The organism is Nonomuraea sp. NPDC004702 (assembly GCF_053601695.1).
In genome coordinates, this window is record NZ_JBSGCE010000032.1 from 1 (window position 1) to 114,611 (window position 114,611).

Sequence of the window (114,611 nt, forward strand, 5' to 3'; positions counted from 1 at the left end):
GGCGAAAGAACGCAGGCGAGCAGTCATCAGCAGTCTCCTTGGTGACATCGATCATCAGGGGGGCATGCGCTCGCTTGACTCAGACAAGACATGAACGCCGTAGCCGGGCACAAACGCCATCGGTCGCTACGTGGAGCGCAATGGGGGCGGACCCAGATGGGCCACTCACCCGCCAATAGGTACACACTAACCCAAGAAACGGACAAACACAAACCAAACACCCTAAAACGGGCAAAGATCTACCCCTGAACCGTAAACCCCGGGCAAGCGACGCCAACATGGGCAAAAGCCCAGGTCACTGTCGCGGGGTGTCCGTATGTAAACCCCGGGCAACGCGCGGGCATTCCCGGCCCCCGCGAACGCCATGACCTGGGCATGAGCCGCGCGGCGGTCACGGCCTCCGGTAGTCGGCCGCCACCCCCACCAGCGAGATCAGGCCTGCGGCGAACTCCATCGCCTCGGCGTGCCCCTCCTCGAACGGCGGCTGGAAGCCCACGCCCTCCCACGTCCGCGCCGTCGGGTTCCACAGGTCGGCGCCGACCTCGAAGTCCCAGCCGTAGACGCCGTGGTCGTACCAGAGCTCGTCGGCGGAGTTGCCGGCCGCCGAGTAGAGCACGTCGGTCACCGGCCCGGTCTGCTGGGGCCAGATGACCGTGCCGCGCTCGGCGGCGATGGCCTGCTCGATCGTGCGGGCCGAGCGCATGAAGTACGCCTCCTCCTGGGCGCTCGGCCTGGGCAGCGCCACGCGGCCGTCGAGCTTGTACGCCCCGGGCGGCCACATGAAGTACCCGCCGTAGCTGTGCACGTTCATGGCGAACCGGATGTTGCGGTACGTCTCGGCCAGCCACATCACGTTGCGGCTCTCCGGCTCCGAGTGCTCGGCCGGACCGGCGTACGTGCCGCTCTGGCAGTTGGCCGAGGCGCCGAAGTAGCCGTCCGACAGGGAGCCGACGGCGTAGTTGCGGTTGACGTCCACGCCCCAGGTGTTGCGCTGCGCCGGGTCGGACTGCGCGGCCGGGCAGTGGTTGGTCATGTTCTTCCGCTGGCCGTTGAAGTCGTAGAAGCTGTAGTTCGCGCCGTCGGGGTTGACGGTGGGGACGATGAAGATGTCGGTGCGCTGCAGCAGCCTGCGGGTGGCGGGGTCGCGGGCGTAGTTGCGCAGCAGCCGCTCGGCGGCCTCGACGGTGACCAGCGGCGCCACCCATTCCCTGGCGTGCTCCTGGGCGTAGGCCAGCACGCCGGTGCGCGAGCCGTCACGGTGGACGCCGACGCGCAGCGCCAGCACCCGCATGGGCTTGCGGGAGACGTCGGCGGGCGCCTTGAGCGAGTCGGTGAGCCGGGTGGCGGCGGCCGCCGCCATGACGCCGGCGCCGGGGTCGGTGCGGTAGGCGGCGGCCTTCAGCCCGGTGCCCGGCGCGGCGTTGATCGCGGCGACGACCTGGGCGGCGGTGCTGACCGGCGTGCCGGAGCCGTCGGTGGCCAGGCTCACCGTGACCTGCTTGCGGGCCACGCTCACCTGGAGCGGCCGGTCCGGCGCGCCCGGGGCGGCCAGCTCGACGGACAGGTCGTTGCCGCCCTCGGAGCCGTAGGCGTCGGAGGTGACCACGATCGCGGCGCCGGGCGGCGTGCCGATCAGCGCCTGGGCGTGGCGGCGGTAGCCGTTGGTGAGGTTGGGCAGCGGGATGACGTCGGTGAGCGACGGGTACCGCCGGTGCAGGGCCTGGATGCGCTCGTTGAGCTGGGCGGGCGGCATGTACTGGGTGACGAAGTCCTTCTGGTAGCCCGGCGCCCGGTGGTCGGGACGGTCCCCGTCGGGCCATTCCCGGACGCGGGCCTCGGCCGTGCCGCCGGTCGCCGAGGTGACCGTGACGCGCTGCGGCTCGGCCGGCACCGGGGCGGGGGTGCTGAACTGGTGGCCCAGGTAGGCGCCGGCGTCGACGTACGGGACCATCGCGACCTGGCCGGTGGCGCCGCCGCGGCCCGTCCAGGTGGCGGTGAGGGCCGCCGTCTCGCCCGCGCTGCTGCTGGCCTCGACCGACAGGAAGTACCCGTCGCGGGACTTGTACCAGACGGCCCGTTCGATGACGATCTGGTCCTGCGCGGCGGTGGCGGACGGCGCCTGCCGGGCGGCGGGCGGCGTGCCGGACGCCAGGCCCACGCCGATCGCCCGCAGCTCGGCGAGCTTGCCGGCCGTGAGCACGGCGTCCACCTGGACGCTGCCGTCGGCCTGCGGACGGACCCGCTCGGTCAGGTCGGCGCCGGACGCGACCAGCCGCTCCATCGCGGCCCTGTCGGGCACGGAGAGCGTGACCAGCGACGCCGGCTCGGGATCGGCCGGCCCCGCCACCGCCGGCAGCGACGACGGCCCGGAGGCGAGGAACGTCGAGACGACGATCATCAGAATGACTGCGGACGCCCTCAAGCCACGCATCGGCTCCTCCAGGATCACCGGTATCCCGATCATTGAAAGCCGACTTGACCCGACCGGCAAGACCCAGTTTCACCTTTCTGTGGAGGCGGCGACGTCCCGAATCGCCGTGACGACCAGATCGGGCTGCCGATACTGCACGTAGTGCTCGGAGGTGGCGGCCACCACCACCCGCCCGCGCGTGGACCGGGCGGCCACCCGCCGGGCCTGGTCGAGGGCGCTGCGCGGCCCGCCGGACGGGATGACGACCACGACCGGCGGCCCGCCCGGCCCCTGCGCCGTCCCGGCGACCTCCCGCGCGCTGTCCGGCGCGGCCCACGCCTCGGCCCTGGCCGCGGCCATGGTGCCCGGCCCGTAGACGACGGGGGCGGCGGCGCGCGCCGCCGGGGTGGCGTCGCCGGGCACCAGGAGATCCCCGGCCAGCCGGAGCAGGCCGATCCTGGCCAGCGCCTGGTCGGCGGTGAGCTGGACGGCCAGCAGCGGCCGGGACACCCGCATGGCCGTCACCGCCTCCTCGTCGGTGGCGTCGATCAGCACCAGGCCCGCCGTCACCTCCGGGTACCGGGCGGCGAACAGCCGGACGATCTGGCCGCCGTAGGAGTGCCCGGCCAGGACGTACGGGCCGGGCTCGCCCGCGGCGGCGAGCAGCGCGCGCAGCTCCCCCGCCGCGCGGCCCGCCGTTCGCGGCCCTGGACCCTCCTCGCTCCAGGCGTAGCCGGCCCGGTCGTAGGAGCACACGCGCAGCCCGGCCGACAGCCGCCGCTGGACCACCTCCCAGCTCGCGCTCGACTCGACCAGGCCCGCCTCCAGCACCACCACCGGGCCGCCGGACCCCGTGCAGCGCAGGTGCAGGCGGTGGCCGCCGACGTTCACCAGGCGGCCCGGGGGCGGGTGGCGCGTGGCGTCGCCGCGCCGGGCGGCGGTCTCGTAGCCGAGCCCCGCGCAGGCGGCCATCAGCAGCAGCCCCGCGCACCAGGCGGCCATCCGCCGCGCTCTTGTCATGCCACCGAATCTAGGGAGCCGGCCGCCGGGTTTCCTCGTCCTGGCGGGCGAACGCGGGCTGGGAGCGGGGTCCTGGAGGGCCGTCGTTCAGCGGGAGGAGGCCGCGGAGGGAGGTCCTGGAGGGCCGTCGTTCAGCGGGAGGAGGCCGCGCGGCAGGCCAGCTGGAGGGCCAGGCGTTGCCGCGGGTCGGCGAGGTCGGCCTGGAGCAGGGTCTCGATGCGGCGCACGTTCCTGCTGACGGCGTTGCGGTGCAGGTGCAGCTCCTCGGCGGCGCGGGCGGGCGAGCCGTTGTGGTCGAGGTAGGCGCGCAGGATGGCCAGGAGGTGGGCGGCCCGCTCGCCGCCGAGGTCGAGGATCGGTTGCAGCAGCTCCCTGACGGCGTGCTGGGCGGCGTCGGAGGCGTACCACTCCTCCAGCATCCGGTCGAGGCCGGCCAGGTCGTAGGTGGCCAGCGGCAGGGTGCTGCGGCGCAGGGCCGTACGCGCCTCGGAGGCGGAGGTGCGCAGGCCGACCAGGCCCTGATGGGCGGTGCTGACCCCGCAGCGCAGCTCGGCGCCCGCCGGGCGGACCCGTTCGAGCAGGCGGGCGGCGTCGCGCACGGCCTCGCGCAGTCCCGCCCTGCCCTGGTCGCGCCGCTGGCTGCGGACCACGATCAGCGCGTCGCCGGCGAGCGCGGCGTTCCAGGCGGCGCCGCCCAGCTCGCGGGCCGCGCGCACGGCCCGCGAGGCGGCGGTCTCCAGCAGGGCGTAGCGTTCCTGGCCGCCGTCGGCCGGGCCGTCGGCGGCGGCGTCCGGGGTCTTCGCGGGGTCCTTCGCGGGTTCCAGGCGCAGGACGACGTGCCAGTCGTCGATCGGCAGGCCGAGGGCCCTGGCGCGGGGGGCCAGCTCCTGCGCCTGGTTCTCGGGGGCGACCAGCAGCTCGGTGAGGAGCTGGGCGCGGGACCGTCCGGGCAGCTCGTCGGACGGGCCCGCGGCGGCGGCCAGGGCGGCGACCCTGAGCACGATCCCGGCGGCCCGGTCGAAGTGCGTGCCGGCGGGCCCGCCGGCCTGGGCGGTGAACGCGCCGCCGTCGGCCCGGACGGGACGGCCGAGAGCCGCGCCGGCCGCCTCGGCGATGCGCTCGGGGACGCCGCCCGCCCCCGCCACGGCCTCCGCGGCGCGCGCCGTACGGACCAGCGCCTCGGCGGCGTCGCCCGCGATGGCCCGGTCAAGGGCCACCACCAGCTCCGCCAGGTCGCCGCCGGCGGCCGCCAGCAGCGCGACCCCGCCGCGCTCGGCCAGCGCGGCGGCGCTCCGGTCCACCGCGGCCTCCAGGGCCTCCAGGGCCCGCCCGGCCTCGGCGGTGAGCACGAGTGCCACGGCGCCGGCCGCGGCGGCGTCGCGCAGCGCGACGTCGAGCCGGTAGCCGGCCGCCTGCCGCGAGGCCGCGCCCGTCAGGACCAGCACCGACCCCGGCGGCTGGCCCGCGATCCCGCCCAGGTCCTCCACCAGGCGCACGCCCGAGGCCGCCGCCGGCGCCTCCGGCCCGGCCAGCGGACGCAGCTCTTCCAGCAGGAACATGCCATCAGTGTGCCATCGGCACACGAAGCCCGGCAAAAAGGTGCGGCCGGAACAACCGCCCTCGACCTGCGGCTTCGTAACCTCGACAGCATGGACATCGACACCGGGCTGCTGCCCGCCTTCGCCCGCGGCTGCGCCGTGCTGGGCTCGGGCGGCGGCGGTCCCGTGACCATCGCCCGCGCCGCGGCGCTGCAGGCGCTGGAGGACCACGGGCCGGTACGCGTCGTGCAGCCCGCCGAGCTGGACCCCGAGCTGCTGGTCATGCCCGTGGGCACCGCGGGCTCCTCGGCCGTCATGTCCGAGCGCGTCGGCGGCACCGACGAGCCCGTCTACCTGCGCGACAAGATCGAGGAGCTGTACGGCGCGCCCGTCGGCGCGGTGCTGGCCAGCGAGATCGGCGGCGCCAACGGCTGCCTGGCGGTGGCCTGGGCGGCCCGCGTCGGCCTGCCGCTGGTGGACGCCGACGGGATGAGCCGCGCCTTCCCCCGCATGGACCAGACGGTGATGCAGCTGCGCGGCATCGCGCCCACCCCGGCCGTGCTGTGCGACGAGCGCGGCCGGACCGTCGTCGTCGACCGGGTGACCGGCGGCTGGCTGGAACGGCTGGTACGGGCGTCGCTGGAGGCGTTCGGCGGCCAGGTCGCGACCAGCGAGTACATCATGCGCGGCGACCAGGTGGCCGGCGCCACCGCGCTCGGCTCGGTCACCCGGGCCGTGCGCCTCGGGACGCGGCTGCCCGACCCGCTGGTCACCGGCAAGGTCGCCGAGACGGCCGGGTCGATCCTGGTCGAAGGGCTCGGGTACGACCAGGGGCGGCTGGTGCGCGTCCAGGCGGGCAGCGAGTTCCTGGCCGTCGTCGAGGACGGCGTGCCGCTGGCCGTGGTGCCCGACGTGATCGCGATGCTGGACACGCGCACGGGCGAGGTCGTGCAGGCCGAGCAGGTCCGGTACGGGCTGCGGGTCAGCGTGGTGCGCGTCCCCTGCGACCCGGTCTGGCACACCCCCGAGGGGCTGCGGCTGGCCGGGCCGGCCGCGTTCGGTCTCACCGGCCTTCCCACCCCTCCCCCACCGCAGGCGCCCCCCGTCCCCGCGACGCCGGAAACCCCGGCGGGCACGGCCTTCAGCCCCTCCCCCACCGCGTCCACCGGGTCTTCCAGGCCCCACGGGTCCGCCGAGCGGGAGGCGGGGACGTGAGGGCCGGGGTGGACGTCGGGCCGACCAACACCGACGCGGCCGTCGTCGCCGACGACGGCCGGGTGCTGGCCACCGTCAAGATCGCGTCGATCCCCGGCGACCCGGTGGCCGGCGTGCGCGCCGCGCTGGCCCGCCTGCCGATGGACGGCGAGCCGGCCCAGGTCGCCGTCGGCCTGCGTGGCGCCGCCACCGCCGTGACCAGGCGGTCGGGGTTGCGCAAGGTGGCCGTGCTGCGCATCGCGGGCGTGTCGGCGACCGCGGTGCGCCCGCTGTCCGGCTGGCCGCCCGACCTGCGCGCCGCGGTGAACGCCGGCACCGCCGTCGTGGACGGCGGCGGCGGCCTCGACCGCGAGGACCGCACGCCCCTCGACCGCGACGCCGTGGCCCGCTTCGCCGCGGGCGTGGCCGGCACCGCGCAGGCCGTCGCCGTCGCGGGCCTGTTCTCGCCCCTGGACGGCGAGCAGGAGCGCGAGGCGGCCGAGATCGTCCGGGCGGAGCTGGGCGAGGGCGTGCCGATCGCGCTGTCGGCCGACCTCGGCTCGCTCGGCCTGCTGGAACGCGAGAACGCGACCGTGCTGGACGCCGCCCTGTCGGGGTTCGCGGGCGCGGTCTCCGGCGGGCTGGCCACCGCGCTGGCGGGCCTGTGCCCGGGGGCGGCGGTGTTCGTGACCCGCGGCGACGGCACGCTGATGAGCCTGGAGCACCTGGCCCGCCATCCCGGGCTCAGCCTGGGCAGCGGCCCGGCGAGCGTGCTGCGCGGCGCCGGCGCGCTGACCGGGCTCGGTGACGCGGTGGTCGCCGACGTGGGCGCCACCCGCGTCCGGGTCGGCGTGCTGGCCGGCGGCTATCCGGAGGAGGCCGTGGGCGGCGCGGACATCGGCGGCGTGCCCGTCGGGCTGCGCATCCCCGGGCTGATCAGGGTGCCGCGGCCGGTCGACCCGACCGAGCTGGCCGAGGCCGTGGACCGGGTGCAGCCGGGCGCCGGGCTGCTGCCGCTCGTGGTCGTGGGCGGCGGTGAGCACGCCGTGCCGGAGGGGCTGCATCCCGAGCACGGGCCGGCGGCCGGCGCCATCGGCGCGGCGGTCAGCCCGGTCGGCGGCCAGTACGAGCGCATCGTCCGCCTGCCGGACCGCTCGGCGCTGGCGGCGGCGCTCGAACCGGTCGCGGAGGAGGCCAGGGCGGCGGCCGTCCGCGCCGGGGCCGATCCGCGGCGGGTGCGGGTCATCGGGGTGGAGGAGATCCCGCTCGCCTACCTGCCCGGCCCGTTCGTCCGGCTGCGCGCCCGCGCCGCCGGGCCGCCCTCGCTCCTGTGACCGCCGCTGTGAACAGCCCCGATGCTCTGAGACCAGCCCTGTGACCGCCTGCTCGTGAGCCCCCGCTCGTGAGCCCCCGCCACGACCCCCCGACGCGAAGGAAGACCACCATGACCGACTCCGACTACCCCCTGGAGCGGGTGCCGCAGGCCGCCCGCTACTCCTGGTTCAACGTGGCCGTGCAGCGGTTCGGCCAGCTCTCCGACCTGACGCAGTTCCTGCTGGGCGCCACGCTCGGCGCCGGGCTGTCGTTCTGGGGGGCGTTCTGGGCGTTCACGCTCGGCTCGGTGATCCTGGAGGTGGTGTGCATCTTCGTCGGCATCGCCGGGATGCGCGAGGGCCTGTCCACCTCCATGCTGGCCCGCTGGACCGGCTTCGGCCGGTACGGCTCCACGATCATCGGCGTGATCATCGCTCTGAGCCTGTTCGGCTGGTTCGGCGTGCAGACCGCGGTGTTCGCCTCGGGCCTGCACTCGATCATGTCCTGGCTGCCGCTCTGGGCGTGGGCCATGATCGCCGGCATCGGCGTGACGCTGCTGGTCATCCGCGGGTTCAAGGCGATGGGGATGACGGCGTTCATCACCGTGCCGGCGTTCCTCGGCCTGGCCGGCTGGGCAATGTGGGTGGAAATTTCGCGACATGACCTGGGGTCGCTGGTGGCCTCGCCGCCGTTCGGCGAGCCGATCAGCATCGCGACCGGCGCCACCATCGTGGCCGGCTCCTACATCATCGGCGCGGTGACCACGCCCGACATGACCAGGTTCAACCGCAACACCGGCGACGTCGTCAAGCAGACCCTCGTCGGCATCTCCCTCGGCGAGTACGTGCTCGGCCTGGCCGGCGTGCTGCTGGCCTACGCGGTCAAGTCCTCGGACGTGATCGCGATCATCACGGCCTCCTCCGGCGTGATCGGCGTCATCGTCCTCATCTCGGCCACCGTGAAGATCAACAACTGGAACCTGTACTCCGCCGCGCTCGGCCTGCTCAACGCCGTGGAGTCCACGGTCGGGGTGCGGCTGAACCGGGTCGCCGTCACCATCGGCATCGGCGTCCTGGGCAGCGTGCTGGCCGCCGCCGGGATTTTGGAACGCTTCACCGACTTCCTGCTGATCCTCGGCGTCATCACGCCCCCCGTCGCCGGGATCATGGTCGCCGAGTACTTCGTGGTGCGCCGCTGGCGCCCGGTGCTGGACGCCTCGCGCGCCACCGGCACGCTCCCCGAGACCGAGCCGACGTGGGTGCCCGCCACGCTGGTCATCTGGGCCGCCGCCGCGCTGGTCGGCTGGCTCAGCGACCACTACCAGTGGATCGGCATCCCCGCCCTGAACTCCCTGATCCTCGCGGGCCTGGGCTACGTCGTCGCGGGCCGGCTCGGCCTGGTCCGCGGCACCCGCGAGGTCCCCGTCGAGCGGCCCGCGCTCACCGTCTGAGAGTCGCGCGGCCCCGCGCTCACCGTCCGAGAGTCGCGCGGCCCGCGCTCACCGTCCGAGAAGAGAGTCCTCCTTCATGCGTATCGGCATCGACGTGGGCGGCACCAACACCGACGCCGCCCTCATCGGCGACGACGGCCAGGTGCTGGCCACCGTCAAGTCCCCCACCACCGCGGACGTCACGGGCGGCGTCGCCGCGGCCCTGGCCGGCCTGGGCGCCACCCGGGTGTCCGCGGTGATGATCGGCACCACCCACTTCGTCAACGCCCTGGTGGAGGCCGCCCGGCTGGAGCCGGTCGCGGCCGTCCGGCTCGGCCTGCCCGCCACCGCCGCGCTGCCGCCGCTGGTGGACTGGCCCGACCGCCTGCGCCAGGCGGTCGAGGGCGCGGTCTACCTGTGCCACGGCGGCTGCGAGTACGACGGCGCCCCCATCTCCCCCCTCGACCCGGACGAGCTGCGCGGCGTCGCCGCCGACATCAGGCGGCGCGGCCTGCGCACGGTCGCGATCTCCTCGGTGTTCTCCCCGGTCAGCGACGCCCACGAGCGCGAGGCCGCGCAGATTCTGGCCGCCGAGCTGGGCCCCGAGGTGCACCTGTCGCTGTCCTGCGAGATCGGCCGGGTCGGCCTGCTGGCCAGGGAGAACGCCACGATCGTGAACGCCGCCCTGCGCCCGCTGGCCGGCCGGACCGTGGCCGCCTTCGGCGAGGCGCTGCGGGTGGCCGGGATCGACGCGCCGCTGTTCCTGTCCCAGAACGACGGCACCCTCATGGACGTGGACCAGGCCCGCCGCTACCCGGTGGCCACGTTCGCGTCGGGGCCGACGAACTCGATGCGCGGCGCGGCGTACCTGTCGGGGCTGACCGACTGCGCGGTGGTGGACATCGGCGGCACCACGTCCGACGTGGGCATCCTGGTCGGCGGGTTCCCGCGCGAGGCCGCCGGCGAGGCGCTGGTCGCCGAGGTGCGCACCAACTTCCGCATCCCCGACGTGCTGTCGATCGGCATCGGCGGCGGCTCGCTGGTCGCCGAGGACGGCACCACCGGCCCGCGCAGCGTCGGCTACCGGCTGACCGAGGAGGCGCTGGTGTTCGGCGGCGGCACGCTGACCGCCACCGACCTGGCCGTGGCCGCCGGGCTGGCCGACATCGGCGACCGCGACAGGGTCGCGCACGTCGACCCGCAGCGCCCGCTCAAGCTCATCGCCGAGCGCGTCTCGGAGGCGGTCGACCGCATGCGCACCTCGTCCGCGCCGCTGCCCGTCGTGCTGGTCGGCGGCGGCAGCGTGCTCATCCAGGAGCTGCCCGGCTTCGACGACGTGCGCCGCCCGGCGCACTTCGAGGTGGCCAACGCGGTCGGCGCGGCCATCGCCCAGGTCGGCGGCGAGGTGGACCGGGTCTTCTCCGGCCCCCGCGAGCGCATCCTGGAGGAGGCCAAGAGCGAGGCGATCATCCGCGCCGAGCGCGGCGGCGCCCGCGCGGGCAGCGTGCGGATCGTGGACGTGGAGGAGCTGCCGCTCGCCTACCTGCCCGGCGACGCCACCCGGATCAGGGTGAAGGCCGTCGGCGACCTGGACCTGGAGAAGATCGATGCGTGAGATCGGAATCGACCGGCTGGACGACATGGCGCGCGGCGCCGGGATCCTCGGCACCGGCGGCGGCGGCGACCCGTACGTGGGCAAGCTGCTGGCCCGCGAGGCCATCCGCAGGCACGGTCCCGTGCCGCTGGTGGCCATCGACGAGGTGCCCGCGGACGCGACCGTCGTGGCGGTCTCGGGCATGGGGGCGCCGACCGTGCTGCTGGAGAAGCTGCCGGCGGGCACCGAGGAGCTGACCGCGCTGCGCGCCCTGGAGGCGGTGCTCGGCCGTCCGGCCACGCACATCGTGCCCATCGAGGTCGGCGGCGTGAACTCGATGATCCCGATCGCCGCCGCCGCGCAGGCGGGCCTGCCGATCGTGGACGGCGACGCGATGGGCCGCGCCTTCCCCGAGGCGCAGATGGTGCTGCCGACGCTGATCGGCGTGCCGAACACGCCGATGGCGCTGGCCGACGACAAGGGCAACACGCTGGTGCTGGAGACGGTGTCCAACGTGTGGGCCGAGCGCCTGGCCAGGGCGGCGTGCGTGCAGATGGGCTGCCAGGTCTCCTGCGCCGACACCGTCATGCGCGGCGACCAGCTGCGCGACGGTCTGGTGCCGGCCACGCTGACGCTGGCCGAGGACCTGGGCCGGGCCGTGCGGCTGGCCCGCGCCGGGCACGCCGACCCGGTGGCGGCGGCCCTGGACGTGCTGGGCGGCCTGAAGCTGTTCACCGGCAAGGTCGTGGACGTCGAGCGCCGCACCACCGGCGGCTTCGCCCGCGGCCAGGCCCGTCTGGAGGGCACCGGCACGCTGGAGCTCAGCTTCCAGAACGAGCACCTGCTGGCCCGCCGGGACGGCGAGATCGTGGCCACCACGCCCGACCTGATCTGCGTGCTGGACACCGACTCGGGCGAGCCGGTCACCACCGAGGCCATGCGCTACGGCCTGCGCGTCACGGTCATCGCCGTGCCCTGCGACCCGCGCTGGACCTCGCCGGGCGGCCTGGAACTGGCCGGGCCGCGGTACTTCGGCTACGACTGCGACTACCGGCCGCCGGCCACGACCCCGGCGTAGACCCAGCGGCCGTCCAGCCGGACGAACCTGCTGTGCTCGTCGAGCACGCCCGGCACCCGCCGGTTGACGAAGTGGGCGCGGAACCGCACGGTGCCCTCGGTGTGGACGGGGCTGCCGCCGGTGCTCTCCAGCACCTCCAGCTCCGTCCACGCGACCTTCCTGTCGAGGTCGAGGCGGGCCGGGCGGTCGGCGGGATGCCAGGTGGCCATGAGATAGGCCTCGTCGCCCACGGCGAACGCGCTGAACCTGGACCGCATGAGCGACTCCGCGGTGGGGGCCGACCCCTCACCGCGGTGGTATCTCCCGCAGCAGTCCGCGTAGGACGCGGGCAGACCGCAGGGGCATGGACGAGGAGGCATGCCCCCCATTGTGCCGCCCCCGCGCCGCCTTGCGCTCCGCCCGGTGCGCGCGTGGGGTCAGCCTTGCGCTCCGCCCGCTACCGGCGTGCGGGTCAGAGGCGGGCGGCCAGCTCGGTCAGGGTGGCGCCGAGCGGGGCGTCGAGCAGGAGCGCGGCGTCGGCGTCGGCGCCGGTCGGGCCCTGGTTGACGATGGCGACGGGCAGCCCGAGTTCGGCGGCCCTGGTGACGAAGCGCAGCCCCGACCTGATCGCCAGCGACGACCCCAGCACGAGCAGCGAGCGCGCCCCGCCCACGAGTGCGAAGCACTCCGCCACCCGATCCCTCGGCACGTTCTCGCCGAAGAAGATCACGTCGGGCTTGAGCAGACCGCCGCACGAGACGCAGTCGACCACCTGGAACCCGGCGACCTGGGCGTCGGTGAGGGCGGCGTCGCCGTCGGGGTTGACGCGGCCCTCGGCGGCCCAGCGCGGGTTGGCCGCGCTGAGGCGGCGTTCCAGCTCGGCGCGCGGGGTGCGTTCGCGGCACGACAGGCACACGACGCGGTCGAGGCCGCCGTGCAGCTCGATCACCCGGCGCGCCCCGGCGGCCTGGTGGAGCCCGTCGACGTTCTGGGTGACGATGCCGGCCAGCAGGCCGCGCCGCTCCAGCTCGGCCACCGCGCGATGGCCGGCGTTGGGTGCGGCCCGGCCGATCTGCCGCCAGCCGACGTGGCTGCGCGCCCAGTAGCGCCGGCGCGCCTCGGCGCTGCCGGTGAAGCGCTGGTACGTCATCGGCTCGGCACGCCGGGACCGCCCGGTGGGGCCCCGGTAGTCGGGAATGCCGGACTCGGTGGACAGCCCGGCCCCGCTGAGCACCACGACACCGCCACCGGCCACCAGCTCGGCCAGCGACGCCATCGCCGGCGCCGTCACGGATGCCGTCACGGATGCCGTCACGGGTGCCGTCACAGGTGCCGTCACAGGTGCCGTCACAGGTGCCGTCACAGGTGCCGTCACGGGTGCCGTCGCAGTCTCTTGCACACCCTCCATGATGCCCGGTCAGAGGTAGTTGCTGAGCTCGATCAGGTTCCCGTCGGGGTCCCGCAGGTAGACGCTCCTGATGGGGCCGAGCGCTCCGGTCCGCTCCACCGGGCCCTCCTCGATCCCGACGCCGTGCCGGGCCAGCTCGTCCATGACCGTCTCGACGGGGTCGGCGGTGATCAGGCACAGGTCGGCGCTGCCGGGCACGGGCCGGGCCGCCTTCGGCTCGAACTCGCGTCCCGCCTCATGCAGATTGATCTTGCTCTGCCCGAACGCCAGCGCCCGCCGCCCATCTCCGAACGTCACCGCCTCCATCCCCAGCACCGCGGTGTAGAAGCGCACCGCGGTCTCGACGTCGGCGACGGTCAGCACCAAGTGGTCCAGGCGGTCGATCCTCATGTGGTCCCTCGCTCCTCGATCGGCTCTCCGTCCCATAGTCTGCGCATCTCGGGACACGTACGCAGCAACTCCCCCAGCGGCCCACGTCCCGCGACGCGGCCCCGGTCGAGGACGACCACCTGGTCGGCGCGTTCGAGCGCGGCCCGGCGGGAGGAGACCACCAGCAGCGTGGCGGGGCCGTGCCGGGCGACGCGCTCCCACAGCAGGTTCTCGGTCCCGACGTCCAGGGCGGACGACACGTCGTCCACGACGAGCAGGTCCGGGGCGCGGACCAGGGCGCGGGCGGCGGTGGCGCGCTGCACCTGGCCGCCGGACAGACGCACGCCCCGGGGGCCGACGACGGTCTCCAGGCCGTCCGGCATGGCGGCCAGATCGTCCTCGAAGGCGGCCAGTTCCAGGGCGCGGGCCAGGTCGGCGTCGCCCGCGGGCAGGCCGAGGAGCAGGTTCTCGCGCAGGGTCTCCGAGGACAGGCGCGGGATCTGGCTCGCGTACGCCGCCCGTCCCGGCACCAGGAACATGCCCGGGTCGGGCACCGGGCGACCGTTCCAGGTGATCGTCCCGGCGTCGAGGGGCAGCAGGCCGAGTACGGCGCGCACGAGCGTGGTCTTGCCCGCGCCGACGGCCCCGGTGACGACGCTGAACGTGCCGCGCCGGAGCGTCAGATCCACGTCGTGTACCCCGCGCCCACCGGGGTGCACGACGCTCAACCCACGCACCTCCAGCACCTCCAGCGTCGTCGGCGCGATCGGCCCCTCCCCGCCCGAGGGCGGCTCCATAGGCGGCGTGGAGAGGCGGGGGGCGCGCCTCAGGGGCGACCTTCCCGCAGGTGGGGGCGAAGTGGGACGGGGGTGCACAGTGCGGCTCGGGGGCGGTCCTTCCGGGCCTGGGGTGGGACGGGGGTGCGGAGTGCGGCTCGGGGGCGGTGCTTCCGGGGGTTGGGTGGGACGGAGGTGGAGGGGGTGGTTGCGGGTCAGGTCGGGGGTGTCCTGGTGGGGGGCGAGCAGGGCGGTCAGGCGTTCGGCGGAGACGTCCGCCCTGGGCAGGCGGTACAGGATGGAGCCGATGGTGCGGGGCAGCGCGGTGAGCCAGCCGACGTAGCTGGTGAACAGCGCGAGGTCGCCCACGGTGAACTCGCCGCGCCGCATCGCCCCGGCGGCCAGCAGCAGCACGACGCCGACGCCCAGCTCGACCGTGGTGCCCGTGGCGGCCTCCAGCAGGTCGGTGGCCAGGCGGCTGCGTACGGCGGCGTCCCGGCGGCGGGCGTTGAGCGTGCGCAGGCGGTCCAGCGCCGCCCGCTCGGCCCCGGCCGTCTTCAGCGTGAGCACGCCGCCGAACAGTTCGCCGACGAAGGCCGTCACGCCCGCGCCCAGTTCCCTGGCCCGCTGGTGCCGCCGTCTGATCACCCGTCCCATGAGCCTGCTCAGCACGCCGATCGCGAGCATCGGCACGACCAGCGTCATGGTGACGACGGGGTCGATCGAGACCATGACCGCCAGCGCCGCCCCGCCGAACAGCACGCCTCCGGCCAGGGGGACGGACTCGTCGGCGAGCTCGACCAGCTCGGCCACGTCGTCGCGCAGCCGGGCCAGCGACTCGCCCGGGGAGCGCGGCAGCCGGGCGGCGACCGGGCCGCGCGCGGTCAGCACCGAGCCCAGGACGTTGGCGCGCAGCAGCGTGGCCGCCGCGTCCCACCAGTAGGAGCCGTAGGACCAGGCGAACACCAGGACGATCCCGCGGACCAGCTCGACGCCCGCGAACGCCGCGCACAGCCACAACGACTGCCGCAACGTCGCCGGGCTGTGCCCGCTGATCTGGTCGAAGAGCTGCCGCAGCACGAGGCCGCCGCCGAGCGGCAGCACGTGGACCGGCAGCCACAGCAGGATCTGCAGCACGTACAGGCGCACGTCGAAGCCGATCAGGCGGCCCGCCACCGCCAGGGCCCGGCGCGCGCTCACCGGCTCGTCCCGGCGGGGTCCGGGAGCCGGCCGAGCCTGAGCCCGGCGCGCGTTCACCGGCTCACCCCCGCGGCGTCCAGGAGCCGGCCGAACCTGCTGCCGGGGTCGGCGGCCAGGTCGGCGCGGCGGCCGTACTCGACGAGCTTGCCGCGTTCCAGCACGGCGATCTTGTCCACGTGCGCCAGCGAGGAGAGCCGGTGCGCGATGAGCACGCCGGTCCGCCCGTCCAGCAGCCGCCGCACGGCGTCCTCGACGTGCCGTTCGGTGGCCGGGTCGAGTCTGCGGGACGCCTCGTCCAGGATCACCAGGCCGGGGTCGGCCAGGAAGGCCCGCGCGAAGGCGAGCAGCTGGGCCTCCCCCGCCGACAGGCCGCCCGGCTCGCCGTCGAGCCCGCCGGGCAGCGCGGCCGGCCGGCCGCCCAGCCCCACCCCGGCCAGCACCTCCAGCAGGTGAGCGTCGTCGTGGCGGGGGTCGGTCAGGGCGCCGAACAGGGTGAGGTTGTCGCGGACGCTGCCGTCGAACAGCCGTACGTCCTGGGTGACCACGCCGACCCGGCGGCGCAGCGACTCCGGGTCGCACTGGCGCAGGTCGAGGCCGCCGATCTCGACGGTGCCGCCGGTCGGGTCGTACAGGCGCAGCAGCAGCTTGGCGAGGGTCGTCTTGCCGCTGCCGGTGCGTCCGACCAGGCCCAGGCGTTCGCCGGGGGCCAGGGTGAGGGTGATGCCCGACAGCGCGGTCTCGCCGTCGTCGGGGTAGGCGAAGCTCACGTCGTCCAGCCGCAGGCCGAGCGCGCCCGAGGCGGGCAGCGGCCGGGGCGCGGCGCGGACGGGCAGCGCGGGCCGCTCGGCCAGCAGGGAGCCGATGCGGGCGAACCCGGCCAGCGCCCCCTGGAACTGCCTGAGCTGGTCGATCAGCCGCTCGAACGGCGTGCGGATCATCAGGGTGTACTGGAAGAGCAGCACGGCGGTGCCGACCGTGAGCGCCCCGGCGTCCAGCAGCCAGGCGGCCAGGGCGAGCATCAGCGCGGTCCCGGCCGCGAACGCCACGTTCGTGGCCGCGAGCAGGCCGCCCGCGATGCGCGAGCCGTGCCACTCGGCGCGGAACCAGGCGCCGGCGACCTGGTGGAAGCGGCCGAGCGCGTGCCCGCCCGCGCCGTTGGCCCGCAGGTCCTCGGCTCCGGCCAGCCGCTCTTCGAGGTGGCCGTAGAGCGCGGCGCTCGCCTCCCGCGACCGGGTCGCCGACGGCACGGCGAGCCGCTGCGCGCCCGTCATGGCGAGCCCGGTCAGCAGGCAGTAGGCCAGCAGCGCCGCGCCCAGCCGCCAGTCGACGGTGAACACGACGGCGAGCACGCCGGCCAGCAGCAGCAGCCCGGCCACGACGTCGAGGACGAAGGCGACGACGAACTCGGCCACGGCCGCCACGTCGCCGTCGACGCGTTCGATCAGCTCGCCGGGCGAGTGGCGGGCGTGGAAGGCCAGGTCGAGGCCGAGCACGTGCCCGGCCAGGTGTTCGCGCAGGCGGTTGGTGCCGTCCCAGGCCAGGCGGCCGGCGAGCCAGGCGGCGGCCATGCGGGCGGCCTGACCGGCGGCGGCCAGGGTGAGGTAGGCGAGCGCGATCACGATCAGGTGGCGCAGCCCGGCACCGCCGGCGGCGTCGTCGACGAAGCGGCGGGTGACGTGCGGCGCGGCCAGCGGCAGCGCGGTGGCCGCGGCGGTGGCGGCGCCCAGCGCGAGCGCGGCGCGCGGGGCGGGCCGCAGGTGGCGCAGGGCCTGCCGGGCGGGTCTAGCTGCCTGCGGACGGGTCCTGGTGAGCGGGGATCTCAAGAAGCGTCATGCCCTCTGAATAGGTGGGTGTCCTGTGCTGGGAGGTCATGAACGCTGTCCTCATCGATCCGCTCCTTCGTCCGGCGATCGGTGCCGCCGCGAAGTACAACAGCCGCCCGCGCCGCGCCGCAACCGGTTTTGGCCGCCTACGGGATCTATACGCCGCCTATACAGCCGCTGCTCACGCTGAGCACCGAACGGCCTTACACCCCCCGCGGAGGTTGGACGGTGTTGAAGAAACCCAGGCGGCTGACTCCCTTACCGCCGCTCGTCGTCCTGTTGCTGACATCCACGGCCCTCGTGCCGCTTCCCGCGCGGGCCGCCCCGCCCGCGCCCGCCAAGGCGCAGGCGGCGGTCGCCTGCCCGGACGAGATGCCCACCGAGATCTCCGCCCGGCTGGCCGCCGCGGTCTGCGGCAAGCGGATCAGGGCGGCCTCGCTGACCACCGAGACCGACGAGTTCTTCGTCAACCCGGCCGGCACGGTCACCCAGGAGCACCGCTACCGCCCGGTCCGGGTCAAGCGGGGCGAGGCGTGGGTGCCCGCCGACCCGACGCTCACGGCGGGCCAGGACGGCACGGTCGCGCCGAAGGCCGCCGCGGTCTCCTACAGCTTCTCCGGCGGCGGCGACGGCCCGCTGGTCACCGCCGCCGAGCGGGGCACCCGCCTCACGCTCGGCACGCCGCTCGGTTCCCTGCCCGAGCCGGTGCTGGACGGCGCCACCGCCACCTACCCCGACGTGCTGCCGGGCGTGGACCTGGTGCTGACCGCGGACGTGGACGGCTTCGCCGAGAAGCTCGTCGTCAAGACCCGGCAGGCCGCGGCGAACCCGGCGCTGAAGGAGCTGACGTTCGCCACGTCGGTGAAGAAGGGCGAGGTCAGGACCGACAAGCACGGCAACGTCTCGATCCTCGACGCCGAGGGCGAGCCGGTGTTCGGCTCGGCGGCGCCGGAGATGTGGGACGCCGCCACCGAGTCGGCCATGACTCGCAACCCGGCCACCCCGGCGCTGGCCGCCCAGCCGGGCCGGCGGGCCAGGATGGGCGTGCGGCTGTCGGGCCGCGAGCTGCGCGTCACCCCCGACGCCGCGCTGCTGGCCGACCCCGCCACGGTCTACCCGGTGACGATCGACCCGAGCTTCACCTCGGCCAAGTCCGGCTGGACGTACGTGGACTCGGCCTATCCCACCAGCGCGTACTGGAACTCGGCGAACGACGCGACGGCCGGCACCAGCAACGGCGGCGGCTACAAGCGGCGCTCGTTCTTCAACATGGGCCTGTCGGGCCTGGCCGGCAAGCACATCACGGCGGCCACGTTCAACATCAAGGAGACGTGGGCCTGGTCCTGCTCGGCGCGGAACGTCGAGCTGCACAGGACCGCGGCCGTCGGCTCGGGCACGACGTGGAACAACCAGCCCGCCTCGAACCTGAACATCGGCGCCAAGAACGTCGCCTACGGCTGGTCGTCGGCCGGTCAGGGCGGCGCGTCGAGCTGCCCGGCGGCCTGGGTCGGCTGGGACGTCACCAGCGCGGTGCAGAGCGTGGTGAGCGCGAACGGCACGTCGGTCACCTTCATGGTCAAGGCCGGCAGCGAGACCGACAACTACTACTGGAAGCGCTTCGCCAACAACCCCAACATCGCGATCACCTACAACTCGCTGCCGGGCACGCCGTCGGCCCTGGCCGTCGCGCCCTGCTCGGTGTGCGCCAGCCCGGCCGTGGTGGGCGCGGCGCAGCCGACGCTGTCGGCCAAGGTGAGCGACGCCGACGGGCAGGCGCAGCGGGCCGACTTCGAGATCTGGACGGCCGACCACGCGACCAAGGTGACCGGCGGCTCGGCCGCGAACGTGGCGAACGGCGCCACCGCCTCCTGGAAGGCCGGCACGGCCCTGGCGAGCACGTCGTACGCCTGGCGGGTGCGCTCGCACGACGGCACCGACTACGGCCCCTGGTCGGCGTGGTTCGCCTTCACGGTGGACGCCGCCCCGCCGCCCGCTCCCGAGGTGTCCTCGAACGACTACCCGGAGGACGCCTGGGCCAAGGGCTCGGGCCAGGCCGGCCAGTTCACCATCACGCCGGCCTCGGCCGACGCGTCCTCGGTGTTGTGGTCGTTCGACGGCGGCGCCCAGCAGTCGGCCGCCAATTCCGGCGCGCCGCACACGGTGAGCTGGACGCCGCCCGCCGACGGCCCGCACACGCTCAAGGCGTGGGTCAAGGACAAGGCGGGCAATCTGTCGGAGGCGACGACGTACGCGTTCAACGCGGGCGGCTCGGCGGTCACCTCGCCCAAGGACGGGCAGTCCACCGCCCGCCGGACGGTCCTGTCGGCCACCGGTAGCGCAGGGCTGAGCGCGGTCACCTTCTCCTACCGGCGCGGCGAGGCCGACTCCTGGCACCAGGTGCCGGCGGCCGACGTGCGCAGGAAGTCCGACGGCTCGGCGGTCGCCTGGCCGGTGGCGATGAGCGCGGGCGCCTCGCCCGAGCTGGTCTGGGACACCACGCACACGCTGGCCGAGGACGGCTCGATCGAGATCAGGGCCGAGTTCGTCACCTCCTCGGGCACGGCCGCCTCCCAGCCGGTGGACCTGGTCGTGGACCGGGACGGCGAGGGCGCCTCCACCCAGCCGATCGGCCCCGGCTCGGTCAACACGCTGACCGGCGACTTCAGGATGGCCGCCACGGACGCCAACGTGTACGGCATCGGCCTGATGCGCTCGTTCTCCTCGCGTGACCCGCGCAAGGGCTCGGCGCTGCCCGGCGTGGCGGCGATCTTCGGCACCGAGTGGACGCCGACCGGGCTCGCCCAGTCGGGTCAGGGCACGTTCGCCCAGCTCCGGGCCACCTCCGCCACCTCGGTCGAGCTGAGCGGCGAGGGCTCGGCGGTGGCCTTCACCAAGAATGCCGACGGCTCGTACGAGCCGCAGCAGGACGCGGCGAGCCTGAAGCTGACCTTCGACGCCGCGGCCGACCGCTACACCCTGTCGGACACGAACTCGGCCGAGCGCACGGTGTTCGCCAAGGTGGACGCCGCCGCGCCGATCTACCTGGTGCGGGCGGTCTACCCGGCCAGCGGCAAGGGCAGCACGGCGTTCGTGTGGCAGTCGGTGACCGGCTCGGACGGCAAGGCGCTGGCCCGGCCGGTCAAGATCATCGCGCCGTCGTACACGCAGGCCGACTGCGACGTGGACACCCTCGCGAGCCTGCCGCAGGGCTGCCGCCTGATCAAGCTGGACTACGCCACGACCACGACCGCGGGCGCGCAGCTCGGCGACGTGGCCGGGCAGGTCAAGGCGATCAGCCTGTGGGAGGGCGGCGCGAGCGCGCCGCTGGGCCTGTCGGAGTACCGCTACGACGACCTGGGCCGCCTGCGCGAGCAGTGGAACCCGGCCACCCCCGACATCAGGACGCGCTACGACTACGACCTCGGCGGCCGGGTGAACCGCTACACCCCGCCCGGCGAGCTGCCGTGGACGTTCGGCTACGGCAGGGCGGGCAACGCCGACACCGCCGCGGACGGCATGCTGCTCGCGGTCTCCCGCCCGACGCTGCGGCCCGGCACGCCGAACGAGACGAACGGCACCGCGGTCACGTCGGTGGTCTACGACGTGCCGATCAGCGGGACGGGGGCGCCCTACGGGATGAGCGAGACGGCCACGGCCGCCTGGGGGCAGAGCGACTCCCCGGTGGACGCGACCGCGATCTTCCCGGCCGACCAGGTGCCGGCCAACCACACCGGGCGCGGCGGCCTGGCCGCCTCCGACTACGGCCGGGCCACGATCACCTACCTGAACGCCTCAGGGCAGACGGTCAACCGGGTGGAGCCCGGCGGCGCGGTCTCCACCAGCCAGTACGACGCGCAGGGCAACACGGTGTTGTCGCTGTCGGCCGGCAACAGGGCGCTCGCCCTGGCCCAGACGCCGGACGCGGGCGCCGAGCTGACCCGGCTCGGGCTGCTCAACGCCTCGCCCGCCGACCGGGCGCGGCTGCTGGCCGAGGAGTCCGCCTACAGCTCCGACGGGCAGCGGATGGTCTCCGAGCTGGGCCCGCTGCACCTGGTCACGCTGAACGGCACGCAGGTCGCGGCCAGGAAGCACACGGTCAACACCTTCGACGAGGGCCGGCCGGCCGACGCCAAGGTGTCGAACCTGGCCACGACGGTGGCGGTGGGCGCGTACGTGCCCGGCGCGACCTCGGACGCCGACGTGCGCACGAGCCGGACGTACTACGACTGGAACACCGGCAAGAGCGTCAGGACGGTGGAGGACCCCGGCGGCCTGGCGATCACCAAGACGACCACGTACGACTCCGAGGGCCGGGTGGTCGCCACCACGATGCCGAAGTCGTCGGGCGACGACGCGGGCACCACGACCAGCGAGTACTACACCGCCGACGGCGCCGGCGCGTGCGGCGGCAAGGCCGAGTGGGCCGGGCAGCTGTGCCGGACGAGGTCCAAGACGGGCGTCGGCGACAGCGGCACCCGTCCGGCCGAGCTGGTCACCAAGGTGTACGCCTACGAGCCCGGCGGCCGCGTGTCGTCGGTGACCGAGACGGCCAACGGGGTGACCAGGACCACGACGACCACGTACAACCCGGCGGGCGACATCGTGAAGACCGTCGTGTCCGGCGGGGCCGGGACGGCGGTGCCCGAGGTGAGCACCACCTACGACGCGGCCGGGCGCGGGGTCAGGACCACGGCCTCCAACGGCACCTCGATCACCCGTGAGTACGACGCGCTGGGCCGCCAGACGTCCTACACCGACGCCGACGGCGGCGTGACCAGGGTCGAGTACGACGCCCTCGACCGCATCACCAGGAAGACCGACGGCGCGCCCTCGACGGTCACCTACGCCTACGACGACGTGCGGGGCGCGCTGTCCACCATGACCGACTCGGTGGCCGGGACGTTCACCGCCACGTACACCGTCGACGGCTCGATCAGCCACGAGAGCCTGCCGGGCGGCCTGTCCTACGACCTCGCCCGGGACCCGTCCGGCGCGCCGGTCTCGCGGGTCTACCGGACGGCGGCGGGGACGCGGCTGCTGGACGACTCGGTGACCTGGTCGATCCACGGCCAGCAGGTGAGCCACAACGGGCTGTCCGCCCAGAAGATCGGCTACGACAAGCTGGGCCGGATCGCCTCGGTGGACGACACCGTGAGCGGCCTGTGCTCGCGCCGGGCCTACGGCTACGACGCCAACTCCAACAGGACGGGACTGACCACGAGCGCCTGCGACGGCTCGGGGGCGGTCACCGAGAACCACGCCTACGACGGCGGCGACCGGCTGGCCGACGCCGGCTACGAGTACGACGCCTACGGCCGCACCACGGCCACGCCGGCCGGGCTGAAGGCGGAGTACTACACCACCGACCTGGTCCGGCAGATGACGTCGGGGGCGGTGCGGCAGTCGTACACGCTGGATCCGGAGCTGCGCCGCAACACCACCACGCTGGAGCAGCTGTCCGGCGGCACGTGGAGCGCGGCCGGCAAGCGGGTCGAGCACTTCGACGCCGACGACGACACGCCCGCCTGGGTCGTGGAGGGCGGCGCGGTCACCAGGAACGTGCACTCCATCTCCGGCGGCCTGGCCGCGGTCACCTCGGCGACCGGCGACGTGCGGCTGCAGCTGACGAACCTGCACGACGACATCAACGTGGTCTACGCCGACGGCGTGCCGCTGGCGCTGGACTTCGACGAGTTCGGCAACCCGCGCGCCGGTCAGCCCGCGATGCGCTACGGCTGGCACGGCGCGGCCGAGCGGGCCGCCGACACCCCCGACGGCACGATCCTCATGGGCGTGCGGCTCTACCAGCCCAAACTGGGACGGTTCCTACAGACCGACCCGGTGGAGGGCGGCAGCGCCAACGCCTACGACTACGCCAACCAGTCGCCGACCTCCAACGCCGACCTGGACGGCAAGAAGTGGTACTGGTGCACCAACTTCTGGCACTTCGCCTTCAACCACTGCGGCGTCAGCTACGCCTACTACCACGGCAGCTGGCGTTACGTGCACTGGAAGAAGACGCCGGCCGGCTGGTGGGTGCGCGGCGTGTACTACGACTACTGCACCAAGTCACCCGACAAGCCGCTCGGCTACGACTTCCGCCAGGCGTGCATGATGCACGACTACGGGTACGCCCTGCGCAATATGGGGTATATCCACAGCAAGTACCAGGTGGACTACATCTTCTATTACGTCCTGTACTGGGGCGTCTGCTCCCACTACTTCTTCAAGGGGACATGTCGCAGCATCGCGTACGCGTACTTCCTTTCGGTGGTCGCCTTCGGCCACCCGTGACCTAGGATGAGCCACCGGCGGGAGCTACCACGAAAGGCTCCCGCCGGTGCCTTTTTCTCCCGGTCGGCGCAGGGTTGACGGGAGTCGGACGTTGATGCACATTGAAGCAGCTTTGATCTTCCTTGTGCACCAACGTCCTTGCGGGGAGCGCGATGGAGTTCGCCGTACTTGGGCCGCTTCACGTCTCGGATGACCAAGGGCCGCTGCCGCTCGGCGTCGGCAAGCAGCGCACCCTGCTGGCCGAGCTCCTGTGCCGGGCCGGCCGCCCGGTCTCCCCCGCCACGCTCGTCGAGGCCCTGTGGGAGCAGCGCCCGCCGCGCACCGCCGCCGACAACCTGCGCCTGTACGTGCACCAGCTCCGCCGGACGCTCGGCCAGGACCGCATCACCCGCACCGACGCCGGTTTCGTCCTGGCCGTGCACCCCGGCGAGCTGGACGCCGAACGCTTCGAGACCCTGGCCGGCCGCGGCGGCGACGCGCTGTCCGGCGGCGACCACGAACAGGCCGCCACGCTGCTGCGGCAGGCGCTGGCGTTGTGGCGCGGGCCCGCCTACGCGGGGCTGAACCTCACCGCCGGGCTGCGCGACCACGCCCGCCGCCTGGAGGAGGAGCGCCTGGCGGCCCTGGAGCACCGGATCGAGGCCGACCTGGCCCGCGGCCTGCACGCCGTGCTCATCGCGGAGCTGACCGAGCTGGTCGCCGAGCACCCGCTGCGCGAACGCCCGCGCCGCCAGCTCATGCTCGCCCTGGCCCGGTCGGGACGGCAGGCCGAGGCGCTGGCCAGCTACCGCGAGGCCCGCCGGGTGTTCGCCGCCGAGCTGGGCCTCGACCCCGGCGCCGAGCTCAACCGCCTGCACCAGGCCATCCTCACCGGCACCCTCGACCCGGCCCCCGGCGGCGCCGCCGGGCCCGCGGCGCGCTCCCCCGCCCAGCTCCCGACCGACATCTCCGACTTCACCGGACGCGGCGAGCAGCTCGCCCAGCTCACCGCCCTGCTCGGCGACGAACCGCCGCAGGGCCCCGGCCAGGTGCGGGTGTGCGTGATCGCGGGCATGGGCGGCGTCGGCAAGACCACGCTGGCCGTGCACGCCGCGCACCGCATCGCCCGCCACTACCCCGACGGCCAGCTGCACACGAACCTGCACGGCGCCGAGGCCAGCCCCGCCGACCCCGGACAGGTGCTGGCCGCCTTCCTCACCGCGCTCGGCGTGCCGCGCTCCACGCTGCCCGAGAGCGTGGACGAGCGGGCCGCGCTGTTCCGCAGCAGCCTGGCCGAGCGGCGCATGCTGATCGTGCTCGACAACGCCGCCTCCGAGCAGCAGGTGCGCCCGCTGCTGCCGGGCACGTCCGGCTGCGCCGTCATCATCACCAGCAGGGCCAGGCTGAGCGGCCTGTCCGGCGCGGCCCTGATCGAGCTGTCGGTGCTGCACCTGCGGCAGGGCGTGCGCCTGCTGGCCAGGATCGCCGGCGCCGGACGGGTGGAGGCCGAGCCGGAGGCGGCGGCGGAGATCGTCCGGCTCTCCGACGGGATCCCGCTGGCCGTGCGGGTGGCCGGGGCCCGGCTGGTGGCCCGGCCGCACTGGCCGCTGACCCGGCTGGCCGGGCAGCTCAAGGACGAGCGGCGGCGGCTCGACCAGTTCGCGACCGGCGACCTGGCGGTCCGGGCGAGCCTGGCGCTCAGCTACGTGGGGCTGGAACCGGCCGCGCGGCGGGCCTTCCGGCTGCTCGGCACGCTGGAGGCGCCCGACTTCGCCGGATGGGTGGCGGGCGCGCTGCTGGACCTGCCCGTGCCGGTGGGCGAGGAGCTGGTGGAGTCGCTGGTGGACACCCAGCTCGTGCTGATCAGCGGCGTCGATCCGGCCGGGCAGCCGCGCTACCGCTTCCACGACCTGGTCCGCCTGTACGCCCGCGAACGCGCCGAGCTGGAGGACCGGCCCGAGGCGGTCGCGGCGGCGCTCGGCCGGGCCTTCGGCGGCTGGCTGGCGCTGGCCGAGCAGGCGACCGAACGCGTCCAGGGCAGCTCCTCGGCCATCATCCACGGCTCGGCCCCGCGCTGGAGCTCGCCCGACGGCACGCCGCTGGAGATCCGGCAGGACCCGATGGCCTGGTTCGACACCGAGCGCACCGCGCTGGTCGCGGCGATCCGCCAGGCGTGCGCGCTCGGCCTGGCCGAGGTCGCCTGGGACACCGCCTGCTGCGCCGAGCGCTACTTCGACGTCAGCGGCCTGTTCGACGACTGGCGGGCGCTGCACGAGCGGGTGCTGGCCGCCTGCCTGGCCGCCGGCGACCGGCTGGGCGAGGCAGTGATCCGGCGCGGCCTCATGCACGCCACCACCTGGACCGAGACCGGCGGCGCCATGGCCGCCCAGTACGACGGCGCCGAACGCCTGATCGCCATGTTCACCGAACTGGACGAGCGGCGCGGCCTGTCCGACGCGTACGTGCTGCGCGCCTGGGGCGAGGCCGCCAGGGGCGACATGGCGCAGGGCCTGCGCTCGGGCCGCATCGCGCTGGAGCTGGCCGAACGCAGCGGCCACCAGGGCGGCGAGGCCAGGGCGCACGTGTGCATGGCCGTCGCCTACGGCACCAGGGACATCAGGATGGCCATCGTCCACCTGCTGCGCGGCCTCGACCTGGCCACCAAGCTCGGCAACCCCCGCTTCGAGGCCACGACCCTGCAGTTCCTCGGCCTGGCCCACGCCCACGCCAAGGAGTTCGAGGCCGGGCTGGAGTACATGGTGCGGGCGCTGGCCATCTACCGGCAGATCCGCGACCCGCTGCTGGAGACGATGGGCCTGGTCGCCCTGGCCAAGCTGTACGCCGGCCACCACGACCCGCGGGCCAGGGCGGTCGCCGAGGCGGCCGAGCTGCTGAGCCGCTCCCACCGGCTGGCCCACCACCGGGCCGACGCGCTGTGGGTGCTGGGCGGGGTGGACCTGGCCGAGGGCCGGGTGAAGGAGGCCGTCGCGCACCTGGAGGAGTCGGTGAACCTGTGGCGCGCGCGGGGCTGGCAGGAGTTCCTGGCGGGGGCGCTGGACAGCCTGGCCGAGGCGTACACGGCGGCGGGCGACCCGGCGGCCGCGGCCGCGGCCCGGCTGGAGGCTCGCTCGCTTGCCGGTTCTCCTCAGACGGGTTGAGTATCCGAGCGCTCGTGTCCCCGTCCCCGCCTCGGGCATGCTGGCCGTCAGGACCAGTGTGAGGAGAGAGATGCCGCGTTCCGCCCTGCTGTGGGCCGTGATCCTGATCGCCGGAGGCGTCGCCGCCGTGGCCGTGTGCGTGCTCACCGCGCCCGCGGTCGCGCCCGGCGCGCCGAAGGACGTCCTGGACTCCCCGGCGCTTGTGCCGGCCTTCGCCGCGCTGGCGGTCCTGGCCGGGCTGGCCGCGTGGGCCGTCCCGCATCCGTTGTGGGGGGCCGTCGCCGCCGCGCCGTTCTTCGTGCACTTCGCCGCCGGGGTGGTGAGCGAGCTGCGCGGGGGCGGGCAGGGGTTGTGGCCGGTCGGGCTGATGTTCCTGATCGGCCTGACGTTGCTGCCCCTGGCCGCCTCGCTCGTCACGTCGCTGATCGCCAGATCCCGCTGAGCCCCACGGCGACCGTACTGCGTACGGTACGATCGCCTACCCGCTCCCCATTTGATGTGACAAGAAGGGATTCCGTGGCCATCAGCGCCAAGTCCGACGCCGTACGCACCCGATCCGCCGATCACACCGCCGCCGACAGCCACGACGTCATCCAGGTCCGCGGCGCCCGCGAGAACAACCTCACCGGCGTCGACCTCGACCTGCCCAAGCGCCGCCTCACCGTGTTCACCGGCGTGTCCGGCTCGGGGAAGTCCTCGCTCGTCTTCGACACGATCGCCGCGGAGTCCCGGCGGCTGATCGACGAGACGTACACCACGTTCGTCCAGAACTTCATGCCGAGCCTGGCCCGTCCCGACGTGGACTCGCTGCGGAACCTCAGCGCGGCGATCATCGTGGACCAGGAGCGGATGGGCGCCAACGCCCGCTCGACCGTGGGCACCGCCACCGACACCTACACGATGCTCCGGATCCTGTTCAGCCGGCTGGGCTCCCCGCAGGTGGGGCCGCCGTTCGCGTTCAGCTTCAACCGCGCCGAGGGCATGTGCCCCGAGTGCGAGGGGCTAGGCAAGGTCGCCGGCGTCGACGTCGACGAGCTGGTGGACCGGGACAAGTCGCTGAACGAGGGCGCCATCAAGGTCCCCGGGTACGCGGTGGACACCTGGTACTGGCAGATCATGGTCGGCTCGGGCCTGTACGACCCCGACACCAAGCTGCGCGACTTCACCCCCGAGCAGTGGGCGGACCTGCTCGACAAGCCCGCCACGAAGATCAAGTACGGCACCAGCAACTTCACCTACGAAGGGCTGGTCACCAAGGTCAAGCGCCAGTACCTGGCCAAGGACCGCGAGTCGATGCAGCCGCAGGCGCGCGCCTTCGCCGACCGGGCGCTCAAGCTGACCGGCTGCACCGCCTGCGGCGGCTCGCGCCTGAACGAGGCCGCCCGGTCCTCCCGCATCGACGGCCACAACATCGCCGACTGCTCGGCCATGCAGATCAACGACCTGGCCGAGTTCGTCAAGGGCATCGGCGACCCGAGCGTCGGCCCGGTGCTCCAGGGGCTGCGCGACACGCTGGACTCGCTGGTCGAGATCGGCCTCGGCTACCTCAGCCTCGACCGCGAGTCCGGCACGCTGTCGGGCGGCGAGGCCCAGCGGGTGAAGATGGTGCGGCACCTCACCTCCAGCCTGACCGACGTCACCTACGTCTTCGACGAGCCGACGGCCGGGCTGCATCCGCACGACATCCAGCGGATGAACAACCTGCTGCTGCAGCTGCGCGACAAGGGCAACACCGTGCTCGTGGTCGAGCACAAGCCCGAGGTGATCGAGATCGCCGACCACATCGTGGACCTCGGTCCCGGCGCGGGCACCGGCGGCGGCCGCATCTGCTACGCCGGCGACCTCGACGGGCTGCCCGGCTCGGGCACCCTGACCGGCCGCTACCTCGGCCACCGGGCCGCGCTGCGCGCCTCCGTCCGCCCGGCGAAGGGGCAGCTGGAGGTGCGCGGCGCCACGCTGCACAACCTGCGCGGCGTCGACGTGGACATCCCGCTCGGGGTGCTCACCGTCGTCACGGGCGTGGCCGGCTCGGGCAAGAGCTCCCTCATCCACGGGTACGTGTCCGGCCGCGAGGGCGTGGTGGTCGCCGACCAGTCGCCGATCCGCGGGTCGCGGCGCAGCAACCCGGCCACGTACACGGGCGTGCTCGACCCCATCCGCACGGCGTTCGCCAAGGCCAACGGGGTCAAGCCGGCCCTGTTCAGCGCGAACTCCGAGGGCGCCTGCCCGGCCTGCAAGGGCATCGGCCTGATCTACACCGAGCTGGCGATGATGGCCGACGTGGCCTCGGTGTGCGAGGCGTGCGAGGGGCGCCGGTTCACGCCGGAGGTGCTGACGTACCGGCTGCGCGGCAAGAACATCAGCGAGGTGCTGGAGATGCCGGTGGCCGAGGCCCGCGCGTTCTTCCCGAGCGGCCAGGCCAGGACGATCCTCGACCGCCTCGACGCGGTCGGCCTGGGCTACCTCGGGCTCGGCCAGCCGCTCACCACGCTGTCGGGCGGCGAGCGCCAGCGGCTCAAGCTGGCCATCCACATGGCCAGGAACGGCACCACGTACGTGCTGGACGAGCCCACCACCGGCCTGCACCTGGCCGACGTGGACCAGCTCCTGGCCCTGCTCGACCGGCTGGTGGACGACGGCAACACGGTCATCGTCATCGAGCACCACCAGGCGGTGATGGCCCACGCCGACTGGATCATCGACCTGGGCCCCGGGGCGGGCCACGACGGCGGCCAGGTGGTGTTCACCGGCACCCCGGCCGAGCTGGTGGCGAAGGGCGACTCGCTCACCGCCGTGCACCTGCGCGACTACGTGGGACAGGCGTGACACGACGCCCCCTGGGCCACCGGGCTCAGGGGGCCCGCCCGCCAGGCCGGACGACGCCCCGCGGGCCTCAGACGGCCAGCCGCGCGAGGATGCGGGCGAACTCCGGCGGCGGGGCCACCACGAGCCTCGTCTGCCCCTGCTGCAACACGATGTCGGCCTTGATCAGCGTCAGCCGTCCCTGGTGCCACCAGTAGACCTGGGCGCTCAGCCCGCCGGTGCGGGCCGCGTGCACCCGCAGGCGTTCGATGGCGCGCACCACCCCGATGCCGTCCACCGGGCGCACCAGCACCGTGTACGGGTCCGGCAGCACCACCAGCACCCCGTCGGCGGGCACCGTGAGGTGGTCGCCGAGCCAGCGCAGGTGCGTGGCGGCCGACGGGTGGGCGCCGGTCAGCCGGGTCACCGGCGTGCCGCCCAGCTCGATGCGCTCGACCTGCAGCCGCTCGGCCCGCCGGACGTTCGCCACGGCCAGGTCGAGCGCCTGAGCCGTCGGGACGGGCCAGCAGCCGGCCTCCTCGGGCCGCACCAGCCGGGAGCCGACGGTCAGCAGCTCCACCAGGTCGGCGTTGAGGTGCCGTCCCACCACCCGGGTCAGGTCGGGGACCTCGTCCACCGCCTCGACCCGGGTGCGCAGCAGGGGCGCGGCCTGGTCGAGGTCGCAGGCGTCGTAACGCTCGTCGGCGGTGGCCAGGGCGTGCGCGAGGTGCTCGGAGACCAGCACCGGCCAGTCCTCCCTGGCCCGGCGCCCGGCCTCGCGGCGCAGCCCGGTCAGCCTCACCACCAGCTCCGCGACGCCGTCGCCGCGCAGGGTCAGCGACGCGCCGTCGCGGGCGAACTCGCACACGAACCCCAGGGACTCCGCGACGAGGCCGAGCAGGGAGTCGAGGTCGACGTCCTCGATCGGCCGGCGGGAGGGCTCCCGGTCACGCCTGAAGAAGCTCACACACCGTCCCCTCTGTCGGATTCGTCCCTTTAGGTGTCTTCCTACCTTGCCTGCTCGCCGTCGCGGAACGGACCAGCCAGGGAGCACGATTCGGTATCGATAACCCCAAGCTCCCCCAGCCACACGCTCATCTGTGGTGACCCGTGCCCCACTGGAAGCCCCGCCACCACGGGCACCCCGAGCGGCGCGAGCCGGTCGGCCAGCACCGGGTACGGATCGCCGCAGTCCACCCACGACCCGAGCGCGATCCCCCGCACGCCGTCGAACGCCCCGGCCTGCAGCAGCTGCGTCAGCATCCGGTCGATCCGGTACGGCTCCTCCCCGATGTCCTCCAGCAGCACCAGCTTGCCGTCGAAGGAGGGCTGGTACCGGGTGCCGCACATCGAGGCCAGCAGCGACAGGTTGCCCCCGGTGAGCACGCCCTCGGCCCGCCCGGGCACCAGCACCCGGTCGCCCCGCACGGTCGCGCTCTCCCCGGCCAGCGCCGCCCACAGGCTCTCCCACGAACGCGGCTCGGGGCCCTGCTCGGCGGCGATCGTGTCGCAGGCCGTCATCGGCCCGTGCAGCGTGGGCACGCCCAGCTCGATCGCGAAGGCGTTGTGCAGGGCCGTGATGTCGCTCGACCCGACCAGCACCTTGGGCCCGGCCGCGCGCATGGCGTCCCAGTCGAGCAGGCCGAGCAGCCGGGCCGCGCCGTAGCCGCCCCGGCCGCAGAACACCACCGACACGGCCGGGTCGCACCAGGCGGCCTGGAGGTCGGCGGCGCGGGCGGCGTCCTGGCCGGCCAGGTAGTCGAGATCCTGGCGGTCGAGCGCGTGCGCCCCCGCCACCACCTTCAGCCCGAGGGCCTCCAACCGCTCGACGCCGCGCTGGAACAGCACGGGTGAGGGCGGCCCCGACGGCATGACGATCGCGACGGTGTCACCTTGCTGCATCGGTCAACTCCTGCACGCCTGGGAGCGCCGGGGCCCGGGTAAGCACCGAAACGCTGATTGGCTCGTTCACCTGCCAAACGGTGTCACACTTGTGGTCCAGTATGCGACTTCCGCCCCACATCCTCGTGGTCAACGGCATCAAGGTCCGCAGGCCCGTCTTCCTGCTCGGCGCCCCGCACTCCGGCGCGGACCTGCTGGCCCGCGCCCTCAAACGCTCCCCCGGCTTCCATGTCACGACGGGCCGCGCGAGCGTGGCGCACGTCGTGTACGCCTTCGCCCGCAAACCGTCCATCGGCCGCACGTCGGGCGCGGTCCGCGTGCTGCGCGACGCGCTGGCCGAGTCCTGGCAGGTCTCCCCGCGCTCGTGCGGGCAGTGCGCCGAGCCGTGCCGGGAGGCGGGCGGCGTGACCGGCAGCGGGCCGTGCGTGGAGCCCGGCGAGGTGACGCGGTTCGGCGACGGCAGCCCCGACCTGCTCTACAGCGCGCCCGTGCTGCTGCAGGCGTTCCCCGACGCCCGGTTCGTCCAGCTCATCAGGGACGGCAGGGACGCCGTCGCCGGCATGCTCGCCGACCCGGCCTGCCTGGCCTGGTTCAAGCCCGCGATGCTCTCCGACAGCACCGAGTTCCCCAACGCCTTCCTCGGCGTCAACAAGGACGAGCACCTCGACCGGTGGAAGGGCATGCCCGCGGCGGGCAAGGCGGCGCTGCGCTGGCGCAGCGCCGTGCGGCTGAGCGCCGAGCTGCGCCGGGAGCTGCCCGAGCGGCAGCTGCTCACCATCCGCTACGAGGACCTGGCGCTCAAGCCCGCCGACACGCTCGCCGCGCTCACCGAGTTCCTGGAGACGCGGGTGTCCAAGATCGCGCTGTACGGCTCGCGCGTCCCCGAGGTCGGCGCCTGGCGGGCCCGGCTGCGGCCGGCCGACCTGGAGCTGGTGGAGAAGGTCGCCCGGCAGGAGCTCACCCGGCTGGGCTATCTCCCGAGCTGAACTGGGTGCGGTAGAGCTCGGCGTAGTGGCCGCCGCGCGCCAGCAGCTCCTCGTGCCGGCCCCGCTCGGCCACGCGCCCGTCCTGCACGACCAGGATCTCGTCGGCCTCCCTGATCGTGGACAGCCGGTGGGCGATGACCAGCGACGTACGGCCGTGCAGGGCCGTCTTGAGCGCGAGCTGCACGGCCGCCTCGGACTCGGAGTCGAGATGCGCGGTCGCCTCGTCGAGCACGACCACGCGCGGCGCCTTCAGCAGCAGCCTGGCCAGCGCCAGCCGCTGCTTCTCGCCGCCGGACAGCCGGTAGCCGCGGTCGCCGACGACGGTGTCGAGCCCGTCGGGCAGCCCCTCGACCAGGTCGCCGATCTGCGCGGCCCGCAGCGCGTCGCGGATCTCCTCCTCGCTCGCGCCGGGCCTGGCGTAGCGGAGGTTGGCCCCGATCGTGTCGTGGAACAGGTGGGCGTCCTGCATGACGACGCCGACGGTGTCGCGCAGCGAGTCGAGCGTGGCCTCGCGCACGTCGAGCCCGTTGATCCGGACGGCCCCCTCGTTGACGTCGTAGAGCCGGGAGACCAGGGAGGTGATGGTGGTCTTGCCCGCGCCGGAGTGGCCGACCAGCGCGATCATCTCGCCGGGCCGGGCGGTGAAGGAGACGCCCTTCAGCACCTCCTGCGACGGGCCGCCGGAGTCCTGGCGGGCCACCGACTCCAGGGAGGCCAGCGAGACCTCCTCGGCCGCCGGGTAGCGGAAGCGCACGTCGTCGAACTCGATGGTGACCGGTCCCTCGGGCACCGGACGCGCGCCGGGCCGCTCGGCGACCATCGGCTTGAGGTCGAGGATCTCGAAGACGCGGTCGAAGCTGACCAGCGCCGTCATCACGTCGACGTGCACGTTGGACAGGGACGTCAGCGGGCCGTACAGGCGCATCAGCAGGGCGGTCAGGGCCACCAGCGTGCCCAGCTCGAAGGCGCCGCCGACGGCGAGCACGCCGCCGATGCCGTAGACCAGCGCGGTGGCCAAGGCCGCGACCAGGCCGAGCGCGACCCGGAAGACCGTGCCGTACATGCCGACGGTCACGCCGACGTCGCGGACGCGCCCGGCCCGGGCGGCGTAGGTGGCCGCGTCGTCCTCGGGCCGGCCGTAGAGCTTGGCGACCATCGCGCCGGCGACGTTGAAGCGCTCGGTGGTGACCGAGCTCATCTCGGCGTCGAGCTGCATCTGCTCGCGGGTCAGCGCGGACATGCGGCGGCCGACGTACTTGGCGGGCACGATGAAGATCGGCAGCAGCACCAGCGCGACCAGCGTGACCTGCCACGACAGCGCCAGCATCGCGCCCAGCACCAGGGCCAGGCTGACCACGTTGGACACCACGGACGACAGCGTGCTGGTCAGCGCCCGCTGGGCGCCGATCACGTCGCTGTTGAGCCGGCTGACCAGCGCGCCGGTCTGCGCCCGCATGAAGAAGGCCACCGGCATGCGCTGCACGTGGTCGAAGACCTCGGTGCGCAGGTCGTAGATGAGCCCCTCGCCGATGCGCGCGGAGAACCAGCGCTGCGCCAGCGTCAGCGCGGCGTCGAGGACGGCGAGCGCGGCGATGGCCACGGCCAGGCCGATCACCACGTCGGTGCGGCCGGTCAGGATGCCGTCGTCGATGATCGCCTTCATCAGCAGCGGGTTGGCCACCACGATCACCGCCCCGGCCACCACGAGCAGCAGGAATGCCGCGATCTTCCTGAGGTGCGGGCGCGCGTGCCTGCCGATGCGCCGGACCGTGCCCGGCGCGATGCGCTGCTTGGTCACCGAGCCGTCGCGGCGCAGTGACATCCAGACCTGAGGGCCGAAGCCCCCTCCCATCATCGCCATACGGGGGATCCCTCCTCCTCCCCCGGATTCAGCGTCGCGAGGACCTCCGGCGATTCCGCGATCCGCTCACGGCGAACCGGAGCCCCGCCTCCGGCCGGCCGTCCTAACGCGGGCCGAACAGGGCCTTGATGCGCTTGGCCTGCTCCCTGCCCTCGGCCGCACTCTGCTCCTCCAGGGTGCGCGCCCGCGCCCCCTGGAGGAGGCGCTTCGTCGCCACCGCCGCGTCCCGGTTCGTCGACAGCAGCTCCGCGATCTTGTTCTGTACGGTCTTGTCCAGGTCGCCCCCGGCGACCACCTGCTCCGCGAGGCCGATGCGCATGGCCTCCTCGGCGTACACGTTCCTGGCGGTCAGGCAGATGTCGATCGCCTTGGCCAGTCCGACCAGCTCGACCAGCGGTTTGGTCCCCGTCAGATCCGGGACCAGGCCCAGTGCGGGCTCTTTCATGCAGAAGGTGACGTCGTCGGCCACGATGCGCAGGTCACAGGCGAGCGCGAGCTGGAACCCCGCGCCGATCGCGTGCCCCTGCACGGCGGCGATGGAGACGATCTCCGGGCGGCGCAGCCACAGGAAACCGTCCTGTGCCTGACGTATGCGCTGCTCGAAGGTCTCGCCGTCGGTTGCGGCGGCCGAGCTGAACGAGCCCTGTCCGGGCACTCCCTCCGGTGTGAACATCCGCAGGTCGATTCCTGCCGAGAAGGACGGTCCCTCACCTTTCACGACGACGACGCGCACCTGTTCGGGAAGGCCCTCCCCGATGCGAGCCAACGCCGACCATGTCGCGAACGTCTGGGCGTTGCGCTTTTCCGGCCGGTCCAGCGTGATCGTCGCTATCTCACCGTCCACCTCATGGCGAAGCCCGATCTCCGCCAGCCTTTCGGCAGAGACGTCCTCCGCGTTCCCCCCGCGCTGTGGTGCCTGTGCTTCCGCCATCGCCTGCTCCCTGTGTCCGGTCGCGCACGGGGTGCGCCACCAAGGCTGACCGTCGCGCCCGAGCTTACAGAATATGATTCTGGCTCGGGCGCGACAGCGGCTGACTAGGGACGGGCGGCTGCGGTCGCACGCTCCGAGACAGCCGTCAGCGCTTGGTCTTGCCTCGAGTCGCCCCGCCGCGCCCGCGCAGAGTCACACCGGACTCGCTAAGGATGCGGTGGATGAACCCGTAAGACCGACCGGTCGAAGCGGCCAGGGCGCGGATGCTCTCGCCCTGTGCGTAGCGCTTCTTGAGATCGCCGGCCAGTTTTTCCCGGTCGGCCCCGGTGACCCGGGTGCCCTTCTTCAGTGTCTCGGCCACGAGTACCTCCTGTAGTGCCGGACTTCCGCAGCGTTACTCCGCCATGATCAGTCATTTCAGCGGGATCGGCTACCTACTCCACGGGAAAAGATCCGTACCCACTCAAATTAAGATCAGGCAAGTGCCACAAGATCGGAAAATTCGTCGCTCCACGCGTCTTCAGTTCCGTCAGGCAGCAAGATCACCCTATCCGGTGACAAGGCGTCAACGGCACCCTCGTCATGGGTGACGAGGACGATTGCTCCTGAATACGACCTCAGAGCGTTGAGAACCTGCTCGCGGCTGACCGGATCGAGGTTGTTCGTGGGCTCGTCGAGCAGCAGGACGTTGGCGCTCGACAGCACCAGGATCGCGAGCGCGAGCCGGGTCTTCTCGCCGCCGGACAGGACGCCGGCGGGCTTGTCGACGTCGTCGCCGGAGAACAGGAACGAGCCGAGGACCTTGCGCAGCTCGGTGTCGGTGAACTCGCCGCCCGCCGAGCGCATGTTCTCCAGGAGCGTGCGGGAGGGGTCGAGGGTCTCGTGCTCCTGGGCGTAGTAGCCGACCTTCAGGCCGTGGCCGGGCCGCAGCTCGCCGGTGTCGGGGGACTCGATGCCGCCGAGTATGCGCAGCAGCGTGGTCTTGCCGGCGCCGTTGAGACCGAGGATGACGACCCTGTGACCTCGGTCGATGGCCACGTTGACGTCGGTGAACACCTCCAGGGACCCGTAGGACTTCGACAGGCCCTCGGCCATGAGCGGCGTGCGGCCGCACGGCAGCGGCTCGGGGAAGCGCAGACGGGCGACCTTGTCGCTCTGGCGCTCCTCCTCGGTGCCGGCCAGCAGGCGGTGGGCGCGGCGCATCATGTCCTGGGCCGCCTTGGCCTTGGTGGCCTTGGCGCGCATCTTGTCGGCCTGGGCCAGCAGGGCGCCCGCCTGCTTCTCGGCGTTGGCGCGCTCGCGCTTCCTGCGCTTCTCGTCGGTCTCGCGCTGGGCCAGGTAGGCCTTCCAGCCGACGTTGTAGTGGTCGATCACCGAACGGTTGGCGTCGAGGTGGAGGACCTTGTTGACCGTGGCTTCAAGAAGGCCGACGTCGTGGCTGATGATCACCAAGCCACCTTGATGAGAGCGCAAAAAATCACGAAGCCACCCGATTGAGTCCGCATCTAGGTGGTTTGTCGGCTCGTCGAGAAGGAGAGTTTCCGCTCCGCTGAAAAGAATTCGCGCCAATTCCACGCGGCGCCGCTGACCGCCGGAAAGCGTTTGCAACGTCTGGCCGAGGACCCGGTCGGGCAGGCCGAGGCTGGAGGCGATGGAGGCGGCCTCGGACTCGGCCGCGTAGCCGCCGAGCACGTGCATCTGGTCTTCGAGCCTGCCGTACCGCTTGACGGCCTTCTCGCGGGTGCGCTCGTCGGCGGAGGACATGCCGATCTCGGCCTCGCGCAGCTTGCGCAGGACCTCGTCGAGGCCGCGCGCGGACAGGATGCGGTCGCGGGCCAGCACCTGAAGGTCGCCCGTACGGGGGTCCTGGGGCAGGTAGCCGATGCTGCCGGAGGAGGTGACCGAGCCCGCGGCGGGCAGCGCCTCCCCCGCGAGCACCTTGGTCAGGGTGGTCTTGCCCGCGCCGTTGCGGCCGACCAGACCTATCTTGTCGCCGGGGTTGACCCGGAAGGAGGCGTTCTCGATGAGCAGGCGCGCGCCCGCGCGCAGCTCGATGTCACTGGCGATGATCATATTGGCGGACACTCCCGAGCTAGGAAACGAGGATTGGGCGTGCGACCGCCGGTCAATCGGGAGTATGCATACAGATCAGTGTAGGGCCCCCGTGCCAGGCGCTACCTCTGCTTATAGGGGCTCCAGGTGCCCTGCGGTACGCGTGGGACAGGGCTGTCAGGCGGGCAGCGCGGTCGCGGCGCCGGCGGCCATCCCGTCGAGCATGAGGTGCAGGTACTTCTCCGGACGGGCGGCCACGGGGGCGGGCAGCCCGTCAGGGTGGCAGGTGAAGACGTTGAGCAGGCTGACGACGTCCTCCCAGGTCACGTCGGGACGCATGCCGCCCTCCGCCTGGGCCCGGCGGACGAGCCCCTGGAGCAGCGCCAGCCAGCGTTCCTTGCTCTCGGCGAACTCCGTCGTGCCCGCGATGGCCTCCTCCGGCAGGTGGGCCAGCGCGGCGGCCAGCGCGACGCGGCCGGGGGCGGCGGCCCACAGCACGAAGCCGCGCAGCGCGCTCCAGGCGTCCCGCTCGCCGTCGACGGCGTGCTCCAGGGCCTCGGCCAGCGACTGGACGTAATGCTCGCCCAGCGCGGCGATGAGCGCCTCGCGGTCGGGGAAGCGGCGGTAGAGGGTGCCGACGCCGACGCCGGCCTGCCGCGCGATGAGCTCCATGGGCGCGTTGACGCCGCGCTCGGCCATCACCCTGGCGGCCGCGTCGAGGATCTTGACCAGGTTCCTTCTGGCGTCCGCGCGCACGTCCCGACCTCCTAAGTGGACGAATTGTTTCCGCTTAGTGTACCGTCCAGGAAAGCGGACGAAGAGATTCCACTTAGGAGGCCATCATGATCGTGATCACCGGCGCGACCGGGTCCATCGGCCGGGCCCTGGTCGCCCAGCTCGCCGGCCAGGACGTGCTCGCGGTGTCGCGGACGCCCGCCGACCTGGGCGTACCGCACGCCGTCGGCGACTTCACCCGGCCGGAGACGATCGGCCGGCTGCTGTCCCCCGGCGACCGGATGTTCCTCAACAGCTCGCCGTTCCCCGGGTTCGCCGAGCGGCTCAACGAGGTCGTCGACCTGGCCGCCGAGGCGGGCGTGGCGCAGATCGTCGAGGTCTCGGTACGCGACGCCGCCCCCGGCGCCGCGCTCAGCGCCGGGCCCCACGGCGAGGTCGACGAGCACCTGCGCGCCTCCGGCGTGCCGCACGCCGTGCTGCAGCCGACCGGGTTCATGCAGAACCTGCTCGGCGAGGTGCGCGGCGACCGCTTCCACGGCTCCTGGGGCGCCGGCGGGATGAACTACATCGACGCCAGGGACATCGCCGCGGTGGCCGCCGCCCTGCTGACCCGGCCGGTGGGCGCGTCGGGCTCGTACCTGCTGACCGGGCCCGAGTCGCCCACCCACGAGGAGATCGCGGCGACCATGACCCGCGTGCTGGGGCGTCCCGTGTCCTACGTGGACCTGCCGGTGCCCGAGATGGCCGCGCGGCTGGCCGGGCAGGGGATCCCTGAGCCGTTCGCCACCGAGCTGGCCGCCGCGCAGGCGACGCTGAGCCGGACCGGCTGGGCGGAGATCACCACGACCGTCGAGGAGGTCACCGGCCGCCCGCCCCGCACCCTGGCCGCCTTCGTCGCCGACCACGCCGACGCCTTCCTCCCGGCGTCCTGACCGCCTGAACGAACCCTCAGGGCTCAGGACGGGTCGACCACCCGGATCCGGACGGCCCGGAACCGGGCGGGCGCGTCGCGCAGGACCGCGAGCCTCGGGTCGGGCACCACCAGGAACGGCTCGCTCTCCAGCGCGAACACCGGCGCGAGCCGCCGGTCGCCGCGCAGCGCGTCGACCGCCCGCCGGTCGCCGCCGAGCACCACCGCCTCCAGCTCGCCGAGCCGCGGCACGAGCACCCGCACCGCCGTCTCCGCCGCGCTGTCGAACGCCTGGGCCGCCTGCTTCTGCCGCCTCCTGGCGAAGCGCTGCTGCGACCACCCGCCGGCCGCCGTACGGCCCTGGACCAGCCGGGAGCCGACCTTGGAGTCCAGCAGCTCGGCGCCGTGGAACACGCCGGCCGCGTACCCGCCGAGCCGGACCAGCAGCACGCCCACCCGCCGCGCGGCCTGCGCGTGCGCGGCCAGCCTGGTCACGTGCGGCGGGCCGGGGGTCATCGGCGGGAACGGCACGTGCAGCTCGGCCAGCGCGCCGTCGGCGGCGGTCAGGCGGACCACGCGGTCGTCGCCGGCGGCCTCGAAGGGGCCGTGGCGGCCGGCGAACCCGTCGATCCAGGGGTGCACGCGCTCGGGCGGCACCGTGACCCAGCGGCCGCCGCCTCTGGCCGGACGCGCGCTCATGCGGGAAGGGTAACCGAACGACATTCCCTTCACGAGAAGGGGGGAACTATAGCGGAAATGTCGGTGAACTTCGTTTCGGAGGGCTTCTGCCGAAACCGTGCCGGTCGGATCATCTGAACGTGTCCTCCCTGCTCACCAGCCCTGTAGTGGATCTCGACAACGGGGCCGTCATCGCGCAGCCCGCCGTCGTCGACCCGGCGGGCGTTCTCCGGGCGGCTCCGCTGCCCATGGTGCTGCCACTGCCCCTGCACGTGGTGCTCTCGGGCGCCGGGGCGCTGGCGCCGCTCCACGAGGCCCTGCGGCGGGCGGGCAGGCATCCTCGTGAGGCGATCCTGATGCTCACCGGAACGTGCCAGGAGCAGGACCGCCGCCTGCTGAAGGTCAGCCTCGACGGGCTGCGCACGATCGGCTACCTGCTGGGCTTCGCCGACGTGGGCGCGGGCGGCCCGGCGCTGGACGTCGTCACCGACTCCGCGCCGTACCTGCTGGCGCTGGACGAGGAGCTGGTGACCAGGTTGCCCGGCGACCACCGGGCGGCGGCGGTGGCGCGCGCGGTGGTGACGCTGGCCCGCGGGATCGGCGCGCACGTGCTGGCCCCTGGCGTCGAGCGCGAGGGGCAGGTGGCGGTGGCCCGCGGCCTGGGCGTGCGCCTGGCCCACGGCCCGCTGCTGGCGCCCGGCCCCGACGGCAAGATCCGGGTGCCGCTCCCGGTGGCCGACGAGTCGCCGGACACGCTGATGCTCGGCCCGCGCGTGCAGGAGCTGCTGGTCCCGGCGGTGACGCTGCCGGCCGGGGCCAAGGCGGAGGAGGTCGTGGCGGCGTTCGGGCACGAGCCCACGATCACCAGCGTGATCCTGGTGGACGAGTACCAGCGCCCCAAGGGCAGCCTCGACCGCAGCCGCTTCCTGCTGTCCTTCGCCGCCCGGTACGGGCACGCCCTGCACGGCGCCAAGCCCGCCCAGCGCCTGGCCGACCCGCCGCGCACGGTCCCGAGGACGACCCCGGCCATCGCCGCCATGCAGGCCGCCGGCCGGGACGCGGCCCGCATCTACGACGACCTGGTGGTCACCGACGAGCTCAACCGCTGCCTGGGCATCGTGCGGGTGTCGGACCTGATCCGCCAGATCGCCGCCATGCGCACCTGAGATCCAGCCGGGCCCGGCCAGACCCAGCCCGGCCAGACCCAGCCCGGCCAGACCCAGCCCGGCTAGACCCAGCCCTGGGCCTTGGCCCGCCGCACGGCCTCGATGCGGTTGCGCGCGTGCGTCTTCTGGATGGCCGAGGACAGGTAGTTGCGCACCGTGCCCTCCGACAGGTGCAGGCGGCGGGCGATGTCCCCGATCGTGGAGCCGTCGGCGGCGGCGGCCAGCACGTCGCGCTCGCGCGCCGACAGCGGGTTGGGCCCCGCGCTCAGCGCCGCCGCGGCCAGCCCCGGGTCGATGACCCGCTCCCCCGCCTGCACCCGGCGGATGGCCGCCGCGAGATCCTTGGCCGGGCTGTCCTTGACCAGGAACGCCACCGCCCCCGCCTCCATCGCGGTGCGCAGGTAGCCGGGCCGCCCGAACGTGGTCAGGATCATCACCCGGCAGCCCGGCACCCGGGCGGCGATCTCGGCGGCGGCGGTCAGGCCGTCCTTGCCGGGCATCTCGATGTCGAGCAGCGCGATGTCGGGGGTCGCGGCGACCGCGACGGCGACGGCCTCGTTCCCGTCGGCGGCCTCGCCGACCACCTCGATGTCGGGCTCCAGGCCGAGCAGCGAGGCCAGCGCGCCGCGGATCATGCCCTGGTCCTCGGCCAGCATCACCCGGATCACGCGGCCGTCCCCACTCCGACCGGCACCAGCACCCGCAGCCGGAACCCGCCCTTGGGCGCGCCGCCGGCCTCCATGGTGCCGCCCGCGCCCGTCACCCGTTCGCGCAGGCCGCCGAGCCCGCTGCCGGTGCCCTGCGGCTCGCCGCCGCGTCCGTCGTCCATGATCTCCAGGGTGGCGTGTTCGCCGTCGCACGTCACCTGGATCTCGCAACGGGCGGCCCGCGCGTGCCGTACGACGTTGGTGACGCCCTCGCGCACCGCCCAGCCGAACAGCCCGTCGAGCAGGTCGGGCAGCGGCGTGCCGGACACCCGCACCTCGGCCCGCACGCCCGCCGCGCGCAGCACCGAGCGGGCGCCGTCGATCTCCTCCGACAGGCTGCGCTGCCGGTAGCCGGTGACCGCCTCGCGCACCTCCACCAGCGCCTGCCTGGCCACGGACTCGATGTCGGCGATCTCCTGCCGCACCTGCGGCGACTCCTCGGCCAGCCGCCCGGCCAGCTCGCTCTTGAGCACGATCAGCGACAGGCTGTGGCCCAGCAGGTCGTGCAGGTCGCGGGCGATGCGCAGGCGCTCCTCCGTGGCCGCCAGCCTGGCCACCTCGCCCTGCGCCTCGTGCAGCCTCAGCGTCAGCACCCGGCTGTTGCGGATGCTGATGAACAACACGCCCAGCGTGACGACCTGCAGCCCCAGGACGACGACGCCGGCGAACTCGTCGCCGGTCAGCACCCCGGCCGCCACCACCACCGCCAGGTTCACGCCCACCCCGGCCAGCGCCCAGGCGGGCGGGAGGGTGAACCCGTAGAGCACGACCGTGTAGACCGGCAGCGTGAGCCAGGCGCCGCCGAAGGCGAACGCGCTGACCACCGCGATCGCCGCGGTCACGCCGAGCAGGGGGAAGGTGGCGCGCGAGCGCTCGTGGAAGCTCTTGGCGCTGATCACCGTGCCGGCGAAGCAGCCGATGAACGCGACCAGCGCCACGGCCCCCCAGATCGCCCGGGCGCCCGTGACGCCGCCCGCGACGATCTCGGCGATCGGGAAGACGAGGTAGACCATGCCGACGGACATCCCGAGCAGCCGCCGCCTGGGCGACGGCCGCCCGTCGCCGAAGTGCAGCTTGTCGGCGAAACTCATGCCCGAACAGTAGCCCGGCGGTACAGGTAGGCGGCAGCCCCGCCCAGGACGACCGCCCATCCGCCGACCACCAGCACGTCGGTCAGCGCGACGCCGTTCCCGGCGACGATGCTCCAGCCGAGGCTCGCGTAGTGGTAGGAGGGCATGATGTCGGCCACGGTCCGCATGGTGTCGCCGAACACCTCGGGCGGGAACCACAGGCCGCCCGCGATGGCCAGGACGAACATGCAGATCATCGCGGCCGGCTGCGCGGCGTCGGCCGTCAGCAGCGACCCGATCGCCAGGCCCAGCGCGATGAACGGGATCGTCCCCAGCCACATGGCCAGCAGCAGCGGCACCCACCGGCCGACCGGCATCGACACGCCCTGCTGGACGACCCCGACGACGGCCACCAGCAGCAGCGAGGGCAGCACGAGCAGCATGGCGGTGCCGAGCTTGGTGGCGATGATCATCCAGTTGGGCAGCGGGGTGATCTGGAGCTGGCGCAGCCAGCCGGACTGCCGTTCGGTCGCCCACGGCACCGCCGAGCTCATCATCGACGAGGCCAGCGCCCCGTAGGCGGCCATGGAGACCATCAGCACGACGCTGTAGCTCACCCCGGCGCCGTCGGTCTGCTTGCCGTAGATGTTGGCGTTGATCAGGTACAGCACGACCGGGAAGATGACCACGAAGATGATGTAGCGCCGGTTGCGCAGCATGCGCATCGCCTCGGTCTTGGCGTAGAACAGCATCAGGACTCCCTGGTGAGCGCGAGGAAGGCGTCTTCGAGGTCGGCGCCGGTGAGCTGGAGGCCCCTGACGTCGAGCTCGGTGCCCCGGAACAGGGCGGCCACGGTCGCGTCGGGGTCGGAGGTGTGCAGCGTGGCGGTGCCGGCGGCGACCTCGACGGCGGTGACGCCGGGCAGCCGGTCGAGCCCGGCCGCGGGCTGGTCGCCCAGCGTGAAGCGGACGACCTGCCCGCCCACGCCGGCCTTGATCTCGGCGGCGGTGCCGTCGGCGGCCAGCCGGCCGCGGGCGATGACGATCACCCGGTCGGAGTGCTCGTCGGCCTCCTCCAGGTAGTGGGTGGCGAACAGCACGGTCCTGCCGCCGGCGGCGTAGTCGTGCATGCTGGCCCAGAACCGCAGCCTGGACTCCACGTCCATGGCCGCGGTCGGCTCGTCGAGCAGCAGGATCTTCGGCGCGCCCGCGATGGCCAGGGCGAACCTGACGCGCTGCGTCTGGCCGCCGGACAGCTTGTTCGCGCGCCGCTTGACCAGGTCCGACAGGTCGGCCAGCTTCAGGATCTCGGCCAGCGGCAGCGGGTCGGGGTAGAGCCGGCGGACGAGGTCGATGAGCTCCTTGACCGACAGCTCGGGGATGAGGGCGCCGTTCTGGAGCATCGCGCCCAGCTCGCCGGCGCGCACCGCGTGGTCGGGCGTGCGGCCGTGGATGGTGATCGTGCCGCTGGTGGGGCGGAGCAGGCCGAGCAGCATGTTGATCGAGGTGGACTTGCCCGCGCCGTTGGGCCCGAGCAGGGCCACGGTCTTGCCCGGCTCGATGGCGAGCGAGAGGTCGTCGACGGCAAGCACGTCCCCGTAGCGCTTGCTGACCTGGTCGAACACGATGGCGTTCATGTCAGCAAACGCTACGGGCGCGGCTTTTCCCCCGTTAGTGTGATCCTTCCGGGGTTGACGGTGACATTTGTCAGAGGCGGCAGGCGTAGATGTCGGTGACCAGGATGGCCCGCGCGCCGATGTCCCAGAGCTGGTCCATCACCTGCTGGTGGCCCTTGCGCCGGACCATGGCCCGGACGGCGACCCAGCCCTCGCGGTGGAGCGGCGAGACCGTGGGCCCCTCCATGCCGGGCGTGAGGGCGATGGCCTCCTCGATGCGCTCGGCGCGGATGTCGTAGTCCATCATGACGAAGTCGCGGGCGTGCACGACGCCCTGCAGGCGGCGGACGAGCTGGCCCATGCCCGGCGTCTCCGGCGCGCTCTGCCGCTTGATCAGCACGCCCTCCGAACGCATGATCGGCTCGCCGAACACCTCCAGGCCGACGTTGCGCAGCGTGGTTCCGGTCTCCACGACGTCGGCGACCGCGTCGGCCACGCCGAGCCGGATCGCGGTCTCGACGGCGCCGTCGAGCTTGATCACGCGGGCGTCGACGCCCTGGTCGGACAGGTACTTGTCGAGCAGCCCCGCGTAGGAGGTGGCGATGCGCTGCCCGTCGAGGTCTTTGACCGACGACATCGTGCCCGCCTTGGCGGCCAGGCGGAAGGTGGAGCCGCCGAAGCCGAGCGGCATGATCTCCTCGACCGGCGCGCCGGAGTCGATCAGCATGTCGCGGCCGGTGATGCCGAGGTCGAGGGTGCCCTCCCCGACGTAGACGGCGATGTCGCGGGGACGCAGGAAGAACAGCTCGCAGCCGTTGTCCTCGTCGACGACGACGAGCTCCTTGCTGTCCCTGCGGGACCGGTAGCCGGCCTCCTTGAGCATGTTCTGGGCGGCTTCGCTGAGCGCGCCCTTGTTCGGTACGGCCAGACGCAGCATGTTCGGGTCTTCTTCCTCACTCATGGTCGATGGGACGCCGGGGCGGGCGCGAGGCGCCCTAGAGATGCTTGTACACCTCGTCGAGCCCGATGCCCTTGGCGATCATGAGCACCTGCACGTGGTAGAGGAGCTGGGAGATCTCCTCCGCCGCCCTGTCGTTCGACTCGTGCTCGGCGGCCATCCAGCTCTCGGCGGCCTCCTCGACGACCTTCTTGCCGATGGCATGCACGCCGGCGTCGAGCGCGGCCACGGTGCCCGAGCCCGCGGGCCTGGTACGCGCCTTGTCTGACAGCTCGGCGAACAGCTCTTCGAAGGTCTTCATGATCTCTCTCGTCGGTCGGTTGGCGTGCCTGACAAGCCTAGTCTGCGCGCGACGGTGACGCCGCCCGGAGTCCGCCACGCGAGACGGCCGCTTCCTGCCCGTCGTCCGGCCGCCGTTTGATCTCCGGAGGGCCGTTCTAGGCTGGTGGTCATGGACATCGCGACCGTGGGCAAGCTCTGGGACGCCGACCCGGGCTGGCTCAACACCCCTTCGTACGGCCTTCCGCCCCGCCCGGCCTTCGAGGAACTGCAGGCCGTGCTCACCGAGTGGCGGCACGGCAGCGGCGACTGGGCGCCCTGGGACGCCTCGGTCGGCCGGGCCCGCACGGCCTTCGCCCACCTGGTCGGCGCCGAGCCGGCCGACGTGACGGTCGGCTCGACGGTGTCGCAGATCATGTCCACGGTGGCGACCGCGCTGCCGCCGGGGGCGCGGGTGCTGGTGCCGGAGATCGAGTTCACCAGCAACCTGTTCCCGTGGGCGGTGGCGGCCGAGGTCGAGACCGTGCCCGCCGAGCGCCTGGCCGACGCCGTCACGAGCCGGACCGACGCCGTCGCCTTCAGCCTCGTGCAGTCGGCGACCGGTTACGTGACGCCGCTGCACGACGTCGTCGCCGCCGCCCGCGCCCACGACGCGCTGGTCATCGCCGACGGCTCCCAGGCGTGTGGGTGGTTGCCGGTGTCGGTGGCCGACGGCATCGACGTGCTGGCGTGCGCGGCCTACAAGTGGCTCATGGCGCCGCGCGGGGCCGCGTTCGGCTACCTGTCGCCCCGGGTGCGCTCCCTGATGCGGCCGCTGGCGGCCAACTGGTACGCCGGCGACGATCCGGGCGGCTCCTACTACGGGCCGCCGCTGCGGCTGGCCTCCGACGCCCGCGCCTTCGACCTGTCGCCGGCCTGGTTCTGCTACGTCGGCGCGGCGCCCGCGCTCGAACTGCTCAACGAGATCGGCGCCCAGCGCGTCCACGAGCACGACGTCGGGCTGGCCAACCGGTTCAGGGCCGGGCTGGGGCTGGAACCGTCCGACTCGGCGATCGTGTCGGTGGAGGCGCCGGGCGAGCGGCTGGCGGCGGCCGGCATCCGCGCCGCGGTGCGCGCCGGCCGGGTCCGCGCGGGCTTCCACGTCTACAACACCGTCGACGACGTCGACCGCGCTCTCGACGTCCTGACCTCCTAGCACGCCCGGGAACGACGAAGCCCGCCGCCCCTCCCCTGCGGGAGGCGCGACGGGCAGTCGGTCGTTCAGCCGGCGTCAGCGCTCGAAGCGGCGGCCGCCGTTGTTGCGGCGGAACCCGCCGTTGCCGCGCTCCTCGGAACGGAAGCCGCCGCCGGAGCGGAAGCCGTCGCGGGGGGCGCGCTCGTCGGAGCGGGCGGGCCGGTCACGGTCGCCCGAGAACGGGCGGCCGCGGTCGGCGCCGAAGCGGCCGCGGTCGTCGGAGCGGAAACCGCCGCCGCCACGCTGGCCGTCACGGTACCCGCCGCCACGGGGCGCCTCGGACCGGTAGCCGCGGTCGTCCTGGCGGAACGCCGGGCGGTCGTCGGAGCGGAAACCACGGTCGTCCTGACGGGCGGGGCGGTCGTCGGAACGGAAACCACCGCGGTCGTCCTGACGGGCGGGGCGGTCGTCGGAGCGGAAACCGCCGCGCGGCCGGTCGCCACGCCTGCGGTCGTCGCCGAACGTGCGCGCCTCGGCCGGACGCTGCCCGCCGCCGAACGGCCGCTCGCCCTCGGCGTGCCGGCGCGGACGACGGTCCTCACCGGACTCCTCGTGACGGCGCGGACGACGGTCGTCGCCGCCGGCGAAGGTGCCGTCCTCGTGCCGGCGCGGACGGCGCTCGCCGTCGAACTCGCGGCGCGGACGACGCCCGCCCCGGCGCTCGGCGCCGCCGTGACCGCCCTCACGGCGCGGGCGCAGCGGCTTGCGGACGTCGGGCTCCCACACGGGGATGGCCTCGCCGCTCGGCGTACGGGCCCCGGCCACCTCGGCCAGCCGGGGATGCCCCGGGGTGGCCTTGAGCCGGAACGGGTGGATGCCGGCGCGCCTGGTCAGGGCGTCGGTCGAGCGGCGCTCGTTGGGCAGCACCAGGGTGACGACGGTGCCCTTCTCGCCCGCGCGGGCGGTACGGCCGCCGCGGTGCAGGTAGCTCTTGTGGTCCTGCGGCGGGTCGACGTGCAGCACCAGGCTGATGTTGTCGACGTGGATGCCGCGGGCCGCGACGTCGGTGCAGACCAGCACGTTGATCGAGCCCTCGCGGAACTCGGCCAGGATGCGGGTGCGCTGGTTCTGGCGCTTGCCGCCGTGCAGGCCGCCGGCCTTGATGCCGACCCGGGCGAGCTGCTTGCACAGCCGGTCGACGCCGTGCTGGGTGCGGACGAAGATGATCGTACGGCCCTCGCGGTTGGCGATCTCGGCCGTGACGTCGAACTTGTCGTCCCGGGTGACCTGCATCACGTGGTGCTCCATGGTGTCGACCGGCGAGGTCGCCGGGGCCACGGAGTGGGTGATCGGGTCCTTGAGGAAGCGGCGCACCAGCTTGTCGACGTCGCCGTCGAGGGTGGCCGAGAACAGCAGGCGCTGCCCGTCGGTCGGGGTCTGGGCCAGCAGCTCGGTGACGACGGGGAAGAAGCCGAGGTCGCACATGTGGTCGGCCTCGTCGAGGACGGAGACCTCGACCTGCGCCAGCGAGCACTCGCCCTGCCGGATCAGGTCGCCCAGGCGGCCCGGGGTGGCGATCACGATGTCGACGCCGCGGCGCAGTGCCTCGATCTGCTTGCCCATGGACATGCCGCCCACGACGACCTTCATCCGCAGCCCGAGGCCGCGGCCGAGCGGTTCGAGCGCGTCGTGCACCTGAAGGGCCAGCTCACGGGTGGGCACAAGGATCATCGCGCGCGGGTGGCCGGCGGCGGGCCGCACCCCCGCGATGCGAGCCATGGTCGGCAAACCGAAGGCCAGGGTCTTGCCCGAGCCGGTCTGGCCACGGCCCAGGACGTCATGGCCGGCGAGCACGTCGGGGATCGTCGCACTCTGGATGGGGAACGGGCTGTCGATGCCCTGCTTGGCCAGACCGCTGATGAGCGGCTTGGGAAGGCCGAGCAGTTCGAACTCCGACGGGCCCGTCTCGGGGGCGGTCTCGTCGAACGCGGGCATGACAGCGTCAAGCATGGTCACGAAATTCGTGCCTTTCAGTCGAAGTGGCGCGTCACTTCTGCGAAAGGACGAGCCGGGACATACGGCCTGATGCCGTACACGTTGCATTTACGCCCGCCATCGAGGCGGGACTTCACAGGGGGGATACACCGGGGCACCGGCCGCAGGCGGCGCGATGACGCGAGATGAGGCGTCTGGTGTATACCTGGTGCCAACGCCGGGGATGGTATCGGATATTCCCTGGCTGGGTACGGACCTTCCGAAACCCCTCCTTGGCACACTGAAACGGCTGACGCCCAACGCCAGCCGTTACAGCTAGAAAGATCAGACGTTGAAGCCTAGCATACGGAGCTGCTCACGCCCCTCGTCAGTGATTTTGTCCGGGCCCCACGGCGGCAGCCAGACCCAGTTGATCTTCACGTCGGAGACCATGCCCTCCAGGGCGGAGTGGGCCTGGTCCTCGATGACGTCGGTCAGCGGGCAGGCCGCGCTGGTCAGCGTCATGTCGATGGTGGCCACGGGCTGACCGGCGTCGGACGGGTCGAGGTTGAGCCCGTAGATCAGCCCCAGGTCGACGACGTTGATGCCGAGCTCGGGGTCGACGACGTCTTTGAGCGCCTCCATGACCTCCTCGACGGTGGTGTCACCGTCGAAGCCGGTCGGAGTCTCCACAGGCTTGCTCATTGGGCACTCCTCACCACAGCGTCCTTGTAGGCCATCCACGACAGCAGCGCGCACTTGACGCGCGCCGGGAACTTGGCCACGCCCGCGAACGCCACCGCGTCCCCGAGCACCTCCTCGTCGGCCTCGACCTGCCCCCGGCCCTGCATGAGCCGGGTGAACTCGTCGACCACCGACAGCGACTCCTCGACCGTCGAGCCGGTGGCCAGCTCGTGCAGCACGGAGGCGGCCGCCTGGCTGATCGAGCAGCCCTGGCCGTCGTAGGAGACGTCTTCGATCTTACCGGCGTCGCCCACCCTGACCCGCAGCGTGATCTCGTCGCCGCACGTCGGGTTCACGTGGTGAACCTCGGCGTCGTACGGCTCGCGCAGCCCCCGCCCCTGCGGGTGCTTGTAGTGTTCCAGGATCAGCTCCTGGTACATCGACTCGCCGATCATGGCTATGCGAACACCTTCTGAACGTGATGGAGGCCGCGCACCAGGGCGTCGATCTCGCCCGTGGTGTTGTACAGGTAGAACGACGCCCGCGTGGTCGCCGGTATTCCGAACCGCAGGTGCAGCGGGCGCGCGCAGTGGTGCCCGACGCGGACGGCGACCCCGAACTGGTCGTCCAGGATCTGCCCCACATCGTGGGGGTGTATGCCTTCCAGCGTGAACGACAGCGTGCTGCCGCGCTGGTCGAGGGAGTCGGGCCCGATCAGCCGCAGCGACGGCACCTCGCGCAGGGCGTCGAGGGCGTAGGCCGTCAGCGAGCGCTCGTGCGCCTCGATGGCGTCCATGCCGACCGCGGTGAGGTAGTCGACCGCCGCGCCGAGGCCGATGGCCTCGACGATGGGCGGCGTGCCGGCCTCGAACTTGTGCGGGATCGGCGCGTACGTCGAGCGGTCCATCCAGACCGCCTCGATCATCTCGCCGCCGCCCAGGAACGGCGGCATGGCCTCCAGCAGCTCGGTACGGCCCCACAGCACGCCGATGCCCGAAGGGCCGACCATCTTGTGACCGGTGAAGGCCACGAAGTCGGCGCCCAGCGCGGCCATGTCCACCGGGTGGTGCGGCACGGACTGCGAGGCGTCGAGCATGATCAGCGCGCCGACCTCGTGCGCCCGCGCGGCCACCGCGGTGACCGGGTTGACCGTGCCGAGCACGTTCGACTGGTGGGCGATCGAGACGATCTTCGTGCGCTCGGTGACGACGGCCGGGTCGAAGTCGAGCCGCCCGTCGTCGGTGACGCCGAACCACTTCAGCGTGGCGCCGGTGCGCTGCGCGAGCATCTGCCACGGCACGATGTTGGAGTGGTGCTCCATCTCGGAGATGACGATCTCGTCGCCGGGGCCGAGGGTGAAGCGCGGGTCGGTGTTGGCCGGGTTGCCGAAGGAGTAGGCCACGAGGTTGAGGGCCTCGGAGGCGTTCTTGGTGAAGATCACCTCGTCGCGCGAGCCCGCCCCGACGAACGCCGCCACCTTGTCGCGCGCGCTCTCGTACGCCTCGGTCGACTCCGCGCCGAGCACGTGCATGGCCCGCCCGACGTTGCTGTAGTGCAGCGCCAGGTGGTCGCGCATGGTGTCGATGACCTGGTTGGGCTTCTGCGAGGAGTTGCCCGAGTCGAGGTAGACGAGCGGGCGCCCGTCGGGCAGCTCGCGGGAGAAGACCGGGAAGTCCTTCCTGATCTTCTCCACGTCCAAGCTGGTGGAAGTCATGCAGATGCCTTCGTGTACTGCTCGTAGCCCTCGGCCTCGAGCTTGTCGGCCAGCTCCGGCCCGCCCTCCTCGACGATCCGGCCGCCGGCGAAGACGTGCACGAAGTCGGGCTTCACGTAGCGCAGGATGCGGGTGTAATGGGTGATCAGCAGCACGCCGGTCTCACCCATGGAGCGGAAGCGGTTGATGCCCTCGGAGACCACCCGCAGCGCGTCGACGTCGAGGCCGGAGTCGGTCTCGTCGAGCACGGCGATCTTCGGCTTGAGCAGCTCCAGCTGGAGGATCTCGTGGCGCTTCTTCTCACCGCCGGAGAAGCCCTCGTTGAGGTTGCGCTGGGCGAAGGCGGCGTCGATGGACAGCGCGTCCATGCCGGCCTTGAGGTCCTTGGCGAACTCGCGCAGCTTGGGCGCCTCGCCGCGGACCGAGGTGACGGCCGAGCGCAGGAAGTTCGACACCGACACGCCGGGAACCTCGACCGGGTACTGCATGGCGAGGAACAGGCCGGCGCGGGCGCGCTCGTCGACCGACAGCTCCAGCAGGTCGACGCCGTCGAGCAGCACCTGGCCGCCGGTGATCGTGTACTTGGGGTGACCGGCGATCGCGTAGGCGAGGGTGGACTTGCCCGAGCCGTTGGGGCCCATGATGGCGTGCGTCTCGCCGGACTTCACCGTCAGGTTGACGCCGCGCAGGATTTCCTTGTCCTCGACGGCGACCTTGAGGTCACGGATCTCTAGGGTGGACACGTTTATGACTCCTTCGAGAGCGAGACGAGGACGTCGTCGCCGTCGATCTTGACTGTGTAGACGTTCACGGGCTTGGTGGCGGGCGGGCCGGTGGGCTTGCCGGAGCGCACGTCGAAGCACGAGCCGTGCAGCCAGCACTCCAGCGTGCCGTCGTAGACCTCGCCCTCGCTGAGCTTCACCTCGGCGTGCGAGCAGACGTCGTGCAGGGCGAAGACGTCGGCGCCCTTGCGCACCAGCGCCACCGGGGTCTCCCCGACCTCGACGCCGATGACGCCGCCGTCGGGGATGTCGGCGACCTGGCAGACCTTCTCGAAACTCATCGCGCGAGCTCCGCCTCCACCGCGGCCAGCACGCGGTCGCGGATCTCCTCGATCTGGATCTTCTCGATGAGCTGGCCGAGGAAGCCCCTGATGACCAGGCGGCGGGCCTCGTCGTAGGGGATGCCGCGGGCCTGGAGGTAGAAGATGTGCTCGTCGTCGAGGCGGCCCGAGGCCGAGGCGTGCCCGGCTCCGGCGACCTCGCCGGTGAGGATCTCCAGGTTGGGGACCGAGTCGGCGCGGGCGCCGTCGGTGAGGATGAGGTTGCGGTTGAGCTCGTAGGTGTCGGTGCCCTCGGCCTCGACCCTGATGATCACGTCGCCGATCCAGACGGCGTGCGCGTCCTGCCCCTGCAGCGCGCCGCGGTAGTCGACGTTGCTCTTGCAGTTGGGCTGGGAGTGGTCGACCAGGAGGCGGTGCTCCAGGTGCTGGCCGGCGTCGACGAAGTAGACGCCGGACATGTCGGCGTCGCCGCCGGGCGCGGTGTAGGCCACGCTGGGCGAGAGCCGGACCAGGTCGCCGCCGAGGGTCACCACGAAGCTGCGGAAGGTCGCGTCCTTGGCGAGCTGGGCGTGGTGGTGGGAGACGTGCACGGCGTCGTCGTCCCAGTCCTGGAGGCTGACGACCTTGAGGTTGGCGCCGTCGCCGACGACGAACTCGATGTTGTCGGCGTAGACGGCGCTGCCCTTGTGGTCGAGCACGACCACGGCCTCGGCCATCGGCTCCACCTTGACCACGATGTGGCCGTAGGCGGCGCCGTCGCCCTCACCGGTCAGGGTGAGCACGGTCGGCTTCGACGTGACGGCCTCGCGCGGCACCGTGATCACGGTCGCCTTCTCGAAGCTGTTCCACGCCTGCGCGCTGACCCGGTCGGTGGGCGTGAACGCCTTGCCGACGCGGGCGTCGTCGCGCCCGACCGTCTCGACGACGACCTCGGGCGCGGCCTCGACGTCGAGGCGCACGTGGCCCACGGGGTCGGCCTTGCCGTTGTGCAGGCCCTTCAGGCGGGACAGCGGCGTGAAGCGCCACGACTCCTCGCGCCCGGTCGGGACCTCGAAGTCGCCCAGGTCGTAGGACGCCTTCTCGTGCAGGGTCGACAGGGGCTTCTCGTTCAGGCCCATCAGCCGACGGCTCCTTCCATCTGCAGCTCGATCAGCCGGTTGAGCTCGAGCGCGTATTCCATGGGCAGCTCGCGGGCGATCGGCTCGACGAAGCCGCGCACGATCATCGCCATGGCCTCGTCCTCGCCGAGCCCGCGGCTCATGAGGTAGAAGAGCTGGTCCTCGCTGACCTTGGAGACCGTGGCCTCGTGGCCCATCGAGACGTCGTCCTCGCGCACGTCGACGTACGGGTAGGTGTCGGAGCGGCTGATCTGGTCGACCAGGAGCGCGTCGCACTTGACGGTGCTGGCGCTGCCGTGGGCGCCCTCCTCGATCTGCACGAGACCGCGGTAGGAGGTGCGGCCGCCGCCGCGCGCCACCGACTTGGAGATGACGCTGGAGCTGGTGTTGGGCGCCAGGTGCACCATCTTGGAGCCGGCGTCCTGGTGCTGGCCCTCGCCGGCGAAGGCGACGCTCAACGTCTCGCCCTTGGCGTGCTCGCCCATCAGGTAGACGGCCGGGTACTTCATCGTGACCTTGGAGCCGATGTTGCCGTCGATCCACTCCATGGTCGCGCCCTCGTAGGCGACGGCGCGCTTGGTGACCAGGTTGTAGACGTTGTTCGACCAGTTCTGGATGGTCGTGTAACGGCAGCGGGCGTTCTTCTTCACGATGATCTCGACGACCGCGCTGTGCAGCGAGTCGGAGGAGTAGATCGGCGCGGTGCAGCCCTCGACGTAGTGGACGTAGGAGTTCTCGTCCACGACGATCAGGGTCCGCTCGAACTGGCCCATGTTCTCGGTGTTGATCCGGAAGTAGGCCTGCAGCGGGATCTCGACCTCGACGTTCGGCGGCACGTAGATGAACGAGCCACCGGACCACACGGCGGTGTTGAGCGCGGCGAACTTGTTGTCGCCGACCGGGATCACCGAGCCGAAGTACTCCTTGAAGAGCTCCTCGTGCTCCTTCAGACCCGTGTCGGTGTCGACGAAGATGACGCCCTTCTCCTCAAGGTCCTCACGGATCTTGTGGTAGACGACCTCCGACTCGTACTGGGCCGCGACGCCGGCGATGAGGCGCTGCTTCTCCGCCTCGGGGATGCCGAGCTTGTCGTAGGTGTTCTTGATGTCGGCGGGCAGCTCGTCCCAGGAAGCGGCCTGCTTCTCGGTCGAGCGCACGAAGTACTTGATGTTGTCGAAGTCGATGCCGGTGAGGTCGGAGCCCCAGGTGGGCAGCGGCTTCTTGGCGAACAGGCGGAGGCCCTTCAGGCGAAGGTCGAGCATCCACTCCGGCTCGTTCTTGAGCGCGGAGATGTTGCGGACGACCTCCTCGGACAGGCCACGCTTGGCCGCCGCGCCCGCGGCATCCGGGTCGGCCCAGCCGAACTTGTAATTCCCGAGGCCTTCCAGCTCCGGGCGGTCGGTGACAGTCACCTTCCGGTCTCCTTGCTCTTGTCTCTGTGTGCGGATTCAGCCAGCGACTTGGGGCTCACGTGGGTCGTGCAGACCCCGTCGCCGTGCGCGATCGTGGCCAGGCGCTGCACCGGGGTGCCGAGCAGTTGCGCGAACGCCTCCGTCTCGGCCTCGCAGAGCTGCGGGAACTCCGCGGCCGCGTGAGCCACCGGGCAGTGGTGCTGGCAGAGCTGGTCGCCGCCCGACTTGGCCTTGCTGGCCGAGGCGGCGTACCCCTCTGCCGACAGCGCCTGCGCCAGCACCTGTACGCGCTGGTCCGCCGGCACCGTCCGCATGACCGGCTCCAGCCGCGTCAGCAGGCTCGACACCTGCGAGCGGGCGAAGTCGGTCACGGCTTCTCGCCCCATGCGCTCGGCCAGGAAGCGGAGTGCACTCCCGGCGAGGTCGTCATAGGCGTGCTCGAAAGCACTGCGCCCCGCGTCGGTGATGGCGAACAGCTTGGCGGGCCGTCCGCGCCCGCGCTGACCGCGCGGCCTGACCGTGCGAGGCTCTATCATTCCCTCGGCCAGCAACGCGTCGAGGTGCCTGCGCACCGCGGCGGGCGTCAGCCCCAGCCGCTCGCCGAGCGAGGCGGCCGTCACGGGACCATGCTCAAGGATCAGCCTGGCGACGCGCGCGCGGGTGCTGCGCTCGCTACCGGGCTCGATCGTGGGCATGTTTTTCACAACATCAGTGTGCCGTAATTCCTTCCCGCTGCACAAACGAATCGGAGCAGGCCACCAATGGAATTGCTCACGCAGGTAAGGCTTACCTAACCTTTCGGCGTCCCAAGATCGCGAACGCGAGCGTGGAGCAGACGATGAGGCCGAGCATCACGCAGGCCATCGGCACGGCCGTGCCCTCGCCCGCCAGGCCGACCAGCGGGGCGGCCAGGGCGCCCAGCGCGAACTGCAGCACGCCGAGCAGCGCCGAGGCGCTGCCGGCGATCTGGGCGGGCTGCCCGGCCAGCGCGAGCGCGCCGGTGCCGGGCAGGACGAGCCCCTGACCCAGCATGATGACGAACAGGCCCGCCACGATGCCGGCCAGGCCGAGCCCGGTGAGCGCGGCGGTCAGCAGCAGCCCGGCGCCCACCAGGCCGGTGACCAGCCCGATGACGACCAGGCGGGCGGGCTCCACGCGGCCCGACAGGCGGCCGCCGAGCTGGGCCATCGCGGTCAGGCCGAGCGCGTTGAGCCCGAAGATGAGCGAGTACTGCTGCGGGGTGGCGCCGTACACCTGCTGGAGCACGAACGGCGAGCCGGAGATGTAGCCGAACATCGCCGCGAAGGCCAGCCCGGCGGTGAGCGCGCAGCCCATGAACGCGCGGTCGCGCAGGAGCTGCCAGAAGGTGCGCACGGTGTGCCCCAGCCCGCCGCTCTCGCGCCGGTCGGCGGGCAGCGTCTCGCGCACCCCCGGCAGCACGGCCAGCAGCAGCACGAGCCCGGCGACGCTGAGCGCCACGAACACGCCGCGCCAGGAGGTGAAGGCGAGCAGCTGGGCCCCGGCGATGGGGGCGAGGATCGGCGCCAGGCCGCTGACCAGCATGAGCGTGGCGAAGATGCGGGCGATGGCGGCGCCGTCGTACAGGTCGCGGACGACCGCGCGCACGATGACCAGCGCCGCCCCGCCCAGAATGCCCTGCAGCAGCCGCAGGACGATCAGCACGGGCACCGACGGCGCGAACGCGCACAGCAGCGAGGCGACCATGAACCCCGACACGCCCACGATCAGCGGGACGCGCCGCCCGCGCACGTCGCTGACCGGGCCGGCGACGACCTGGCCGACGGAGACGCCGATCAGGCAGGCGGTGAGGGTGAGCTGGACCTGCGCGGGAGCGCTGAGCATCTCCTCGGTGATGGCGGGCAGGGCGGGCAGGTACATGTCGATGGACAGCGGGCCGATCGCCGACAGCGCGCCCAGGATGACCAGCAGCAGCCCCCGCCTCCCGCCCTTGGTCTCGCCCTTGCTCCCAATGGCGGCGGACGCGGCTTCTGCCACGGACATGCGTGAACCCCTTCCCCTCGCAGGCCGATGACCCACGAGGGCCGAGGGATCAAACCGGGATTCGGTCCTCCTAATTCCCGGTTATCAGATATTTCATGACGTTTCGTTGAGCTGGATGACGCCGAAGGCCGCGCCCTGCGGGTCGATGAGCTGCGCGAACCTGCCGGGCGGCGCCTCGGTCACGCCGGTGAGCACGTCGGCGCCCGCGTCGGCGGCGGCGTGCAGGGCCGCGTCGAGGTCGGCGACCGCGAAGTAGGTCAGCCAGAACGACGGCAGTTCCGCCGGCGCCTCGTCGGGCATCGGGATCATCCCCGCGACGGCCGCCTCCCCCGCCACCCACTCGGTGTACGCCATGCCGCCCAGGTCGGACGTGCGGGACGTCCAGCCGAAGACCGCCGAGTAGAAGCGCTCGGCGGCCGGCGCGTCCCGGGTGCACAGCTCGTTCCAGCAGAACGCGCCGGGCTCGTTGACCAGCTCCGCACCCGCGTGGGCGGCCCCCTGCCAGGCGGCGGCGTAGGAGCCGTCGGGGGCCCGCAGGGCGACCATGGTGCCCTCGTCGAAGATCGCCATGGGCTCCGCCACGACGGTGCCGCCGGCGTCCCTGACCCGGCCGGCCAGCGCGGCGGCGTCGTCGGTGGCGACGTAGGTGTTCCAGAGCGAGGTGGAGCCGCCGTCGCGGACGGGGCCGATCCCGGCGACCTTGCTGCCCTCGTGGACGAACATCCCGTAGCCGCCGGCCGCCGGGTCGTCGACCATGTCGGCCCGCCAGCCGAACAGATCCCCGTAGAACCGGACCGAGCCGGGGACGTCGGTGCTGGCCAGGTCCACCCAGCACGGAACTCCTGGGTCGTATCCACTGCGTCGCGACATGTGGAGCTCATCGCCGCGCTTCCCCCGGTTCTCACGTCTTTCCGGGGAACGGTCCGGTCAAGAGCCGTCCATTTCCGGGCAGGGCCGCCCGGCGGGCGTTCGCCGGGCGCGTACCTGGGGGCCGGACCGCCCGGCGCAGTCCCTAAACTCGTGGCCATGGATTCCCCAGCCGTCGAGATCGTCGACCTGGTCAAACGCTACGGCGGCCGGACCGCCCTCGACGGCCTCACCCTGCGGGCCGGCCGCGGCGCGGTCACCGCCGTCCTCGGGCCCAATGGCGCGGGCAAGACGTCCACGGTCGAGATCTGCGAGGGGTTCCGCAAGGCTGACTCCGGCACCGTTCGGGTGCTCGGCCTGTCGCCCACGCTGCCCGAGCTGCGGCCGCGCGTCGGGGTGATGCTCCAGGCCGGCGGGGTGCCGCCGGCGATGCGCTGCGCCGAGTGGCTGCGCCTGGTCGCGCGCTTCTACGCCCGTCCGCACGATCCCGGCGCGCTGCTGACCCGGCTCGGGCTGGCCGAGCACGCGCGCACCCCCTACCGGCGGCTGTCGGGCGGGCAGCAGCAGCGGCTGTCGCTGGCCGCGGCCGTGATCGGCAGGCCGGAGCTGGTGTTCCTCGACGAGCCGACCGCCGGGCTCGACCCGCAGGCCCGGCACGCCTGCTGGGACCTGGTCGGCGAGCTGCGCGGCGCCGGGGTGTCGGTGGTGCTGACCACCCACCACATGGAGGAGGCCGAGCGGCTGGCCGACCACGTCGTGATCATCGACAGGGGGCGCGTGGTGGCCGAGGGCAGCCCGGCCTCGCTGACCGGGGCCGAGCGGCAGCTCAGGTTCAGGGCCCGGCCGGGGCTCACGCTGGAGGAGCTGCTCAACGCGCTCCCGGTGGGCAGCGCGGCCAAGGAGTCGCCGGCCGGCCACTACATCATCGAGGGCCAGGTGGGGCCCGAGCTGCTGGCCACCGTCACGGCCTGGTGCGCGGCGGAGGGCGTCACGGCCGACGACCTGCGCATCGAGCGCCGTACCCTCGAAGACGTCTTCCTCGAACTGACCGGCAGGGAGCTGCGATGACCCCCGTGCTCGACCTCTCGCCCGCGCCGGGCGCCGCGCCGTTCCCGCGCATGGTGCTCGCGCAGGCCGGCTCGGAGGTCCGCACGATGCTGCGCAACGGCGAGCAGCTCCTGCTCACCCTGATCATCCCGGTGCTGCTGCTGGTCGGCTTCTCGCTGGCGCCGCTGGTCGACGTCGGGGGCGGCCGGCGGGTCGACTTCCTCGTGCCGGGCGTGCTGGCCCTGGCCGTCATGTCCACGGCCTTCACCGGGCAGGCCATCGGCACCGGCTTCGAGCGCCGCTACGGCGTGCTCAAGCGGCTGGGCGCGACCCCGCTGTCCCGGGCCGGGCTCATGCTGGCCAAGACGGCCGCGGTGGTGGCCGTGGAGGTCATCCAGGCGGCGGTGATCGTGGCGGTGGGGCTGGCGCTGGGCTGGCGGCCCCACGGGTCGTTCCTGGCCGCCGCGGTGCTGGTCGTGCTGGGCACGGCGGCCTTCAGCGGCCTCGGCCTGCTCATGGCGGGCACGCTGCGGGCCGAGGCGACGCTGGCCGCGGCCAACCTGGTCTACCTGGTGCTGCTGGGGGCGGGCGGGGTGATCTTCCCGCTGTCGAAGTTCCCCGAGGGCGCGCGGCCGGTCCTGGAGCTGCTGCCGATCTCGGCCCTGACCGGCGGCCTGCGCGCGGTGCTCGCCCAGGGGGCGGCGCTGCCGCTGGGGCCGGTGCTCGTCCTGGCAGGCTGGGCCGTGCTGACCCTGGCGCTGGTCTCGCGGCTGTTCCGCTGGGAGTGAGGCGGCTGTGCCGCTGGGGGTGAGGCTGCTCCGCTGGGAGTGAGGGGGCGCGCCACCCCGCGTGCGGAGATGTCGTCCGAGGTCAGTACGCTCTGGACGACCGCCCCACCTTCCGCGCGAGGAGTTCCGTGACCGACTTCGCCCTCGACGATCCCTTCGATCGCCGCCCGGCGCTGCCCCGGCCTGGCCGCCTGCTGCGCCAGGCCGCGGACTCGATCCCGCCCTCGTCGCTGGTCCTGCTGTCCATCGTCTCGGTGCAGCTCGGCGCCGCGTTCGCCAAGAACCTGTTCGCCGTCCTGCCGCCGAGCGCCGTGGTGTTCCTGCGCATCGCGGCGGGCGGCCTGATCATGGCCGCGGTGGCCAGGCCGAAGCTGCGGGGGCTGGGGTGGCGCGACTGGGCGGTCGGGGCCGGTTTCGGCCTGACGCTCGCGCTGATGAACCTGTCGTACTACGAGGCCCTGTCGCGGCTGCCGATGGGCGTCGCGGTGGCGATCGAGTTCCTCGGCCCGCTGGGCGTGGCCGTGGCCGCCTCCCGGCGCAGGCTCGACCTGGCCTGGATCGGCCTGGCCGGCCTCGGCGTGGCGCTGCTGGCGCCCTGGGGGCAGCAGGCGTCCGCGGCCTGGTGGCTGGGCATCGGGTTCGCCCTGGTGGCGGGCGCGTGCTGGGCGGCCTACATCCTGCTGTCCGCGGCGGCCGGGCGGCGTTTCCCCGGCACCACCGGGCTGTCGTTCGCGATGATCGTCTCGACCCTGGTGATCGCGCCGGTGGGCGTCACGACCGGCGGCGCGGACCTGTTGCAGCCGTCGCTGCTGCTGATCGGGCTGGGCGTGGGGCTGCTGTCGTCGGTGATCCCGTACTCGCTGGAGCTCCACGCGCTGCGGCGCATGCCCAAGCACGTGTTCGGCATTCTGATGAGCCTGGAGCCGGCCGTGGCGGCGCTGGCGGGCGTGCTGGTGCTGGGCGAGGTCCTGCACGTGCAGCAGTGGGCGGCGATCGTGTGCGTCGTGGCCGCCAGCCTCGGCTCGACCAGGATGACCGGGCGCTGACGGCCGGGCGTCAAGGAGTGCCGAGGAGGTGCCGCCGCGCGCCCGCGGGGATGGGGATCTCTCGGGCGCGCGGCGGAGGGCTCGGCTTGAGGTGGGCGGGTCGCCGAGCCCGGTGAAGGTCAACGGATGCGGGCATCCGCGTGACCGGGCTTGTGAGGCTCTCAGGAAGATCAGTTCGTGAAAGCTTTCACCAACACATTACCTCAAAACGGACAAACCCTCTTAATTCGGACGGTAAAGAAACGCGGCAGGCGTCAGTGCTCGGCCCAGATCCCCCGGACGTGGCCGATGTGCTCGCCCATCAGGTGGCCGACCGCCTTGCCGTCGCCGCTCTTGAGCGCGTCGAGCATGGCCAGGTGCTCCCTGGCGGAGTCGGTCAGCGAGCCGCGCTCGGCCAGCTGCGACAGACCGTAGAGCCGGGCCCGGTTGCGCAGGTCGCGCACCACCTCCACCAGGTGGACGTTGCCCGCCAGGGCCAGCAGCTCCAGGTGGAAGCGCAGGTCGGCGTCGATGTAGGCGAGCAGGTCGGCCCGGTCGGCGGCCGAGACGATCTCCTCGGCGATCGGGCGCAGCCGTTCGAACTCCTCGGCGCGGGCGCTGTCGGCCAGCCGCGAGACGGTGGGCACCTCGATCAGCTCACGGATCTGGGTCAGCTCGTCGAGGTCGCGGTCGGACAGCTCGGTCACCCGGAAGCCCTTGTTGCGCACGGCCTCGACCAGGCCCTCCTTGGCCAGGTCGAGCATGGCCTCGCGGACCGGCGTGGCCGAGACGCCGAACTGCGCGGCGAGCACGGGCGCGGAGTAGACCACCCCTGGCCGCATCTCACCGGTGATCAGCGCGGCCCGCAGCGCGTGCGCGACCTGCTCGCGCAGGCTCTGCCGCTCCCCCACCATCGGCAGGTCGAGCCGGTCCTCGGCAGCCATCCGCCTTCCCTCCTACTTCCACGCCTCGTACGCGGCCGCGGCGACCACCAGGTCCTGCCACGCCATGCCCGTGCTCTTGAACACCCGCGGGCCGGGACCGGCCACCACCCTCCCGGCGATCAGCTCGGCGAGGTTCCCGGCGAGATGACCAGAGGTGATCGTACCGTGGCGGATCGGGATGATCACGTCGCCGGCTTCCTCCAGGGCGGCCGATCTGGCCTCGACGACCACGGTGGCGCGGGCGACGAGGTCGCCGTCGAGCTCGCGGACGCCGGGCTCGTGCGACCCGACCGCGACCACGGTGACGCCGTCCCGGGCGAGCTTACCGGGGAACAGCGGCTGCGCGGCCGTGGTGCAGCAGGCGACGAGGTCGGCGGCCCGGACCGCGTCGGCCACCGCGCCGGGCACCACCGCGGCTTCGGCGGTGGAGGCTCCGGTGGTGGCGGCTTCGGCGGTGGGAGCTCCGCTGGTCAGGGGTTCGGTGGTCAGGGGTTCGGCGGTCAGGGGTTCGGCGGTCAGGGATTCGGCGGTCAGGCCGAGGTCGCGGCAGCGGGTGGCCAGGGCGGCGGCGCGGGCGGGGTCGCGGCCCACGACCGTGACGTGCTCGACGGGCCGCACCTCGCGCAGGGCCAGGACGTGCCCGTACGCCTGCGGCCCGCTGCCGAACACCACCAGGCGGCGCGCGTCCGTCTCGGCCAGGTGGGCGACGGCCAGGGCGGAGACGGCGGGCGTGCGCAGGGACGTGAGCGCGATGCCGTCCAGGGCGGCGAGCGGGGCCAGGGTCGGGCCGTCCAGCAGGAGGTACGTCCCCTGGATGCGGGGCAGCCCGCGCCCGGGGTTGTCGGGCGTGACGGTGACGGCCTTGACCCCGGCGTAGCGGCCGGCGGCGGCGGGCATGAGCAGGAGCTGCCCGGCCGGCAGGTCCACGGCCGGCCGCCGGGGCGTCAGCTCGGGGTCGAGCCCGTCGCGCAGGGCCTGTTCGAGGACGGCCACCGCGCGGCCGACCGGCACCAGCCGCTCCAGCACGGGCCCGTCGATGTAGGGAAGAGCGCTCATCGCAGCGTGAACCCCGTTCCGATCGGGTCGTCGGGATCGAGCTCGAAGACGTGCCGGCCGGTGCGGTAGGCCATGCCCTCGATCTCCGGCACGATCCCCTCGGCCGTCACCGCGGCCACCCGCGCCCGGAAGACGGACCCGACGACGCTCTCGTGCACCAGGGTGCCGCGCAGGCCGGCGTCGTGCAGCAGCGCCATCCTGGCGGCGGTGCCCGACCCGCACGGCGACCGGTCCACCTCGCCGTCGGCGAAGACGGTGACGTTGCGCTGCCGGACGTTCAGCCCGTCACCCGACAGCTCGCCGTCCGGCACGGCGTCGGCCGGCAGGGCATCGGCCGGCAGGGCATCGGCCGGCAGGGCGTCGTAGAAGATGACGCCGTAGACGCCGGACAGGCGGTCGTCGCGTGGGTGGCGGGTGGCGGGGTGGCCGGCCAGGGCGGCCTTGATGCGGCGGGCGTGCCCGACGAGGGCGGTCAGGTGGCGGGGCTCGACGGACAGCCCCAACTCCCCCGCCGAAATAGACGCATAAATCGCCCCGCCGTACGAAATATCGACCTTCGTTCCAGCGACGGCCACGTCCCGGGCGATCACGTACGACGGGACGCTCACGAACGTCACTCCCGCCACCCGCCCGCCCGAGCACCGCACCCGCGCCCTGACCCGCCCCGACGGCACGTCCACCACCACGTCGGTCTCCCCGTCGGGGTCGGCCTCGACCAGCCCCTCCTGGACCGCGTAGGCCCCCAGGGCGATCGTGCCGTGCCCGCAGGCGGTGGAGAAGCCGTCCTTGTGCCAGAAGAGCGCGCCGAGATGCGCCCCGGCGTCGTCGGGCGGGACGAGGAAGCAGCCGTACATGTCGGCGTGCCCGCGTGGCTCGTGGCACAGCAGCCGCCTGACGTGGTCGGCGTGGGCGGGCGCGTTCTCCCGCCGGGTGAGCACGTCCGCCCCGGGGATGCCGGGGACGCCTCCGGTGACGATCCGGAACGGCTCGCCGCCCGTGTGGTAGTCGACAGTTGTGATCACAGTTCGAAGCCCCTCCGGACCGGGTCGGGAAAGTCGCCAGGAGTAACATGTCACATTGTCACGTTCCGGAGAAGCCCCTGACGGGACCGTCCTACCTGGCCCGTACCATCGTTGACGTGAAGGAATCCACCACCCGCCCCAACGTCCTGGCCCGCGCCCTGCGCTCGTTCTGGGCGCCGACCGCGCGCTCGATGCGCGGCTGGGCGCTGGCCTCCGTGGTGGCCAACGCGGGCATCGCGGTGACCGGCGCGGGCGTGCGGGTGACCGGTTCCGGGCTCGGCTGCCCGACCTGGCCTCGGTGCACGCCCGACAGCTTCGTGCCCGTCGCCCATCCCGAGATGTCGATGCTCACGATGCTCATCGAGTTCGGCAACCGGCTGCTGACGTTCCTGGTGCTGGCGGTGGGCGCGGCGTGCGTCGTCGCGGCGCTGCGCCTGGTCCCGCGCAGGCGGGCGCTGGTGCGCCTGGCGCTGCTGCAGCCGGCGGGCGTGCTGGCCCAGGCCCTGTGGGGCGGGCTGGTGGTCAGGACCGCGCTCAGCCCGTTCACGGTCGGCATGCACTTCCTGATCTCCATGGCGCTGATCGCCGCCTGCTGGATGCTCTACGCCCGCGCCGGCGAGGGCGACGGCCCGGCCGCCGGGGTGGCCCACCGCGACGTCCGGCGGCTCGGCCACGCGCTGCTCGCCGCCACGGCGGTGCTGCTGGTGGCTGGCGTGGTGGTCAGCGGCACGGGCCCGCACTCGGGCGACGTCATCGCCTCCCGGTTCGGCTTCGACATCGAGACCGTGGCCCGGCTGCACGCCGACATCGTCTACGTCGTCGTCGGCCTGACGTTCGCGCTGCTGTTCGCGCTGCGCGTGACCGGCGCGCCCCGGGCCGCCAGGCGGGCCGCGCTCGGGCTGTTCGTCGTGGAGCTGGGCCAGGGCGTGATCGGCTACACCCAGTACTTCCTGGCCGTGCCGGCCGCGCTGGTGCTGCTGCACGTGCTCGGCGCCTCGCTGGTGTGGATCGCCGCGCTGCGGGTGGTCACCTCGCTGCGCAGCAGAGGCCCGCTGGAGGCCCCGGCCGCCGCCGCTCAGACGGAAGCGCCCGCTCCCGTCTGACCGTTGTGCGATGGTATGGGGTGTGCTGCGACTCCCTAGGCTCTCGCGCAGGCTGCTGCGCCGTACGTACCAGGGGCTGGTGCTGGTCAGCGTGCTCGCGCTGGCGCCCATGACCTGGGCCTGGCTCGACAGCTCGCCGCACCGCGTGGTGGCCGGCAGCGGCGGCTGGCTGGGCCGGGTGCCGCCCGCGCAGGCCGCGCTGGTGCTCGGCGCCGGGTTGTGGCGCACCCAGCCCACGCCGATGCTGGCCCGCCGGCTCGACGTGGCCGCCGAGCTCTACCGGGCGGGCAAGGTGCGGGCGCTGCTGCTGTCGGGCGACAACAGCCGCAAGGAGTACGACGAGCCCACCGCCATGCGCGACTACCTGCTGCGCAAGGGCGTGCCGGCCGACGTGATCGTGCTCGACTACGCCGGGTTCGACACCTGGGACTCGTGCGTACGGGCCCGCCGGGTGTTCGGCGCCGAACGGGTCACCGTCGTCACCCAGGTCTTCCACCTGCCCAGGGCCGTCGCGCTGTGCCGGACGGCCGGGCTGGAGACCTTCGGCGTGGGCGACGACTCCACCCGCCAGTGGGCGGCCACCACGTACGTCTACGCCACCCGGGAGCTGCTGGCCACCGGCAAGGCCGTCGTGGACGCGCTGCTGCTGCACTCCGACCCGGTCTTCCCCGGGCCGCGGGAGGTCTCGCTGACCCAGATCCTGGCTCAGCGGGGCGCGCCGGGCGCGTAACCGGGCGGCGGGGTGCCCCTGGCCATCCGGCGGGCGTGCACGGGCGGCACCGGGAAGTCGGCGCGGGCGGTGCTCATGCACTCCAGCAGGGCCCGCTGCTCCTCGTGGAAGGCCTGCTCGTCGACGATGTGGCGGGCCGCCCGCTCGTGCAGCAGGCCGAGCTCGGTGGCGGCGAGCTGGTAGTCGCGCATGGCGCGCACCCCGCGTTTGCCGCCGTAGGCCCTGGCCCACTGCCTGGCCTGGCGGCGCCTGGCGAACGTGGACAACATGTAGATGTCGGCCGGCCCGACCAGTCTGGTCGGCTCGTACGGCGGCAGGTAGGTCTGGATGAGCGCCACGATGCGCCGCCGGTCCCTGAACACCACGCCGATCAGCACGACGAGCACCACCAGCAGCGCCAGGTAGGCCACCACGAGCCCGGGGAAGCCGCCGTAGGAGGCCAGGCCGTTCCACAGGCCGTGCAGGATCATCGCCCCCGACCAGCCGGCCAGCACCAGGAACACCCGCTCGGGCCCCTGGCGCTGGGCCGCGTAGGCGACGGCCACCCCGATCATCGAGCTGAACAGCGGATGGGCGAACGGCGACAGGATGCCGCGCAGCACCACGGTGACCGCCAGGCTGCTGACGCCGTTGCCGTTGAGCGCCGACAGGTAGTAGCTGACGTTCTCGCTCATGGCGAAGCCGAGGCCGACCATGCTGGCGTAGATGATGCCGTCGGTGGGGCCGTCGAGCTCGGCCCGGCGGAACTTCAGCAGGCCGAGCAGCACCAGGCCCTTCATCGTCTCCTCGACCACCGGCGCGCCGAAGGTGGCCGCCAGGTTGCGGGCGCTGGTCGGCGAGAGTTTGGCGGTGTCGATGAAGTAGTGGAGGTTGAGCGAGTTGATCGCGCCGGCGACCAGCACGGCGATGCCCGCGCCCCAGGCGAAGGCGAAGATCAGGTTGCTGCGCGGCTCAGGCTCCATGCGGTCGAGCGCCAGCACGGCGGCCAGCAGCAGCGGCACCGGAGCCAGGGCGAGCCCGAGCGCGATGAAGAACTGCACCGGCTCACCGTTGATCACGTCGAAGGAGAACGAGACCAGGGCGCAGATGCCGGTGAGGACCAGCCCGGTGATCAACGCGAACGACGGGCGGTCCTTCAACACCCAGCGTGGATCACGGGTCGCCATACCGTGACTTTAACGGATCGAAGGGCCGGGGTCCGTGCCGACCGCCCGCGCGGGACAGCCACTCCTCACCGTCCGGACACGCGCGTCGCGGGCCTCGCGCACGGCGGTCAGGACGGTCACGGCGCTCAGGCCAGCAGCGGGTCGATCGCGACGGCGAGGAAGAGCAGCGCGAGGTAGGCGTTGGACCAGTGGAAGAAGCGCATCGGGCGCAGGTCGACGCCGCTCTTGCCGGCGTTGAGCCGGGCCAGCAGGCGGTGGACCTCCCACAGGCAGACCACGCCGAGCACGACCGCGACGACCGGGTAGAACAGCGTGGTGCCGGCCACCGGCCACAGGGCCAGCGAGCACAGCACGGTCGCCCAGGTGTAGGCCACGGACTCCAGGATCACCCGCCGCTCGGTGGCCACCACCGGCAGCATCGGCACCTTGGCCGCCGCGTAGTCCTCCTTGTAGCGCATGGCAAGGGTCCAGGTGTGGGGCGGCGTCCAGAAGAACACGACGCCGAACAGCACCAGGGGCGCCCAGTCGAGTCGCTCGGTGATGCCCGCCCAACCGATCATGACCGGCATGCAGCCCGCGATGCCGCCCCAGACGATGTTCTGGGCCGTGCGGCGCTTGAGCACCATCGAGTAAACGATGACGTAGAACAGGATCGCGCCGGTGGACAGCACCGCGGCCAGCCAATTGGTGGTGAGCCACAGGCCAACAGTGGACAAAATCCCCAGGACGATCCCGAAGATCAGCGCGCCGCGCGGCGACACCTGGTGCCTGGCCAGCGGCCGGCGGCGGGTGCGCCGCATCTTCTGGTCGATGTCGCGGTCGACGTAGCAGTTGAGCGCGTTGGCGCTGCCCGCCGACAGGGTGCCGAAGACCATGACGGCGATCGACTTCCACAGCGGCGGCAGGCCCCCGGCCGCCAGGAACATCACCGGCAGGGTCGTGATCAGCAGCAGCTCGATGATCCGCGGCTTGGTGAGCGCGACGTAGGCCTTCACGACCATGCCGAACGTGCGCGGCGCCCCGGGCTCGGTCGAGGGGGTCGTGGCCTGCCTGTTGGTCAGCACCGTCAAGGCGCTTCCAGCCTGTGCGGAGTCAACGCGTAACCTCTGATTAGAGCGGATCGATGAGTGGCGCCGTGGCGCCTCTGCGAACAAACAAACTGTAGTCGCAGGGGCGGACGGTCCGGCCAATGGGGGGCTTGCGCCATTCATGGACACGCGAGGGTGGAATGGGAATCGATCGCCAGCTCCACTCGGTTAGGGTCCCGTGTGGGCGGGATAGCCAACAGGTACTGCCAAATGACAACTAGATTCCGGAGATCGAGCACTTGAGCACCGAACTCGTGCCAGCCCTTGAATGGACCGACCTCGACAAGAAGGCCGTCGACGTCGTCCGGGCCCTGGCGATGGACGCAGTGGAGAAGGCGGGCTCGGGTCACCCCGGCACCGCCATGAGCCTGGCCCCCGCCGCATACCTGCTGTTCCAGCGCGTGATGCGCCACGATCCCAGCGACCCCAACTGGGCGGGCCGCGACCGGTTCGTGCTGTCGTGCGGCCACACCAGCCTGACGCTCTACATCCAGCTCTACCTGTCGGGCTACGGCCTGACGCTCGACGACCTGCGGCGGCTGCGCCAGTGGGACAGCCTGACCCCGGGTCACCCCGAGCACGGCCACACCGCCGGCGTGGAGACCACCACCGGCCCGCTCGGCCAGGGCCTGGGCAACGCGGTCGGCATGGCGATGGCGGCCCGCCGCGAGCGCGGCCTGTTCGACCCCGACGCCGAGCGCGGCTCCTCGCCGTTCGACCACCACATCTGGTGCTTCGTCAGCGACGGCGACATCGAGGAGGGCATCAGCCACGAGGCCAGCGCCCTGGCCGGCCACCAGAAGCTCGGCAACCTCGTCGTCCTGTACGACGACAACCACATCTCCATCGAGGATGACACCCTCATCGCCAAGTCCGAGGACGTCGTCAAGCGTTACGAGGCGTACGGCTGGCACACCGAGAGCGTCGACTGGACCGCCGGCGGCGAGTACGAGGAGGACGTCCAGGCGCTGTACGAGGCGCTGGAGGCGGCCAAGGCCGAGACCGACCGGCCCTCCTTCATCCGGCTGCGCACGATCATCGGCTGGCCGGCGCCGAACAAGAAGAACACCGGCAAGATCCATGGCGCGGCCCTGGGCGAGGCGGAGATCGCCGCGACCAAGGAGATCCTGGGCATGGACCCGGCCAAGAGCTTCGACGTGCCGGCCGAGGTGCTGCAGCACGCCCGCGAGGTGGTCGCCCGCGGCCGTACCGAGCGTGCCGAGTGGGACAAGGGCTATGCCGAATGGCGCCTGGCCAACCCCGAGCGGGCCAAGGAGTTCGACCGCATCTCCCACCGCGAGCTGCCCGCCGGCTGGGCCACGGCCCTGCCCGAGTTCGAGACCGGCTCCTCGATGGCCACCCGCAAGGCCAGCGGCGAGGTGCTGGGCGCGCTGGCGCCGGTGCTGCCCGAGCTGTGGGGCGGCTCGGCCGACCTGGCCGAGTCGAACCTGACCACGATGAAGGGCGAGCCGTCCTTCATCCCCGAGGAGTACCAGACCAAGGACTTCCCCGGTAACCGCTACGGCCGCACCCTGCACTTCGGCATCCGCGAGCACGCCATGGGCGCGATTCTCAACGGCATCGCCCTGCATGGCGGCACCCGCCCCTACGGCGGCACGTTCCTGGTCTTCTCCGACTACATGCGCCCCTCGGTGCGCCTGGCCGCGCTGATGAAGCTGCCGGTCACCTACGTCTGGACGCACGACTCCATCGGCCTGGGCGAGGACGGCCCCACCCACCAGCCGATCGAGCACCTGTGGGCGCTGCGCGCCATCCCCGGCCTCGACGTCGTCCGCCCGGCCGACGCCAACGAGACCGCGCACGCGTGGAAGACGATCCTGGAGCACACCGACCGTCCCGCCGCCCTGGCTCTGACCAGGCAGAACGTGCCGGTCTACGAGGGCACGAGCGCCGACGGCGTGGCCCGCGGCGGCTACGTGCTGCGCGAGGCGTCCGACGGCCAGCCGCACGTGATCATCATCGCCACCGGCAGTGAGGTCGAGGTGGCCGTGCAGGGCCGCGAGCTGCTGGAGGCGCAGGGCATCCCGGCACGAGTGGTGTCGATGCCGTGTGTCGAGTGGTTCAACGGGCAGGACTCCGCGTACCGGCAGACCGTCCTGCCGAGCTCGATCAGGGCTCGGGTCGCGGTCGAGGCCGGCGTCGCGCTCGGCTGGCACCAGTTCGTCGGCGAGTGCGGCGAAGTGGTCAGCCTGGAGCACTTCGGCGCCTCGGCGCCGTACAAGACGCTGTACGAGCAGTTCGGGCTCACGGCCGAGCGCGTGGCGGCCGCGGCCAAGGCGAGCCTCGCCAAGCTGGGTCAGGACAAGGGCGAGACGACGGGAAACTGAGAAGAAGATGAGCGAGAACCTCAACAAGCTGTCCGGCCAGGGCGTTTCCATCTGGCTCGACGACATCAGCCGCGAACGGCTGCGCACGGGCAACCTCGACCAGCTGATCCGCGAGAAGAACGTCGTCGGGGTCACCTCCAACCCGACGATCTTCGCCAGCGCGCTCAGCAAGGGCGACGCCTACAACGCCCAGCTCCACGACCTGGCCGTCCGCGGCGTCACCGTGGAGGAGGCCGTCCGCGCCATCACCACGTACGACATCCGGTGGGCCGCCGACGTGCTGCGCCCGGTCTACGACGCCACCGGCGGCGTGGACGGCCGCGTCTCGCTGGAGGTCGACCCGCGGCTGGCCCGCGAGAGCGAGAAGACCGTGGCCGAGGCCAGGGCGCTGTGGTGGATGGTCGACCGGCCCAACCTGTTCATCAAGATCCCGGCCACCCTTGAGGGCCTGCCCGCGATCACGCAGGCGCTGTCGGAGGGCATCAGCGTCAACGTCACGCTGATCTTCTCGCTGGAGCGCTACCGCGCGGTCATGGACGCCTGGCTGGCCGGCCTGGAGGCCGCGCAGGCCAAGGGCCTGGACCTGGCCACGATCGAGTCGGTGGCCTCGTTCTTCGTCAGCCGCGTCGACACCGAGATCGACAAGCGGCTCGACAAGCTCGGCAAGCCGGAGCTGAAGGGCAAGGCCGGCATCGCCAACGCGCGCCTGGCCTACGCCGCCTACGAGGAGGTCGTCAGCTCCGAGCGCTGGCAGCGCCTGCGCGCCGCGGGCGCCCGTCCGCAGCGCCCGCTGTGGGCCTCGACCGGGGTGAAGAACCCCGACTACTCCGACACCATGTACGTCGACCAGCTCGTCGCCCCCGGCACCGTCAACACGATGCCGGAGAAGACCCTCGACGCCACCGCCGACCACGCCCAGGTCACCGGCGACACCGTGCGCCCCTTCTACGAGCAGGCCTGGAACACCATGGCCGCGCTCAAGGACGCCGGCATCGACTACGACGACGTCGTGCGGGTGCTGGAGGAGGAGGGCGTCGAGAAGTTCGAGGCGTCCTGGAACGAGCTGCTGGAGAGCGTCACCAAGAATCTGGTGCCATGATCGAGGTGTCCTACCGCGAGGAGGGGGTGGCCGCGGCCGCCTCCTCCGTCGCGGGGCGCCTCGTCGCCGACGGCGTGCCCGCGCGGCTGGCCGGCGGCGACCCCACGCTGTGGGGTGAGGACGCCGAGGCGGTGGCGGCGGTCCGGCTCGGCTGGCTGACGCTGCCGCGCACCTCCCGCGAGCTCCTTCCCGAGCTGGGCAAGCTCGTGGAGCGGGCGCGCGCCGAGGGCCTGACGAACGTGGTCCTGGCCGGGATGGGCGGCTCGTCGCTGGCTCCCGAGGTGATCTGCCAGACCGCCGACGTGCCGCTGACCGTGCTCGACACGACCGACCCCGCGCAGGTCCGGCGGGCGCTGACCGACCTGCTGGAGTCCACGGTCGTGGTGGTGGCCAGCAAGAGCGGCTCGACCGTCGAGACCGACTGCCACCTGCGCATCTACGAACAGATCTTCACCGAGGCGGGCATCTCGCCCGCCGACCGGATCGTGGTCGTCACCGACCACGGCTCGCCGCTGGAGCAGCGGGCCGTCGAGGGCGGCTACCACCTGGTGCTGGCCGTCCCCGACGTGGGCGGCCGCTATTCGGCGCTGTCGGCGTTCGGGCTGGTGCCCAGCGCACTGGCCGGGGCCGACGTCGAGCGGCTGCTGGACGACGCCGAGGAGGTGCTGCCGCTGCTGTCCCTGGACACCGGCAACCCCGGCCTCGACCTGGGCGCGGCCCTCGGTGGCGCGGCGCTGGCCGGGCGCGACAAGCTCGTGCTGGAGGACCAGCTCTCCGGCATCAACGGGCTGCCCGACTGGATCGAGCAGCTCGTCGCCGAGTCCACCGGCAAGCAGGGCCGGGGCATCCTGCCGATCGTCAACGCCGACCCCAACCACACCAGCGACGAGCTGGTCGTCGCGATCGAGTCCGACAACGGCGCCGTACGCGTCGACGGGCCGCTCGGCGGCCAGTTCCTGGTCTGGGAGTACGCGACCGCCGTGGCCGGGCTGCTGCTGGAGATCGACCCGTTCGACCAGCCGAACGTGGCCGAGTCCAAGGAGAACACCGCGGCCCTGCTGGCCCTGCCCGACCTGCCGCTGGGCGCGCCCGCGCTGGTCGACGGGCCCGTCGAGGTCTACGGCGCGGTCCGCTCCCACGACCTGCCCGGCGTGCTGGCCGAGCTGCTGAAGGCCATCCCGCACGACGGCTACCTGGCCGTGATGGCCTACCTCGACCGCCTGGCCGCCTTCGACGCGCCGGTGCCCGAGGGGGCCGACTTCGAGCAGATGACCGACGCGTGGATGATGGCCGACGCGGCCACGCTGCGCGCCCTGCTCGCCATCCGCACCAACCGGCCGGTGACGTTCGGGTGGGGGCCGCGTTTCCTGCACTCGACCGGCCAGTACCACAAGGGCGGGCCGCAGAACGGCGTGTTCCTGCAGATCACGGGTGCGGTGGCCGACGACGTCGCCGTCCCCGGGCAGCCGTACACGCTGGGGCGGCTCCAGCTCGCGCAGGCGCTGGGCGACCTGGCCGCGCTGGAGACCCGCGGACGGCCCGCCGTACGCCTGCACTTGACGGACCGCGCGACGGGTGTCGCGCATTTGCTCGCAGCCGCACAGGAGGTTTGAGATGACTGACGAAGCATCTCCTGAGGAGGAGGTCGTCGCGGTGGCGGCGGCCGTGGCGAACACCGCCACGACATTGGAGGTCGCCGAGGCCAACCCCTTGCGCGACCCGCGTGACAAGCGGCTGCCGCGGGTGGCGGGGCCGTGCGTGCTGGTGCTGTTCGGCGTGACGGGCGACCTGGCCAAGCGCAAGCTGCTGCCGGCCATTTACGACCTGGGCAACCGCGGCCTGCTGCCGCCCGGCTTCTCGCTGGTCGGTTTCGCCAGGCGCGACTGGAAGGACCAGGACTTCGCGCAGTTGACGCACGACGCGGTCAAGGCGCACGCGCGTACGCCGTTCCGCGAGGAGGTCTGGAAGCAGATCCTCGAAGGCATCCATTTCGTGCCGGGCGAGTTCTCCGACGACGGAGCCTTCGACGCGCTGGCGATGGCGTTGGCGGAGATCGACCAGACCCGCGGCACGGGCGGCAACTACGCTTTCTACCTGTCCGTCCCGCCCAAGTTCTTCCCCGTGGTGGTCGAGCAGCTCAAGCGCACCGGGCTGTCCGACGCGCCCGAGGGGTCGTGGCGGCGGGTGGTCATCGAGAAGCCGTTCGGCCACGACCTGAAGTCGGCCCACGAGCTGAACGAGATCACCACGTCGGCGTTCCCGGAGAGCTCGATCTTCCGGATCGACCACTACCTGGGCAAGGAGACGGTCCAGAACATCCTGGCGCTGCGCTTCGCCAACAACCTGTACGAGCCCATCTGGAACCGCAGCTTCGTCGACCACGTGCAGATCACCATGGCCGAGGACATCGGCATCGGCGGCCGCGCCGGCTACTACGACGGCATCGGCGCGGCCCGCGACGTGATCCAGAACCACCTGCTCCAGCTGCTCGCGCTGGTCGCCATGGAGGACCCGACCTCCTTCGACGCCTCGGCGCTGCGCCGGGAGAAGGAGAAGGTGCTCAAGGCGGTGCGGCTGCCGTCCAACCTGGGGCTCAACACCGCGCGCGGCCAGTACGCGGCCGGGTGGCAGGGCGGCGAGAAGGTCGTCGGCTACCTCCAGGAGGAGGGCATCTCCGCCGAGTCGACCACCGAGACGTACGCGGCCATCAAGCTGGAGATCGCCAACCGGCGGTGGGCCGGGGTGCCGTTCTACCTGCGTACCGGCAAGCGGCTGGGCCGCCGGGTCACCGAGGTGGCCGTGGTGTTCCAGCGGGCGCCGCACCTGCCCTTCAGCAAGACCGACACCGAGATCCTGGGCCAGAACGCCCTGGTCATCCGCGTCCAGCCGGACGAGGGCATCACCGTGCGGTTCGGGTCGAAGGTCCCGGGCACCGCCATGGAGGTGCGCGACGTGTCCATGGACTTCGCCTACGGCGAGTCGTTCCTGGAGTCCTCGCCGGAGGCGTACGAGCGGCTGCTGCTCGACGTCATGATCGGCGACCCGCCGCTCTTCCCGCACCAGCGCGAGGTCGAGCTGTCCTGGACGATCCTCGACCCGATCGAGGACTTCTGGGCCACGCAGGGACAGCCCGAGGGGTACGAGTCGGGCTCGTGGGGCCCGGAGTCGGCCGACGCGATGATGGCGCGCGACGGCCGCGTGTGGAGGAGACTCTAGTGACGACGTTCATGCTGTCGGACACGACGGCCGGCAAGATCTCGGCGCAGCTCATGCTGCTGCGCCACCAGATGGGCGCGCCCGCCATCGGCATGGTGCTGACCCTCGTGGTGGTCTCCGAGGAGCGCCACCAGTACGACGCGCTGCGCGCCGCCACCGAGGCGGCCCGCGAGCATCCCTCGCGCATCATCGTGGTGATCAAGCGGGAGGAGGCCGAGCCCAACCGGCTCGACGCCGAGCTGCGCATCGGCGAGAACACGCCGGGCGAGGTCGTGGTGCTGCGCCTGTACGGCGAGCTGACCCAGCACGCCGACTCCGTCGTCAGCCCCCTGCTGCTGCCCGACACCCCCGTGGTGGCCTGGTGGCCGGGCGCGGCCCCCGACGTGCCGTCCAAGGACGCGATCGGCGCCCTGGCCCAGCGACGCATCACCGACGCCAAGGGCTTCGAGAACGGCGGCGCCGCGTCGCTGGTCACCCGCGCCAAGGGGTACGCCCCCGGCGACACCGACCTGGCCTGGGCCCGGCTGACGCCGTGGCGCAGCCTGCTGGCCGCCGCGTTCGACCAGCCGGTGGGCAAGGTGCGCAAGGGCGTGGTGGAGGCCAGCGCCGGGCATCCGAGCGCGCCGCTGCTGGCGGCCTGGCTGTCGGAGCGGCTGGGGGCGCCGGTCAAGGTGGGCGAGTCGGCCGGTCCGGGCCTGACCGCCGTACGACTGCAGACCGGCGACGGCGAGCTGTCGGTCATGCGTTCCGACGCGCGGCTGGCCACGCTGTCGCGGCCCGGCCAGCCCGACCGGAACGTGGCCCTGGCCAGGCGGCACACCTCCGAGCTGATGGCCGAGGAGCTGCGCCGGCTGGACAGCGACGAGGTCTACGAGGCCGCCGTCAAGCGCTTCGCCCGTACGTACAAGGGCTGACCCCCTCCACTTGAGAAAGAAGTGTCGTGAGCGTTCCCAACGTTGTCGTGCACCGCGACGCCGACGTCCTGGCCAAGGCCGTGGCGGCGCGCATCATCACGCGCCTGGTCGACGTGCAGTCGGCCAAGGGGTCGGCCTCGATCGTGCTGACCGGCGGCACGGTCGGCATCGCCACGCTGGCCGCCATCGCCGCCACGCCCGCCCGTGACGCCGTCGACTGGCGGCGCCTGGACGTCTGGTGGGGCGACGAGCGTTTCGTGCCCACCGGCGACAAGGAACGCAACGAGACCGGCGCCCGCCAGGCGCTGCTCGACCACGTGGACCTGGACCCCGGCCGGATCCACGTCATGCGCGGCCCCGACTCCGGCATGACGGCCGAGGAGTCGGCCGAGGCGTACGCCGCCGAGCTGCGCGCCGCGGCCCGCCCCGAGGACCACGGCCCGGTGCCGGCCTTCGACGTCATGCTCCTCGGCATGGGCCCCGACGCGCACGTGGCCTCGCTGTTCCCCGGCATGCCCGCCCTGTACGACACGCGCCCGGTCGTCTCCGTGCACGGCTCCCCCAAGCCGCCCCCCACCCGCATCTCCCTGACGCTGCCCGCCATCCAGGCGGCGCGCGAGGTGTGGGTGGTGGCGGCCGGCGAGGAGAAGTCAGGCGCGGTACGCCTGGCCCTGTCGGACTCGGGACACGTCCAGGTGCCCGCGGCCGGCGCCCGCGGCCGGGCCGGCACCCTGTTCCTGCTGGACCGCGCCGCCGCCACCAAGATCCCCCCAGAACTGGGCCGCCTGGCCTCCCCCTGACCTCGAACGCGGGTCGCGGGCGCACGACGATCCTGGCCGTCAGAGGTCGGCGGTCAGGGTGTCGATCTCCTTGAGGAGGGTCTGCTTGCGGTCGGCGGCCAGGTAGGAGGCGTTGACGGCGTTGCGGGCCAGTTGGGCCAGCTCGGTGGCGCCCAGGCCGAGCACGTGGGCGGCGGCGCGGTACTCCCCCGCCAGCGTGGTGGCGAACATGGGCGGGTCGTCGCTGTTGAGCGTGACGTACAGGCCCTCCTCCAGCATCCGGGGCAGCGGGTGGGCGGCGAGCTCGGGCACCTGGCCGGTGCAGACGTTGGAGGTGGGGCAGACGTCCAGGGGGAGCTGGGTCTCGCGCAGGTGGGCGACCAGGCGGGGGTCGGACAGGCAGTTGATGCCGTGGCCGATGCGCTCGGCGCCGTAGCCCTCGATGACCTCCCACATCGTCTCGGGGCCGCTCATCTCGCCGCCGTGCGGGACGCTGTGCAGGCCGGCGGCGCGTGCGGCGGTGAAGGCGTCGCGGTAGGCGTCGCGGTACTTGGGGCGGTCCTGTTCGATGCCTCCGATGCCGAAACCTACCAATGCGGCGGGAGGTTCGCGCAGAGCGTGGTCGACGGTGATCCGGGCGGCCTCCTCGCCGTACTCGCCGGGGATGTCGAAGATGTAGGCCATCTCCACGCCGTGGTCGGTCAGGGAGCGGCGGGCGGCCAGGTCGAGGGCCTCGGTCACCTCGCGCATGGGCATGCCGACCACGTGATGGGCGTACGGGGTGACCTGCAGCTCGGCGTACCGGCCGCCCTGTCCGGCGAGGTCCCTGGCCAGGCCGAGGACGAGGGTGGCGACGTCCTCGGGCTCGCGGACCAGGCTGTTGACGGCCTGGTACACGCGGGCGAAGTGGGGGAAGTCGAGGAAGGTGTAGAAGCGGCGCAGTTCCTCCTCGGTGGTCGGGACCTCACTGCCGGGATGCCGCCGGGACAGCTCCAGCACGGTGTCGACCGAGGCCGATCCGACCAGATGTACGTGCAGCTCCACCTTGGGCAGCGCGTCGATGAAGGCGTCGATGGTCATGGCGAAGACCATAAGCCTGAGATTTCCTTCTGAAACAGGGAATCGGGCGAAATTTCACCTCAAGATGTCAGGATTCGGGCTGCGGGGTAGGCTCCAAGGTTGTGAGGGATCCTGAGGCCTATGACCGCGGCTTCGCGCGGCTCAGCTCGCACACCGTCCAACCCCTGCTCGCCGCCGTGACCCGAGTCGACACCGCGCCCCCAAGCGACACCGCGACCCGAGGTGTCGCCGCGACCCCAGGTGTCGCCGCGCCCCCGGGCGCCGACGTGACCCCACGTTCGGAAGGCCGGGTGGAGCGGCGTCCTGAGGTCGGTGTTCCAGAGGGGCGTCGGGAGCGGATTCTTGACGTCGGATGTGGCACCGGCGTGGTCACGGCGGCCGCGCTCGCGGCCGGCGCCGAGGTCACCGCCGTGGACGCCGACCCCGCCATGCTGGAGCTGGTCGCCCGCCGCCACCCCGCCGCCACCGTCCGCCGGGCCACCCTGCCCGTCCTGCCGTTCGAGGACGCCTCCTTCGACGCCGTGGCGGGCAACTTCGTCGTCAACCACGTCGCCGACGTCCCGGCGACGCTCGCGGAGCTGCGCCGGGTGCTGCGTCCTGGCGGCGCCGTCGCGCTGACCTGGTGGAAGTCCGACGAGATGACGGCCACGAACGTCTTCGCCGAGGCCCTGGCGGCGGCGGGGGTGCCGTACGAACCCCCGGTCCGCCCCTTCGCCGCCGTGGAACGGCCGGAACGCTTCGCCGGGCTGCTGGAGGAGGCGGGCTTCACGGCCGTGGACGTGCGCACGCTGCGCTGGCGGCACCGGGTGGACGTCGCCGCCTGGTGGAGCGGCGTGGTCGAGGCGGGCGGCCCGCGTTTCGAGACGATCGCCCGTCAGCCGCCGGAGACCTACGCCCGAGTCCGGGCCTGCTACGACCGCCTGGCCGCCCCGTACGCCGGCACGGGCTTCCCCGTCTGCGCCTATCTGGCCCGCGGCCTGCGCTGACCGGGCCCAGCACCGGAGGACAGCCCCCATGAGCGGCGGGTTCCTGCGCTCTCGGCGGCACGCCCTTCAGCGGTGGGCGATCTCCTCGAACCGTACGCCCGTGAGCTGCGCGGACACCTCCCACAGCCGCCGCGCGACCTCCTCGGACCTGGCCGTCTCCGAGGGCGCGAGCAGCTTCAGCCGGGGGCCGACGAACTCGCCGCCGGTGATGTCCGGCGAGGTGGCGGCGTACAGCGAGGGGGCGGCGCCGGCGTCGGCCGACTGGAGGAACAAGCGCAGGAGGAGCTGCAGGGGCCCCAGCTTGACGAAGCGGGTCGCGGTGGCACCCGGGTGGGTGGCCACACTGATCAGGCCCGTACCGGCGCTGCTGGCCCGCCGCGGGAGCTCCAGGGTGAAGAGCAGGTTGGCGAGCTTGGACCGTCCGTACGCGCTCATCCGGCCGTAGCCGCGTTCCAGGGCGAGGTCGTCGAAGTCGAGCCTGCCCATGGAGTGCGCGTCGCTGGAGACGGTGACCACGCGGGCGTGCGGAGCGGCCAGGAGCCGTGGCAGGAGCAGCCCGGTGAGCGCGAAGTGGCCGAGGTGGTTGGTGCCGAACTGCAGCTCCCAGCCCTCCTTGGTCAGCTGACGGGGGATCAGGCCGATCCCGGCGTTGTTGATCAGCAGGTCCACTTTGTCCACCGTGTCGGCGAAGCGCCGGATCGAGGACTGGTCGGCCAGGTCGAGTGCGCCGTACGCGACGTCGGCCCCCGGCACGGCCCGCCGGATCTCCGCCACGGCGGCCTCGCCCTTGTCCGCCGAGCGGGCGGCCACGACGACGCGGGCGCCGTGCCGGGCCAGCTCGCGGGCGGTGGGCAGGCCGATGCCGCTGTTGGCTCCGGTCACGATGGCCGTTGTGCCGGTGAGGTCCGGGATGTCGGCGGGCGTCCAGGGGGCCATCGCCCCTCCTTGCAGGTGTACGAACGCGTTTCGTGCACCTTAGTCCAGTCGGCGGCGGGCGTGGCGCTCCTCGCGGCGCGTGACCTCCAGACGTTGCCGGACCTCCTCCAGCCGCTTGCGGGCCTTGGCCAGCTTGCGTTCCAGCCGGGCGACCTTCTCGGCGCGCTCGTCGTAGTCGCGGGTGACCGACTCCAGCGCCTCGGCCCACTCCCGGTGGGCCGCCTCGGCCTCCGCGCGCTCCTTCGCCTTCCTGGCCTCCTTGGCTTCTCGGGCCTGCCTCGCCTCGGCCTCCGCCCGCGCCCGCGCCTCGGCCGCCGCGTCCCTCCCGGCCCGCCCACGCCCACGCGCTCCGGGCCGGAGCTCGCTGAAGGGGGCGGTGGCCGGCGCAGCGGCGGGCGCGGTGGAACGGGCGGGCGCGGGGGCGAAGCCGCTGTAGCTGAGCGGTTTGGCCAGGCGGCCGGCCCGCACCTGGTCGGCGGCGCCGGCGTCCACGACGGCCGCGTCCAGCGTCTGGTCCACCTCCGAGGCGGCCGCCGCCGACAGGCCGCCGGCCTGCCTGGCCAGCCTCGCCACCTTGGCGGTCGCCTCGCCACGCGACCGGGTCAGCTCGGCCAGCGCCTCGGCGTCCTGCGCCTGCCAGGCCGCACGCAGCCGCTCCCCCACGCCGAGCAGTTCGGCCAGCTCGGCGGGGTGCTCCCGGGCCAGCCGGTTGACCGCCCAGGCCGAGACGGTGGGCTTGCGCAGCTTCGCGATGTCCCGCGAGAGCCGTACGTCGCCCGCCTCCTTGGCCGCGCGGACCTCGGCCGCGCGGGCGGCGGTGAACTCCGCCGGCGGGACTGCGTAGAGGCGGCCGGCCACCTCGTCAAGATCCACACAGGACAAATACCCCACACGGCGGGGTTTGTAGCGCATAGTGGAGGCAGCCCCAGTCGAACGGAGGCCCCCGGTGTTCGAACGCTTCACCGACCGTGCGCGCAGGGTCGTCGTGCTCGCCCAGGAGGAGGCGCGGCAGCTGAGCCACGACTACATCGGCACGGAACACATCCTGCTGGGCCTCATCCGCGAGGGCGAGGGGCTGGCCGCGCTGGTGCTCGACGGCTGCGGCGTGGAGCTGGAGCACGTACGGGCCTTCGTGGAGCGCGAGGTGGGCCGCGGGGCCAGCTCGCCGAGCGGGCACATCCCCTTCACCCCGCGCGCCAAGAAGGTGCTGGAGCTGTCCCTGCGCGAGGCCCTGCAACTGCGCCACAACTACATCGGCACCGAGCACATCCTGCTCGGGCTGATCAGGGAGGGCGAGGGGCTGGCCGCCCAGGCTCTGGCGGACACCGGCGCCGACCTGGCCGACGTCCGGCAGCGCCTGCTCGACCGGGTGGGCCGCGGCACCAGGGAACGTCCGACGGAGGTGTACTTCGGCGGCGGCTCGGTGCTCGCCGAACGGCTCACCCGCATCGAGGAGAGCCTGGAACGCATCGAGCGCCACCTGGGCATCGGCCCGGCCGCCGCCGACCCTGCCGCCGCCGGCCCTGCCGCCGCCGACCCCGAGTCCGGCGAGCCCGAGGAGGGCCTAGGCTGAGGCCCGCACGCCGACCGGCAGCCGCGCCTCCACCACGCCGGGGTCCTCGGTCCGGCCGAGCGAGGCGCCCAGCGTGGTCAGCAGGCCGCGCATCCGCGCGTTGTCGGCCAGCAGGGTGGCCCTGACCTCTGCGTACCCGAGGTCGCGCGCCTGCCGCACCAGCATCCTGGCCAGCACGGCGCCCAGGCCACGCCCCTGCCAGCGATCCTCGACCAGGAAGGCCATCTCGGCGATGCCGGGGTCGGGGGTGAACATGAGGTTCGCCATCGCCACGACCTGGCCGTCGTGCCCGGCGACCAGCGAGAAGCCCCTGCCGCGGTCGCAGAGCCGGTCGAACGCGCGCGGCGGGAGCGCGGGCATCGAGGTGAAGTAGCGGAACCTGCGGGCCTCGGGCGAGCACCTGTCGTGCAGGTCGCGCACCGCCTCGCGGTAGATCGTGGTGAGCGGCCGCACGGTGATCTCGGCGCCGTCGGCCAGTTTCAGTGCGCGTTCGGACGGGGTCTGCTCGGGCGCGGGCTGGGCGAGCCGGGCGAAGGAGGCCGCGCGGGCGGCCTCGGTCAGCGTGAACGGCAGCCCGGTGCGGCGCAGCCGGACCGCGCGCCGCCGCGCCACGGGCACGACGAGCAGGGTCGGGTCGGGGAGGTCGCTCACCGGTTCACCATAGATCCACCGGGCGTCGTCCGCGCGCAGCAGCTCGGCCAGCAGCTCGGGCAGCCGCCAGGGCGTGGAACGCAGCCGGGAGGCCAGCAGCAGCGCCCTGGTCGGCTCGTCGGTCAGCTCGTGGGCGGTGGCGGGGACCACCTGGACGCGCCGGCCGCCGGCGGCCTCCAGCGCCTCGCGCACGGCCTCAGGGCCGGCCGGGATGTCGGCCACGAATTCGTCGACGGTGCCGTCGGCGTCGGACTGGACGCTCAGGCCGAGGATGTTGCCGCCCCTGGCGGCCAGGGCCGAGGCCAGCGAGGCCAGCCGTCCGGGTCGCTCGTCCACCGTGGTCCGGATGCGCAAGAATCCCATGGGAGGAGCATGCCTGGGACGTGTTACATGCCCGCTAACGACGGGTTTCATCACGAATTTCGTCGTGAGATGCGCCACCTAATCCCGATATAGCAGGATATGGGGCCATGAATGCGCGAGTTCCCTTGTCGTCCGGATTCGTCAACGGTGACGTGTCCTTCTGGTACCGCTCGTCCGGGGTGCCGGAGCCCGGTCCGCGGCTCGACGGCGACCTGCAGGCCGACGTGGCGATCGTCGGGGCCGGCTACACGGGGCTGTGGACCGCGTACTACCTCAAGAAGGCCCGCCCCTCGCTCCGGGTGGTGCTGCTGGAGCAGGAGTTCGCCGGGTTCGGCGCCTCGGGGCGCAACGGCGGCTGGCTGACCGGCGACCTGGCCGGCTCCCACGAACGGTACGGCTCGGACGCCCGCCGGCTGCAGCGCGAGATGTACGCCTCCATCGACGAGGTCATCGCGGTCTGCGAGAACGAGTCGATCGACTGCGACATCGTCAAGGGCGGCGTGGTGAACGTGGCCCGCACCCCCGCCCAGGCCGACCGGCTGCGCGCCTCGGTGGCCGCCGCCCGCGCCTGGGGCATCGAGGAGGCGGACCTGCGGCTGGCCGACCCCTTGGAGCACGTCCGCGTGGCGGGCGCCCTGGCGGCCTCCTGGAGCCCCCACTGCGCCCGCATCCAGCCCGCCAAGCTGGCCCAGGGGCTGGCCAGGGCCGTACGCGACCTCGGCGTCCCGGTCTACGAGCGCACCCCGGTCACCGAGATCGCCCCCGGCCGGGCGGTGACCCCGTACGGGACGGTCACGGCGGCGTACGTCATCCGCGCCACCGAGGGCTTCACCGCCCGCCTGAACGGCCTGCGCCGCCAGTGGCTGCCCATGAACAGCTCCATGATCGTCACCGAGCCGCTCCCCGCCTCCTTCTGGGACGAGGTCGGCTGGCGGGGCGCCGAACTGCTCGGCGACCTCGCGCACTACTACATGTACGCCCAGCGCACCGCCGACGACCGCATCGCCTTCGGCGGCCGGGGCCGTCCGTACCTGTACGGCTCCCGCATCGACGCCCGCGGCCGCACCCACGAGTGGACGGTCGAGGCCCTGTGGCGGCTCCTGGTCGACTTCTTCCCCGCGGCCCGCTCCTCCTCGGTCGCGCACGCCTGGTCGGGCGTGCTGGGCGTGCCGCGCGACTGGTGCTCGACCGTGCACGTGGACCGCGCGACCGGCCTGGGCTGGGCCGGCGGCTACACCGGGCACGGCGTGACCACCACGAACCTCGCCGGGCGCACCCTGCGTGATCTCATACTCGGGGAGGAGACGGAGCTGACGTCCCTGCCGTGGGTGGGGCGCAAGGTGCGCTCCTGGGAGCCCGAGCCGCTGCGCTGGATGGGGGTGCACGCGATGTACCGCCTGTACCGGGTGGCCGATCACCGGGAGCGTTCCATGCCCCGCACCTCGGCCCTGGCCCGCTTCGCCGACCTGATCACCGGCCACTGACCCCGCACTGAGAACCGCACTGAGAAAGGGAGAACCTCCTTGAACATCCTCTTCCGTGGTGGCAGCGCCTTCATCGGCGGCGCCGTGCGGCGCGACGCCGTGCTGGTGCGGGACGGGGTGATCGCCGCCGTCGGCCCGGAGGGCGAGCTGTCCCGCAGCGCCCCCGGCCACGACACCGTCGACCTGGACGGCGGCCTGCTCACCCCCGGCTTCATCGACGCGCACATGCACCCGGTACAAGCCGGACTCGAACGAGCAAAGTGCGACTTGTCGGAGATCTTCGGCCTAGACACCTACATAGCCAAGATCTCCGACTACGCCACGAAAAATCCAGAAAAAGAGTGGATCGACGGCGGAGGCTGGGACATGTCAGCCTTCCCCAACGGCCTCCCCCACCGCTCCCAGCTCGACTTCCTCGACCGGCCGGCTTACCTGATCCAGCGTGACCACCACGCCGCCTGGGTCAACTCCCGCGCCCTCGACCTGGCCGGCATCACCCGGGACACCCCCGACCCCGCCGACGGCAGGATCGAGCGCGACGCCGACGGCACCCCGTCGGGCGTCCTGCACGAGGGCGCGATGGACCTCGTCGGCCTGCTGGCCCCCCGGCCCACCGCCGAGGACCAGGCCAGGGCCCTGGCCGAAGCCGAGCAGCACCTGTTCTCGCTGGGCGTCACCGGCTGGCAGGACGCCATCGTCGGCTCGTACGCCGGCTCGGACGACCAGCTTCCCACCTACCTCGACGCCGCCCGCGCGGGCCGGCTGCGCGCCCGCGTGGTGGGCGCGCTGTGGTGGGACAGGACGCGCGGCGAGGACCAGATCGAGGACCTGGTCCGCAGGCGGGCCGCCGCCGAGGGGCTGGACCGGTTCGCCGCCACCTCGGTCAAGATCATGCAGGACGGCATCACGGAGAACTTCACCGCCGCGACGCTGGAGCCGTACTGCCGGTGCGGCGGCACGGGCCTGTCCTACGTCGATCCCGGCAAGCTCAAGCGGTACGTCGCCGAGCTGGACCGGCTGGGCTTCCAGGTGCACTTCCACGCCATCGGCGAACGCGCCGTGCGCGAGGCGCTGGACAGCTTCGAGGGCACGGACCCGGCCAACCGCCACCACATCGCCCACCTGCAGATCATCGAGCCGTCCGACGTGCCGCGCTTCGCCGCGCTGGGCGTCACGGCCAACCTGCAGCCCCTGTGGGCCACCCACCACGCCCAGATGGACGAGCTGACGCTGCCGTTCCTGGGTGAGCCGCGCTCGTCGTGGCAGTACCCCTTCAAGGATCTCCAGGCGCACGGCACCCGGTTCTGCGCGGGCAGCGACTGGCCGGTCTCGGACGCCGACCCGATCCAGGGCATGCACGTGGCGGTGAACCGTACCGAACCGGGCGGATCGGTGCACGCGGGCTACCCGACGGCGCAGACGCCGTTCCTGCCCGGCCAGCGCCTCGACCTGGCCACGGCGTTGAGCGCGTACACCGAGGGGTCGGCCTGGATCAACCGTTCGCCGGCGGGCGTGATCGCGCCCGGCCGCCCGGCCGACCTGGTGGTGCTCGACCGCGACCCCTTCGAGCTGCCCCCGGCCGACATCTGGACGACGCGGGTGCGCATGACGTTCGTCGACGGCGTGGCGGTGCACGGCCGATGACGCGCGAAGGGCCCCGGTGACCAGCACCAGGGCCCTTCCGCCGGCTCGCCTACCAGGGGGACTTGTTGTTGCGCAGGCGCTCCAGTGCCTCCTCGAGGATCGCCTTGCCGTCCTTGTCGCTCCGGCGCTCCTTCACGTAGGCCAGGTGCGTCTTGTACGGCTCGTTCTTGGGCGGGGCAGGCGGGGCCTCCTCGTCCTGTCCGGCTGGGAGGCCACAACGTGGGCAATCCCACATCTCGGGGACCGCCGCGTCGCTGGCGAAACTGGGGCGCGTCTCGTGCATGTTGGCGCACCAGAACGAGACCCGCACTCTCGGAGCTGCCTCGCCGCGCTCGGCCTCCCCCATAGGGCCGGCGCCGACTCGGCTGCCACGGATCGCGTTGCCACTACCCACGGATGAACTCCTCGCTCGATCGCCCCGCGTCGTGACACGGGGGGAGAATCACTGTCACGCGTTAATCAGTTGTCTCAAGGCCGCATGAGCAGGCCGAGAGCGATGATGCAGACGAACCAGACGGTGCCCGTGATGACGGTCAGCCGGTCGAGGTTGCGCTCCACCACCGAGGAACCACCGAAGTTCGACGAGAAACCGCCGCCGAACATGTCAGACAGGCCGCCACCCTTGCCCTTGTGGAGCAGGACGAGCAGGATCATGAGACCGCTCGCCAGGATGAGGGCGATGGAGATTCCGATTTCCACGGTATGCCTGTTCCTTCAGTGCTCTGTTACGCGTGACGATTCAAACTTGCCTCTTGAGGGTACGGCCTGGTGTCAAGTCGCACCCTCAGAACGACTCAGTTAGCCAGGCAATTCGGAGAATCGGCAGATCTTGGCGAACTCCCCGGCATCGATGCTGGCACCGCCCACGAGCGCGCCGTCGACATCGGGTTGAGCCATGATCCCCACGATATTGCCGGACTTGACCGAGCCACCGTAAAGGATACGGACCGCAGAGGCCACTTCGGGGTCGTAGAGCTCCGCGAGTCTCACCCGCAACGCTCCGCAGACCTCCTGGGCGTCCTCCGGGGTGGCCACCTCGCCCGTGCCGATCGCCCACACGGGCTCGTAGGCCACCACTATCGATTTTGCCTGCTCGGCGCTGATTTTGCGCAGGGCGCCGTCGAGTTGACCGAGACTGTGCGCGATGTGGCCGCCCTCTTGGCGCACCGCCAGCCCCTCACCGACGCACAGGATGGGCGTGAGCGAGTGCCGGTAGGCCGCCTGCACCTTGGCGTTGACGAGGTCGTCGTCCTCGCCGTGGTACTGGCGGCGCTCAGAGTGGCCGATGACCACGTACGTGCAGCCGAGCTTGGCCAGCATGACGCCCGACACCTCGCCGGTGTAGGCGCCGCCGTCGTACTGGGACAGGTCTTGAGCCCCGTAGACGATGCGCAGCTTGTCGCCGTCGACCAGCGTCTGGACGCTGCGCAGATCGGTGAAGGGCGGCAGGACGGCCACCTCGGCCTTGTCGAAGTCCTTGTCGCTGAGCGCGAACGCCAGCTTCTGGACCAGGGCGATGGCCTCAAGGTGATTGAGGTTCATCTTCCAGTTGCCGGCGATGAGCGGCTTGCGCTGCTGGGCCACCTCAGTCCTCCAGAGCCGCGAGTCCGGGAAGGGTCTTGCCCTCAAGGTATTCCAGGCTGGCCCCGCCGCCGGTGGAGATGTGCGAGAAACCGTCCTCGGGCAGGCCGAGCCTGCGCACGGCCGCCGCGGAGTCGCCGCCGCCGACCACCGTGAAGGCGTCGGAGCCGATGAGCGCCTCGGCCACCGCCCTGGTGCCGCCGGAGAACGCGTCGAACTCGAACACGCCCATGGGGCCGTTCCAGAAGACGGTCTTGGCGTCGGCCAGCTTGCTCGCGAACAGCTCGCGCGTCTTGGGGCCGATGTCGAGCCCCTCGCGGTCGGCCGGGATCGCGGTGGCCTCGACCACCTCGTGCTCGGCGTCGGCGGCGAAGGTGACGGCCGCCACCACGTCGACCGGCAGCACGAGGTCGACGCCCCGCTTGCCGGCCTCGGCGAGGAAGCCGCGCACCTGGTCGAGCTGGTCCTCCTGGAGCAGCGACCGGCCCACCTCGTGGCCCTGGGCCTTGAGGAAGGTGTAGGCCATGCCGCCGCCGATCAGCAGCCGGTCGACCTTGGTGAGCAGGTTGGCGATGACGCCCAGCTTGTCGGAGACCTTGGCCCCGCCCAGGACGACCACGTAGGGACGCTCGGTGTCCTCGGTCAGCCTGCGCAGCACCTCGACCTCGGCCACGACCAGCCCGCCGGCCGCGTGCGGCAGCAGCTTGGGCACGTCGTAGACGCTGGCGTGCTTGCGGTGCACCGCGCCGAAGCCGTCGCCGACGTAGAGCTCGGCCAGGCCGGCCAGCTTCTCGGCGAACGCGCCGCGGACGGCGTCGTCCTTGGACTCCTCGCCCGGCTCGTAGCGCAGGTTCTCCAGCAGGGCGACCTGGCCCTCCTGGAGGGCCTCGACCGTCTGCCGGGCGCTGTCGCCGACCACGTCGGTGGCGAAGGCGACGTCCTGGCCGAGCAGCTCGCCCAGGCGGGCGGCCACCGGCCGGAGCGAGTACTCGGGATTCACCTTGCCCTTGGGCCTGCCCAGATGGGCGCAGACGACGACCTTGGCGCCGCGCCCGGCCAGCGCCTGGATCGTCGGCACCGACGCGCGGATGCGGCCGTCGTCGGTGATCTTCTCCCCGTCGAGCGGGACGTTGAGGTCGGCGCGCACGAGCACGCGCCGCCCCTTGACGTCGAGATCGTCGAGCGTGCGCATGCTCATGCTCCTGTTCCCGCAGCGGCCTCGGTCACGCTCACAGGTCGCGGCCGACCAGCTCGATCAGGTCGGCGAGGCGGTTGGAGTAGCCCCACTCGTTGTCGTACCAGCCGACGACCTTGACCTGGTTGCCGATGACCTTGGTGAGGCCGGCGTCGAAGATGCAGGAGTGGGGGTCGGTGACGATGTCGGAGGAGACGATCTCGTCCTCGGTGTAGCTGAGGATGCCCTTGAGCGGGCCCTCGGCGGCGGCCTTGACCGCGGCGTTGACCTCCTCGGCGGTGACCTCGCGGCTGACGTCGACGGTGAGGTCGGTGGCCGAGCCGGTGGGGATCGGCACGCGCATGGCGAAGCCGTCGAGCTTGCCCTTGAGCTCGGGCAGCACCAGGCCGATGGCCTTGGCGGCGCCGGTGGAGGTGGGCACCACGTTGAGGGCGGCGGCGCGGGCGCGGCGCAGGTCCTTGTGCGGGCCGTCCTGCAGGTTCTGGTCCTGCGTGTAGGCGTGGATGGTGGTCATCAGACCCTTCTCGATGGTGAAGGTGTCGTGGATGACCTTGGCCATCGGGGCCAGGCAGTTGGTGGTGCAGGACGCGTTGGAGATGATCGTGTGGCTGGCCGGGTCGTAGACGCCCTCGTTGACGCCCATCACGATGGTGACGTCCTCGTTCTTGGCCGGCGCGGAGATGATGACCTTCTTGGCGCCGTTGTCGGCGTGCACCTTGGCCTTGGAGGCGTCGGTGAACAGGCCGGTGGACTCCACCACGACGTCGACGCCGAGGTCGCCCCAGGGCAGCTTGGCCGGGTCGCGCTCCGCGAACGCCTTGATCGCCTTGCCGTCGACGGTGATCTCGTCGCTGGAGGCCTTCACCTCGTACGGCAGACGGCCCAGGATGCTGTCGTACTTCAGCAGGTGGGCGAGCGTCGCGTTGTCGGTCAGGTCGTTGACCGCGACGATCTCGATGTCCTTGCCGCTGGCGGCGACCGCGCGCCAGAAGTTGCGACCGATGCGGCCGAAGCCGTTGACGCCTACGCGGATGCTCACGGAAACCGATCTCCTCGAACAGATGGCGGTTGAATCTCAACCACGAACACTATCGGACCCAAATTGGTTTAGACCACTGCAGGTACCGCCCTGCGTATCCCCGTTCAGGGGGCGCAATTTGCGAGCTTCGAGTAAAGTGCCCGACTCGTCGGAGTAAATTCGTGCATTCTCTGGGGGCTGAGATGTCACATAAGCGGTCCGGCCTGCTTCCTGGACTGATCGCGGGGCTGGTCGCCGCGCTGGTCTGCGCGGCGGCCCTGGGGCTCGCGGTGCTGTTCCAGGACCGGCTGCCGAGGGCCGTGGCCACGCTGGGCAACGGCCACGCCCTGTCGGTGACGCTGTCGCTCCTGATCGCGCTGCTGGTCGCCCTGGCGGTGGGCGCGGCTCGCCCGCGCAACCGGGCGCTGCCGGTGGTGGCCGCCCTGTACGCGGCGGCGGCCGTCGCCGGCGGCCAGATCTCGGGCGTGTCCATCATCCTCGGCGCCGCGCGGCACACCTCCGCGACCGGCACGCCCTTCTCCCCGCAGCTCGGCGACATCACGGCGGCCAACGCCGGCGAGGGGCTTCCCCGCGCCCTGGCGGTCTACCGCGAGCCGCTCGCGCAGACGTGGCAGATGTGGCTGTACATCGCCGTCGCCGCCGTGGCGGCGCTCCTGCTGGTCACGCTGCGCGTCTTCCGCGTGCGCCGCGCCGAGCGGGCCGCCCTGGCCGCCCAGGAGGCGGCGGAGGAGGCCGGGCAGGAGTACCGGGCGCCCTTCGAGCCCGCGCAACCGCCCGCCCAGTCGCCTGCACAGGTGCTCGCGCAGTCGCCCGGGCAGCAGGCCGCGCCCGCGGACCTGTTCACGCCGCGCAAGCCCGCCAGGGATTGACGGACGCCCACTCAGCGGCCGCCGGGCGGCTCACAGCGCGCTTCGTCACGGCGAGCGGCCCGTGAGCCCTCACGACCGGCCATGACGGGCGTGCGGGGACGTCGGCGCGTGCGGGCCACCGCGCGGAGCCGTACGGGATGGGGGTCTCCCGGACGGCGCCGCGGGCGCCCGCACGGCGGCGAGCCCGCTACGGCGCCAGCATGTCGACGGTGAGGTTGGCCTCGGTGTTGGGGATGCCCAGGTCGGAGGCGCGCTTGTCGGCCATCGCCAGCAGCCGCCTGATGCGCCCGGCGATGGCGTCCTTGGTCAGCGGCGGGTCGGCGATCTGGCCCAGCTCCTCCAGCGACGCCTGCTTGTGCTCCACCCGCAGCCGCCCGGCCACCACCAAGTGGTCCGGCGCCTCCTCGCCGAGGATCTCCAGCGCGCGCTGCACCCGCGCGCCCGCCGCGACGGCCGCCCGCGCCGAACGCCGCAGGTTGGCGTCGTCGAAGTTGGCCAGCCGGTTGGCGGTGGCCCGCACCTCGCGGCGCATCCGGCGCTCCTCCCAGGCCAGCACGCTGTCGTGCGCGCCGAGGCGGGTGAGCAGCGCGCTGATCGCGTCGCCGTCGCGGACCACGACGCGGTCGACGCCGCGCACCTCGCGGGCCTTGGCGTGGATCTTCAGCCGCCGGGCCGAGCCGACCAGCGCGAGCGCGGCCTCCGGCCCCGGGCAGGTGACCTCCAGGGACATCGAACGCCCCGGCTCGGTGAGCGATCCGTGCGCCAGGAAGGCGCCCCGCCAGGCCGCCTCGGCGTCGCAGGCCGCACCGGCCACGACCTGCCGGGGCAGGCCGCGCACCGGGCGCCCGTGGTTGTCGATCAGGCCCGTCTGGCGGGCCAGCGCCTCACCGTCGCGGTAGACGCGCACGACGTAGCGCGAGCCCTTGCGCAGCCCGGCCGGCGCGAGCACGAGCACCTCGGCCTTGTGGCCGAACACCTCGCCGATGTCCTTGATCAGCCGCCGCGCGGTGGCGTTGGTGTCGAGCTCGGCCTCGATCACGATGCGGCCGCCCACCAGGTGCAGGCCGCTGGCGAACCGCAGCAGCGTGGACACCTCCGCCTTGCGGCAGCACGGTTTCAGCACCGGCAGGCGGCTCAGTTCGTCCTTCACCACACCTGTCATCGCCATAAGCGTTAGTCCTTCCCCCATTCAGACCGGCTCCCGCCAGTCTCTCGCACCTTCGCGCCACGCCGACCAGGATCAACGCTTCTGGAGGAAAATCTCGTCCAGGACGGAGGCAAGACGTCGTGGGTCATGCCGGGGCGAGCCGTCGGCGGCGGCCACGTCGGCCAGGACGAGCCGGGCGCCGAGCGCCGCCGCGGCCTTGTCCAGGGCGTCGAGGTCGTCGACCACGCCGGTGTCGGCCAGCACGACGTCGAAGGCCAGGTCGGGGGCGTGCTGGCGGAGCACCTCCAGGTGCTGCTGGGGGGAGAAGTCGTCGGTCTCGCCCGGCTGGGGGGCCAGGTTGAGGGTGACGAGCCGCTTGGCCTTGCTGTCGTGCAGCGCGCGGGCCAGCTCGGGGACCTTCAGGTGCGGCAGCACGCTGGTGAACCACGAACCCGGCCCGAACACCAGCCAGTCGGCCTCGTGCACCGCGGCGACCGCCTCAGGACGCGCCGGCGGGTTCTCCGGCACCAGGGAGATGGCCTGCACCCGGCCCGGCGTGAGCGCGCAGGCGACCTGGCCGCGCACGGTCGAGGTGACGCCGTCGAGCTCGACCTCGGCCACGATGTCGAGCGGCACCGAGGCCATCGGCAGCACCCTGCCGTGCGCGCCGAGCAGCCGGCCCACCCAGTCGAGGCCGGCCACCGAGTCGCCGAGCAGCTCCCACAGCGCCACGATCAGCAGGTTGCCGACGGCGTGCCCGTGGAGCTCGCCCTCGCTGCGGAAGCGGTGCTGGACGACCTCGCTCCAGGTGATGCCCCACTCGTCGTCGCCGCACAGCGCGGCCAGCGCCATGCGCAGGTCGCCGGGCGGCAGCACGCCGAGCTCGCGGCGCAGCCGGCCGCTGGAGCCGCCGTCGTCGGCCACGGTCACCACCGCGGTCAGCCGGTCGGTCACGACCCGTAAGGCCGACAGCGAGGCGTAGAGCCCGTGGCCGCCGCCGAGGGCCACCACGCGGGGGCCGTTCAGCGGATGGGGCAGCCCCGCCTCCATACGTTCATGGGTCACTCCCGCCCCACATCCCGGTGACTGACCTGGACCTCCATGCCGCGGTCACGCAGGCGGGCGGCGACCTGCTCGGCCATGGCCACGCTGCGGTGCTTGCCGCCCGTGCAGCCCACGGCCAGGGTCGCGTAGCTCTTGCCCTCACGGGCGTAGCCGGTGGCGACGACCTGCAGGACCTCCTCGTAGGCGTCGAGGAACTCCTTGGCGCCCGGCTGGCCGAGCACGTAGTCGCTGACCGGCGCGTCGAGGCCGTTCATCGGCCGCAGCTCGGGCACCCAGTGGGGGTTGGGCAGGAAACGGCAGTCGACGACGAGGTCGGCGTCGACCGGCAGGCCGTACTTGAACCCGAACGAGACGACGTTGAGCCGCAGCCCCGGACGGTCATCGCCGCCGAAGTAGGCGACGATCTTGTTGCGCAGGTCGTGCACGTTGTGGGACGAGGTGTCGATCACCAGGTCGGCGTTGGCCCGCACCTCGCGCAGGATGCCGCGCTCGCGGGTGATGCCGTCGACCAGGCGGCCCTCGCCCTGCAGCGGGTGGGGCCGGCGGACGTTCTCGAACCTGCGCACCAGCTCCTCGTCGCTGGCCTCGAGGAAGACGACCCGCACGCGCACGCCCCGGCCCTCCAGCTCCTCGATGGCCGCGTTGAGGTCGGTGGTGAAGGCCAGGCTGCGCACGTCGACGACCGCGGCCACCTTGTCGGCGGCCAGCTTGACCTTGCCCGCCTCCTCCGCCATCGCGAACAGCAGCCCCGGCGGCAGGTTGTCGATGACGAACCAGCCCAGGTCTTCCAGCGCCTTGGCGGCCGTGCTGCGCCCCGCCCCGGACATGCCGGTGACGATGACGAACGCCGGCTCGGTGCTCATGGCCTCACTCCGTTCGCCGACACCCTGCGCTCCCTCGCGGGTGTTCACGATGTATCTCCCTTCAGCGTCGACACGATGACCTCGGCGAGGGCCGGCCCGATGCCGGGAACCTCGCAGATCTCGGTCGCGCTGGCCTCGCGTAGCTTCTTGACGGAGCCGAAGTGCTTGAGCAACGCCTGCCTGCGCGCCGGCCCGAGGCCGGGCACGCCGTCGAGCGCGCTCTCCTTCACTGACTTGGACCTCTTGGAACGATGGTAGGTGATGGCGAACCTGTGTGCTTCGTCGCGGACGCGTTGCAGCAGGTAGAGACCCTCACTTGAACGAGGCATGATCACTGGCTGGTCGTCGCCGGGCAACCACACCTCCTCCAGCCGCTTGGCCAGGCCGCACACCGCGACGTCGTCGATGCCGAGCTCGTCGAGCGCCCGCTGCGCGGCGGCCGCCTGGGGGCCCGCGCCGTCGACGACGACCAGGTTGGGCGGGTAGGCGAACTTGCGCGGTTTGCCGGTCTCGGGGTCGATGGGCCCGTGGCCGTCGTCGTCCTCGGCGGCCAGTTCGCCGGTGGCCGAACGTTCCTCCAGGTAACGCCGGAACCGCCGCATGATCACCTCGTGGATCGAGGCGACGTCGCCCTCCTTGGTCTTGATCGCGAAGCGCCGGTACTCGCTCTTGCGCGCCAGACCGTCCTCGAAGACCACCATGGACGCCACGACGTTCTCGCCCTGCAGATGGGAGACGTCGTAGCACTCGACGCGCAGCGGCGCCTGGTCGAGGTCGAGCGCGTCGGCGATCTCCTGCAACGCCTTGCTGCGCGTGGTCAGGTCGCCGGCGCGGCGGATCTTGTGCTGGGCCAGCGACTCCTTGGCGTTGCGCTCGACGGTCTCCATCAGCGCCTTCTTGTCGCCGCGCTGCGGGACGCGCACCTCGACCCGGGCCCTGCGCTGCTCGGTCAGCAGCTCGGCGACCGCCTCGGCGTCGGGCGGCAGCGCGGGCACGAGCACCTCGCGCGGCATCGACTCGGGGCCGGCCTCGCCGTACATCTGCAGCAGGAACTGCTCGACCAGCTCACCGGGCGAGGTCTCCTCGACCTTGTCGACCACCCAGCCCCGCTGACCGCGGATGCGGCCCCCGCGCACGTAGAACACCTGGACGGCGGCCTCCAGCGGGTCCTCGGCCAGCGCGATCACGTCGGCGTCGGTGGCCTCGCCGAGCACCACGGCCTGCTTCTCCAGCGCGCGCTGCAGCGCCTGGATGTCGTCGCGCAGCCGGGCCGCCCGCTCGTACTCCTGCTCGGCGGCGGCCTCGCGCATGTCCTTCTCAAGGCGCTTGATGAAGCGGGTGGTGTTGCCCGCCATGAAGTCGCAGAAGTCTTCGGCCAGCTCGCGGTGCTCCTGCGGGGTCACCCGGCCCACGCACGGCGCCGAGCACTTGTCGATGTAGCCCAGCAGGCACGGACGGCCGATCTGCCCGGCCCGCTTGAACACCCCGGCGCTGCACGTGCGCACCGGGAAGACGCGCAGCAGCAGGTCGACGGTCTCGCGGATGGCCCAGGCGTGCGAGTAGGGGCCGAAGTAGCGGGTGCCCTTGCGCTTGGCGCCCCGCATGACCTGGACGCGCGGGAAATCCTCCCCCATCGTCACCGCGAGGTAGGGGTAGGACTTGTCGTCGCGGTACTTGACGTTGAAGCGCGGGTCGAACTCCTTGATCCAGGAGTATTCGAGCTGCAGCGCCTCGACCTCGGTGCCGACGACGGTCCAGTCGACGTCGGCGGCCGTGGTGAGCATCGACTGGGTGCGCGGGTGCAGCGCGGAGAAGTCGGCGAAGTAGGAGTTGAGCCGCTGCCGCAGGCTCTTGGCCTTGCCGACGTAGATCACCCGGCCGTGCGCGTCCCTGAACCGGTAGACCCCCGGCGACTCGGGGATCGAACCTGGTCTGGGCCGGAAACTCAAGGGGCTGCCCGCTGCTCTCGCCACGGTCAAAGACTAGTAGGCGCCACCGACAAGGTGACCCGCCGAGCCTTCGGACGGCACGACGGGGCTCACCGCGTTCTCGGGTCAAGCCATGGATCACGCCGGCGGTCAGGCCAGGGTGATCTGGTCGCCCTCCACCTTGATCTGCTGGGCGGCCAGCGGCTTGTCGGCCGGGCCGTTGGTGACCGAGCCGTCGGCGATGTTGAACTTGCTGCCGTGGCACGGGCACACGATCGCGCCGTCCGCGACGCTGCCCACGGGGCAGCCCTTGTGCGTGCAGATCGCGCTGAAGGCCTTGAACTCACCCGCCGTCGGCTGCGTCACCACGATCTTCTGGTCCTTGAAGATCGTCCCGCCGCCGACGGGGATGTCGGCGGTCTTGGCCAGCGCGCCGCCTGCCTGCGGGGCGCTGGACTGCGATGCGCCCGGCTGCGCCGCGCTCGACTGGCCGCCCGCGTCGGGGGCGGTGGCCGCCGGGGTCTCGGTGCTTCCGCCGCAGGCGCTGATCGCCAGGGCCAGCCCGCCCGCGCCCACGCCCGCTATCACTGCCCGACGGCTTCGAAGGTCATCTCCCATGCGTCCCACCCAACCGGAGGCAGGTGAGAAATTCATGAGACGGGGATTAGGCGAGTCTGATCTTGTCGCCGTCCACGGTGATCTTCTTCTCCGCGAGCGGCGCGCCGGCGGGGCCGTCGGCCACAGACCCGTCCTCGATCTTGAACTTGCTGCCGTGGCAGGGGCAGTTGATGGTGCCGTTCGAGACGCTGGCGACCGTGCATCCCGCATGGGTGCAGATCGCCGTGAACGCCTTGAACTCCCCCTCGGTCGGCTGCGTCACCACGACCTTCTGGTCCTTGAAGACCGCACCGCCGCCGACCTGGATGTCGCCGGTGTCGGCCAGCGCCTTGGCCTTCTTCTTCACCTTCTTCTTGGGCTCCGACGACGGCTCCCCGGCGGCCGTCTCCTCGGTGGCCGGCGCCTCGTTCGCCGCCGTCGTCGGCGAACCGTAGCTCGCGCACGCCGTCAGAACCGCCGCGAGCCCGGCGCCTCCGGCGCCGAGCATGACCGTCCGGCGCGTCGTTTCTGTCATGGTGCGTCCTCCCAGGTCTCGGTCTCACATGCAGGTACGGCCGGCGCCCCCGCACCGGTTCAGCCTGCACGCCCCCAATCCCGGAAACCACGCACAATTACCCAGAACAAGCCTTCCCCGGCCCGCCCCCGAGCGCCGGCCGCAGCCCGCACCCTCAGACTGCCCCTAAGCCCGCGCTCTCCGAGCGCGCCCTCAGCCCCATCCCGAGACAGGCCCTCAGACCGTGTCCTGAGCCACGGCCTCAGGCCACGGCCTCAGACCACGGCCTCAGACCACGACGATGCCGTCGCCCTCCACCTTGACCTGGTAGACCGTCAGCGGCGCGGTCGCGGGCCCCTTGGTGGCCTGGCCGCTGTCGGCGGCGAACTCGCTGCCGTGGCACGCACACGTGATGACGTTGTCCTTAGGCGTGCCCACCGTGCATCCCTTGTGCGTGCAGACCGCGCTGAACGCCTTGTAGACGCCCTTCGTGGGCTGCGTGATCACGATCCGCCACTCCTGCACGATCGTGCCGCCGCCGACGGGCACGTCCGCCGTCTTGGCGAGCACCTTGCCCTTGATCCCCGACGCGGGTTGCGCCTTGGCGTCGCCTGCCCCGCACCCGGCCAGCGCCAGCCCGCACGCGGCCACCCCGGCCACGCCGAGCATCTCGCGCCGCCCGATGCCGCCACCGTTTTCGGGCATGGCTTCGCCCTGATTCGTCACCGTCATGAATTAGCCGACCCTTCGCGTCTCCGCCGACCCCCAGCAGGTCAAGCCGTTACCCGTGCTTCAACTTTATTGACCCCACCCCTCGGTCCGCCCATCGGGTGACCGATACGGTCACCGTCGGGGCAAAGAGCGGTCGGCGCACGGTCAGCGGACGGTGCGCCCGCGGTCAGCGCCGGGCGCCAGCGTGTCGCTCATGACACTCACCGAGACTCCCAATCCCACGACGTCCGGCCCGCGCTGGTGGCGACGTCCGTGGGTGGCTCCCCTCGTGGTGGTGGCGATCGCGTTCGTCGCCTTCTCGCTGCCGCCCTACCTGTCGCTGGACCCGAGCCGGTCGCGGGTGCCCGCGCCCGACTTCTTCCCGCCGCACTTCGCGGTGCTCTCCCTGCACGTGATCTTCGGCTCGATCGCGATGATCTCGTGCTGTCTGCAGGTCTGGCCGTGGTTCCGCGCCCGCCATCCGCGGGCCCACCGCGTGATCGGCCGGGTGTACGTCTTCGGCGGCTGCCTGCCCGGCGGCCTGCTGGGACTGGTGGTCAGCCTGGCCACGCCCTTCGGTCCGGTGACCAGGGCCAGCGGGGTGGTGCTGGCGCTGCTCTGGCTGGGCTGCACCCTGGCCGGCTGGCGGATGGCCAGGCAGCGCAGGTTCGTCGATCACCGCAGGTGGATGATCCGCAGCTTCGCCCTGACGATGTCGATCATCACCAACCGCCTGTGGGGCGCGGTGTTCGTCATCACGCTGTCACCGCAGCTCGACACCACCTTCCACGGCGACCAGGCGCTGCTGGCCGCCACGGTCGGCGCGCTGAGCGCCTGGCTGGGCTGGGTGCTGCCGCTGCTGTTCGCCGAGTGGTGGCTGGAGCGCGGCGACGCCGCCAAGCGCCGCCGCCGCGCCCGCGCCACCGCCCTGACCCCCGGCGAAACCCGAGCCACCACCTGACCCAGGTGGGCCCCAAGCCACCGCCTGACCCAGCTGAGCCCCAGCCGCACCGAACCACCACCGACCTCACAGCGAGACGAGCCCGGCCCGAACCACCACCCACCTCACAGCGAGACACAGCCGCACCCGAGCCGTCCCCGCCTCAGAGCGACAGGATCTTCCGCAGGAAGCGGCCGGTGTGGCTCTCGTTCACCAGCGCCACCTCTTCGGGCGTGCCCGCGGCCACGAGCGTGCCGCCGCGGGACCCGCCTTCGGGGCCCATGTCGATGATCCAGTCGGCGGTCTTGATGACGTCGAGGTTGTGCTCGATGACGATCACCGTGTTCCCGCCGTCGACCAGCCGCCCGAGCACGCCGAGCAGCCGGCGGATGTCCTCGAAGTGCAGGCCGGTGGTGGGCTCGTCGAGCACGTAGATCGTCCGGCCGGTCTGGCGGCGCTGCAGCTCGGAGGCGAGCTTGACGCGCTGCGCCTCGCCGCCGGACAACGTGGTCGCCGGCTGCCCGAGCCGCACGTAGCCCAGGCCGACGTCGTTGAGCGTCTGCAGGTGCCGCTTGATCGCCGGGATCGCGTCGAAGAAGGCCAGCGCCTCCTCGATCGGCATGTCGAGCACCTCGGCGATCGTCTTGCCCTTGTAGTGGACCTCCAGCGTCTCCCGGTTGTACCGGGCGCCGTGGCAGACCTCACAGGGGACGTAGACGTCCGGCAGGAAGTTCATCTCGATCTTGATCGTGCCGTCGCCCGCGCACGCCTCGCAGCGCCCGCCCTTGACGTTGAAGCTGAACCGCCCGGGCTGGTAGCCGCGCACCTTGGCCTCGGCCGTCTGGGCGAACAGCTTGCGCACGTGGTCGAAGACCCCGGTGTACGTGGCCGGGTTGGAGCGCGGCGTACGGCCGATCGGCGACTGGTCGACGTGCACGACCTTGTCCACCTGGTCCATGCCGTTGATGCGGGAGTGCCGCCCCGGCACCGTGCGGGCGCCGTTGAGCTCCTTGGCCAGCGCGTTGTAGAGGATGTCGTTGACCAGCGTCGACTTGCCCGACCCGGACACGCCGGTCACCGCCGTGAACACGCCCAGGGGGAACTCGATGTCGACGCCCTTGAGGTTGTGCTCGCGCGCGCCCTTGACCGTGATCTGCCGCTTCTTGTCGCGCTTGCGGCGCTTGGCCGGGATCGGGATGCTCCGGCGCCCCGACAGGTACTGGCCGGTCATGGACTCCTCGCTGGCGAGGAGCTCCTGGACGGTGCCGGACACCACGACCTGGCCGCCGTGCTCGCCGGCGCCGGGACCGATGTCGACCACCCAGTCGGCGGCGGCGATGGTGTCCTCGTCGTGCTCGACGACGATCAGCGTGTTGCCCATGTCGCGCAGCCTGATCAGCGTGTCGAGCAGGCGCATGTTGTCACGCTGGTGCAGGCCGATGGACGGCTCGTCCAGCACGTAGAGGACGCCGACCAGCCCGGAGCCGATCTGCGTGGCCAGCCGGATGCGCTGGGCCTCGCCACCGGCGAGGGTGGCGGCGGCGCGGTCCATGGTCAGGTAGTCGAGGCCGACATCGAGCAGGAAGCCCATGCGGGCGTTGATCTCCTTGACCACCCGCTCGGCGATGTGCATGTCACGGTCGGACAGCTTGAGCTCGGCCAGGAACTTGGCGCACTCGCCGATCGACATGGCCGCGACCTCGGCGATCGACCGGTCGTCGACCGTGACGGCGAGGGTGACCGGCTTGAGCCGGGCGCCCTTGCAGGCCGGGCACGGGATCTCGCGCATGTAGCCCTCGAAGCGCTCGCGCGTGGCGTCGCTCTCGGCCTCTGCGTGCCGGCGCTGCACCCAGGGGATGACGCCGTCGAAGGTGGTGTAGTAGGAGCGCTGGCGGCCATAGCGGTTGCTGTAGCGGACGTGCACCTGCTCGTCGTGGCCGTACAGCAGCGACTTCTGGGCCTTCTTGGGCAGCCGCTCCCACGGCGTGTCGAGGGTGAACCCGACCGTGTGGCCGAGCGCCTCGATCAGCCGGACGAAGTATTCGCTGGTGTGGCCGCCCGACCACGGGTGCAGCGCGCCGTCGCCGAGCGTGCGCTCGGGGTCGGGCACCACCAGGTCGGGGTCGACCTCCATCTTGGTGCCGAGGCCGGTGCACTCGGGGCAGGCGCCGAAGGGCGAGTTGAAGGAGAACGAGCGCGGCTCCAGCTCCTCGAACGACAGGTCGTCGTAGGGGCAGTAGAGGTGCTCGGAGTAGAAGCGCTCACGGCCCGGGTCGTCTTCCGGCAGGTCGACGAACTCCAGCGTGATCGTGCCGCCGGACAGCTGCAGCGCGGTCTCGACGGAGTCGGTGAGCCGGCGGCGCGAGGACTCCTTGACCGACAGGCGGTCGACGATGACCTCGATGTCGTGCTTCTCGTACTTCTTCAGCGTCGGCGGCTCCTCCAGCCGCACGACCGTGCCGTCGACCCTGGCCCGCGCGAAGCCCTTGGTCTGCAGCTCGCGGAACAGCTCGGCGTATTCGCCCTTGCGGCCGCGGATGACCGGGGCGAGCACCTGGAAACGGGTGCCCTCCTCCAGGTCCATCACGCGGTCGACGATCTGCTGCGGCATCTGCCGGGCGATCGGACGGCCGCAGGCCGGGCAGTGGGGCTTGCCGATGCGCGCCCACAGCAGGCGCAGGTAGTCGTAGACCTCGGTGATGGTGCCGACGGTGGAGCGGGGGTTCTTGCTGGTGGCCTTCTGGTCGATGGACACCGCGGGCGACAGGCCCTCGATGAAGTCGACGTCGGGTTTGTCCATCTGGCCGAGGAACTGGCGGGCGTAGGCCGACAAGGACTCGACGTAGCGCCGCTGGCCCTCAGCGAAGATCGTGTCGAAGGCCAGGCTCGACTTGCCGGAGCCGGAGAGGCCGGTGAAGACGATCAGCGAGTCTCGCGGCAGGTCAAGCGAGACGTCCTTGAGGTTGTGTTCTCGTGCACCACGCACGATCAGGCGGTCTGCCACGGCGATCCCGGAGGTCGAAAGGCGGATAGGTCCACGGGGGATGGTAGACGGGGGCACCGACATTTTCGGCGAGCCGATCCCCGGCCCCCGAAAATCCGTCCTTCACAGGTTACGGCCATCTCCCGCGTCGGCAGGAGCCCTTTGAGAGTCAACCACTTGACCTGCCGCTTTATGCCCGCACCCGACCTTGGACACCTAAGTGATGAAATATCCGGACATGACTGTTCTACCCGCGGTACAGGCCGAACTCGCCTCCGCGACAGACCGGCTGCTGGCCACGGCCGCGTCCCTGTCCGACGCCGACGTCGCGGCCCCGTCCCTGCTGCCCGGCTGGACCAGAGGGCACGTCCTCGCCCACCTGGCCGGCAACGCCCGCTCCCATCTCCGCCTGCTCACCTGGGCCAGGACGGGCGTCGAGACCCCGCAGTACCCCTCCCTGGAGGCCAGGACCGCCGAGATCGAGGCCGCCGCCGCCCGCCCGGCCGCGCGCCACCTGGCCGACCTGGCCGACAGCGCCGCGCGCCTGGCCGCCGCGATCCGCGATCTGCCCGCCGAGGCGTGGCCGGCGCCCGTACGCGGCATGCGGCCGCCGTCACATCCCGCCTGGTACATCCTGGTACGCCGGTTGCGCGAGGTGGGCATGCACCACGTGGACCTCGGCGCCGGGTACGGCCCCCGCGACTGGCCGGAGACGTTCGTCCGCCGCGAACTGCACGACCTCCGCCGATCCTGGCCGTACGACCGCAGCACGGTGAGCGAGGTCGTCCTGACCGGCGAGCCGGGGCAAAGGTAGCAGAACCTCGGCCACGGCCCGGCGGTCCAGGGCCGACCGGCCGACATGCTGGCCTGGTTGACGGGAAGGTCGGAGGGCGAGGGCGTTACCCTGGTGCCCGCGGGACAGCCGTCGCCGCCTGGTGACGGTGGCGCGCTCCTTCCCGAGCCGCCGCCGTGGCTGACGATGCCGGCCCCCGCTGATCTGCCCGCGACGCCCCCGAAGGACTACCCATGACCTACACCGGCGACGTCCGGGTCGGCGGCCCCGCCGACGTGCGCGAGCTGCCCGCCCTGACCATCTCCAAGCTGGCGGTCGGCCCCCACGACAACAACGCCTACCTGCTGCGTTCCACCGAGACCGGCGACGAGCTGCTGATCGACGCCGCGGCCGACGCCGACCGGCTGCTGGCGCTCGTCGGCGACCAGCCGCTCGGCGCGATCGTCACCACCCACCAGCACGGCGACCACTGGCAGGCCCTCGAACAGGTGGCCCGGGTCACCGGCGCCGAGGTGATCGCCCATCCGCTCGACGCGCCCGCCCTGCCCGTCCCGGCCGGCCGCACGGTCGACCACGGCGACACGATCGCCCTCGGCCCGGTCAGCCTGGAGGTCATCCACCTGCGCGGCCACACCCCGGGCTCGATCGCGCTGCTCTACGACGGCGGCCCCGACGGCCGTCACCTGTTCACCGGCGACTCCCTGTTCCCCGGTGGGGTGGGCAACACCGGCAGGGACCCGGAGCGTTTCGAGCGGCTCTACACCGACGTGACCGAGCGCATCTTCGACCGCCTGCCCGACGACACCTGGGTCTACCCCGGCCACGGCAAGGACACGACGCTCGGCGCCGAACGTCCCTCGCTGCCCGAGTGGAAGGCCAGAGGCTGGTAGCTCACCTGCCCGCGGCCAGCACGCGCACGATGCGCCCGGCCGCCAGGGCGGGATCGTCGGCCAGGCCCACGAGCTCGCCCCACGACCAGCGGTAGAACCACCCTTCGGGCAGCGGCACGCAGTCGATCGTCTCGGCCAGCAGCGCGGTGTCGGGATCGCTGATCCGCAGCGCGGGCGGGTTGGCCCGCAGGGTGGCGGTCAGCCCGCGCTGCTCCAGCTCGGTGGCCAGCTTGCCGAGGTAGTACGTACGCGTGTGCTCGCGCGGCATGGCCGACATGAATCCATCAAAACCGAAGATGGATGAAAAATCCCCTAGTTGCCGATTCGCTCGGCTTCCTTGCGCAGCTCCCGCTTGTAGAACAACATGCGCAGCGGGATGGCCGCGACGAGCGCGATCTGCATGGTCGCGCCGATCTTGATCGGCAGGTCGCCGCCTTCCGGCCAGGCCACCCAGAACGTGAGGAAGGCCACGTTCACCATGATCCACCCGAGGACGACCGCCGCGAGCTGTCCCTTCGGCTTGGGGTACTCGATCCGGCTGACCATCAGCCAGGCCACGCCGAGCACCGCGAACAGCGCCCAGATGCTGGGCTGGAACAGCAGCACGATGGAGATCACGGTCATGGCGCCCATGGGGATGGGCAGGCCCATGAAGTCGCCGCTCTTGGTCTTGACGCACGCGAAGCGCGCCAGGCGTACGACACCGGCGACCAGCACGGCCGCCGCGGCGGTGACCACCGCGATGAACGGCACCGAAGGCGGCGCGCCGACACCCCAGATCACGACCATGAACGCGGGCGCGAACCCGAAGCTGATCACGTCGGCCAGGTTGTCCAGCTCGGCGCCCATCGCCGAGGCGCGGAAGCGCCGCGCGACGAGCCCGTCGAACAGGTCGCAGGTCGCGCCGATGAGCAGCAGGACGATGGCGGTGGCGAAGTAGCTCGGCGTGGGCGTGAACTTGCCGTCGGCGACCGTGAGCTGCTGAATCGCCGAGTAGGCCAGGACGCAGACGGCGAGGAACCCGCAGACCGCGTTGCCCAGCGAGAGCGAGTCCGCGGCGGACAGGCGGAACGCCTTGCCCACGGGACCGCGGGGCTCTTCCTCGCCCGCCTGCCAGCTGCCGGCGTCAGCCGTGGTCAATTCTGGTCACCCCCGCAACCGTCTTCTCCCCCACGGTGACCGCGGGCGAGATGCCTTCGGGAAGGTAGATGTCGACCCGCGAGCCGAACCGGATGAGCCCGATGCGCTCGGTCTGCGCCACCTTCGCCCCGGCGCTCAGGTACGGCACGATCCGGCGCGCCACGGCGCCCGCGATCTGCACCATCTCGATGTCGCCCAGCGCGGTCTCGAAATGCCACACCACGCGCTCGTTCTGGTCACTGTCCTTGTTGAACGCCGGCAGGAACCCACCTGCGACATGCTGCACGGACGTGACATTTCCCGCAAGAGGGGCACGATTGACGTGCACGTTCAGGGGGCTCATGAAGATCGCGACGCGGGTGCGGCCGTCGGGCCAGGGATCGATGCTCTGCACCACGCCGTCGGCGGGCGACAGGATGCGCCCCTCGCCAGGAGTGCGCTCGGGGTCGCGGAAGAACCAGAGCATGCCGCCCGTGAGCGCACCCAGCGGGGCCGCAGCCAGGGCCCAGCGCCGGTCTCGGCGCGTCAGCAGCGCGGTGGCGGCCGCCGCGGCCGCCGTCGGGAGGAGCCACGGGGAGACCCCGCGCGCGAGCCGGACGCGGCTCGACTTAGCAGAATCGTCTGACACGTACAACCTTTGGTGGTGACTGGACTAGGCGCTTTGCCATGCTGTTACGGAACTCGCAACTATTACACGGCGCAACTTCACAAGCAAAGCGCCTCGATAGCCGTTCCGCTAGACCTGCTCCGGGTGCGTGTGCTCGCCTTCGCCGCTCGTCATGCGGGCTTTGATCAGGCTCGCAACCGTGGTGATCGCCATGGTGGAGCCGATGACCGTGAGCGACACCCAGATGGGAATTTCGGGTGCCCAGGAGACGCCGCTGGCATGCAACGCCTCCATTATCAGCTTAACCCCGATGAACCCGAGGATGAACGCCAAACCATAGCTGATGTAGACGAGTCGCTGCAGCAACCCGCCCAGCAGGAAGTAAAGCTGACGCAGCCCCATCAGGGCAAACGCGTTGGCCGTGAAGACGACGTAGGGGTCCTTGGTGAGCCCGAAGATGGCCGGAATCGAGTCGAGGGCGAACAGCAGGTCGGTGGTGCCGATGGCGACCATCACGATGAGCATGGGGGTCACCATGCGGCGGCCGTCGATCTTGACGCTGACCTTCGAGCCGACGTACCCCTCGGTGGTCGGGAACGCCCGGCGCACCCACCTGAGCAGGATGTTCTCGTTGAACTCGTCTTCCTCGCCCTTGAGGTGCTGCCGGATCAGGTTGACGGCGGTGTAGACGAGGAAGGCGCCGAAGACGTAGAAGAGCCAGCTGAACCGCTCAAGCGCCGCGGCGCCGAGCGCGATGAAGATGCCGCGCATGACCAGCGCGAGCACGATGCCGACGAGCAGCACCTTGTGCTGGTAGGGCCGCGGCACCGCGAACCTGCTCATGATGATGAAGAAGATGAACAGGTTGTCGACGCTCAAGCTGTATTCAGTGATGTAACCGGCGAAGAACTCCCCCGCCTTGTCGGCCCCGAAGGTGGCCCACAACCCCACGCCGAACAACGCGGCCAGGGCGACATAGAAGGTGACCCAATATCCGGCCTGCCGCATGGAGAACTCACGGGCTTCACCGCGGTCGACGATCCAAAGGTCAAAGGCGAGGACGACCAGCAGACCGCCGATGACGGCGATCCAGGCCCACACGGGTACGGTCACGATTCAAACCCTCCGGCATGCATGACTCATTGCCGGAGGTCTCTCCCGCCCGCGAACAACGCGGACCGGCAGCCCCGGGGGCCCCGTGGAGCGGGGCTGCACCGTGATGACGAGGCTGTCGCGAAGGGATACTCCCCTCCCTAACCCACGCAGTATACGCCGACACTCTGATCTCATCATCCATTCGATCTTGCCCCCTCGTACACCCCGAGGACGCTCTCCACGGCATCGTCACCGTCCGGCAACTCCCGTCCGCGCCGGGCGGCCGCCTCGGCCAGCGTCCGCGCGGCCCCCGGCTCGCCCAGGACCTCGCGCAACGCGCTGCGCAGCCCTTCGGCGTCCCCGTACGGCACCAGCATCCCCGCGTCGCCGACCAGCCACGGGATCCCGCCGACGTCGGAGGCCACCACCGGCTTGCCCGCCGTCAGTGCCTCGCTGAGGCTGAGCGGCAGCCCTTCCCAGCGGCTGCAGTTGACCACGACGGACGCGGCCGCCAGCAGGTCGGGGACGTCGTCCCGGTCTCCGAGAAGCAGGACGGGAAGGTTCCGGGACCGGATCCGGTCCTCCAGTTCCGCCCGCAACGGCCCCTCACCCGCGACGGCGAACAGGGGGGCCGGCGACTCCCACGGCCCGGCCGCCACGTCCAGCAGGGTGTCGAGCCCCTTCTGCTGGGCGAGCCGGGCGATCGTCAGCACCAGGGGACGATCACCTGCCCCCAGTTCCTCCCGCACCTCCTCCGGCCTGCGCCGGGCGGGCCGGAGCGGAGGCGCGGGCACCACCGCCTCCGCCACCTCCCGAGCTCCCAGGACGCTCATCCGCTCCGCCAGATCCGGCGAGACCACCAGCACCCGGTCGGCCCGCCGCGCCACGATCCGCTCCAGCACCCCGTAGACGAACCCCACGAAACCGCCGGCGGTAAGCGCATTGTGCAAGGTGACCACCACCCCCGGCCCCTCCCGGCCGTCGCCCCTTCGCTTCCCCTGAGCTCTGAACGCCCTCAGTGCCAGGCTCGCCAACGCCCCCGCTCGCAGGCCATGGGCGTGCACGACGTCGGCGTCGCGCGTCAGCCGCCGGATCGCGAGCGCCGCGCGCAGGTCGTTCAGCGGATGCGGCCGGTCCGACACGGGCACCTCGGCGAACGTGGCTCCCGCCGCCCGGAAGGAGAACGCCTCCTCGACACTCCCCGGCCCCACCACCGCCGCCTGGTGGCCACGCTGCACCAGCCCTTCGACGAGCATCCGTACATGCCGCCCGGTCCCACCCGACGTGGTCCCCATCACAAAAGCCACCCGCACGACCCCTCCTGACCCCTCACCGGAACCCGCAGCCACACCTCAAAGCTGAAACCGTAGCCCGAATCACGCCGCAGCTTCCCGATCTCACCCACCAAACCCGCCGACGCCCAGTACCGGCCCCCCACAGGCACCTGAGCCTCAAAGGCCCCCAACCACCACGCCTTGGTCCGCCATGACCACCGACCAACCGCGCAGGCCCCTGTGCCCCAAGCCGGGATCCACGGTTCCCACGCCCGTGGCACGTTCGTGATGCCCAGCAGATCGACAGCCCCTGAGCTTCACGGACCCCAGAAATGTGGGCACCTTCACAGCCCGGCCAGCCTTGTGGGTGCCTGGCGCGCAAGAGGTCAAGCACCACCGGAACCATGTGCCCGATGCCCTGCGCCCCTTCCAAGGCCAGCAACCTTCCAGAGGCCACGCCCCCAGATGGCTCCTGGCCCCGCATGGCCCGTCACCTGACACAGGCCAGGCCCCTCGAAGGCAAGCCTTCGAGGAAGCCCTGCCTCACACAGAAGACCTCGCACCGCGGAACCAGCACCAACTCCAAGCCACACACTGCAGAAGCGCAGAAATCAGAGAAACCCAGGAGCCACGCCACCACGAACCGCGCGCCACTAGGCGTGCCAGCCTCAGAAGCCCCGCGCGACCAGCCGTCCAGCCCCAGAAGCACGACCCAGCTGTGCAAGCCCCAGAAGCCGTACGGGACCAGCCGACCGAGCGTCAGAAGCCGCACACGAACAGCCGACCGAGCGTCCGAAGCCAAGCGCGACCAGCCGTCCGCGCCCGAACCCATGCGCGACCAGCGTCCGCCCCCCGAAGCCGTGCGCGACAACCAGAACCGCCGGAGCGCACCCACCACACAACAGGCAGAGGATCAGCGGCCGTGGATCAGCCGCCCCGTCCGAGCAGCCCGGCCACCACCCTGGCATCCGGCCGGTCCACCGCCGCCAGGACGGCAGCCCCCACCACCACGGCCACCACCGCCGCCAGCACCACCGCACCCACGTTCGGCCAGATGCCCGAGACCCCGAGCCACCTCACCACCCCAGCCCCCGCCAGGTACCCCAGCACACCACCGGCGATCGCCGCCCCCGCGGCCCGGGGCAGCCCCGCCGCGGCACCGCTCCCGCGCGCCCGCACCACGGCCCCGAGCAGCAACACTCCACCGGCGGTCATGCCGACGCTCATCCCCAGCGCCATGCCGCCGATCTTCCACCCTGCGGGCAGCAGCAGCACGAGCACGGTCTGCGCGACGATGACGACCAGCCACCCCGCCACCGTCCCGGTGGCGGCCGCCCGCCCGAGCCCGGCCGCGTAGAGCACCCTGCTCAGATGGGCGATGAGCCCGTAGCCGACGATGCCCGGCGCGAACAGCGCGATCGCCAGGGCGAGCTGAGGCGGCGGCACCTCGCTCCTGCCTCCCAGGAACACCACCGCCCCAGGCCCCGACACGGCGGCCAGCACCCCGGCCGCCAGCCCCGTGACCAGCACCACTGCCCGCGTGGTCCGCGCCGCCAGCGCCGAGAACGCGACCGCGTCGCCCGCCTGCGCCGACAGCCGGGGGAACGCGCTGGTGGCGATCGGCACGGCCAGCACCGCGTACGGCACCAGGTAGATCGCCCACGCGTAGTTGTAGACGGTGAGGGCCCCGTTGCCGATCGCCTTGTTCGACAGCAGCACGACGACGATCATGGCGGCCTGCTGGGCGAGCAGCGCCGCGATCCCGGCCAGGGCGAGCCTGCGCACCTGCCCGGCCACGCCGTCGGGGAAGCGTAAGGTGGGTCGCCACCGCAGCCCCAGCCGCGACACAGGCCCGACCACGGTCAGCACGAGCGAGAGCACGCCCAGGCTGGTGCCCACCGACAACGCCAGCTCGGCCGGCCCGGGCAGCTGAGCCGGGTCGACGGTCCCCGAGCTGAGCGGCACGAACAGCAGGTACGCCACGATGACCACGATGCTGGACACCAGCGGCGCGACCGCGGGCCCGGCGAAGCGGCTGTGCGACTGCAACACGCCGTAGAGCACGACGGCCACGCCGTACAGGGGGATCTGGGGGGCGAAGACGACCAGCATCCGGGTGGCGACGGCGACGAGCTGGGTCGTGTCGCATCCGTTGACGGCCTCGCCGAGGAACAGGCCGATGACCGGCCGGGCGAACAACGCGGTGAGCGCCCCCAGCGGCACCAGGACCACGACGACCCACGTCAGCAGCGCCGAGCTGATGTGCCCGGTGCGCTCGCGCGAGGCCGCGGACCCGGCCAGCACCGGCACCACCATGCCCGCCAGCGCACCTCCGACGACGACCTCGAAGACGATGTTGGGGATCTGGTTGGCTGTCATGTAGGCGGTGGACAGGCAGTTGGTGCCGACGGTCTGTGCGAAGGCGTACTGCTTGGCGAAGCCGGCGATCCGGGCCAGCACGGTGATCGCCCCGATGAGCAGGGCGCCACCTGCCACGCCCCGCGCCGTCACGCTCCGCACCCGGCCTCCCCCGCCCAGTATCCGGTCACGCCGACATCCTGGCAGGTGCCACCGACAATCGCGCGCGGAGGGTCACACGTGGTCGACGGGACGCCGCCCGAGCATGTCGAGCCGGTTGAGCACCGGGTTCGCGGCGATGACCTTGGTGAAGCTGACCTTCTCCGAGGCCGCGGTGAGCGCCGCGACCGTGCCCAGGAGGACCAGCCTGCCGGGCCTGCCGAGCTTGGTAACCGCGGCCAGCCCGAGCAGGGCGCCGAGGGAGTTGGCGCCCGCGTCGCCGAGCATGGCGCGCTCGCCGAGGTCGTCGGGCAGCAGCGCCGCGGCGGCGCCCAGCGGCACGGCGGCCAGGGCCGCGGCGGCGGGCGAGGACCGCAGCAGCGAGACGGCCAGCAGCGGCCCGCCGGCCAGCAGCCCGACCTTGATCGCCCGGCCGGGACGCAGGTCGAACAGGTTGGCGAGGTTGGCGGCGCCGGCGATGGCCGCGCCGTTGACCAGGGTGTCGACGGGCCCGTCGGAGACGAGGGCGGCGGCGCCCAGCCCGGTGGCGCCGATCCCGAGGATCTTGACGGCGCCGCTGGTGACCTCGCCGCGGGCCAGAGCCGTCAGGTGGCCCTTGAACCCCTTGGAGGACGTGGTGCCGTAAAGGTCGTCGTAGGCCCCGAGGGCGCCGGTGCCGACGCCGGCCAGCACCGCGGCCAGCCGGGTACGCGGCGCCAGGCCGGGCGTGAGCGCGGCCGCGGCGCCGGAGCCCGCCACGAACGCGGGCCCCTCCAGCAGGGTGATGGGCTCGCCGCGGTGGTTCTTGCGCGTCCAGCGCCCGCCCAGGTCGGCCGGACGGTTCCGGGTGAAGGCGGAGTAGGCGGCACGGGCGGCGGCGGCACCGATCGCGGCGCCGGCCAGCGCGTAGAGCAGGCCACGGGCCATGTCAGCTCCCTGACTGGGTCGGTGAGGGTGTGGTGGTCGGCAGCGCGGGCTGGGTGGCCGAGGCCCCCTTGCCGATGCCGTACTGGCCGGCCCGCCCGCTCAGTTGCTCCCGGAGAGCGTAGACGACCACGACCCGGCCCGTGGGCATATCGACGGTATCGACGGTGGACACGCGCTTGGCGACGTCGCCGTCGTCGCGCAGGGCACTGACGGCGCCCCCGGTGACGGCCGCGTTGGCGGCGCTGCCGGCCAGCACCGCGCCCTTGCCCGCGGCGTCGAGCCGGTCGGCGACCGAGACGAGCGCGCCCAGCTGGGTCTCGGCCTGCTCACCCTCGTACGCCTTCTCCGGCGCGAACATCACCGCCAGCATGGCCCGTTTGGCGGGGTCGCCGTCGGTGCTGACCAGCCCGCCCGCCTCGAACCCGCTGATGACGGCGGCGGTCGCGGCATTGGGGGTGCCCGCCTGTGCCTGGTCGGTGGTGAGCAGCGTGGAGGCGAGAAGTGCGCCGGCCTTGTCCCAGACGGTCGCCGTGGACGGGAAGACCATGTCGACCGGTTTGAGCTGGTTGACCAGGCCGTCGAGCACACCGCTGCGGTCGGGGGCGAAGAACTTCTCGGTCAGCGTGACGCGCCCGCTCACCTCGGCGCCCGCCTCCTCCAGCACCTGCTGCTCGGCCTCGCGGAACGTGGTGCTCGACCCCGGCGCCTCGACCAGCAGCACGCGCTGGCCGGTCAGCTCGCCGGCCACCAGCTTCGGGGTGACGCTGGTGACGAAGGCGTCGTTGCCCGCCTCGCGCCCCTGGAGCTGGTCGATCTGCACGCGCAGCTCGTCCTTGGTCTTGGTGAGCTGCGCGGAGATCTCCTGCGCGGACTTGACCGCGGGCTCCTGCAGCAACGTGGTGCCCAGGACGATCCCGACCGCCAGCGCCAGGAAGATCGCGACGATGGAGACGACGTGGTAGCGAAAATCGATCACGAGAAGAGTCCGACCAGCCAGAAGATGAATGCGTTCCAGACGTCTTGCAGGCCGTTCAGCCAGGTCTGGCCGAGCGGCGACAGGAAGAGCGCCACCCCCATGGTGATCAGGGCGGTGATCACGAGCATCAGGAGCTGGGAGGTGGTGATGCGGCTGCGGTAGAGCCTGCTCACGCCCTTGGCGTCGATGAGCTTGCTGCCGATGATCAGCCGGGTCAGGAAGGTGCTGGCCATTCCGGAGCGGCCCTTGTCGAGGAACTCCTCCAGGGTGCCGTGGGTGCCGACCGCGACGATCAGCTCGGCGCCCTTGTCGTCGGCCAGGAGCATCGCGATGTCCTCGCTGGTGCCGGTGGCCGGGAAGATGACCGCCTCGCGGCCGAGCTGGTGCACCCGCTCCAGGCCGGGGGCGCGGCCGTCGCGGTAGGCGTGCACGACGAGCTCGGCGCCGCAGGTCAGGGCCTTGGTCGAGACGGAGTCGAAGTCGCCCACGATCACGTCGGGGAGGTAACCGGCCTCCAGCAGCGCGTCGGCGCCGCCGTCGACGCCGACGAGGACGGGACGGTATTCCCTGATGTAGGGGCGGAGAGTGGCGATGTCTTCCTTGTAGTGATATCCGCGCACCACGATGAGGACATGTCTGCCCTCCATCGGGGTGCGGATCTCAGGCACGCCGACTCCGTCGATGAGAAGCTTGCCCTCACCGCGAACGTACTCCATCGTGTTGACGGCGAAAGCCTCGATCTGCACGGCCAGCCCGGCGCGCGCCTCTGCCATGGCGGCCTCGACGGCCTCGGCCGTCTGCTCGTCGCCCTTGCCCACGACGTCGTCGTCGAGGTAGATGACGCCCTCGTGGAGGCGGATGACGTCGCCGTCCTTGACGCGTTCGAACAGCTCGGGGTTGGCGTTGTCGACGAACGGCATGCCCGCGTCGAGCAGGATCTGCGGACCCAGGTTGGGATAGCGGCCGCTGATGCCGGCGGCGACGTTGACCACAGCCGCCGCGCCGCACGCGACGAGCGCCTCCGCGCTGACCCGGTCAACGTCGACATGGTCGATAATCGCTATTTCCCCGGGCTGGAGGCGTTTGGTCAGCCTCTTGGTTCGCCGGTCGATTCTCGCCACTGCCGTCACACCGGGAAGGTCACCGACCTTCCTGCCACGGAGGCCCGGCATCTTGCTCCCCGGAACCTTCATCATGACCATCCTGCCAGAGGGAAACAGCGCGGAGGCCAAGCACTACGCCGCGTGTCCACTATGTCACGCTGAATCACCTGTCGGCCGCTGCGAGCCCGAGCAGCTCCTCCGCGTGCGCCCGGCCCAGTTCGGAGTCCTCCAGACCGGCCAGCATGCGCGACAGTTCGCGGACGCGCCCCTCGTGGTTGAGCGTGACGACGCCGCTGCGCACGACGCTGCCGTCGCTGGCCTTCTCGACGACCAGATGCTGGTCGGCGAAGGCCGCCACCTGCGGGAGGTGGGTGACGACGATCACCTGCGCGGTGCGTGCGAGCCGGGCCAGCCGGCGCCCGATCTCGACCGCGGCCTTGCCGCCGACCCCCGCGTCGACCTCGTCGAACACGAACGTCGGCACCGGGTCGGCACCGGCGAACACGACCTCGATCGCGAGCATGACGCGGCTCAGCTCGCCGCCGGAGGCGCCCTTGTTGAGCGGCAGCGGCGGCGCGGCCGGATGGGCGGCCATCCGCAGCTCCACCTCGTCGACGCCCTCCGGGCCGAACTCGGCGCTCTGGGTGAGCTGCACCACGACCCGGGCGTGGGGCATGGCCAGCGCGGTCAGCTCTTCGGTCACGGCCTGGCCGAACCGCTCGGCGGCGGCCTCGCGGACCTTGGTGAGCTCGGCGGCCAGGGTGGTGAGCCTGGTGGTGAGCTCCTCGTGCTCGCGGGTGAGCTCCTCGATGCGCTCGTCGTCGCCTTCGAGCTCGCCCAGGCGGGCGGCCGCCTGCTGGGCCCAGGCCAGCACCCCTGCGCTGTCCTCGGCGTACTTCCTGATCAGGCTGCCCAGTACGGACCTGCGTTCCTGCACGGCTCCCAGACGGGCGGGGTCGGCCTCGATGGACTCTGCGTAGGCGGCCAGGTCGGTGGCGACGTCGGAGATCAGGTATCCGGCCTCGGCGAGCCGGTCGGCCACGCCGGCGAGCTGGGGGTCGTAGTCGCGCACGGCCTCGACGGCCGCGCGGGCCTCCCCGAGCAGCGAGATCACGTCACGGGCGCCGCCGCCGGCCTCCATCGGGTCGCCGAGCAGCGCGGTGTGGGACGTGGTGGCCGCGCTGCGCAGCGCGTCGGCGTGCGAGAGGCGCTCCTCCTCCTCGCGCAGCTCGGCGTCCTCGCCCGGCTTGGGGTCGACCTTCTCGATCTCCTCCAGGCCGAACCGCAGCCGGTCGGCCTCCTGGGCACGCTCCCTGGCCTGGGTGGTCAGCTCGTCGAGCAGCGCCCCGACCTGCTTGTGCCGCTTGTACGCCTGTGAATACGCCCGCAACGGCTTGACCAGCTCGTTTCCGGCGTAACGGTCGAGCGCGGCGCGCTGCCTGGCGGCCTGCAGCAGCCGCTGCTGGTCCATCTGCCCGTGCACCGCCACCAGGTCGTCGGCCAGGTACGTCAGCGTGCCGACGGGCACCGTACGGCCCCCGAGCCAGGCCCTGGAGCGGCCCTCGGCCGAGACGGTGCGCGAGATGATCAGCTCGCCGTCCTCGACCTCACCGCCGAGGTCCTCGACCTGCTGGGCGACCCGGCCGCCGGGCTCGACGACGAGCGTGCCCTCCACGGTCGCCTTGTCGGCCCCCGGACGGATGCGCGAGGGATCGGCCCGGCCGCCGAACAGCAGCCCGAGCCCCGTGACGACCATCGTCTTGCCCGCGCCGGTCTCGCCGGTGACCACGTTGAAGCCCGGCGAAAGCTCGAGTACGGCCTCGTCGATGACGCCGAGCCCCTGGATGCGGACCTCCTCGACCCTTGGTCGCACTGCCCACTCCCGTCACTGCCGTGCCTGATGGCCGGTCGATTGTCTCCGGACACCTGTTGCCCATGGGATCCTACGCGCTCCGCCCTCCATTCATTCAGGGTCGCACTCTCCCGCGCCATCCCTGAACCGGTAGTTCGAACTTGGCGACCAGCCTGTCGGTGAAGGGCGCGCCGGTGTTCTCGACGCCGTGCAGACGGGCCAGGCGCACCGGCTCGGCGCCCCTGCGCACCTCCACACGTGACCCGGAGGGCAGCTCGAAACGGCGGCGGCCGTCGCACCACAGAACGCCGCCCGGAGTGTCCGGCAGGATCTCCACGGCCATCGTGGACCGGGGCGAGACCACCAGCGGCCGCGCGAACAGCGCGTGGGCGCTGATCGGCACCAGGAGCAGCGCCTCCACCTCCGGCCAGACCACCGGCCCGCCGGCCGAGAACGCATACGCCGTCGAACCCGTAGGAGTGGCACATATCACGCCGTCGCAGCCCCAGCGGGACAGCGGCCGCCCGTCGATCTCGGCGACCACCTCCAGCATGCGTTCCTGCTTCTCCACGGTGACCTCGTTGAGCGCCCACGTGTCGGCGATCACCCGGCCGTTCTGCCTGGCCAGGACGTCGATCGTCATGCGCTCCTCGACGTCGTAGCGCCCGGCGACCACGCTGTCGACCGCCGAGGCCAGGTCGGCCACCTCCGCCTCGGCCAGGAACCCGACGTGCCCGAGGTTGACCCCGAGCAGCGGCGTGCCGGCGGGCTTGGCCAGCTCGGCCGAGCGCAGCAGCGAGCCGTCGCCGCCGAGCACGATCATGACCTCGGCGTCCTTGGCCGAGCCGGGGTCGTCGCTGGGGACGACCTCCACCCCGCCACAGCCGATGTCACGCGCCTCGGTGTCCAGGACGCGCACGTTGATGCCCGCCCCGACCAGCCGGTTGATGACCAGACGGGCGCTCTCTACGGCGGCGCCCCGCCCGGTGTGGACGGCGACCAGCACGGTCCGGTTCATTGCGGCCCTTCCGCGACGGCACGCTGGATCTCGGCATCGAGCTCGGCGACGGGCGGATCACCCTCTCCTTTGCCCAGCCACAGCAGGTATTCGACATTTCCGGAAGGGCCGGGCAGCGGGCTCGCGGTCACGCCCCGCACGCTCAGCCCCAGCTCCTGCGCCTTGGCCGCGGCCTCGCGCACCGACCTGGCCCGCAGCTCGGGGTCGCGCACCACGCCGCCCGCGCCCACGAGCTCCTTGCCCACCTCGAACTGCGGCTTGACCAGCATGACGAAGTCGGCCCGCGGCGCGGCGACCTGCGCCAGCGCGGGCAGCACGAGCCGCAGCGAGATGAACGACAGGTCGCCCACGACCAGCGTGGGCGGCTCGCCGACCATGTCGGGGGTCAGGTCGCGCACGTTGACGCGTTCCATCACGGTCACCCGCTCGTCGGTGCGCAGCGACCAGGCGAGCTGGCCGTAGCCGACGTCGACGGCGAGCACGTGGGCCGCGCCGTGGCGCAGCAGCACGTCGGTGAAGCCGCCCGTGGAGGCTCCCGCGTCGAGGCACCTGCGCCCCTCCACCGACAGGCTCTTGAACGCCTCCAGCGCCCCCAGCAGTTTGTGCGCTCCCCGCGAAACGTAGTCGGGCCCGTCGGCCGACTCGGCGACGACGATGGCCGAGGCGGTGTCGACCTGGGTCGCGGGCTTGTGCGCCTGCTGA

General features: G+C 72.2%; 98 protein-coding genes and 1 pseudogene (1 of these 99 running past the window's edge). 32 read left to right on the forward strand and 67 right to left on the reverse strand.

The features are described 5' to 3' along the window. Positions 1-391 precede the first annotated feature (391 nt). The 3 genes from ACWEJ6_RS32455 to ACWEJ6_RS32465 form a co-directional block, all read right to left on the reverse strand. The gene (locus ACWEJ6_RS32455) at positions 392-2,398 is read right to left on the reverse strand and encodes a M14 family zinc carboxypeptidase (protein WP_452428747.1); all 2,007 of its coding nucleotides are present in this window, start codon (positions 2,396-2,398) and stop codon (positions 392-394) included. A 102-nt stretch (positions 2,399-2,500) separates the two neighbouring features. After that, positions 2,501-3,430, reverse strand: coding sequence for an alpha/beta fold hydrolase (locus ACWEJ6_RS32460; RefSeq protein WP_452428749.1), 930 nt, complete (start codon positions 3,428-3,430; stop codon positions 2,501-2,503). Positions 3,431-3,561: 131 nt separating this feature from the next. After that, positions 3,562-4,989 carry a PucR family transcriptional regulator gene (locus ACWEJ6_RS32465; protein WP_452428751.1) on the reverse strand — a complete coding sequence of 476 codons (1,428 nt, stop codon included), beginning with the start codon at positions 4,987-4,989 and terminating at the stop codon, positions 3,562-3,564. Positions 4,990-5,079: 90 nt separating this feature from the next. Between ACWEJ6_RS32465 and ACWEJ6_RS32470 the strand changes: the two genes are divergently transcribed. The 5 genes from ACWEJ6_RS32470 (at position 5,080) to ACWEJ6_RS32490 (ending at position 11,577) form a co-directional block, all read left to right on the forward strand. After that, positions 5,080-6,183: a DUF917 domain-containing protein gene (locus ACWEJ6_RS32470; RefSeq protein ID WP_452428753.1), complete on the forward strand. Its 1,104-nt coding sequence runs from the start codon at positions 5,080-5,082 to the stop codon at positions 6,181-6,183. After that, positions 6,180-7,496: a hydantoinase/oxoprolinase N-terminal domain-containing protein gene (locus ACWEJ6_RS32475; RefSeq protein ID WP_452428755.1), complete on the forward strand. Its 1,317-nt coding sequence runs from the start codon at positions 6,180-6,182 to the stop codon at positions 7,494-7,496. Before ACWEJ6_RS32470 ends, ACWEJ6_RS32475 begins: the two co-directional genes overlap by 4 nt. A 110-nt stretch (positions 7,497-7,606) precedes the next feature. Beyond that, positions 7,607-8,926 carry a purine-cytosine permease family protein gene (locus ACWEJ6_RS32480; protein WP_352329663.1) on the forward strand — a complete coding sequence of 440 codons (1,320 nt, stop codon included), beginning with the start codon at positions 7,607-7,609 and terminating at the stop codon, positions 8,924-8,926. Positions 8,927-9,002: 76 nt separating this feature from the next. After that, the gene (locus ACWEJ6_RS32485; RefSeq protein ID WP_358300037.1) at positions 9,003-10,520 is read left to right on the forward strand and encodes a hydantoinase/oxoprolinase family protein; all 1,518 of its coding nucleotides are present in this window, start codon (positions 9,003-9,005) and stop codon (positions 10,518-10,520) included. Next, a complete protein-coding gene (locus tag ACWEJ6_RS32490) occupies positions 10,513-11,577 on the forward strand; it encodes a DUF917 domain-containing protein (RefSeq protein ID WP_358300040.1) in 1,065 nt (354 codons plus the stop codon). Before ACWEJ6_RS32485 ends, ACWEJ6_RS32490 begins: the two co-directional genes overlap by 8 nt. Here ACWEJ6_RS32490 and ACWEJ6_RS32495 read toward each other — a convergent pair. From ACWEJ6_RS32495 to ACWEJ6_RS32515, 5 genes are all read right to left on the reverse strand, one after another. Next, on the reverse strand, positions 11,547-11,834 hold the full coding sequence (locus tag ACWEJ6_RS32495; protein WP_358300042.1) for a YchJ family protein: 288 nt from the start codon (positions 11,832-11,834) through the stop codon (positions 11,547-11,549). The genes ACWEJ6_RS32490 and ACWEJ6_RS32495 overlap by 31 nt on opposite strands. Before the next feature lie 194 nt (positions 11,835-12,028). Next, the gene (locus ACWEJ6_RS32500) at positions 12,029-12,832 is read right to left on the reverse strand and encodes an NAD-dependent protein deacetylase (RefSeq protein ID WP_397159002.1); all 804 of its coding nucleotides are present in this window, start codon (positions 12,830-12,832) and stop codon (positions 12,029-12,031) included. A gap of 141 nt (positions 12,833-12,973) precedes the next feature. Beyond that, positions 12,974-13,354, reverse strand: coding sequence for a VOC family protein (locus tag ACWEJ6_RS32505; protein WP_452428758.1), 381 nt, complete (start codon positions 13,352-13,354; stop codon positions 12,974-12,976). Beyond that, a complete protein-coding gene (locus ACWEJ6_RS32510; protein WP_452428760.1) occupies positions 13,351-15,309 on the reverse strand; it encodes an ABC transporter ATP-binding protein in 1,959 nt (652 codons plus the stop codon). Before ACWEJ6_RS32510 ends, ACWEJ6_RS32505 begins: the two co-directional genes overlap by 4 nt. Before the next feature lie 53 nt (positions 15,310-15,362). Beyond that, on the reverse strand, positions 15,363-17,132 hold the full coding sequence (locus ACWEJ6_RS32515) for an ABC transporter ATP-binding protein (RefSeq protein ID WP_452428762.1): 1,770 nt from the start codon (positions 17,130-17,132) through the stop codon (positions 15,363-15,365). Between the two features lie 228 nt (positions 17,133-17,360). Between ACWEJ6_RS32515 and ACWEJ6_RS32520 the strand changes: the two genes are divergently transcribed. From ACWEJ6_RS32520 to ACWEJ6_RS32535, 4 genes are all read left to right on the forward strand, one after another. Then, on the forward strand, positions 17,361-23,426 hold the full coding sequence (locus ACWEJ6_RS32520; protein WP_452428764.1) for a phospholipase A2: 6,066 nt from the start codon (positions 17,361-17,363) through the stop codon (positions 23,424-23,426). A 152-nt stretch (positions 23,427-23,578) separates the two neighbouring features. Continuing rightward, positions 23,579-26,563: a BTAD domain-containing putative transcriptional regulator gene (locus tag ACWEJ6_RS32525; RefSeq protein ID WP_452428766.1), complete on the forward strand. Its 2,985-nt coding sequence runs from the start codon at positions 23,579-23,581 to the stop codon at positions 26,561-26,563. A gap of 70 nt (positions 26,564-26,633) precedes the next feature. Then, complete coding sequence (locus ACWEJ6_RS32530) at positions 26,634-27,005, forward strand: hypothetical protein (protein WP_387680043.1); 372 nt, start codon at positions 26,634-26,636, stop codon at positions 27,003-27,005. A gap of 74 nt (positions 27,006-27,079) precedes the next feature. Then, on the forward strand, positions 27,080-29,389 hold the full coding sequence (locus ACWEJ6_RS32535; RefSeq protein WP_452428768.1) for an ATP-binding cassette domain-containing protein: 2,310 nt from the start codon (positions 27,080-27,082) through the stop codon (positions 29,387-29,389). 67 nt (positions 29,390-29,456) lie between these two features. Here ACWEJ6_RS32535 and ACWEJ6_RS32540 read toward each other — a convergent pair whose 3' ends face one another. Together ACWEJ6_RS32540 and ACWEJ6_RS32545 are read right to left on the reverse strand one after the other, a co-directional pair. Beyond that, positions 29,457-30,332 (reverse strand): hypothetical protein, encoded by an 876-nt coding sequence (locus ACWEJ6_RS32540; RefSeq protein ID WP_397158883.1) that lies wholly within the window; start codon positions 30,330-30,332, stop codon positions 29,457-29,459. A gap of 41 nt (positions 30,333-30,373) precedes the next feature. After that, positions 30,374-31,267: a S66 peptidase family protein gene (locus ACWEJ6_RS32545; RefSeq protein ID WP_358300076.1), complete on the reverse strand. Its 894-nt coding sequence runs from the start codon at positions 31,265-31,267 to the stop codon at positions 30,374-30,376. Positions 31,268-31,368: 101 nt separating this feature from the next. Here ACWEJ6_RS32545 and ACWEJ6_RS32550 point away from each other — a divergent pair, with 101 nt between their 5' ends. Beyond that, a complete protein-coding gene (locus tag ACWEJ6_RS32550) occupies positions 31,369-32,253 on the forward strand; it encodes a sulfotransferase family protein (protein WP_358300079.1) in 885 nt (294 codons plus the stop codon). Here the strand turns inward: ACWEJ6_RS32550 and ACWEJ6_RS32555 are convergent. The 5 genes from ACWEJ6_RS32555 to ACWEJ6_RS32575 all read right to left on the reverse strand — a co-directional run bounded on the left by ACWEJ6_RS32555 (position 32,225) and on the right by ACWEJ6_RS32575 (position 37,853). After that, entirely contained in the window at positions 32,225-34,114 is a 1,890-nt protein-coding gene (locus ACWEJ6_RS32555; RefSeq protein ID WP_452428771.1) for an ABC transporter ATP-binding protein, read from the reverse strand. The two genes, ACWEJ6_RS32550 and ACWEJ6_RS32555, sit on opposite strands and share 29 nt — an antisense overlap. A 103-nt stretch (positions 34,115-34,217) precedes the next feature. Further along, positions 34,218-35,045, reverse strand: a complete 828-nt coding sequence (locus ACWEJ6_RS32560; protein ID WP_452428773.1) for an enoyl-CoA hydratase/isomerase family protein — start codon at positions 35,043-35,045, stop codon at positions 34,218-34,220. A 145-nt stretch (positions 35,046-35,190) separates the two neighbouring features. Further along, a complete protein-coding gene (locus ACWEJ6_RS32565) occupies positions 35,191-35,406 on the reverse strand; it encodes a helix-turn-helix domain-containing protein (RefSeq protein WP_352363545.1) in 216 nt (71 codons plus the stop codon). Between the two features lie 113 nt (positions 35,407-35,519). Then, positions 35,520-37,118: an ABC-F family ATP-binding cassette domain-containing protein gene (locus ACWEJ6_RS32570; RefSeq protein ID WP_358300088.1), complete on the reverse strand. Its 1,599-nt coding sequence runs from the start codon at positions 37,116-37,118 to the stop codon at positions 35,520-35,522. Between the two features lie 156 nt (positions 37,119-37,274). Further along, positions 37,275-37,853: a TetR/AcrR family transcriptional regulator gene (locus ACWEJ6_RS32575; RefSeq protein WP_452428776.1), complete on the reverse strand. Its 579-nt coding sequence runs from the start codon at positions 37,851-37,853 to the stop codon at positions 37,275-37,277. An 86-nt stretch (positions 37,854-37,939) separates the two neighbouring features. On the opposite strand from ACWEJ6_RS32575, the gene ACWEJ6_RS32580 reads away from it, so the two are divergent. Continuing rightward, positions 37,940-38,764, forward strand: a complete 825-nt coding sequence (locus ACWEJ6_RS32580) for an NmrA family NAD(P)-binding protein (RefSeq protein ID WP_452428778.1) — start codon at positions 37,940-37,942, stop codon at positions 38,762-38,764. Between the two features lie 23 nt (positions 38,765-38,787). Here the strand turns inward: ACWEJ6_RS32580 and ACWEJ6_RS32585 are convergent, their stop codons facing one another. Further along, entirely contained in the window at positions 38,788-39,441 is a 654-nt protein-coding gene (locus ACWEJ6_RS32585) for an acVLRF1 family peptidyl-tRNA hydrolase (protein ID WP_452428780.1), read from the reverse strand. A 119-nt stretch (positions 39,442-39,560) separates the two neighbouring features. Between ACWEJ6_RS32585 and ACWEJ6_RS32590 the strand changes: the two genes are divergently transcribed. After that, complete coding sequence (locus ACWEJ6_RS32590) at positions 39,561-40,586, forward strand: EAL domain-containing protein (RefSeq protein ID WP_358300100.1); 1,026 nt, start codon at positions 39,561-39,563, stop codon at positions 40,584-40,586. Positions 40,587-40,648: 62 nt separating this feature from the next. Here ACWEJ6_RS32590 and ACWEJ6_RS32595 read toward each other — a convergent pair whose 3' ends face one another. The 6 genes from ACWEJ6_RS32595 to ACWEJ6_RS32620 all read right to left on the reverse strand — a co-directional run bounded on the left by ACWEJ6_RS32595 (position 40,649) and on the right by ACWEJ6_RS32620 (position 45,237). Beyond that, positions 40,649-41,254 (reverse strand): response regulator transcription factor, encoded by a 606-nt coding sequence (locus ACWEJ6_RS32595; RefSeq protein ID WP_358300103.1) that lies wholly within the window; start codon positions 41,252-41,254, stop codon positions 40,649-40,651. Beyond that, a complete protein-coding gene (locus tag ACWEJ6_RS32600) occupies positions 41,251-42,384 on the reverse strand; it encodes a sensor histidine kinase (protein WP_452428783.1) in 1,134 nt (377 codons plus the stop codon). The genes ACWEJ6_RS32595 and ACWEJ6_RS32600 overlap by 4 nt, the downstream gene beginning before the upstream one ends. Then, complete coding sequence (locus tag ACWEJ6_RS32605; protein WP_358300109.1) at positions 42,381-43,115, reverse strand: ABC transporter permease; 735 nt, start codon at positions 43,113-43,115, stop codon at positions 42,381-42,383. The genes ACWEJ6_RS32600 and ACWEJ6_RS32605 overlap by 4 nt, the downstream gene beginning before the upstream one ends. After that, a complete protein-coding gene (locus ACWEJ6_RS32610; RefSeq protein ID WP_452428785.1) occupies positions 43,115-43,999 on the reverse strand; it encodes an ABC transporter ATP-binding protein in 885 nt (294 codons plus the stop codon). Before ACWEJ6_RS32610 ends, ACWEJ6_RS32605 begins: the two co-directional genes overlap by 1 nt. A gap of 70 nt (positions 44,000-44,069) precedes the next feature. Continuing rightward, the gene (gene hisG / locus ACWEJ6_RS32615; RefSeq protein WP_352325534.1) at positions 44,070-44,915 is read right to left on the reverse strand and encodes an ATP phosphoribosyltransferase; all 846 of its coding nucleotides are present in this window, start codon (positions 44,913-44,915) and stop codon (positions 44,070-44,072) included. 58 nt (positions 44,916-44,973) lie between these two features. After that, positions 44,974-45,237: a phosphoribosyl-ATP diphosphatase gene (locus ACWEJ6_RS32620; protein ID WP_189652386.1), complete on the reverse strand. Its 264-nt coding sequence runs from the start codon at positions 45,235-45,237 to the stop codon at positions 44,974-44,976. A 150-nt stretch (positions 45,238-45,387) separates the two neighbouring features. Between ACWEJ6_RS32620 and ACWEJ6_RS32625 the strand changes: the two genes are divergently transcribed. Next, positions 45,388-46,410 carry an aminotransferase class V-fold PLP-dependent enzyme gene (locus tag ACWEJ6_RS32625; RefSeq protein WP_387680006.1) on the forward strand — a complete coding sequence of 341 codons (1,023 nt, stop codon included), beginning with the start codon at positions 45,388-45,390 and terminating at the stop codon, positions 46,408-46,410. Positions 46,411-46,485: 75 nt separating this feature from the next. Here ACWEJ6_RS32625 and ACWEJ6_RS32630 read toward each other — a convergent pair whose 3' ends face one another. The 11 genes from ACWEJ6_RS32630 to ACWEJ6_RS32680 form a co-directional block, all read right to left on the reverse strand. Next, positions 46,486-48,399, reverse strand: coding sequence for a DEAD/DEAH box helicase (locus ACWEJ6_RS32630; protein WP_387680003.1), 1,914 nt, complete (start codon positions 48,397-48,399; stop codon positions 46,486-46,488). Positions 48,400-48,708: 309 nt separating this feature from the next. Next, positions 48,709-49,068, reverse strand: coding sequence for a metal-sulfur cluster assembly factor (locus ACWEJ6_RS32635; protein ID WP_352325530.1), 360 nt, complete (start codon positions 49,066-49,068; stop codon positions 48,709-48,711). Further along, positions 49,065-49,502: a Fe-S cluster assembly sulfur transfer protein SufU gene (sufU, locus tag ACWEJ6_RS32640; protein ID WP_352325531.1), complete on the reverse strand. Its 438-nt coding sequence runs from the start codon at positions 49,500-49,502 to the stop codon at positions 49,065-49,067. Before sufU ends, ACWEJ6_RS32635 begins: the two co-directional genes overlap by 4 nt. Positions 49,503-49,504: 2 nt before the next feature. Further along, on the reverse strand, positions 49,505-50,761 hold the full coding sequence (locus tag ACWEJ6_RS32645; RefSeq protein ID WP_452428789.1) for a cysteine desulfurase: 1,257 nt from the start codon (positions 50,759-50,761) through the stop codon (positions 49,505-49,507). Further along, a complete protein-coding gene (gene sufC, locus ACWEJ6_RS32650) occupies positions 50,758-51,504 on the reverse strand; it encodes a Fe-S cluster assembly ATPase SufC (protein ID WP_452428791.1) in 747 nt (248 codons plus the stop codon). The genes ACWEJ6_RS32645 and sufC overlap by 4 nt, the downstream gene beginning before the upstream one ends. A 2-nt stretch (positions 51,505-51,506) precedes the next feature. Continuing rightward, positions 51,507-51,824, reverse strand: coding sequence for a non-heme iron oxygenase ferredoxin subunit (locus ACWEJ6_RS32655; protein WP_352325535.1), 318 nt, complete (start codon positions 51,822-51,824; stop codon positions 51,507-51,509). Continuing rightward, positions 51,821-52,942, reverse strand: a complete 1,122-nt coding sequence (sufD, locus tag ACWEJ6_RS32660) for a Fe-S cluster assembly protein SufD (RefSeq protein ID WP_358300127.1) — start codon at positions 52,940-52,942, stop codon at positions 51,821-51,823. Before sufD ends, ACWEJ6_RS32655 begins: the two co-directional genes overlap by 4 nt. Then, positions 52,942-54,354, reverse strand: coding sequence for a Fe-S cluster assembly protein SufB (gene sufB / locus ACWEJ6_RS32665; protein ID WP_352364380.1), 1,413 nt, complete (start codon positions 54,352-54,354; stop codon positions 52,942-52,944). The genes sufD and sufB overlap by 1 nt, the downstream gene beginning before the upstream one ends. After that, complete coding sequence (locus ACWEJ6_RS32670; RefSeq protein ID WP_352328768.1) at positions 54,351-55,049, reverse strand: helix-turn-helix transcriptional regulator; 699 nt, start codon at positions 55,047-55,049, stop codon at positions 54,351-54,353. Before ACWEJ6_RS32670 ends, sufB begins: the two co-directional genes overlap by 4 nt. 91 nt (positions 55,050-55,140) lie before the next feature. Next, a complete protein-coding gene (locus ACWEJ6_RS32675; protein ID WP_387679998.1) occupies positions 55,141-56,376 on the reverse strand; it encodes a multidrug effflux MFS transporter in 1,236 nt (411 codons plus the stop codon). A 93-nt stretch (positions 56,377-56,469) separates the two neighbouring features. After that, positions 56,470-57,246, reverse strand: coding sequence for a VOC family protein (locus tag ACWEJ6_RS32680; protein WP_452428794.1), 777 nt, complete (start codon positions 57,244-57,246; stop codon positions 56,470-56,472). Positions 57,247-57,402: 156 nt separating this feature from the next. Here ACWEJ6_RS32680 and ACWEJ6_RS32685 point away from each other — a divergent pair, with 156 nt between their 5' ends. The 3 genes from ACWEJ6_RS32685 to ACWEJ6_RS32695 all read left to right on the forward strand — a co-directional run bounded on the left by ACWEJ6_RS32685 (position 57,403) and on the right by ACWEJ6_RS32695 (position 60,124). Continuing rightward, positions 57,403-58,311, forward strand: a complete 909-nt coding sequence (locus tag ACWEJ6_RS32685) for an ABC transporter ATP-binding protein (protein WP_358300138.1) — start codon at positions 57,403-57,405, stop codon at positions 58,309-58,311. Further along, positions 58,308-59,078, forward strand: coding sequence for an ABC transporter permease (locus tag ACWEJ6_RS32690; RefSeq protein WP_358300141.1), 771 nt, complete (start codon positions 58,308-58,310; stop codon positions 59,076-59,078). Before ACWEJ6_RS32685 ends, ACWEJ6_RS32690 begins: the two co-directional genes overlap by 4 nt. Before the next feature lie 128 nt (positions 59,079-59,206). Beyond that, positions 59,207-60,124 (forward strand): EamA family transporter, encoded by a 918-nt coding sequence (locus tag ACWEJ6_RS32695; protein ID WP_352328758.1) that lies wholly within the window; start codon positions 59,207-59,209, stop codon positions 60,122-60,124. Between the two features lie 254 nt (positions 60,125-60,378). Here the strand turns inward: ACWEJ6_RS32695 and ACWEJ6_RS32700 are convergent, their stop codons facing one another. Genes ACWEJ6_RS32700 through ACWEJ6_RS32710 form a run of 3 tightly spaced genes read right to left on the reverse strand, consistent with a single transcriptional unit; the run spans position 60,379 to position 63,125 of the window. Next, complete coding sequence (locus ACWEJ6_RS32700; RefSeq protein ID WP_352364390.1) at positions 60,379-61,047, reverse strand: GntR family transcriptional regulator; 669 nt, start codon at positions 61,045-61,047, stop codon at positions 60,379-60,381. 12 nt (positions 61,048-61,059) lie between these two features. Continuing rightward, positions 61,060-62,103 (reverse strand): ornithine cyclodeaminase family protein, encoded by a 1,044-nt coding sequence (locus ACWEJ6_RS32705; protein ID WP_452428798.1) that lies wholly within the window; start codon positions 62,101-62,103, stop codon positions 61,060-61,062. Beyond that, entirely contained in the window at positions 62,100-63,125 is a 1,026-nt protein-coding gene (locus ACWEJ6_RS32710; RefSeq protein WP_452428800.1) for a proline racemase family protein, read from the reverse strand. Before ACWEJ6_RS32710 ends, ACWEJ6_RS32705 begins: the two co-directional genes overlap by 4 nt. 116 nt (positions 63,126-63,241) lie before the next feature. On the opposite strand from ACWEJ6_RS32710, the gene ACWEJ6_RS32715 reads away from it, so the two are divergent. Together ACWEJ6_RS32715 and ACWEJ6_RS32720 are read left to right on the forward strand one after the other, a co-directional pair. Then, positions 63,242-64,228 (forward strand): COX15/CtaA family protein, encoded by a 987-nt coding sequence (locus ACWEJ6_RS32715; protein WP_452428802.1) that lies wholly within the window; start codon positions 63,242-63,244, stop codon positions 64,226-64,228. 22 nt (positions 64,229-64,250) lie between these two features. Continuing rightward, complete coding sequence (locus tag ACWEJ6_RS32720) at positions 64,251-64,958, forward strand: SanA/YdcF family protein (RefSeq protein ID WP_452428804.1); 708 nt, start codon at positions 64,251-64,253, stop codon at positions 64,956-64,958. On the opposite strand, the gene ACWEJ6_RS32725 is transcribed toward ACWEJ6_RS32720, so the two are convergent. Both ACWEJ6_RS32725 and ACWEJ6_RS32730 read right to left on the reverse strand, forming a co-directional pair. Beyond that, positions 64,934-66,124, reverse strand: coding sequence for a PrsW family intramembrane metalloprotease (locus tag ACWEJ6_RS32725; protein WP_352364398.1), 1,191 nt, complete (start codon positions 66,122-66,124; stop codon positions 64,934-64,936). The two genes, ACWEJ6_RS32720 and ACWEJ6_RS32725, sit on opposite strands and share 25 nt — an antisense overlap. A gap of 125 nt (positions 66,125-66,249) precedes the next feature. Further along, complete coding sequence (locus tag ACWEJ6_RS32730) at positions 66,250-67,188, reverse strand: heme o synthase (protein WP_387680354.1); 939 nt, start codon at positions 67,186-67,188, stop codon at positions 66,250-66,252. A gap of 341 nt (positions 67,189-67,529) precedes the next feature. Between ACWEJ6_RS32730 and tkt the strand changes: the two genes are divergently transcribed. From tkt to pgl, 6 genes are read left to right on the forward strand one after another with little or no spacing between them, the layout of a single operon-like run. After that, on the forward strand, positions 67,530-69,560 hold the full coding sequence (gene tkt / locus ACWEJ6_RS32735) for a transketolase (protein ID WP_387680351.1): 2,031 nt from the start codon (positions 67,530-67,532) through the stop codon (positions 69,558-69,560). A gap of 7 nt (positions 69,561-69,567) precedes the next feature. Further along, positions 69,568-70,659 carry a transaldolase gene (gene tal, locus ACWEJ6_RS32740; protein ID WP_364393688.1) on the forward strand — a complete coding sequence of 364 codons (1,092 nt, stop codon included), beginning with the start codon at positions 69,568-69,570 and terminating at the stop codon, positions 70,657-70,659. Beyond that, positions 70,656-72,272, forward strand: coding sequence for a glucose-6-phosphate isomerase (locus tag ACWEJ6_RS32745; protein WP_387679981.1), 1,617 nt, complete (start codon positions 70,656-70,658; stop codon positions 72,270-72,272). Before tal ends, ACWEJ6_RS32745 begins: the two co-directional genes overlap by 4 nt. A gap of 1 nt (position 72,273) precedes the next feature. Further along, positions 72,274-73,875: a glucose-6-phosphate dehydrogenase gene (gene zwf, locus ACWEJ6_RS32750; protein WP_358300168.1), complete on the forward strand. Its 1,602-nt coding sequence runs from the start codon at positions 72,274-72,276 to the stop codon at positions 73,873-73,875. Next, positions 73,875-74,789 (forward strand): glucose-6-phosphate dehydrogenase assembly protein OpcA, encoded by a 915-nt coding sequence (gene opcA, locus ACWEJ6_RS32755; RefSeq protein ID WP_352323011.1) that lies wholly within the window; start codon positions 73,875-73,877, stop codon positions 74,787-74,789. The genes zwf and opcA overlap by 1 nt, the downstream gene beginning before the upstream one ends. A 26-nt stretch (positions 74,790-74,815) precedes the next feature. Beyond that, positions 74,816-75,589 (forward strand): 6-phosphogluconolactonase, encoded by a 774-nt coding sequence (gene pgl, locus ACWEJ6_RS32760; RefSeq protein WP_387679975.1) that lies wholly within the window; start codon positions 74,816-74,818, stop codon positions 75,587-75,589. 39 nt (positions 75,590-75,628) lie between these two features. On the opposite strand, the gene add is transcribed toward pgl, so the two are convergent. Continuing rightward, a complete protein-coding gene (add, locus tag ACWEJ6_RS32765) occupies positions 75,629-76,648 on the reverse strand; it encodes an adenosine deaminase (RefSeq protein ID WP_387679972.1) in 1,020 nt (339 codons plus the stop codon). A 290-nt stretch (positions 76,649-76,938) separates the two neighbouring features. Here add and ACWEJ6_RS32770 point away from each other — a divergent pair, with 290 nt between their 5' ends. Then, positions 76,939-77,634: a class I SAM-dependent methyltransferase gene (locus tag ACWEJ6_RS32770; RefSeq protein ID WP_452428838.1), complete on the forward strand. Its 696-nt coding sequence runs from the start codon at positions 76,939-76,941 to the stop codon at positions 77,632-77,634. Positions 77,635-77,700: 66 nt separating this feature from the next. On the opposite strand, the gene ACWEJ6_RS32775 is transcribed toward ACWEJ6_RS32770, so the two are convergent. Both ACWEJ6_RS32775 and ACWEJ6_RS32780 read right to left on the reverse strand, forming a co-directional pair. Next, positions 77,701-78,570 carry an oxidoreductase gene (locus ACWEJ6_RS32775; RefSeq protein ID WP_452428808.1) on the reverse strand — a complete coding sequence of 290 codons (870 nt, stop codon included), beginning with the start codon at positions 78,568-78,570 and terminating at the stop codon, positions 77,701-77,703. A 39-nt stretch (positions 78,571-78,609) separates the two neighbouring features. After that, positions 78,610-79,443, reverse strand: a complete 834-nt coding sequence (locus ACWEJ6_RS32780) for a hypothetical protein (RefSeq protein WP_452428810.1) — start codon at positions 79,441-79,443, stop codon at positions 78,610-78,612. A gap of 73 nt (positions 79,444-79,516) precedes the next feature. On the opposite strand from ACWEJ6_RS32780, the pseudogene ACWEJ6_RS32785 reads away from it, so the two are divergent. Continuing rightward, positions 79,517-79,933, forward strand: a pseudogene (locus ACWEJ6_RS32785) (Clp protease N-terminal domain-containing protein); the annotation flags it as partial. A gap of 201 nt (positions 79,934-80,134) precedes the next feature. Here ACWEJ6_RS32785 and ACWEJ6_RS32790 read toward each other — a convergent pair. Then, positions 80,135-81,157, reverse strand: a complete 1,023-nt coding sequence (locus tag ACWEJ6_RS32790) for an N-acetyltransferase family protein (RefSeq protein WP_452428812.1) — start codon at positions 81,155-81,157, stop codon at positions 80,135-80,137. Between the two features lie 107 nt (positions 81,158-81,264). On the opposite strand from ACWEJ6_RS32790, the gene ACWEJ6_RS32795 reads away from it, so the two are divergent. Next, the gene (locus ACWEJ6_RS32795; protein WP_452428814.1) at positions 81,265-82,641 is read left to right on the forward strand and encodes an NAD(P)/FAD-dependent oxidoreductase; all 1,377 of its coding nucleotides are present in this window, start codon (positions 81,265-81,267) and stop codon (positions 82,639-82,641) included. 39 nt (positions 82,642-82,680) lie between these two features. Further along, positions 82,681-84,285, forward strand: coding sequence for an amidohydrolase (locus tag ACWEJ6_RS32800; RefSeq protein ID WP_387679959.1), 1,605 nt, complete (start codon positions 82,681-82,683; stop codon positions 84,283-84,285). A 49-nt stretch (positions 84,286-84,334) separates the two neighbouring features. On the opposite strand, the gene ACWEJ6_RS32805 is transcribed toward ACWEJ6_RS32800, so the two are convergent. The 5 genes from ACWEJ6_RS32805 to gap all read right to left on the reverse strand — a co-directional run bounded on the left by ACWEJ6_RS32805 (position 84,335) and on the right by gap (position 88,100). Continuing rightward, a complete protein-coding gene (locus ACWEJ6_RS32805) occupies positions 84,335-84,679 on the reverse strand; it encodes an RNA polymerase-binding protein RbpA (protein ID WP_082310244.1) in 345 nt (114 codons plus the stop codon). 74 nt (positions 84,680-84,753) lie between these two features. Next, the gene (secG, locus tag ACWEJ6_RS32810; protein WP_090942947.1) at positions 84,754-84,984 is read right to left on the reverse strand and encodes a preprotein translocase subunit SecG; all 231 of its coding nucleotides are present in this window, start codon (positions 84,982-84,984) and stop codon (positions 84,754-84,756) included. Positions 84,985-85,083: 99 nt separating this feature from the next. Next, the gene (tpiA, locus tag ACWEJ6_RS32815) at positions 85,084-85,869 is read right to left on the reverse strand and encodes a triose-phosphate isomerase (RefSeq protein ID WP_357705739.1); all 786 of its coding nucleotides are present in this window, start codon (positions 85,867-85,869) and stop codon (positions 85,084-85,086) included. A gap of 1 nt (position 85,870) precedes the next feature. Then, positions 85,871-87,058 (reverse strand): phosphoglycerate kinase, encoded by a 1,188-nt coding sequence (locus tag ACWEJ6_RS32820; protein WP_387679955.1) that lies wholly within the window; start codon positions 87,056-87,058, stop codon positions 85,871-85,873. A gap of 37 nt (positions 87,059-87,095) precedes the next feature. Beyond that, a complete protein-coding gene (gap, locus tag ACWEJ6_RS32825) occupies positions 87,096-88,100 on the reverse strand; it encodes a type I glyceraldehyde-3-phosphate dehydrogenase (RefSeq protein ID WP_364340028.1) in 1,005 nt (334 codons plus the stop codon). Between the two features lie 182 nt (positions 88,101-88,282). Between gap and ACWEJ6_RS32830 the strand changes: the two genes are divergently transcribed. After that, the gene (locus ACWEJ6_RS32830) at positions 88,283-88,969 is read left to right on the forward strand and encodes a hypothetical protein (protein ID WP_452428818.1); all 687 of its coding nucleotides are present in this window, start codon (positions 88,283-88,285) and stop codon (positions 88,967-88,969) included. Positions 88,970-89,156: 187 nt separating this feature from the next. On the opposite strand, the gene whiA is transcribed toward ACWEJ6_RS32830, so the two are convergent. From whiA to ACWEJ6_RS32865, 7 genes are all read right to left on the reverse strand, one after another. Beyond that, entirely contained in the window at positions 89,157-90,137 is a 981-nt protein-coding gene (whiA, locus tag ACWEJ6_RS32835; RefSeq protein WP_138714326.1) for a DNA-binding protein WhiA, read from the reverse strand. Positions 90,138-90,209: 72 nt separating this feature from the next. Next, on the reverse strand, positions 90,210-91,166 hold the full coding sequence (locus tag ACWEJ6_RS32840) for a gluconeogenesis factor YvcK family protein (RefSeq protein ID WP_452428840.1): 957 nt from the start codon (positions 91,164-91,166) through the stop codon (positions 90,210-90,212). 11 nt (positions 91,167-91,177) lie between these two features. Then, on the reverse strand, positions 91,178-92,044 hold the full coding sequence (gene rapZ / locus ACWEJ6_RS32845) for an RNase adapter RapZ (RefSeq protein ID WP_352323031.1): 867 nt from the start codon (positions 92,042-92,044) through the stop codon (positions 91,178-91,180). A 44-nt stretch (positions 92,045-92,088) separates the two neighbouring features. After that, on the reverse strand, positions 92,089-93,993 hold the full coding sequence (uvrC, locus tag ACWEJ6_RS32850) for an excinuclease ABC subunit UvrC (protein WP_352323041.1): 1,905 nt from the start codon (positions 93,991-93,993) through the stop codon (positions 92,089-92,091). A gap of 129 nt (positions 93,994-94,122) precedes the next feature. Beyond that, complete coding sequence (locus tag ACWEJ6_RS32855; RefSeq protein WP_364340023.1) at positions 94,123-94,560, reverse strand: Rieske (2Fe-2S) protein; 438 nt, start codon at positions 94,558-94,560, stop codon at positions 94,123-94,125. A gap of 76 nt (positions 94,561-94,636) precedes the next feature. Beyond that, complete coding sequence (locus ACWEJ6_RS32860; protein ID WP_449919104.1) at positions 94,637-95,104, reverse strand: Rieske (2Fe-2S) protein; 468 nt, start codon at positions 95,102-95,104, stop codon at positions 94,637-94,639. 267 nt (positions 95,105-95,371) lie between these two features. Next, positions 95,372-95,788 (reverse strand): Rieske (2Fe-2S) protein, encoded by a 417-nt coding sequence (locus tag ACWEJ6_RS32865; protein WP_358300207.1) that lies wholly within the window; start codon positions 95,786-95,788, stop codon positions 95,372-95,374. A 220-nt stretch (positions 95,789-96,008) separates the two neighbouring features. Between ACWEJ6_RS32865 and ACWEJ6_RS32870 the strand changes: the two genes are divergently transcribed. After that, positions 96,009-96,755, forward strand: coding sequence for a DUF2306 domain-containing protein (locus tag ACWEJ6_RS32870; protein WP_387679944.1), 747 nt, complete (start codon positions 96,009-96,011; stop codon positions 96,753-96,755). Between the two features lie 142 nt (positions 96,756-96,897). On the opposite strand, the gene uvrA is transcribed toward ACWEJ6_RS32870, so the two are convergent. Beyond that, on the reverse strand, positions 96,898-99,738 hold the full coding sequence (gene uvrA / locus ACWEJ6_RS32875; RefSeq protein ID WP_352323036.1) for an excinuclease ABC subunit UvrA: 2,841 nt from the start codon (positions 99,736-99,738) through the stop codon (positions 96,898-96,900). A 217-nt stretch (positions 99,739-99,955) separates the two neighbouring features. Here uvrA and ACWEJ6_RS32880 point away from each other — a divergent pair, with 217 nt between their 5' ends. Then, a complete protein-coding gene (locus ACWEJ6_RS32880; protein ID WP_452428822.1) occupies positions 99,956-100,531 on the forward strand; it encodes a maleylpyruvate isomerase N-terminal domain-containing protein in 576 nt (191 codons plus the stop codon). 212 nt (positions 100,532-100,743) lie between these two features. Beyond that, the gene (locus ACWEJ6_RS32885; protein WP_387679938.1) at positions 100,744-101,400 is read left to right on the forward strand and encodes an MBL fold metallo-hydrolase; all 657 of its coding nucleotides are present in this window, start codon (positions 100,744-100,746) and stop codon (positions 101,398-101,400) included. Position 101,401: 1 nt separating this feature from the next. On the opposite strand, the gene ACWEJ6_RS32890 is transcribed toward ACWEJ6_RS32885, so the two are convergent. From ACWEJ6_RS32890 to ACWEJ6_RS32945, 12 genes are all read right to left on the reverse strand, one after another. After that, positions 101,402-101,677, reverse strand: a complete 276-nt coding sequence (locus ACWEJ6_RS32890; RefSeq protein ID WP_364340010.1) for a hypothetical protein — start codon at positions 101,675-101,677, stop codon at positions 101,402-101,404. 35 nt (positions 101,678-101,712) lie between these two features. Beyond that, entirely contained in the window at positions 101,713-102,540 is an 828-nt protein-coding gene (gene pssA, locus ACWEJ6_RS32895; RefSeq protein WP_357983442.1) for a CDP-diacylglycerol--serine O-phosphatidyltransferase, read from the reverse strand. Beyond that, positions 102,527-103,168 (reverse strand): phosphatidylserine decarboxylase, encoded by a 642-nt coding sequence (locus tag ACWEJ6_RS32900; protein ID WP_352329585.1) that lies wholly within the window; start codon positions 103,166-103,168, stop codon positions 102,527-102,529. The genes pssA and ACWEJ6_RS32900 overlap by 14 nt, the downstream gene beginning before the upstream one ends. 108 nt (positions 103,169-103,276) lie before the next feature. After that, positions 103,277-104,260, reverse strand: coding sequence for a TerC family protein (locus ACWEJ6_RS32905; RefSeq protein ID WP_352364449.1), 984 nt, complete (start codon positions 104,258-104,260; stop codon positions 103,277-103,279). A gap of 176 nt (positions 104,261-104,436) precedes the next feature. Further along, the gene (locus ACWEJ6_RS32910; protein ID WP_452428842.1) at positions 104,437-105,537 is read right to left on the reverse strand and encodes a glycosyltransferase; all 1,101 of its coding nucleotides are present in this window, start codon (positions 105,535-105,537) and stop codon (positions 104,437-104,439) included. A 906-nt stretch (positions 105,538-106,443) separates the two neighbouring features. Next, positions 106,444-108,036: a murein biosynthesis integral membrane protein MurJ gene (gene murJ / locus ACWEJ6_RS32915; protein ID WP_452428826.1), complete on the reverse strand. Its 1,593-nt coding sequence runs from the start codon at positions 108,034-108,036 to the stop codon at positions 106,444-106,446. A 72-nt stretch (positions 108,037-108,108) separates the two neighbouring features. Then, the gene (locus tag ACWEJ6_RS32920; RefSeq protein WP_364340006.1) at positions 108,109-108,960 is read right to left on the reverse strand and encodes a hypothetical protein; all 852 of its coding nucleotides are present in this window, start codon (positions 108,958-108,960) and stop codon (positions 108,109-108,111) included. A 1-nt stretch (position 108,961) separates the two neighbouring features. After that, the gene (locus tag ACWEJ6_RS32925; RefSeq protein ID WP_387679928.1) at positions 108,962-109,936 is read right to left on the reverse strand and encodes a copper transporter; all 975 of its coding nucleotides are present in this window, start codon (positions 109,934-109,936) and stop codon (positions 108,962-108,964) included. Continuing rightward, positions 109,933-111,129, reverse strand: coding sequence for a putative cytokinetic ring protein SteA (steA, locus tag ACWEJ6_RS32930; RefSeq protein WP_387680342.1), 1,197 nt, complete (start codon positions 111,127-111,129; stop codon positions 109,933-109,935). Before steA ends, ACWEJ6_RS32925 begins: the two co-directional genes overlap by 4 nt. A 73-nt stretch (positions 111,130-111,202) precedes the next feature. Next, positions 111,203-112,912, reverse strand: a complete 1,710-nt coding sequence (gene recN, locus ACWEJ6_RS32935) for a DNA repair protein RecN (RefSeq protein ID WP_358300241.1) — start codon at positions 112,910-112,912, stop codon at positions 111,203-111,205. A gap of 94 nt (positions 112,913-113,006) precedes the next feature. After that, positions 113,007-113,909 (reverse strand): NAD kinase, encoded by a 903-nt coding sequence (locus tag ACWEJ6_RS32940; RefSeq protein WP_352364459.1) that lies wholly within the window; start codon positions 113,907-113,909, stop codon positions 113,007-113,009. Next, a protein-coding gene (locus ACWEJ6_RS32945) for a TlyA family RNA methyltransferase (protein WP_352364461.1) crosses the window boundary here: on the reverse strand, positions 113,906-114,611 show its 3' portion. The gene runs 107 nt beyond the window's last position; the window shows 706 of its 813 coding nt (coding positions 108-813); its start codon lies beyond the right edge, outside the window; the stop codon is at positions 113,906-113,908. Before ACWEJ6_RS32945 ends, ACWEJ6_RS32940 begins: the two co-directional genes overlap by 4 nt.

Bases quoted from the DNA above. Each gene is read 5' to 3' on its own strand.
- ACWEJ6_RS32585 (WP_452428780.1), bottom strand. From the start codon at position 39,441: ATGAGCGCGCGTCCGGCCAGAGGCGGCGGCCGCTGGGTCACGGTGCCG.
- sufU (WP_352325531.1), bottom strand. From the start codon at position 49,502: ATGATCGGCGAGTCGATGTACCAGGAGCTGATCCTGGAACACTACAAG.
- ACWEJ6_RS32890 (WP_364340010.1), bottom strand. From the start codon at position 101,677: ATGTCGGCCATGCCGCGCGAGCACACGCGTACGTACTACCTCGGCAAG.
- ACWEJ6_RS32880 (WP_452428822.1), top strand. From the start codon at position 99,956: ATGACTGTTCTACCCGCGGTACAGGCCGAACTCGCCTCCGCGACAGAC.
- ACWEJ6_RS32525 (WP_452428766.1), top strand. From the start codon at position 23,579: ATGGAGTTCGCCGTACTTGGGCCGCTTCACGTCTCGGATGACCAAGGG.
- ACWEJ6_RS32870 (WP_387679944.1), top strand. From the start codon at position 96,009: ATGACACTCACCGAGACTCCCAATCCCACGACGTCCGGCCCGCGCTGG.
- ACWEJ6_RS32485 (WP_358300037.1), top strand. From the start codon at position 9,003: ATGCGTATCGGCATCGACGTGGGCGGCACCAACACCGACGCCGCCCTC.
- ACWEJ6_RS32885 (WP_387679938.1), top strand. From the start codon at position 100,744: ATGACCTACACCGGCGACGTCCGGGTCGGCGGCCCCGCCGACGTGCGC.
- ACWEJ6_RS32580 (WP_452428778.1), top strand. From the start codon at position 37,940: ATGATCGTGATCACCGGCGCGACCGGGTCCATCGGCCGGGCCCTGGTC.
- ACWEJ6_RS32495 (WP_358300042.1), bottom strand. From the start codon at position 11,834: ATGCGGTCCAGGTTCAGCGCGTTCGCCGTGGGCGACGAGGCCTATCTC.
- ACWEJ6_RS32500 (WP_397159002.1), bottom strand. From the start codon at position 12,832: ATGGCGTCGCTGGCCGAGCTGGTGGCCGGTGGCGGTGTCGTGGTGCTC.
- tkt (WP_387680351.1), top strand. From the start codon at position 67,530: ATGGACGCAGTGGAGAAGGCGGGCTCGGGTCACCCCGGCACCGCCATG.
- tal (WP_364393688.1), top strand. From the start codon at position 69,568: ATGAGCGAGAACCTCAACAAGCTGTCCGGCCAGGGCGTTTCCATCTGG.
- ACWEJ6_RS32560 (WP_452428773.1), bottom strand. From the start codon at position 35,045: ATGGCGGAAGCACAGGCACCACAGCGCGGGGGGAACGCGGAGGACGTC.
- ACWEJ6_RS32545 (WP_358300076.1), bottom strand. From the start codon at position 31,267: ATGCAGCAAGGTGACACCGTCGCGATCGTCATGCCGTCGGGGCCGCCC.
- ACWEJ6_RS32480 (WP_352329663.1), top strand. From the start codon at position 7,607: ATGACCGACTCCGACTACCCCCTGGAGCGGGTGCCGCAGGCCGCCCGC.
- hisG (WP_352325534.1), bottom strand. From the start codon at position 44,915: ATGCTGCGTCTGGCCGTACCGAACAAGGGCGCGCTCAGCGAAGCCGCC.
- ACWEJ6_RS32795 (WP_452428814.1), top strand. From the start codon at position 81,265: ATGAATGCGCGAGTTCCCTTGTCGTCCGGATTCGTCAACGGTGACGTG.
- whiA (WP_138714326.1), bottom strand. From the start codon at position 90,137: ATGGCGATGACAGGTGTGGTGAAGGACGAACTGAGCCGCCTGCCGGTG.
- ACWEJ6_RS32940 (WP_352364459.1), bottom strand. From the start codon at position 113,909: ATGAACCGGACCGTGCTGGTCGCCGTCCACACCGGGCGGGGCGCCGCC.
- ACWEJ6_RS32550 (WP_358300079.1), top strand. From the start codon at position 31,369: ATGCGACTTCCGCCCCACATCCTCGTGGTCAACGGCATCAAGGTCCGC.
- ACWEJ6_RS32860 (WP_449919104.1), bottom strand. From the start codon at position 95,104: ATGACAGAAACGACGCGCCGGACGGTCATGCTCGGCGCCGGAGGCGCC.
- ACWEJ6_RS32725 (WP_352364398.1), bottom strand. From the start codon at position 66,124: ATGGCGACCCGTGATCCACGCTGGGTGTTGAAGGACCGCCCGTCGTTC.
- ACWEJ6_RS32820 (WP_387679955.1), bottom strand. From the start codon at position 87,058: ATGCGCACGCTCGACGATCTCGACGTCAAGGGGCGGCGCGTGCTCGTG.
- ACWEJ6_RS32675 (WP_387679998.1), bottom strand. From the start codon at position 56,376: ATGTCCGTGGCAGAAGCCGCGTCCGCCGCCATTGGGAGCAAGGGCGAG.
- ACWEJ6_RS32530 (WP_387680043.1), top strand. From the start codon at position 26,634: ATGCCGCGTTCCGCCCTGCTGTGGGCCGTGATCCTGATCGCCGGAGGC.
- ACWEJ6_RS32465 (WP_452428751.1), bottom strand. From the start codon at position 4,989: ATGTTCCTGCTGGAAGAGCTGCGTCCGCTGGCCGGGCCGGAGGCGCCG.
- ACWEJ6_RS32620 (WP_189652386.1), bottom strand. From the start codon at position 45,237: ATGAAGACCTTCGAAGAGCTGTTCGCCGAGCTGTCAGACAAGGCGCGT.
- ACWEJ6_RS32670 (WP_352328768.1), bottom strand. From the start codon at position 55,049: ATGCCCACGATCGAGCCCGGTAGCGAGCGCAGCACCCGCGCGCGCGTC.
- ACWEJ6_RS32505 (WP_452428758.1), bottom strand. From the start codon at position 13,354: ATGAGGATCGACCGCCTGGACCACTTGGTGCTGACCGTCGCCGACGTC.
- ACWEJ6_RS32680 (WP_452428794.1), bottom strand. From the start codon at position 57,246: ATGTCGCGACGCAGTGGATACGACCCAGGAGTTCCGTGCTGGGTGGAC.
- ACWEJ6_RS32840 (WP_452428840.1), bottom strand. From the start codon at position 91,166: ATGGAGGCGGGGCTGCCCCATCCGCTGAACGGCCCCCGCGTGGTGGCC.
- ACWEJ6_RS32790 (WP_452428812.1), bottom strand. From the start codon at position 81,157: ATGGGATTCTTGCGCATCCGGACCACGGTGGACGAGCGACCCGGACGG.
- steA (WP_387680342.1), bottom strand. From the start codon at position 111,129: ATGAAGGTTCCGGGGAGCAAGATGCCGGGCCTCCGTGGCAGGAAGGTC.
- ACWEJ6_RS32490 (WP_358300040.1), top strand. From the start codon at position 10,513: ATGCGTGAGATCGGAATCGACCGGCTGGACGACATGGCGCGCGGCGCC.
- ACWEJ6_RS32775 (WP_452428808.1), bottom strand. From the start codon at position 78,570: ATGGCCCCCTGGACGCCCGCCGACATCCCGGACCTCACCGGCACAACG.
- ACWEJ6_RS32610 (WP_452428785.1), bottom strand. From the start codon at position 43,999: ATGAACGCCATCGTGTTCGACCAGGTCAGCAAGCGCTACGGGGACGTG.
- ACWEJ6_RS32700 (WP_352364390.1), bottom strand. From the start codon at position 61,047: ATGGCTGCCGAGGACCGGCTCGACCTGCCGATGGTGGGGGAGCGGCAG.
- ACWEJ6_RS32600 (WP_452428783.1), bottom strand. From the start codon at position 42,384: ATGAGTTTCGCCGACAAGCTGCACTTCGGCGACGGGCGGCCGTCGCCC.
- ACWEJ6_RS32635 (WP_352325530.1), bottom strand. From the start codon at position 49,068: ATGAGCAAGCCTGTGGAGACTCCGACCGGCTTCGACGGTGACACCACC.
- ACWEJ6_RS32555 (WP_452428771.1), bottom strand. From the start codon at position 34,114: ATGGCGATGATGGGAGGGGGCTTCGGCCCTCAGGTCTGGATGTCACTG.
- ACWEJ6_RS32910 (WP_452428842.1), bottom strand. From the start codon at position 105,537: ATGGGGACCACGTCGGGTGGGACCGGGCGGCATGTACGGATGCTCGTC.
- ACWEJ6_RS32830 (WP_452428818.1), top strand. From the start codon at position 88,283: ATGTCACATAAGCGGTCCGGCCTGCTTCCTGGACTGATCGCGGGGCTG.
- ACWEJ6_RS32570 (WP_358300088.1), bottom strand. From the start codon at position 37,118: ATGATCATCGCCAGTGACATCGAGCTGCGCGCGGGCGCGCGCCTGCTC.
- ACWEJ6_RS32745 (WP_387679981.1), top strand. From the start codon at position 70,656: ATGATCGAGGTGTCCTACCGCGAGGAGGGGGTGGCCGCGGCCGCCTCC.
- ACWEJ6_RS32625 (WP_387680006.1), top strand. From the start codon at position 45,388: ATGGACATCGCGACCGTGGGCAAGCTCTGGGACGCCGACCCGGGCTGG.
- ACWEJ6_RS32630 (WP_387680003.1), bottom strand. From the start codon at position 48,399: ATGCTTGACGCTGTCATGCCCGCGTTCGACGAGACCGCCCCCGAGACG.
- sufD (WP_358300127.1), bottom strand. From the start codon at position 52,942: ATGGGCCTGAACGAGAAGCCCCTGTCGACCCTGCACGAGAAGGCGTCC.
- ACWEJ6_RS32655 (WP_352325535.1), bottom strand. From the start codon at position 51,824: ATGAGTTTCGAGAAGGTCTGCCAGGTCGCCGACATCCCCGACGGCGGC.
- ACWEJ6_RS32645 (WP_452428789.1), bottom strand. From the start codon at position 50,761: ATGACTTCCACCAGCTTGGACGTGGAGAAGATCAGGAAGGACTTCCCG.
- rapZ (WP_352323031.1), bottom strand. From the start codon at position 92,044: ATGAGCACCGAGCCGGCGTTCGTCATCGTCACCGGCATGTCCGGGGCG.
- ACWEJ6_RS32460 (WP_452428749.1), bottom strand. From the start codon at position 3,430: ATGACAAGAGCGCGGCGGATGGCCGCCTGGTGCGCGGGGCTGCTGCTG.
- ACWEJ6_RS32705 (WP_452428798.1), bottom strand. From the start codon at position 62,103: ATGAGCGCTCTTCCCTACATCGACGGGCCCGTGCTGGAGCGGCTGGTG.
- ACWEJ6_RS32920 (WP_364340006.1), bottom strand. From the start codon at position 108,960: ATGGCCCGTGGCCTGCTCTACGCGCTGGCCGGCGCCGCGATCGGTGCC.
- ACWEJ6_RS32865 (WP_358300207.1), bottom strand. From the start codon at position 95,788: ATGCCCGAAAACGGTGGCGGCATCGGGCGGCGCGAGATGCTCGGCGTG.
- add (WP_387679972.1), bottom strand. From the start codon at position 76,648: ATGACCATCGACGCCTTCATCGACGCGCTGCCCAAGGTGGAGCTGCAC.
- ACWEJ6_RS32455 (WP_452428747.1), bottom strand. From the start codon at position 2,398: ATGATCGTCGTCTCGACGTTCCTCGCCTCCGGGCCGTCGTCGCTGCCG.
- ACWEJ6_RS32605 (WP_358300109.1), bottom strand. From the start codon at position 43,115: ATGCTGTTCTACGCCAAGACCGAGGCGATGCGCATGCTGCGCAACCGG.
- ACWEJ6_RS32690 (WP_358300141.1), top strand. From the start codon at position 58,308: ATGACCCCCGTGCTCGACCTCTCGCCCGCGCCGGGCGCCGCGCCGTTC.
- zwf (WP_358300168.1), top strand. From the start codon at position 72,274: ATGACTGACGAAGCATCTCCTGAGGAGGAGGTCGTCGCGGTGGCGGCG.
- ACWEJ6_RS32470 (WP_452428753.1), top strand. From the start codon at position 5,080: ATGGACATCGACACCGGGCTGCTGCCCGCCTTCGCCCGCGGCTGCGCC.
- ACWEJ6_RS32685 (WP_358300138.1), top strand. From the start codon at position 57,403: ATGGATTCCCCAGCCGTCGAGATCGTCGACCTGGTCAAACGCTACGGC.